This window comes from Mitsuokella multacida DSM 20544, from assembly GCF_000155955.1.
GTDB lineage: Bacteria > Bacillota > Negativicutes > Selenomonadales > Selenomonadaceae > Mitsuokella > Mitsuokella multacida.
Genome location: NZ_GG697141.2, coordinates 672,446 through 787,010, shown reverse-complemented (window position 1 = coordinate 787,010; position 114,565 = coordinate 672,446). Strand labels below are relative to the sequence as shown.

The following is a 114,565-nucleotide window of genomic DNA, read 5'->3' as shown; positions in this document are numbered from 1 at the left end:
GACCAATCGTGTACTCCTGGTCGTGCAGCTTCACATTGAAGCAGTGCTTGTCGAAGTGGTTGAGATAATGAAGCAGGAAATTGTCCATGAGTTTCTGGAAATGCATGAAAAAGACCCCTTTCTATCATGACCGGGCGGCCATCCCTGCGAATGGCTCTCAGTCCAGATGCGTTCCTAGGGATATTCGACACCGTGCAAGAAAAACCCTTTTTTGCCACGAGATTTTAGAGGATTTCAAACAGCAAGGACAGGGGCAGAATACGCTTAAAAATTAGAGCATAGTGCTGTATTTATTTTGTTTATATTAGCATAAAGTGATGCTTCTACTAAAGCATATGATATATATGCAGGGTTTTTCATCTTTTTATTAAGATTCCTAGTGACTTCTAACACATTTTGATGTAGACTGTAGTTTATACAATCAAATTTAGAACACATCACCTGTAATGAGAAGCAAGTTTGATTGCAGGCAAGTGTGGAACCGGTTAGCGCGAGCAAGGCAGAAGCCAGTCATGGAGGACACGCTCCACATCCGGCGACACAGAGGGAAATGCAAGAAGAGATGGAGGATGCAAGATGAACCACATCTACAAAGTCGTATGGAGCAAAGTCCGCGGGTGCTACGTCGTCGTAGCCGAGATTGCCAGGAGCAACGGCAAGACCCGCTCCCAGAAAGTCGTAGCCGTCCTCGGCACCGCCCTGATCAGCAGTATGCTGTTCACCGGTGGGGGGCTTTTGACGGCAGAAGCAGCTCAGGGACAAGCGTTTGGTGACTCGACTACGGCATCGGGGGCAAATTCGATTGCCGCTGGCAACACGACAACGGCCTCCGGTCAAGAGAGCATTGCCCTTGGAACGCATAATACGGCATCAGGCAAGTGGTCTGTAGCCTTTGGCGGCACGTCTATCCAGCAGACCTTCAGGAATCATGGAAAGAACTACTTTGTTTACCAGATTGGGGACAAAACGTATTACAAGAATGAAAATGATTACTTCAGTACAGAAGACAATATGAAATTTACTGGAGATGCATCAACGGCTACTGCTGTGATGGTTAATGCAGGTAATACAGCCAGCGGGGATGCTTCCGTAGCATTTGGCCAAAATACACAGGCAAAGAGCCTTGGATCTGTAGCATTTGGCATGGGTACGCAGGCTGGAGCTGAAGATGGTAAGGGAGGTCAGAACTCGATTGCATTCGGCAATTACACGAAAGCATTAGGCGGCCGCTCTGTTGCCTTTGGTGAATACACGATAGCAAATTACAACGACTCTGTCGCCTTCGGCAATGATACGCGCGCACTCTCTACCGGCGCTACGGCCTTTGGCAACCGCACGCGTGCGTTGTCATCGTATTCTACAGCCTGGGGCAATGCTACCGTCGCAGCTGATGAAGAATCCACTGCTTGGGGTAGCGACACCATCGCCGGTGCTAAACTTGATGACAACGGTGCTGTGACCAATATCTATACCTACAAGAATAACCCGGACGATAAAAACGAGCAACCGAAGACTGCAACGGAAAAGATGGATGTCCATGGCAATCTGGCTTATACCCAGAACGGCAGTACAGTCGGTGTCAGGCAGATGGATATCGGCGGTAATACCGAAAAGCACGATTACGTGGTATTGGACGGCCAAGACGGCAATACCTATGTCCGTGACTATCAGGGCAGTCTCTGGAGAGTCACGGTTAGCGCTGATGGCAAGACGGCTACTGTCGACACGACAGTCGGCGATAATGGTAAAGTATACAACAATAACAGCAAAGCTGGAACAGTCGGTTCCAAGGCTACGACAACGGTCAATGGAACAGAAGTCGCCATCACGCCGGACAGTGTGCTAAAAAAAGCCCATGAAGGCAGTAACGGCTATAATATTGACGGCTATAAAGATGCCACGGCCTTCGGCTACTCGACCGAAGCCTCCGGCGACTACGCCACGGCCTTTGGCAATGACACCCAGGCAAAGGCAACAGGTGCCACGACCTTTGGCACGACAACGAAGGCTTCGGGCGACAATGCTACGGCCTTCGGCCTCAGCTCTACAGCTTCCGGCAAGCAGGCAACCGCTTTCGGCAGCTCGTCAACTGCTTCCGGTGACAATGCCACCGCCTTCGGCGAGAGCAGCACAGCTTCTGGCGAAGCATCTACAGCTTTCGGCATCAGTTCCACTGCTTCGGGCAGGAACTCCCTCGCCGCACTGGGTGGCACGGCATCGGCAGAGAATGCAGCAGCCATCGGCAACGGTGCACAGGCAACTCTCATCGACAGCGTCGCATTGGGCAGCAATTCCAAGACCACCCGTGCCAAGTACAGTGCTTTGACCGATGCTAAAGAAAAAGCGGCCTATGCGAAGGGCAGCACTTCTACTGGTTCAGCTTGGGAAGCAACGGATAATGCCATTGCTGTAGGCAATGACAGCACTACCACCCGTCAGATCACCGGCGTGGCAGCAGGTTCACTGGATACGGATGCTGTCAACGTGGCCCAGCTCAGAGCAGTTGACGCAAAGCACACGATTGTCACAGTCGGCGGCAATTCGGTAACGGCAGACAATACACCGGTTAACGGCGGCAACCTCGACTTGAAGCGCACGACTGCCACCAATGGGCAGGAAACGTATGACCTGTCATTGGACAAAAATGTGATCCTTGGCGAGCAGGTTGAGAATAATGGCGGTAAGCTGACCGTCAATAACGTTGATAAATTCAAGAATTATGATAAAGATGGTAAGCCTTTACCGGATACCACAGTCAAAGAAGCCGTTAAGATTGATGGCAAGACGGTATCAGTCGTAAAACACGATGGCTCGGCTGCGGATAACGATCAGCGTCAGGTCGTCTTGGGTGTTGATCAGGATGCGGGCGGATATGTCGCACTGTATGATAACACAGGCAGGAAACCGACCTATATCTACAATGCAATCAGTGGCGGTATTACGTATCTGAAAGATAAGAATTCGTATCTGACGCCTGACCTGACAAATCCGAACGATGAGCGCGCGTCCAATGAGTTCAATCGCCTGGAATACGGCGACTATCACACGGGGACAATTCAATTTATTGCTACCTTGGACGACGGCCAGAAGTATGCCGGTGACAACTACGAGGCCGCTAAGACCGAAACAAAAACTGTCGATGGCAAGACCACTACGACTGTCACGAAAGAAGAGCAGAACGTCCTTCTCAAGAAACTCAACGAGCGTCTTGACATCAAGGGCGGCGCAACTGGCGTTCTGACGGATAACAACATCGGCGTCAATGTTAAGGACGGTTTAATGAAAGTCCAGCTTGCTCAGAACATTAACTTGGGTGACAAGGGCTCTGTCGAGATGGGTGATACCACCATCAACAATGGTGGCGTGACCATTAACCAAAATGGCGATAAAAACAATCCAATCAGCTTGACAAAAGATGGACTCAATAATGGCGGCAAGACCATCACCAATGTCGGAAACGGCACGAAGGATAGCGATGCCGTCAACGTATCGCAGCTTAACGCAGCCAAGACGACGGTGACATCGAATGATCATTCTGTAACGGTTACCTCTGATAATAATGCAACGGATAAGCATACGAATTACGACTTGAAGATTGCTACGGCCACCTTGTCGTCGGAAACGACCGGCTCGGGAGACAGTGCTGTGGCAACCGGTAAGGTTGCTGTCACCAATCCGACATATACAGAGAATGGGCAGACTGTGGAAAATAAGAATGCCTATGTAACAGGACAGAGTGTTGCTGATGCCATCAACAAATCCGGCTTTAAGCTGACCGCATCGGCGTCCGAAGGTGCGGTGGCTGGCAACAAAGAGACCTTGATTCATCCGGGCGATACCGTGACAATCGATGCTGGTAAGAATATTTCTTTGACCCAGACCGATGGCAAGATTTCGATTGCCACGAAGGATAAGCTGGTTTTGGGCAAGGATACCTCTGACGGCAAAGACGGCCAGGAAGGCACCATTGGCCTGACCGGTAAAGATGGCGTCCCGGACACTGATGGCAAGCAGGGATACAGCACCACCATCATCAAGACGGAAAAAGGACAGCCGGGTGCGAATGGTCAGAATGGCAAAACCGGTGTGGACGGCACAGATATTACCCGCATTGTCTATCAGAATGGTAAAGACGGCGAAGTCGGCACTACGACCCATACGGTGGCCACGCTCGACGACGGACTGAAGTTTGTGGGCAACGACGGCAAAGAAGTTATCCGAAAGCTGAACACCACCCTGCCTATCAAAGGCGGCATTACGGATGCAAACGCGTTGAAGAATGCTTCCTCTAAGAATCTGGGTGTCCGCCAGAATGAAAAAGCAGATGGCAAAGAAGATGGCCTTGAAGTCGTCATGACCGATACGCCGGACTTCACGAAAGTCACGGTCGGTGAAGGGACTGATATGACACAGAAGATCATCATTGGTAAGCAGACTGTTACCGGCAAGAAGTCGGACGGAAGTGCATCTGCAACATCTCAGACCGGCAACTACATCACCGGCTTGGGCAACAAGGCCTGGGATAAAGACAATGTAGTTGAAAATCGAGCCGCGACGGAAGGTCAGCTGAGAGATGCCATCAACAGCGTAAATGGCTCCGTTGATAAAGGTTTTGGCCTGGCTGATGAAGCTGGCGCGACTGTGACGAAAAAATTGGGCGATACCGTCAAGGTCAAAGGCGATACCGTCTACAATGCAGATGGTACGGTTGCCAAAGATGGCAATATCAAGACCACTGTAAAAGACGGTGCTATCCAGATTTCCCTCAACGACCAGATTTCCGTTGGCCAGAATGGCAAGGACGGCAAAGTCACCGTTGAGACCAAGGGTGGCACGACCGTCGTCGTCGGCCGTAATGGTGCAGACGGTGATAATGGCAAAGATGGCCTCTTCGTTATCGGTAAGGATGGCAAAGACGGCAAGTCTGGCGTTTCCATCACCGGTCCGGACGGTATTGCTGGCAAAGATGGTGTCGATGGCAAAGTCGGCATCGCTGGCGAAGACGGCAAGGATGCAGTCTCCATCTCTGGTACGGGCGGCGTCGGCCATATCGGCTTGACCGGCCCAAAAGGCGAGAAGGGCGCTGACGGTACGCCGGGCAAGGATGGTATCTCCATCGACATCACGACGGATCTCAAGTCGGCTACGCTGGATGATGGCAAGAATGTCAAGACGGTCATCAAAGACAAGGATGACAAGGAAACGACCATCATCCAGGCTCCGCGCATCCAGTACGATAGCAATGGCAAGAACTATGAAGTGGCTACCATGGATGATGGTCTGAAAATCGGTGCCAATGCCGCAGCTTTAGGAAAAACTGCTAATCCTGTCAGCAATAAGCTGAACAGTACCATCAATATCATGGGTTCGGCTGCTAAAGCCGGTCATACTTATACCGACGACAATCTGACCACGACAGTGAAAAAGGATGAGAATGGAAACACGACGGTCAAGGTCCTTATGGACAAAGACATCACTGGCAATAGTGTTACCGTCGGTGAAAAGGGTGAAAAGGGCGAATCGGGTACGCCGGGCAAGGATGGCGTTGACGGTACAATTGGCGTTAACGGCAAAGACGGCTCGAGCGTGGTCATCAAAGGCCAGGATGGTATCTCCATCAATGGCAAAGATGGCCAGAATGGTGTGACCATCAAAGGCGTTGATGGCAAAGCTGGTACGGAAGGCCATATCGGGCTCATCGGTCCGAAGGGACCGAAGGGTGCAGATGGCAAGGATGGCCAGAACGCATCGGCTGATATCCACGTCAAGAATGGTCAGGTAGGTGTCGATGGTACCGACGGCAATAAAGGCACGAATGGCATGGACCGCGTTGTCTATGAAGACCACAATCATGTTACCCATGAAGTCGCCACGATGGGAGACGGCCTGAAGTTCGCCGGTGATGATGCGCATACGACAGTTGCCAAGAAACTCAACGAAACCCTGCAGATTCGCGGCGACGGTACTTATGACGAGAAGAAGAATACTGTAGCTGATGATGGCAACATCAAGACTTCTGTCGACAATGGCGCGGTCAAGGTTTCTCTGAGCGACAAGATTAACCTGCATCAGGATGGCTACTTGACCGTCGGCGGCAGCAAGAATGGTAATGCTGCCGATGGAAATGACCCGATTGTCATCAAGCACTTCGACGACAAGACGCTCGATGTGATTACAGGCGTCGACAAGAAAGGCAAGCCGATTATTGCCAAGGAAGGCAAGGCTGGCGACTATGTCACGGGTCTTGACAACAAGGACTGGAATGTCGACAAGCCGGAATACGTCAGCGGCCGTGCGGCTACTGAGGATCAGCTCAAGACAATCAGTGACGCGGTCAAAGAAGCCGCCACTACAGCCGGTAAGCATACCGTCATTACGGTAGAAAACGGGAAAGCCGCCGGAACTACAGACTATAATGGCGAAAACCTGAAGCTGAAAGTCACGGATGAAGATGGCCAGAAGACGTATGACCTGAAACTCAACGATAAAGTCACGCTGGGCAAGGATGGTGTCGATGGCACCGTTGGTCTCAAGGGTGCAGATGGCAAATCCAGCATCGGTCTCAACGGCAAGGATGGCATTTCTGTCATTGGTACAGATGGTAAGAATGGCGTCAGCATCACTGGCTCGAATGGCCTTAATGGTGAGAATGGCATTGATGGCAAGATTGCCATCGGTACGCCGGGCAAAGACGGCCAGCCGGGTAAAGATGCCGTTTCCATTTCTGGCAAGGACGGCGTTGGTCATATCGGCCTGACTGGCCAGAAAGGCGCAGATGGCAAAGACGGTGCATTCACGGATCTTTCCACGATTCTTGGCACGGCCACACTTGATCGCAACCAGAACGAAGTCAAGGATAAAGACAGCACGAAGGACAAGGCATCCCGCATCCAGTATCAGACGACCGTTACCACAGAAGATGGCAAAACTAAGACCATTACCCATGAAGTCGCTACGATGGATGACGGCCTGAAGTTCGTCGGCAATGACGGAAAGGAAGTCGCAAAGAAACTCAATTCGACGCTGTCGCTTACGGGCGGCATGGACAAGGATGCCGTAGCAACGGCTTCTTCTAAGAATCTGGGCGTCCGCAGCAATACAAATGGTGATGGCCTTGAGCTCGTCATGACCAATACACCGGACTTCACGAAGGTCACGGTCGGTGAGGGAACTGACACGACTCAGAAGATCATCATTGGCAAGCAGACGGTCACGGGCAAGAAGTCGGACGGCACTGCTGGAACAGCAGAGACGGGCAAATACATCACGGGTCTGGACAACACGAAGTGGAACAAGGACAATGTGGTTGAGAACCGTGCTGCTACGGAAGGCCAGCTCCGCGATGTTGCTGGTTCCATCACGAACCAGAGTCAGGGCGGCGGCTTTGGCCTGGCCGATGAAGCTAGGAACACCGTGAAAAAAGACCTGGGCCAGACCGTCACGGTCAAGGGCGATGGCAAGAACATCGAGACGAAGGTAGTCAATGGCTCTCTGGAAGTCTCTTTGAAGAAGGATGTCGACCTGGGTGGCAACGGCAGTATCAATGCCGGCCAGACGAAGGTAGACCAGAATGGCGTAGATACCAACAAGGTCACAATCAAGGATTCTGGTATCAGCATCAGCAAGGATGGCATCAATGGCGGTGGCAAGCAGATTACGAACATTGCCAGCGGCATCGATGGCAAGACGTACGCGGATGCCAAGGACAACAATGCGGCCAGCATCGGCGATGTCAAGAATATCGCGGGCAAGGTTGAGCAGAACGTCACGAACGTGACCAACAATGTCAATCAGATTGGTCAGCATGTCGATAAGCTCCAGACGGATGTCACGCAGCTCCAGCAGGATGTCAAGGCAGACCGTCAGTATCAGGGCGATGATGCCGCGACCAAGAAGAGTGTCAACGTCAAGTTCGGCCGCTTCCTGAGCCTGACGGGCGGTGCCAAGGTTGAGGCGCTGGCAGATGAGGGCAACCTCGGTGTCATCCAGCAGGAGAAGGAAGATCCGGATAACAAGGGTGAGAAACTCACCGGCCTTTCCATCCGCCTGGCCAAGGACCTCAAGGGACTCAACAGCGTTGAGGCGAATACCGTCAATGCAAAGACGGTCAACAGTGAGACGTTCCAGGCGGGCAATACCACCATCAACAATGGCGGCCTGACGGTCAAGGGCGATGACAAGCACAAGGACATCACGGTCCAGCAGGGCAGTGTCAACATGGGCGGCAACAAGATTGAAGGTGTCGCACCGGGCAAGGTCGCGCCGGATTCGACGGAGGCCATCAATGGCAGCCAGCTCGCGCAGCGCGATCAGGCGATTGGCAAGCTCGGTGGCGAGGTTAGCAGCCTCGACCGCCGTGTGGACCGTGTCGGCGCTGGTGCTGCGGCTCTTGCTGCACTGCATCCGCAGGATTTCGACCCGGATGACAAGTGGGACTTCGCTGTTGGCTACGGCAATTACCGCGGCGCGAATGCGGCGGCTGTCGGCGCGTTCTACCGTCCGAATGAGGACACGACGCTGTCGGTCGGCGGCACGGTCGGCGGCGGTGAGAACATGGTCAACGCGGGCATCAGCTTCAAGTTCGGCCAGGGCAACCATGTGACGAACAGCCGCGTCGCGATGGCGAAGGAGCTCCTTGCGCTCAAGGACTATGTCCAGAAACAGGACGAGAAGATTGAGCAGCTTGAGGCGCTCGTTGGCAAGCAGGGCACGGCAGCAGCGCCGAAGCGCCGCTCCATCCTGTTCCCGGATGTGCCGGAGAACCACTGGGCTTATGCGTACGTCAAGAAATTGGCGGACCGCGGCCTGCTCGAGGGCTATCCGGACGGCGAGTTCAAGGGGGACCGCACGATCACGCGCTATGAGTTTGCCGCAATCTTCTCGCGGGCACTCGAGAACGGTGCGAGCGTCGACACCGACATGGAGCGCATGTCGGAGGAGTTCGAGCCGGAGATCCGCGAGCTTTCCCTCAACCGCTTCCGTGTCGACCGCGTCGAGGGCAAGGATAATGACCGCCACAAGATCGAGCGCGTCCGCGTCAACGACCGCGACGAGCTGGTCAAGCAGAAGAACGGCGAGCAGAAGAAGCGCTACCGTGATGTCTACGGCAGCGTGATCGAGAAAGATGCGCCGGCTGATGCCGCAAAGTAAAACTGGATAACGATAGGCAAGAAGCCTCCGAGGAGTCTCCCCGGAGGCTTTTTTGCATCTGACAAGGAAAAATGCTTGACACGGGGGCGGGGGGCGGCTATAATAGCCTATGTCAAGCAAAAAGCCTTGGCACGATATCAAGATGAAGGTGGGGCAGGATGGAGCAGCTTTTGTATTTGTCGGCGCTGTTTGATTTTTATGGGGCGCTTTTGACAGAGAAGCAGCAGGAATGCCTCAAGATGCATCTCTTTGAGGATTTCTCGTTGTCGGAGATCGGCGAGGAGCTCGGGATTTCCCGGCAGGCGGTCTATGACAACATCCATCGCTCCGAGAAGGCCATGGAATCGTATGAGGCGAAGCTCGGGCTCGTGGCGCGTTACCAGAAGGAGCGTGCGGTGCTCGCGGACATCTGCCGCTCGGTCAAGGCCCTGCGGACGGATGAGAACAACGCGGCAGTCCGCGATATCCTCGCGCGCCTCGTGCCGTTACTTGGCAGCAATGAATATGGCCGGGAGGTATGATTTTTGATTTTTGAAAGTTTATCGGACCGACTTCAGGCAACCTTCAAGAAGCTCCGCGGCCATGGCAAGCTGACGGAGGACGACGTCAATGAGGCGATGCGCGAGGTGCGCATGGCACTTCTCGAAGCCGACGTCAACTTCAAGGTCGTCAAGCAGTTCATCAAGACCGTCAAGGAGCGCGCGATTGGCCAGGACATCCTCGAGACGCTGACGCCGGCACAGGTTGTCATCAAGATTGTCGACGAGGAGCTCACGAAGCTCATGGGCGACACGCAGAGCCGCATCAACATGAGTCCGAAGCCGCCGACGATCATCATGATGGTCGGCCTGCAGGGCGCCGGCAAGACGACGTCTGCTGGCAAGCTCGGCCTCGCGCTCAAGAAGCAGGGCAAGCGCCCGCTGCTCGTCGCGGCGGACATCTACCGCCCGGCGGCCATCACGCAGCTGCAGGTCCTCGGCAAGCAGCTCGACATCCCCGTGTTCTCGATGGAGCAGGGTACGGATGCAGTGACGATCGCGAAGAACTCGATTGATTATTCGCAGTCGCATGCCTGCGATGTCGTCATCATCGATACGGCGGGCCGCCTGCAGATTGATGAGAAGCTCATGAAGGAGCTCTGCGACATCAAGTCGGAGGTCCATCCGCATGAGATCCTGCTCGTCGTCGATGCGATGACGGGCCAGGAATCCGTCAACGTCGCGCAGTCGTTCAACGACGCGCTCGGCCTCGACGGTGTCGTCATGACGAAGCTCGACGGCGATGCCCGCGGCGGTGCCGCGCTCTCCGTCAAGGCGGTCACGGGCGTGCCCATCAAGTTCATCGGTCTTGGCGAGAAGCTCGAGCCGCTCGAGCCGTTCCATCCGGACCGCATGGCGTCGCGCATCCTTGGCATGGGCGATGTGCTCTCGCTCGTCGAGAAGGCACAGGCGACTTTCGACATGGAAGAAGCCAAGATGATGGAGAAGAAGCTGCGGAAGGACGAGTTCACGCTCGATGATTTCCTCGCGCAGATGCAGCAGGTCAAGAAGCTTGGCTCGCTCGACAACATCTTAGGGCTTATCCCGGGCATGGGCGGCCTCAAGAAGCAGCTCGCCGGACAGGACATCGACCTCGACGGCAAGGAAATCCGCCAGATCGAGGCCATCATCAAGTCGATGACGCCGAAAGAGCGCGCCAACATAAACATCATCAACGGCAGCCGCCGCAAGCGCATCGCGATGGGCTCCGGCACGCGCGTGCAGGACGTCAACAAGCTCCTGAAGCAGTTCGGCGAGATGAAGAAGATGATGAAGAAAATGAAGAAGATGCAGAAGGGCAAGAAAGGCCTGCCGAATCTCGGCGGCCTCGGGCTCCCGAAATTGCCGTTCATGCATTGAGATATTTCCCAATCAAGATTTGAAAGGTGGTGAATTCACATGGCAGTAAAGATTCGTCTGAACCGTATGGGTGCAAAGAAGAATCCGTTCTATCGCATTGTTGTCGCGGACTCCCGCGCACCGCGCGATGGTCGTTTCATCGAGGTCCTCGGTAACTACGATCCGTCCCAGAACCCGGCAGTCGTCAATGTTGACGAGGAGAAGGTTCTCGATTGGATGGGCAAGGGTGCTCAGCCGACGGACACCGTTAAGAATCTCTTCAGCAAGAAGGGCCTCATGGCTAAGTTTGCTGAGGCAAAGAACGCTAAGAACTGATTGAGTGAGGCTACAGCATGAAAGAACTTGTTGAAGTCATCGCGAAGTCCTTAGTGGATCATCCCGAAGATGTCCGCGTCGAGGAGAAGCAGCAGGACCGTCAGGTCACGCTCGAACTCCACGTGGATGAGGATGACATGGGCAAGGTCATTGGCCGCCAGGGCCGCATCGCGAAAGCCATGCGCACGGTTGTCAAGGCCGCAGCCACCCGGGAGAACAAAAAAGTCTCGGTTGATATCATTGAATAAATGAAATCAGAAGAAGAGCGGCATCGCCCACACAAAGACTTGTGGGCTTTGCCGCTGTTTTTGTATTTCAAGTTCGAGCAGAAAAGAGGAACAAACATGGATACGATTTCGCTCAAGATGCCGGTGACGATCAAGGCAAAGGTCACGGAAAAGCTCAAGGAAAAGATGCTCAAAGAACTCACGGAAGGCATCCAGCGCGCGGAGCTCGAGCTGCAGCAGCTCGACATCCAGGAGAAGCGCGTCCTGCAGGAGAACGGCCCGGCCAATGCCGATGACCCGACGCCGCAGGAAATCCAGCGCCTGCACGCTATCCAGCAGCACTTCGGCCAGGAGCGCCAGAAGCGTGCGGACTACCGCGCACAGGCTCTCGCGCAGAAGGAGCAGACGGAGAAGCTCAAGATCGGTTCGGAGATCGTGCAGGGCACGCTCGAGCGCCAGGTCGACGTCAAGGTCGGCGACGACATGCGCGAGCTCATGAATGTGGAAGTGCTGGTGGAAGATGACAAGATTATCGCCATCCGCGGCTAAGAAAAATGCGGCCAAGGACCGTGTGACGATCGGCAAGGTCGGTGCGGCGCACGGCATCCACGGCGAGATGCGCATCATCCCGCTGACGGACTTCACGGAGCGCTTTGCCGATATGAAGGAAGTCATGGTCGGCGACGAGCTGCTGCACATCGAGAGCTGCAAGTACCACAAGCAGTTCATCCTGCTGAAGTTCCGCGAGTACCCCGTGCGCGAGGACGCGATGCGCCTGACGGGCCGCCTGCTGACGGTCGACCGCAGCGAGGCCGTGCCGCTTGAGGAAGGCGAGTTCTACACGTTCGACATCATCGGCCTGACGGTCTACGATGAGACGGGCAATACGCTCGGCACGGTCGAAAACGTCCTGCGCACGGGCAGCAACGACGTCTATCAGGCGCGCCGCCCGGACGGCCGCGAGCTGCTGATCCCAGCGCTCAAGGCGGTCGTCAAGGTAATCGACGTCGCGGGCGGCCGCATGGTCGTCGACCTGCCGGAGGAGACGGACGATGCGCATTGACATGATCACGCTGTTCCCGGAGATGTTTGCGGGGCCGTTCGGTGCGAGCATCACGAAGCGCGCCGTCGACAAGGGCATCCTCGACATCCACTTCACGAATTTCCGCGACTACTCGCACGACAAGCACAGGCATGTCGACGATTCGCCGTTTGGCGGCGGCGCGGGGATGGTGCTGAAGCCGGAGCCGATGTACCGCGCCGTGCGCGCGGTGCTCGAGGAGACAGCGGCGCATGCGGCGAGCCGCCGCGTGCTGATCATGGACCCCGCTGGGCCTGTCTTTACGCAGGCGAAGGCCAAGGAGCTCGCGGGCTATGAGCAGCTCGTCTTCATCTGCGGCCATTACGAGGGCTTCGACGCGCGCATCTACCCGCTCGCCGACGAGGCCATCTCGATTGGCGATTTCGTGCTGACGGGCGGCGAGCTGCCGGCGATGGTCATCACGGACGCCGTCTCGCGCATGCTGCCGGGCGTGCTCGGCGATGCGGAGTCGGCGCCGACGGACTCGTTCTACGACGGCCTCTTGGGCTTCCCGCAGTACACGCGCCCGCGCGACTTCGAGGGCATGGAGGTGCCGGAGGTGCTGCTCTCGGGCGACCACGCGAAGATCCGCCAGTGGCGCCACGAGCAGTCGCTGCGCCTGACGCAGGCAAAGCGCCCCGACCTCTTGGCGAAGAAGGAGCTAAGCGACAAGGACCTCGAGCTCCTGCAGCGCTTTGCACAGTCGGAAGAGCAGTCTGAATAACCGCACGCGATCCGCTCAAAATCCACGCCTTCGGGCGCAAGATTCCACTTGTTTCAACGAGTTGAATCTGCTAAAATAAAGCTAAAGTTAGCAGAAAGGCCACGGCTTCTGGAGCCGTGGCCTTTTTGGTGAAAGCTATAAAAAGAAAGGCAGGTTTTGGTGGATTGGAGGAAAAGCTGAAGCTGTACGGCTTTAACAACCTGACGAAGGCATTGAGCTTCAACATCTATGACATCTGTTATGCGAAGTCGGCGCGGGAGCAGCAGGACTACATCAAGTACATCGACGAACAGTACAACTCGGAGCGCTTGACGAAGATCTTGTCGACGGTCACGGAGATGATCGGCGCGCGCATCCTCAACATCGCGAAGCAGGACTACGACCCGCAGGGCGCGAGCGTGACGATGCTCATCGCGGAAGAAGACGCGGTGACATCGGGACGCAAAAAGCCGGTCGAGTCGGCCATCCTCGGCGACACGATCCTCGCGCATCTCGACAAGAGCCATGTGACGGTACATACGTACCCCGAGTTCCATCCGGGCACGAGCATCGCGACCTTCCGCGTCGACATCGATGTCGCGACGTGCGGGGAGATCACGCCACTCAAGACGCTCGACTACATGATCGCGCAGTTCGACTCGGACATCATCACGATGGACTACCGTGTGCGCGGCTTCACGCGCGACCTCGACGGCCGCAAGCTCTTCATGGACTCGAAGATGCGCTCCATCCAGGAGTTCATCGCGCAGGAGACGCTCGACCGCTACGACGCCGTCGACATCAACCTCTACCAGGCGAATCTCTACCACACGCGCATGCTCATCAAGGAGCCGCAGCTGCAGAACTACCTGTTCAATACGGACATCTACGAGATCCCGCCGAAGGACCGCCTCGCCATCAGCAACAGCCTGCGCCGCGAGATGATCGAGATCTACAGCGGCCGCAATCTCTACTGAAAAAATGCGATAAAGATGATAAAGATAAGGAAGTGAAAGACGGTGGGACGATATCTGACTCAGGAGAGTGCACCGATTCTCGAGGCGCTCGAGCGCATGAAGCGCGCGCGCCTCGTGCCATTTGACGTGCCGGGCCACAAGCGCGGCCGCGGCAATCCGGAGCTCCGGGACTTCCTCGGGGAGAAGTGCCTCGACGTCGATGTCAACTCGATGAAGATGCTCGACAATCTCTGCCATCCCGTCTCGGTCATCCGCGATGCAGAAACGCTCGCGGCAGAGGCCTTTGGCGCGGCACATGCGTTCTTCATGGTCGGCGGCACGACGTCGGCCGTGCAGGCGATGGTGCTGACGGCAGTCGGGCGCGGTGACAAGATCATCATGCCGCGCAATGTGCACCGCAGCGCCATCAATGCGCTGATCCTCTGCGGTGCCGTCCCGGTCTATGTCAATCCGCAGATGGACCACACGCTCGGCATCTCGCTCGGCATGCGCGTCGAGGAAGTCAAGGACGCGATACGGCGTCATCCTGACGCCAAGGCCGTGCTCGTCAACAATCCGACGTACTACGGCATCTGCTCGAACCTGCGCGAGATCGTAGCCCTCGCACATGCGCACGGCATGATGGTGCTCGCCGACGAGGCGCACGGCACGCATTTCTACTTCCACGACAAGCTGCCCGTCTCGGCGATGGCGGCTGGCGCCGACATGGCATCGATCAGTATGCACAAGTCGGGCGGCTCGCTGACGCAGAGCTCGATGCTGCTCTGCGGTCCGAACGTCAATGCGGGCTACGTCCATCAGGTCATCAACATCACGCAGACGACCTCGGGCTCGTACCTCCTGCTCTCGAGCCTCGACATCAGCCGCCGCAACCTCGCCCTGCACGGGCAGGAGATCTTCGATAAGGTCATCGGGCTCGTCGAGTACGCGCGCGACGAGATCAACGCGATTGGCGATTACTATGCCTACAGCCGCGAGCTCATCAACGGCGACTCCATCTACGACTTTGACACGACGAAGCTCTCCATCTTCACGCGGCCGACGGGCCTTGCGGGCATCGAGGTCTACGACCTCCTGCGTGACGAGTACGACATCCAGACGGAGTTCGGCGACATTGCGAACCTCTTGGCCTACGTCTCAGTCGGCGACCGGCCTAAGGACATCGAACGGCTCGTCGCCGCGCTCGCGGAGATCCGGCGCAACTACCGCAAGGATTCCTCGAAGATGCTCAAGGCCGAGTACATCGAGCCGGAAGTCGTCTACGGGCCGCAGGAGGCGTTCTACGCCGAGAAGGAGTCGCTGCCTATCGAGTCGACTTCAGGCCGCGTCTGCAGTGAGTTCGTCATGTGCTACCCGCCTGGCATCCCGATCCTCGCGCCGGGCGAGCGCATCACGGACGAGATCCTGACCTACATCCGCTACGCGCGCAAGAAGGGCTGCCAGATGACGGGCCCCGAGGACATGACGCTCGCGCGGCTCAATGTCGTAAAATAATCGTGAAATAGAGGGGGGATTTTATGGAACTCTGGTTTACCGAACATCACACACCGAATGTCCGCTTTTCCATCAAGGTGGACCGCCAGCTCTACTCAGGCCGCAGCGAATTCCAGCGCATCGACATCTTCGACTCGAAGGAGTTCGGCCGCTTTTTGACGCTCGACGGCTACATGATGCTGACGGAGATGGATGAGTTCATCTACCACGAGATGATCACGCACGTGCCGATGTGCGTCAATCCCGACGCGCACGACATCCTCGTCATCGGCGGCGGCGATGGCGGCACGGTGCGCGAGCTCCTGCGCTATCCGACGGTGCGCCACATCGACCTCGTCGAGATTGACGAGCTCGTCGTCGAGGTCTGCAAGAAGTACCTGCCGCAGACGGCGGGCTGCCTTGGCGACCCGCGCGTCACGATCCACTACGAGGACGGCCTCAAGTACGTGCGCCATGCGGAGGACGCCTACGACCTCATCATCGTCGATTCGACGGACCCGTTCGGCCCGGGCGAGGGCCTCTTCACGAAGGAGTTCTACGGCAACTGCTACAAGGCGCTGCGCGAGGACGGCATCATGGTCAATCAGCACGAGAGCCCGTTCTACCAGCAGGACGCCTATGCGATGCAGCGCGCCCACAAGCGCATCGTCGATTCCTTCCCCATAAGCCGCGTCTATCAGGCGCACATCCCGACGTATCCATCGGGCCACTGGCTCTTCGGCTTTGCCGCCAAGAAGCGCCATCCCGTCAAGGACGTCAACTGGGTGCGCTGGAACGCCATCGGCCTCAAGACGCGCTACTACAACACGCAGCTGCACGCGGGCGCCTTTGCCCTGCCGAATTATGTGGAGAAGATGCTAAGAGATGTTGAACCGGAATCGTAATGTCGAGACCTTCCTCGGCTGTGAAAGCGACTACGAGGAGAGCCGCATCGTGCTCTACGGCGCGCCATTTGACTCGACGACGTCGTATCGGCCGGGCACGCGCTTTGCGAGCCGCACGATGCGCGCGGAGTCGTACGGCCTCGAGACGTACAGCCCGTATCAGGACCTCGACCTCGAGGACGCAAAGGTCTTCGACGGTGGCGACCTCGAGCTCTGCTTCGGCGACACGGAGCGTGCGCTCGCGGACATCGAAGCGTGCGCGCGGGACATCGTCGCGGACGGCAAGCTGCCGTTCCTCATTGGCGGCGAGCACCTCGTGACGCTGCCGGCCTTCCGCGCCGTGCAGGCGAAGTACCCCGACGTTGCCGTCATCCACTTCGACGCGCACACGGACCTGCGCGAGGAATACCTCGGCAACCGCCTCTCGCACGCGACGGTCATCCGCCGCATCTGGGAGCTCATCGGCGACGGCCGCATCTTTCAGTTCGGCATCCGCAGCGGCGAGCGCGCGGAGTGGTACTGGTCGGCCGAGGGCCATACGAAGATCCAGAAGTTCAGCTTCGCTGGCCTTGATGAGACAATCGCAGCGCTCAAGGGACGTCCCATCTACCTGACGATTGACCTCGATGTGCTCGACCCCTCGTGCTTCCCGGGCACGGGGACGCCCGAGGCGGGCGGCGTGCGCTTCACGGACCTTCTCTCTGCCGCGTTGCGTACCATCCGCGGCTGCCAGATCGTCGGCTGCGACATGGTCGAGCTCTCACCACCGCTCGACCCGAGCGGCACCTCGACGGCCACGGCCCTCAAGCTTCTGCGCGAGATGCTGCTGGCACTCGAGAAGCCCTACCTCAAGTAAGCAAGTCTATTTTATCTATACAATCTCAAACCTAGGAGGCATATCATGGGAAAAGCTTTGATCATCGGCTGCGGTGGTGTGGCGAGTGTCGCCATCCACAAGTGCTGCCAGAACTCGGACGAATTCAGTGAGATCATGATCGCATCGCGCACGAAGTCGAAGTGCGACGCGCTCAAGGAGAAGCTCGAGGGCACGACGAAGACGAAGATCCGCACGGCGCAGGTCGACGCGGACGACGTCGATGCGCTCATCGCGCTCATCGAGGAGTTCCAGCCGGACGTCGTGCTGAACCTCGCGCTGCCGTATCAGGACCTGCACATCATGGATGCCTGCCTCGCGACGAAGACGAACTACGTCGACACGGCCAACTACGAGCCGGAGGACACGGCGAAGTTCGAGTACAAGTGGCAGTGGGCCTACCGCGAGCGCTACGAGAAGGCCGGCATCACGGCACTCTTGGGTTCCGGCTTTGACCCGGGCGTCACGGGCGTCTTTGCCGCCTACGCGCTCAAGCACCACTTCGACGAGATCAACTACATCGACATCCTCGACTGCAATGCCGGCGACCACGGCTACCCGTTCGCGACGAACTTCAATCCCGAGATCAACATCCGCGAGGTCTCGGCCAACGGCAGCTACTGGGAGGACGGCCACTGGGTCGAGACGAAGCCGATGGAGATCAAGCGCGTCTACAACTTCCCCGAAGTCGGCCCGAAAGACATGTACCTCTTGCACCACGAGGAGCTCGAGAGCCTCGGCCTCAACATCCCGGGCATCAAGCGCATCCGCTTCTTCATGACGTTCGGTCAGAGCTACCTCACGCACCTCAAGTGCCTCGAGGACGTCGGCATGACATCGATCGAGCCGATCGAGTTCGAGGGCAAGAAGATCGTGCCGCTGCAGTTTCTCAAGGCCGTACTGCCAGACCCGGCGAGCCTCGGCCCGCGCACGAAGGGCAAGACGAACATCGGCTGCATCTTCCGCGGGAAGAAGGATGGCAAGGACAAGACGTACTACCTCTACAATGTCTGCGACCATCAGGAGTGCTACAAGGAAGTCGGCTCGCAGGCCGTCTCCTATACGACGGGCGTGCCGGCCATGATCGGCGCGATGCTCATCATGAACGGCACCTGGAAGGGCCCCGGCGTCAAGAACATCGAGGAGTTCGATCCGGACCCGTTCATGGAGGCGCTCAACAAGTGGGGCCTGCCGTGGAAAGAGAGCTTTGACCCGGAGCTCGTCGACTGATGAAAACGTTCACATCGCTTTACCGCAAAGAGTTCTTCGAGGTGCCGACGCCCTCGTACGTCATCGCAAAGGACCTGCTCGAGCACAACCTGCGCATCCTGCATGAGGTGGAGGAGAGCACGGGCGCGCATGTCCTGCTCGCCCAGAAGTGCTTCTCCATGTACCATTACTACCCGCTGATCGCCGAGTACCTCTCGGGCACGACGGCCAGCGGCCTCTACGAGGCGAGGCTAGGCCATGAGGAGATGGGCAAGTTCGGTAAGGAGACCCATGTCTTCTCGCCGGCCTACAAGGAGGCCGAGTTCGCGGAGCTCACGAAGATCTGCGGCCACATCGTCTTCAACTCGTTCGCGCAGTGGAAGAAATTCGGCCCCGCAGCGCTTGCGGCCGGCGTCTCGTGTGGCCTGCGCATCAACCCCGAGCGCTCGACGCAGGAGCACGCCATCTACGACCCGTGCGCCGCAGGCTCGCGTCTCGGCGTGCGGCTGCGCGACTTCGACGAGAGCGCCCTCGAGGGGCTTGAAGGCCTGCACTTCCACACGCTCTGTGAGCAGGGCGCCGACGCGCTCGCCGTCACGCTCGAGGCCGTCGAGGCGAAGTTCGGCAAGTACCTGCCGCAGATGAAGTGGATCAACTTCGGCGGTGGCCACCATATCACGAAGCCGGGCTATGACATCGCGCTTCTCAAGAAGTGCATCCGCCATATGCAGCAGGAGTACGGCCTGACCGTCTACATCGAGCCCGGCGAGGCCGTCGCGCTGAACGCCGGCTTCCTCGTCGCCGAGGTGCTCGACATCCAGCAGGAAAACGCCATCGCCATCCTCGACACCTCGGCCGCCTGCCACATGCCCGACGTCATCGAGATGCCCTACCGCCCGCCCGTCCTTGGCAGTGGCGAGCCGGGGGAGAAGGCCCATACCTACACCTTCGCCGGCCCGACCTGCCTCGCCGGCGACACCATCGGCACCTACTCCTTCGACGAGCCCCTCGCCATCGGCGACCGCATCGTCTTTTGTGACATGGCTATCTACACCATGGTCAAGAACAACACCTTCAACGGCATGCCCCTGCCCGCCATCATCGCCAGCGACGAAGACGGCAGCTGGCAAACCGTCCGCCAGTTCGGCTACGAAGACTTCAAGATGAGGCTCTGAGCCGGGCAACACTCAGAAAAAAAGCGTCTCTGCTGCACTTTGCAGCATGAGACGCTTTTCTTTCAATCAATGATCCCGATGGAGACCATCTTATATTATTTTTTTAATTCCAGGATGGGGTCGAAGTAGGACAACTTCGTATAGTCTACATTGCCGCCGTCGGTGATGGCCAGATCCGGAATAGCCGTGATAGGCAGGAACGAAAGGTAGAAAATTGGATCGGGGAGACGGCTGCCGATGGCCTTGGCTGCATTGTCGAGCTCGTTTTCCTTGGCTGCCAGTTCCTCCGGTGACAGATCTGAGGCGATGCCGGCAATCGGCAGAGGTAGGAACGAGACAATCTTGCCGTCGATGACGACAATCTGGCCACCACCTTGCTCAATGAGTGTATTAGCCGCCAGGGCCATGTCTTCGTAATTGGCACCGGCAACAACGAGATTGTTGTCATCAGGCGCAGCAGTCGTGGCAATCGCACCTTTTTGGAAGGACCAGCCGGAAATGAAGCCCTTAGACATGTTGCCGTTCAGGCCATAGCGTTCGATGACCGATACGAGCGCCACGTCTTTCTCGGCACTGGGACAGACAATGCCGCCACGGACTTCGAGTTCGACATCGCGACGCTTACGCATGAAGGGGCCGATGCTATTGATGGTCTCGACTACGGCCGTTCCCTCGTCGAGGTCTACGTGATAGGCGAAATCATCTGCTGTCAGAGGCGTATGCTGCACGGTATGGAGCAGGTCGTCTGTACGCTCAGGGATAACGTAGTGGAATTTATTTTCGCCATTCTCGGTGACCAATGTACCCTTGCTGATGACCGTTTCCACCTGGAAGGTGCCCGGCTGATCGACGAGCAGGATATCAGCATCTTTGCCCGGTGCGATTGAGCCGACATGGTCGTCAATCTGGTAGGCCTCGGCAGCATTGATCGTGGCCATCTGAATGGCCGTCATGGGCTCGACGCCGGCGGCAATGGCCAGATGTATCATGTGATCGATGTGGCCTTCCTTGAGGATGCCGCGAGCGTTTACGTCATCGGAGCAGAAACTCGTATGGCGTGCCATGCCTGGCGCGCCCTCAGTGATAGCGCGGACATTCTCCTTGAGGAATTTCGTGACGGCGGATTCCCGGATAATCGTATGAATACCCTTGCGGGCCTTTTCAAGGAATTCTTCATGGTCATAGCTCTCGTGGTCGACGCGGACGCCGCTCATGAGGTATTCGTTGAGAGCTTTACCAGTTGCCAGCGGGCTGCAACCGAAAATGGGACGATGGTATTTCTGCGCGAGTACCAAGGCTTCCATGGTATCGGGGTCCTTTGTTTGGACGGCTTCGCGCACGAGTTCCCAGATGCCGTAGCAGCGCGGATCCTGATGATACTTGGCATGATCCTTGGCCGTCACGTTATAGGCAATCGTCGAAACCGGGATTGTGTACGGTGTCTTGTACGGTAGCGCCCAGAATACCTTCAGGGGCGAAGCGTCGACTTCTTCGAAGATGGCCTTGAGGCCGTCGACGCCGATGACAGAGATGTATTCATCGAGACCGCTGACGATGCTTGTCGTGCCGTGCGGGACGACGGCCTGGGCAAAGCGGGTCATGCTCATCTTGCTGCATTCTACATGAATATGGCAGTCGATGAGTCCCGGAGCCAGGTACTTCCCGGTGGCATCGATTTTCTGCGTATGCTCATCGATGTAGTCGGAAATATCGCTTTCTACAGCGACAATCTTTCCTTTGTAGATGGCTACGTCTGCCTGGTAGTATTCGCTCGTATTGACATTGATGAGCGTACCGCCGAGGATGGCCATATCAGCCTTTCTCTTGGCCGCACCGGCATCGATGTACTCGGATAACAATTCTTTTGTAAGCATATCGATCCTCCTTAGAATTTAAGCATGGTCAAGGTGTAGAGCAGGACGAGGAAGAGCACGAACATGACCCAGATGAGGGGATTGAGTTCCTTGCGGCGTCCGGCAATCATCATCAGGATTGGGTAGAATAGGAAGCCGAAGGCGATACCATAGGAGATATTGAACGTCAGCGGCATGCCGATGATGACCATGAAGGCCGGGAAGGCAACTTCAAACTGATCCCAATGGATTTCACGCAGGGAAGACGTCATGAGCACACCAACGATGATCAGAGCCGGAGCTGTGACCTGAGCCGTGACGACGGCCAGGAGCGGCGAAAAGATCATGCTGAAGGCGAAGAGCACGGCGACGACGATAGCCGTTAGACCCGTGCGAGCGCCGACGGCTATACCAGCCGAGGACTCAACGTAAGCTGCTGTAGGCGTTGTGCCCATGACAGCACCGCCGAGCATGGACAGAGAATCTGCCATGAGCGCGCGGCCGATACGCGGCATCTTGCCGTTGCGCATGATGCCGGCCTGCTGGGCCAGACCAATAAGCGTGCCCGCCGTATCGAAGAACGCGACTAGGAAGAAGATGACGACAACTGCCCACATTTGCGGGTCAGACAAGATGGATGTCATGTTGCTGACGCCAATGCCGAACGTTGGGGCGAGGCTCGGTGCCATGGAGATGATGCTCTCTGGCGGTGGGATGATCTGGGTAACGAGGCCCATGATGGCTGTCAGTACGATGCCATAAAAGATAGAACCGGGTACTTTCTTTGCCATGAGGATAGCCGTGACAAACAGACCGAAGATGGTGAGCCAGGTCGTTGGCACCTTGAATGAACCAATGGCGACTAGGGATGACGGATCAGAGACGACGATGCCGCCGCCCTGCAGGCCGACGAAGGAGATGAAGATGCCGATACCGGCGGCCATCGCGTACTTCAGGTCCTGCGGGATAGCATCGATGATGATCTCGCGAATCTTGAACAGGGAAACCAGCGTGAAAAGGATGGAAGCGACGAAGACGCCGCCCATGGCCTGCTGCCAAGGAATGCCCATAGCCAGCACGACCGAATACGTGAAGAACGCATTGTCACCGAGACCCGGTGCAATGGCAATGGGGTAATTCGCAAGGAAGCCCATGAGCAGGCAGCCCATGATGGCCGACAGGGCCGTGGCCGTGAAAACGGCTCCGGCATCCATGCCGGCATCGCCGAGGATGATTGGATTGACAAAGAGAATGTAGGCCATGGAGACAAAGGTCGTCAGTCCGGCCAGGCATTCGCGCTTTACCGTGGTGTTATTTTCCGACAGGTGAAAGAGCCTTTCTAGAACTCCGGTGGATTGGTTAGACATGAAAATAAATACCTCTTGTTTCGTTATGCGTTAAATCCTTTACGGGCGTTTACGGGCGTTTCTTCAGTGCGTCCGCGCATATTCTTCGAGCTCTGCAATATAGATTGCCTTCTGCTCATCACTGATCCAGGACGTTTCAAACGAGTTGCGGGCCAGCGTCACGACCTGTTCCTTCGTCAGATTGAAGGCATCGGCCAGTGCGTAATAATTGTCACTGATGTAGCCGCCAAAGTAAGCCGGGTCATCGGAATGAGCCGAGACTTTTACGCCTTTGGCGAGCAGTTCAAGTACTTCCGGTCCTTTCATTTCCGGACGCACGAACGTGTTGGATAATGGGCATGTCGTGAAACCGATGTGGTGCTTGGCCGCATATTCAACGAGGTCCGGGTCTTCGACAATGTTCGTGCCATGGTCGATGCGCTCGACACCGATGACTTCCAACAGGTCACGGATGTGCTCAATGGAATCCTTCTGGTCGATATCCGCATGTGCCGTGAGGTGCAGGCCGTATTGCTCTGCCTGCGTGAACTGGTTGAAGAATTTCATCGGCGGATTGTTGTGCTCATCGGAATCCAGACCGACACCAATGAATTTGTCGCGGTAGGGCAGGGATTCTTCCAGAGTCTTGCGAGCCGACTCACGCGACAGGTCGCGCAGGAAGCACATGATCAGTCTGGCATCGACATGGAGTGCGCGGGCATCGACCGTCGCACGGTACAGACCGTTGATGAACGTCTCAAAGGCAACGCCGCGGCTCGTATGGGCCTGAGGATCGAAGAAAATCTCCGCATGGCGGACGTTGTTTTCTGCAGCGTGATGGAGATATTCCATGGCCAGGTCATAGAAATCTTCTTCTGTCTGCAGTACGTTCATGGCTGGATAGTAGACGGCCAGGAACGATGCCAAATCGTCATACTGGTAGGAAGCGCGTACTTCTTCAATCGTAGTCTGGCCAATGTCCACATGATTCTTCTGAGCCAGTTTCAATTTCAATTCCGGCTCCAGCGTGCCTTCAATATGCAGATGCAGTTCTGCCTTCGGCATGCCTACGATAAACTCTTTCGTGACTTCTGTAGCCATGGATACCCCTCCTGTTAGCAAAAAAATAGACTGTCACACGCCATCAGCGTACAACAGCCATATAGTCCTCAGGTCTCCAGCGCCACTGAAGACCATATTATAGAATTGATTCTATGCTCATTATACTCACCCAGTTTTCATCTGTCAATCTGGTGAATGCAAAATAGTTTATGTAGATGGTTGCGCATCCATGCCCTTATTTTCGCGTCAGCAGGATGACGGCGGCGAGGATGCTGATGGCGCCGAGGAGGTCGGCAGGGGTGAAGGTGATGTGGAGCAGGGCGATGGAGAGCAGGATGGAGGAGAGGGGTTCGGCGGAGCCGAGGATGCTGGTCTCGGCGGGCTGGATGTACTGGAGGCTGCCGAGGTAGCAGACGAATGCGATGACGGTGCCAAAGAGGATGATGTAGGCAAAGTTGAGGGCGGCAGCGGTGTTCCAGATGCCGGTGAAGGCCCAGGGATTCGAGATGGGCAGGAACAAGAGGCCGCCGACGAGCATGCCCCAGCCGACGATGAGTGTCGGGCGGTACTTGCAGATCAGGCGCTTCGGCTGGACGGTGTAGAAGGCCGCGGCGAAGGCGCAGAGCAGGCCCCAGAACAGGGCGGGCGGCGAGATGGCGAGGCTCGTCAGGCTGCCGTGCGTCACGAGCAGGAAGGTGCCGAGCACGGCGAGCGCGACGCAGGCGAGCTCGCCAAGGGGCGGCATCCGGCGCGTGCGCAGTGCGGTCCAGCCGACAATGACGACCGGCATGAGGTACTGGAGGATTGTGCCGGTCGCGGCGTTGCTGAACTTGATGGCGGCGAAGTAGGTGTACTGGACGCCGAGCATGCCGAAGATGGCAAAGGCAATCGTCTCGAGGCGGTCGCGCCGCCCGCGGAAGACCACAAAGATGTCCTGCCGGTAGACGGCGAGGTCGATGAGCAGCAGCAGGGCGCCCGAGATGAGCATGCGCACGCCGACGAGCCATTCCGTCGCGAAGGCGCAGTCTTGCAGGATGTACTGGCCGGCGACGCCTGAGCCGCCCCAGAGGACGGCGCCCGTCAGGGCGAGTGCGATGCCGCGGCGGCGCACAGGCGATTTTGGATTAGGGGATTTTGATGGAGAGGTAAGAGTCATGGGAATCTTTCTTTCTGCTTTTAGATTTCAGCTTCTTTCAGCTTTGTGGTGCAGTCGACAGCTCATTGGTCCGGCGTGTAGGTGTAGAGTGGATGGCCTTCTTTGTCCGTCAGCCGGATTGGACTCAGGTGCAGCTTGCCGTGCTGGATGTGGAAAGCGTCGGTCGAGATGGTGAAGCCCGGCAGCTTGATGACGGCGTCGTAGAAGTGCAGGTCGCCGCCGGCATCCGTGACCTTGCCGGAGAGGCTGTCAAACGGCAGCAGGTGGTAGCGTCCGGGGCCGGAGAGGAAAGAGCCGGACGAGACGGTGCTCTTGGCCGAGCCCTCTGAGTGGATCTCGAGGTCGAGGTCGACGCGCGTGTGCAGGCCGCTCTTCGGCAGGGCGGACTCCGTCTGGAGCTCTGAGCCGTGGCCGTAGAGGTTGTAGAAACGCGTGTCGAGGTCGTAGTCGCCGTAGGCCGCGAGCTTGCCCTTGTAGACGTCCGCCGTGACATCGGTGAACTGCAGCAGGGAGTTCTCGTAGTAGACATTGCCCTCGACATTCGCGAAGTCGAGGCCCGGGATGTGGAGCTCGTCCATCTCGACCTTGCCCGTGCCAATCGGGTGGGAGACGGGCCCCGTGAAGTACGTCGAAAGGGTCATCTTGTCGTGGATGTTCATGCCGAAGCCGAGCGACGACGGGTCGATCTGGTAGAGCACGAGCGCGAGGCTGCACTCTGGCTCCGGGTCCTGCTGGAAGTCGACCGTGCCATTAAGCGAGATGGCGTCGCCAATCATCGTGCCGCCGAAGCCGCCGATTGACATGTCGATGTCCATCTTCCGGTCGGTGTCGATGCCGACGGCCATCTGCACGTGGCTCATGACGTAATGGCGCTCGCGGTAGAAGACTTCGACGCCGCCGTCGTGGACGTTGAGGCGCAGTTTGAGCTTCTTGCCTGCGGCGTTGAAATTGCGCCAGTCGCGCTGCATCTTCTGCTGGCGGTGCTCACGGCGCCACTGGCCGACCTCGCGGCGCCCACGCGCGTCGAGCGACGAGAGATTGACCTTCTCACGCCAGTCCGTGGGCTCTTTCTTGAGTTTATCCATGTCGGGCGAGGGGCGCACGAAGTCGACTTTCATGTCGTCTGAGAGGCGCACGGAGACGACGGGCTGATCGACCGTGAGCTCGCGGATTGTCGTCGACTTGAAATCGCGCGTGAGGACGTCCCAGACGTTGACGCGGAAGTCGCCGCTCGGGATCTCGAGGATGGGATTGCCCTCGCGGTCCGTCCAGACGAGGTTCGTGAAGTAGACGTGCCCCGTGATGTCTGAGATCAGCCGCTCGACCGTGATCGTACCGCGCAGCATGTCCTGATTGGCCATCGCGTGGTTGAAGATCTGCGCCGCGCCGCGGCTGATGACCTCGAGCGTGACGAGGATGACGGCGCAGGTGATGAGCAGGATGAGCCCGAGCCGCTTGAGGTATTTCTTCGCGCGCATACAGTCACCTTCTTTCGCATATTTTTTGAACAGTTAGTTGATATTGCTGACTTTTTTCATCTTCTTATTGTATCATGATGAGGTCTTTTTTAAAAGACAGGAAGAAATGTGTCATCTGTGAAAATTTTCTGCGGAATTTCCGCCGGATGAGATACTTTCTCGCCGGAATGTGTTATGATATAGATAGAAGGAAAGGAAGATGTGTGTGATACGGCTTTGGAATAAAAAGAGACGCGTGGAGAAGATGGGCGCCTGCTTTGGGGGCTTGCTCCTGAGCAGTGCGGTATTTGTTGCAGGGACCTCTGGCACGGCCTCGGCGGCGCCTGTGCCGCTGCGCGGCGTCATCGAGGGCTTCTACGGCACGCCGTGGCAGCAGAGCGACCGGCTCGACATCCTCTCATTCTGTCGCGCAGAAGGCTACAACGCTTATCTCTACGCGCCGAAGGATGATCCGTATCATCGTGAGAAGTGGCGTGAGCCGTATCCTGCGGAGAAGCTCTCGGAGCTCGGTGCGCTCGTCAAGGCGGCGAAGGCGCAGGATGTGCGCTTCATCTTCGCCGTATCGCCGGGACTCGATGTCTCGCTGCACGGCTATAAGGGCTTTGTCGACCGCCAGAAGATGATCGCGAAGCTCGAGACGCTCTATGCGCTCGGCGTGCGCGACTTCGCCATCTTCTTTGACGATATCAAGGACAAGGACGGCGCGGGACAGGCCGTCTTCCTCAACGATGTCGCACGCGAGCTCAAGAAGCGCCATGATGACATCGGTAGTTTCCTGACGGTGCCGACGGAGTACTTCTATGCGGACATGCAGGTGGACGGGGCGCGCAAGCCCTATACGGATGCATTTGCGCGGACACTCTCGCCTGACATCCTAGTACTCTACACGGGTGACGGCGTGGCCAAGGGCCCGCTGACAGATGAAGCGCTCGCCAAGGCGGAGAAGCTCTACGGGCGCGAACTCGGCATCTGGTGGAACTATCCCGTCAACGACTACATGGAGTCAAAGCTCGCCCTTGGTCCTGTAGACCCGTTGCCGAAGGGAAATCTGCCCGCCATCTTCTTCAACCCGATGAAGTACGAAGCCCTGTCGAAGATCGCGCTCGCGACAGGGGCCGACTACGCGAAGGACCCTGAGCACTACGATCCCGAGAAGGCGTGGCAGGCGGCCATCAAGGAGCAGTACGGGCCGCTCGCGAGCGACATGACGCTCTTCGCCGCAGGCTCGCGTCATCTCGAGAATGACTGGGCCTCGATCGGGCTCGCTGATGACCCGGATTTTGCAGCGTGTGCCGAGCGGCTGCTGGAGCGTTGGCCGGATAGAGAAGGGGCCAAGGCGGACCATAAGGCCCTCAGACAGATGGCCGCGGCGCGCGCCAAGGCCGCCCAGAGGCTCCTGAGGAAGCTGCCGCCCGAGCAGCTTGAGGAGTGCCGCCCGCAGCTCGAGCAGACGGTGCGTCTCGCTGCTGCCACGAAGACGGCACTTGACCTGCTGCAGGCCCAGCAGGCAAATGACAGTCAGAACGAAAGACGCCTCCAGGCTCAGCTGCAACGAGAGTTTATGACAATCGAGCAGCAGGAGCTGGAGGCAAAGGTCAGCGAACAGGCGATGGGCGCCTTTGTCCGCAATGTGGCGAAGCGGCGCTGACGGCTTAATGGCTCAGAAGGCCGCGAGGGTCCTGGCAAGGCTGAGGCCCAAGAACGCCGCTAGGAAACAGAGGCCGAGATTGGCTGCGATGTTCATGGCCGCGTAGAAGAAGCTGCCGCCCTCGAGCAGGGTGACGGTCTCGAGGCTGAACGAAGAGAACGTCGTGAAGCCGCCGAGAAAACCGACGGTCAGGAGCAGGCGGGCCGGCTCGGCGAGCCGCAGGCCCGTCTTTTCCATCAGGAAGATGAGCGAGCCCATGATGAAGCCCATGAGCAGGCTGCCGAGCGTATTGACGAACAGCGTGCCGAACGGGAAGTACGTGCCGAAGAGCGCGCCGATGTGCGTCGTGCTGATGTAGCGGCAGACGGCGCCGAGACCGCCGCCGATGAAGACGAGTAAGAGATTTTGCATAATATCCTCCTTTTTTTGTTGTCAGCGCAAGCTGTAGGCTCATTATACGCCGGACCGTCTTTCCGTGCAATGAGCAGACAAGGCGATGACGAAAGATAGCGGCCATTATGCACCGATATCGCGAAGGCTCTGAGTATCTTCCCCAGAGCGAGCAGAACAGGAGAGTATCATGCGCAGTAAAGAACAGGAAAACAAGCGTCGTCAGAGACGGCGCAAGAAACAACTCGAGCGGGCGATCCATGCGCAGTCGGTCAGTCTCGACGGGCTCGCAGAGCTCCATCCGCGCGGCGTCGTCTCGTTCGACCTCGAGATGGCCGGGGCTTTCCCCGACGACATCATCGAGATCGGGGCCATCCGCCTGCCGCTCGGCAACGACAAGATTGAGGTCTTCCGCCGCCTGATCCGCCCGCGGACGTTCATCAACCGCACAGTGCGCGACATGACGGGCCTCACGAAGGAGGACCTCCGGGACAAGTCGACACTCGACGTCATCCTGCCGGAGTTCCTCGACTTCGTCGACCCTGAGGACCTCGTCGTCGGCCATGCCATCGGCGACAACGACCTTTTGAGCATCAACCTCGCGCTCATTCGCATGAACCACAAGAACGGCACGAACATCCGCTTCTGCCCACGCTACCTCGACACCGTGCGGCTCGCGCAGCAGCTCCTGCCGAAGCGCAAGAAGTACAATCTCATCGCGCTCTTGGAGTCGTTCGGCTGGCACTCGAAGAAGAAGCACCGCGCCTTCGAGGACGCGCTCGCCTCGTACGTCCTGCTCGAGTGCCTGCTCGAGGACAGCGCAGAGAAGCCCGACTGGCTGCCGGACCTGCTCACGCGGCAGGGTGGCCGCGAGCTCGTCCTGCAGTACCTCGACTACAAGGAAGATGCTTCCTGATGGATCTTGATGGGCTTTTGAGGCCGTTTTGAGTGCGTCAACCGTAATTTTTGTAGGATTCTACGATGGACACTCCCTTTCATCGGGGGGTGCCATCCAGTATAATAATAGATGAAGGGGGTAGGTTGGCAAGCCGAAAGGCTTTATCTTGCCGGCTCCAGTCAAGTCCATTGATTTGAACGCCAACCACAAGTCAACGTGATGGGAGCCGGCGCCCTTCGACCGAAAACAACAGAGGCTGTCGCAGCGATGCGATGGCCTCTTTTTTACATATTTTGTGCCAAGCGCGTCAGGTGGTTGCAAAATGAAGGCAGCTCTGTTAAAATGATAGTCAATATTTTTGATAAACGGTGTTTATGGGTTTGATTTGCCTGCTGCATTGAAAACGGCAGGCGGATAGATTGAGAGGCTTTTATGACAGGAGATTTGCCAAGCATCCAGCAGATGGAATGCTTCATTATATACGGGCGGGTGCAGAACTTCACGCGCGCGGCCAAGGAGGCGAACATCACGCAGTCGGCCTTCAGCGCGCAGATGAAGAATCTCGAGAGCACCCTCGGCGTCGCGCTGATCCAGCGCTCGAAGCGCGGCAGCCATCTGACGCCTGAGGGGGAGGCTTTCCTCAAGCGCATCACGGCCTGGATGGACGGCCTGCACAAGATCGTCTACGACCTGCAGTCGACGGCCGCCACGCAGTCCGTCGAGCTCAATGTCGGCATCCTGCGGACGCTCGGCGACATCCAGGTGAACCGCCACATCGCGCACTTCCGCCAGACGAACAAGAACCTGCACTTCAACGTCTTCGACCTTGAGACTGACCAGATCGCGCGCGCCCTGCAGGACGACCGTCTCGACGTCGTCTCGACGTACTACGTCGCCGACTCCCTGCCCGATGGCGGGGCGACAGACGAGTATGAGACCGCGCACTTCTGCTGGGACAATCTTGTCTACTACGCGCCACTCTTGCAGCCGCAGAGCGTGCCGGTCTCGCGCGAGGAAATCCTCCGTAATCCCGTCGTCATCTACCCGAAGAACTACTTCATGAACAAGACGTTCCACGCGTACTTCGCGCCCGTGCTCGAGAAGGCGGAGCCTGTCATCTCGGCGCGTCTCTCGACGCGTCTCTCGACGCCCTATGCGATGGTCTACTACTGCCAGCAGAACGAGGCGGGGGCCCTGCTGCCCGAGCGCCTCTTGCGCACGCTCGGCTGCGAGGACGGCTGGTATGAGCTCGAGGTGCCGCTGCGCGCCGATGCCTGCCTGATCTACAAGAAGAACAGCCCCAAGATCCGCCTGATCCGCAGCTACGCCGACCATGTGCTGCAGAGCTTCAACGATAAGGCAGAGTAAGCGGAGCGGCCGGTGCATCAAAACCGATAGAATGAGAAGTTTTTTAGCAGCTCAGCATGGCGCTCCCTCCTAAAACGGCCAAAACATCCAGAGAGGATGGACGCTGTTATGCATACTATGCACAAAAGACAGGACTCCGAGGAATATCGATAAAATCCATAACAAATAATGCGTGTCATCTGTTTTTACGATGACACGCATCTTTTTTATGCGCTACACAAAAACGATTCCACCCCCTATAATCAATAACTGTCATATATTTCGTTTATTCTTTGTGAGAAAGGTCGTTGATTTTATTTATGTCTTCCAAACCACGGTTATGGACAAAAGGATTCATTCTTGACACACTCGTTAATTTCCTGATTTATATCATCTACTATATGCTGATGGTCATCATCGCATCGGAGGCTATCCACTCGCTGCATGCCTCGATGAGTGAGGCTGGCCTCGCTTCCGGTATCTTCATCCTCGGCACGCTCGTCGCCCGCCTGTTCGCTGGCCGCTCGGTCGAGCTCTACGGCCGCAGAAAGATGCTGTTCGCCGGTATCCTCTTCTATCTCGCGACGACGTTCATGTACTTCGGCATCCACTCGATGGCCATGCTCTACCTCGTCCGCTGCCTCAACGGTATCGGCTACGGCATCGCCTCGACGGCGACGAGCACGATCGTCTCGACGATGATCCCGGCAGAGCGCCGCGGTGAGGGCATCAACTACTATGCCCTCTCGATGAGCCTCGCTGCCGCGATCGGCCCCTTCATCGGCATGCTCATGCAGCAAATCTTCCCGTTCAAGGATATCATTTACTTCTGCATCGCGATGATCGTCGTCTGCCTCGGTGCTGCGGCTGTCATGCATGTTGAGGAGATGGAACTCACGGAGGAGCACCGCGCTGCCCTCAAGGAGATCCACATCGCCAACTTCCTCGAGCCGAAAGTCACGGCCATCTCGATCGTTGCCTTCTGCGTCGCCGTCTGCTACTCGAGTGTCCTGAGCTTCCTCGCATCGTATGCGGCTGAGCTCCAGCTCATGACGGCCGGCACGCTGTTCTTCGTCGTCTACGCACTCGCCGTCACGATTGCCCGCCCGGTTGCTGGCGTCATGTTCGACCGCAAGGGTGAGGACTTCGTCATGTATCCGACGTACGCTTGCCTCGCCATCGGCCTCGTGCTGCTCTCCATCACGACGCAGAGCTGGTTGATGCTCGTCGCTGGTGTCTTCGTCGGCCTCGGCTACGGCACGTTCATGTCGAACGGCCAGGCCATCTGCGTCAAGCTCGTCAAGGAAGTCCGCATCGGCGTCGCCGTCTCGACGTACTTCATCGCGCTCGACCTCGGCCTCGGCGTCGGTCCGTACATGCTCGGCGCCTTCAAGGAGTCGCTCGGCTTCCAGGGCATCTACTTCGCTGTCGGCCTCGGCGCCATCGGCTGTGCCGCTCTCTACTACCTGCTCTACGCACGCCGCCGCGATGCACGCGCAGCAGCTGCCGAGGGCGAGATGACGGAAGAAGAGCTCGAGGCAGAGCTCGAAGAAGCTTGATTTTCCCCACCATCTCACAATACAAGATATCCTAGTGTTTTGGATTGCTCTTCCCCTGCAATCTAAGATATAAACCCCATAAAAATACCGACCGTATTGAGTCCCCCTCCATGCGGCCGGTATTTTTTATTTATATGTTATTGTAGAGAAATGCGATCAGCTCGGGTCCTGTGCGAGAATGGGGGCGAGCTTTGCCTCGTCGGGCGTGATGTAGAGCGTCTTCTGGTTTGTGAAGATGACGAAGCCGGGCTTGCTGCCGGACGGTTTCTTGACGTAGCGGATCTCCGTGTAGTCGACGGGGATCTTCGACGAGCCGCGGGCTTTGCTGAAGTGGGCGGCGAGGCTTGCGGCGATCAGGATGTCCTCCTCGCTCGGCTCTGTGCCGCCATTCTGCAGCACGACGTGGGAGCCCGGGATGTCCTTCGTGTGGAACCACGTGTCGTTGTAGCGCGCCGTCTTGAACGTCAGCTTGTCGTTCTGGTAGTTGTTCTTGCCGACGAGAATGTCCGTGCCGTCCGGCGCGCGGAAGTGGAAGGGGCGGGCGGGCTTGTCGTTGTTCTTCTTCTTGGGCTTCTCGCGCAGATAGCCCGCAGCGATGAGCTCGTTGTGGATCTCGGCAATCTCTGCGAGGCTCGAGGAGGCGAGCAGGGATGCCTCGATGCTCTCGAGGTAGGCGATGTTCGCCTCGCACTCGCGGCGCTGGACCTGCAGGAGTTCCTGCGCGCGCTTGAGCTTGTCGTACTTCTTGTAGCAGGCCTGCATGTTCTCGACGAGCGTCAGGCGCTGGTCGAGCGGGATCGTGATTGTCTCGCCTGTCTCGCTGTAGATGTTCGGCACGGTCACGCTCGCGTCCTCGCGGTCCTTGAACTGGTACTGGTACGTCATGAGGTTGTCGCCGCGCACCTTGAACTCCTCGGCGTTCTCGGCTGCCGCGATTTCCTCGTCGAGCTTCGTCAGCTTGTTCTCCGCGCGGTTCTTCTCGTTCTTGACGAGCTTGCGGAAGCGGTCCTTGTCGGGCAGCACGTAGGAGCCGAGCAGGCTGTCGGCCTTTTCGAGCATCGCGCTGATGGTCGGGAAGGTCAGCACGGCCGCCTCAGGCAGGTAGTGGAGCGGGAAGGCGGCCATGGCGAGCACCTTCTGGTTCTCGCCGAGCAGCAGTACAGCCTTGTCCTCCGGCGCGGATGCATCGCCTGCGTGCAGGGCCGACTCGCGGATCTCTTGGAGTGCATTTTCGACGGCCTTGAAGTCGGCCTCGTCGAGCGCTTCGATGCGCATGGAGGGTGCGAGGCCCGCCGAGAAGCAGACTTCCTTTGCCGAGACCGGACCGAAGCCCATGCAGGCGGCCAGCAGTGCCTTGTCGAGGCGCAACGCAGGGTCTTTGCGTACGATGGCCATGATAGCGGCGCTATCGTCGGTGAAGAGGTCCTTCTTCTCCTGCCCGGGCGGCAGCTCGTAGGTCTGTCCCGGCAGGACGGTGCGCACGCGGCTGCTGTTTGCGCCGATCTTGCGCAGCGCGTCGATGATGATGCCGTCCTGCACGAGGATGATGTTGCTGTACTTGCCCATGAGCTCGAGCACGAGCGTCTTCGTCACGATGCGGCCGCCCGCGGCCAGCGAGTCGATGTCGATGAGCAGCAGGCGGTCGAGGCCGTGCTGGCGGACCTGCGCGATGCGGCCCGTCTCGATCTGCTTGCGCAGGACCATGCAGAAGACGGGCGGCTCAGGCGGGTTCTCGAGGTTCTTCTCGAGCAGGTGGGCCGACGGGTTCTGCGAGTTGATGGAGATGTGCAGCAGGAAATTCTGCCCGGGCTGGCGCACGGACAGGATGATGGATTGCTTATTTGGCTGGGTGATCTTGTCGATGCGGCCGCCCGCGAGTGCTGTATGGAGCTCGCGCGTCAGCGGGTGCATCGAGAAGCCGTCAAGACTCATATGGATTCCTCATTCCTTCTATATATAATAGGTACAGAAAATATTGTACCATCTGCCGCGAAGGAACTCAAGTAGACACAAGCACAGATGTACGGAAAGGGGTTGCAAGGCGGCCCTAAAACCAGTACAATAAAGAGATAGAGAAAAAGGAGGAATTCCTCATGAGATTTTCAAAATGGCAGGGCTGCGGCAATGATTTTGTCTTAGTCGACTGCTTCAAGGAAAACGTAAGCGACTTCGCCGCGTTTGCGAAGAAGGTCTGCGACCGCCACTACGGCATCGGCGGCGACGGCGTGCTCTACGTGCTGCCGTCCGACAAGGCGGATTTTCGCATGCGCATCTTCAATACGGACGGCAGTGAGGCGGAGATGTGTGGTAACGGCATCCGCTGCTTCGCGCGCTATCTCCACGACTTCGGCCTGACCGAGAAAGAGGAGTTCACGGTCGAGACGGGCGCGGGCATCCTCGTGCCGCGCCTGCAGATTGAGGCGGGCAAGGTCACGGGCGTGCGCGTCGACATGGGCGAGCCGGTGCTCGAGGGCGAGAAGATCCCCGTCACGGGCTTCGGCATGAACCGCGTCATCGAGGAGGACATCGAGGTCAAGGGCAAGACCTACAAGATGACCTGCGTCTCGATGGGCAACCCGCACTGCGTCATCTTCGTCGAGGATGCAGAGGCATTCCCAATCTACGAGCTCGGCGCTTCGTTTGAGTCGCATCCGGCCTTCCCGCGCAAGACGAACACGGAATTCGTCGAGGTCCGCGACCGCCAGCACGTGCGCATGCGCGTCTGGGAGCGCGGCGCTGCCGTGACGCTCGCCTGCGGCACGGGCTCGTGCGCGACGGGCGTCGCCGGTGTGCTGACGGGCCGCACGGACCGCAAGGTCGAGGTCGAGCTCGACGGCGGCAAGCTCACGGTCGAGTGGGACGAGGCGACGAACCACGTCTTCATGACGGGCCCGGCAGAGCTCGTCTTCACGGGCGAGATCGATGGTTGATGGGGGCGGCACTATGATCAGGAGCATGACAGGCTTCGGCACGGCCACCGTCGAGAATGAGGACTACAAGGTCTCAGTCGAACTGAAGGCCGTCAACCAGCGCTTCCTCGAGCTGGCCTTCCATATGCCGCATCCGCTCGCGCCGTTCGAGGACAGTCTGCGGCGCCTCGTGCGTCAGACGGCCTCGCGCGGCAAGGTCGACCTCTTCATCAATTACCTCGACAAGCGCGAGCGCGCAGCATCCATCCGCGTTGACAAGCAGCTCGCGGCCTCATACCACGCGGCGCTCGACGAGCTCAGCGACTACCTGCACCTCGCGCGTCCCGACGACGTCATGCAGGTCGCGGCGTACCCCGACGTCCTGCAGGTCGAGAAGGATGAAGAGCTCGAGGGCTTCGAGCCCCTGCTGCTCGAGGCGGCGGGCAAGGCGATCAAGGGCTTTGACGCGATGCGTCAGGCCGAGGGCGCGAACATCGCGCAGGACTTCTACCGGCGCATCGAATCGCTCGAGGCGTCCGTCGAGAAACTCAAGGCACTGGCCCCGGTCATCGTGCAGGCCTACCGCGCGCGCCTCGAGAAGACCCTGCAGGAGCTCCTCGCGGAGCAGGAGATCGACGAGACGCGCATCATCCAAGAGACGGCGCTCTATGCCGACAAGGTCAACTACACGGAGGAGGTTGTGCGGCTCGGCAGCCATTTCCAGCAGTTCCGCGCAATCCTCGAGTCGGCGGACGGCCCGATTGGCCGCAAGCTCGACTTCCTGATCCAGGAGATGAACCGCGAGACGAACACGATTGCCTCGAAGGCGAACTCCGCCGAGGCCGCGCAGCTCGTCGTCGACATGAAGAGCGAGATCGAGAAGCTGCGCGAGCAGGTCCAGAACATCGAGTGAGGGCATGGCAGGTACGGCATTACAGCATGAAGGAGCATAGCAAATGGATATCAGCTTAATCAACATCGGCTTTGGCAACATCATATCGGCAAACCGCATCGTCGCGATCGTGAGCCCGGAGTCGGCGCCCATCAAGCGCATCATCCAGGAGGCGCGCGACAATGAGCGCCTGATTGATGCGACGTACGGTCGCCGCACGCGCTCTGTCGTCGTCATGGACAGCGACCACGTCGTGCTGTCCTCCGTGCAGCCGGAGACCATCACGCACCGCATCCTCGTCGAGGATGACCCGCGCGAGATTGCAAAAGCCAATAAAGCAGAAACGAATAAAGGAAAAGATGAGGTAGAATGAGCAAAGGGTTATTGATTGTCATTTCGGGGCCTTCGGGAACGGGCAAGGGCACGGTCTGTGCCGAGCTCCTCTCGCAGACGCCAGAGCTCGCCTACTCGATCTCGGCGACGACGCGCCAGCCGCGCGACGGCGAGGTCGACGGCAAGAACTACTACTTCCTGACGAAGGAAGCGTTCGAGAAGATGATCGGGGAGGGCGGCTTCCTCGAGTACGCCAACGTTTACGGCAACTACTACGGCACGCCACTCGGCAAAATCGAGGAGCGCCGCGAGGCTGGCCAGGACATCCTCTTGGAAATCGATACGCAAGGCGCGCTCAACGTCATGAAGCGCTGCCCGGACGGGCTCTTCATCTTCCTGCTGCCGCCGTCCCTGCCGGAGCTCGAGCGCCGCATCCGCGGCCGCGGCACGGAGACGGAGGAGTCGCTGGCGCGCCGCCTCGGCTCCGCCAAGAAGGAGATCGAGATAGGCCGCAGCTACACGTTTGTCGTCATCAACGACACCGTGCGCCAGGCCGTGAAGCGCATCAAGGCCATCATGGTCGCCGAGCACTGCCGCCGTGATAAAGAAGAATTGATTGATGAGGTGTTGGAATAATGAAAACGAATACAGTTGAGATGAGCATGGTCAATCCGTCCACGGATGAACTGATGAAGAAAGTCGACAGCCGCTACGGCCTCGTCGTGCTCGCCGCTAAGCGCGCACGCCAGCTCTTAGACGGCGCAGAGCTCAAGGCGACGAAAGCGCATTCGACGAAGAACGTGACGAACGCACTCGAGGAGATCGCCGAGGGCAAGATCACGTACGAGCTCGATATCGACCAGTAAAAAACGCTTGAGGAGATAGCAGAGGAGGCAGATGCAGTCGATGGAACAGCAGAACACAACTGCCCTTGCGGGCAAGAAGATCGTGCTCGGCGTGACGGGCGGCATCGCCGCCTACAAGGCCGTCGAGATCACGAGCCGTCTGAAGAAGGCTGGCGCCGAGGTCCACGTCATCATGACGCGCGGCGCGGAGAACTTCGTCACGGAGCTGACGTTCCGCGAGATCAGCAGTCAGCCGGTGACGACCGACATGTGGGCCAAGGTGCCTCACTACCATGTCGAGCACATCGCGCTTGCCACACTTGCCGACGCCGTGCTGATCGCGCCGGCGACGGCCAACGTCATCGCCAAGGCCGCGGCGGGCATCGCCGACGACATGCTGACGACGACTCTGCTCGCGACAAAGGCACCTGTGTTCGTCGCCCCCGCGATGAACACGAACATGTACGAAGCCCCCGTGACGCAGCGCAACCTGCGCGACCTCGCCGCAAGGGGCTGGCACATCATCGAGCCCGCGAGCGGCATGCTCGCCTGCGGCGTAGAGGGCAAAGGCCGCCTGCCCGAGCCCACCGCCATCGTGCAGGAGCTCACGGCGTTCTTCGCCAAGGGGCGGGCGCTCGCTGGTCGCAAGGTCCTCGTGACCGCCGGCGGCACGATTGAGCCGCTCGACCCCGTGCGCTACCTCGGCAACCGCTCGACGGGTCGCATGGGCTACGCCATCGCGCAGCAGGCCGCGAGCCGCGGCGCCGAAGTCGTACTCGTTTCGGGGCCAAGCGCTCTGCCCGTGCCCGAAGGCGTGCGCATCGTGCGCGTCGAGACGGCGCGGCAGATGCGCGAAGCCGTGCTCAAGGAGTACGAGACGACGGACGTCGTCATCAAGGCGGCCGCCGTCGCCGACTACCGGCCCAAGGTCGTCGCCGCGGACAAGATCAAGAAGCAGGAAGGGGAGTTCACGCTCGTGCTCGAGCGCAACCCCGACATCCTCTACGAGCTCGGCCAGAAGAAAGAACACCAGGTCCTCGTCGGCTTTGCCGCCGAGACCCAGCACGTCGAGGACTACGCCAAGGGAAAGCTCCAGAAGAAAAACCTCGACTTCATCGTCGCCAACGACGTCTCCGCAAAGGACGCGGGCTTCGGCACCGAGACCAACCGCGTCAAGATCTTCGCACGCGACGGCCGCATGTGGGAGTACCCGCTCATGAGCAAGAGCGAGATTGGCGGGATCATACTCGACCATGTGCAGGAGAAGTTGGGGTGACGATGCTGCAATAGATGCTGGCTTTTTGTTGACATCGGGGCGGGGCGGGGACGTATATTCCGGCTTCGGAAGCTCCGCTGAATGGGGCCTATGCTTGGTGTCCCTTCTATGCTGGTTCGCCGCCTGCCGCGGCGTTCTGACATTCTGACATAGTGAACAGACGCAGCAGATACGCAGGCCCCAGCCCTGCGGGCAGTCGCTCCGCTTCCTGCAGGCGGAATACACGCCCCCGCCCTGAGCTGCTTTTGCAAAGGGCCATCGAGGGAGGTTTGGCAAGGGGGCGGTGAAACATATTTCGGCTTCGGCGGCTCCGTGAATGTGCCCCATGCTGCGCTTCGGACAGAGGCCGCTTCGCCGCCTGCCGCGTCGTTTTGACATCGCGAAGCGAAGGAGTCTATGGGTGGGGCACACCCTTTGGGCAAGCACTGCGCCGCCTGCAGGCGAAATATATTCCCCCACCCCTAGGCAGTACCTTTTTCCTGCTACTTTGTACCTCGTATGCGACGCTCGCTTGCGATGGCCAACCTGGGTGGTGCGAACTACATTTCCTCCCTTCAGGCAGTCTTCTTTTTGTTGCTCTGTACCTCGTATGCGATACTCGCTTACGATAGCCTAACTAGGAGGGGTGGAGACTATTTCGCTTGCAGGAACGGAGTGACCGCCCGCAGGGCTGCCCCGCAGACGGGCTTGGCTTTGTCTGCGATGTAAAGGCGTCGCTGTATGCGGCGCAGTTTCTTAGTATCAGAGATACATCTTGCGGGGCATTTAACGGAGTGACGAAACCGAAATAGTCTCCACCCCGACCTGCTACGATGTAAAACAAAAAAGGCTGCCGCTTTTACGCGACAGCTCTTTTTATAGAGTCTGCTCTCTCTTATTTCTTTGCCTTTGCGTTCTTCGCATTTTCCTGCGGTGCGAACGGCGTCAGGGCGAAGTAGTCGAGCTCGCCTTTGCTGTTGAAGATGAACTCGCAGCGGACGACTTTTGCCTTGTCGAAGCTCATGAGGTAGATGACCTGGTCCGTCTTGTCGAAGCGCGTCCACGAGACGAAGCGGCTTTCTTTGAGCGTGCCGAGCTCTTTGCTCATGCGCTCCTGGGCTTTCTGCATCTCGGATGCCTTGACGTTCTTCTTGGCGTCAGCGCTCATGATGTTGAGTGCTGCAGCGGAGTCCTTCTTGACGAGCATGGAGTCGATCCACTGGTTCGACAGCGCCTCTTCGTTTGCGAATGCCGTGGCATTGGCAGACGGAGCGGCCATTGCCGTTGCCGGCAGGATCAGCAGGCAGAGCATCATGGCAAGTAAATAGATTTTTTTCATAAAAACACCTCCTGACAGCCATTGTACCGCATTTGCATCTTTCGTGTAAAGCGGTTCTTGCGAATGCTGGAGAATATCTGCATTTGGTCAGGGGCGCGTATTACATTGTGTTTTGTATCAATACGATAGTTCAGGATATGGAGGTTAAGGTTTTGCTTGAACAGTTTTCGTTCATGATGGGCGGCCCGCTGACGTCGGGCTGCTGGAGGATTGAGGTGGCCGTGCGCGAGCGCAAGGTCTATGTCGGGGCGGTGCAGGCGGCTTCTCTGGAGGAATTGCCGGAGGCCATCGCAGAGGAGGCGCTTGTCGAGCTGCCGAGCGGCCGCCGCTGGCTGCGCAAGCTTGACAAGCTCGCGATCGCGCAGCGCTGGCGCTCGCGCTTCGTCGCGGAGACGCCGCTCGCGGCCGACACGAAGTGGCAGCTCCTCTACAAGGAGCAGGGGAAGAATGCGCGCCACATCACGGGCCTCGGGGCGTTCCCCGAGAACTGGGCGTCGTTTCTCGACTGCCTCAATGAGCTGCCGGACGTCGCCATCCGTCAGGAGAACCACCTCGAGCACATCCGCTTCCTGCTCATCGAGAAGGTGCCCGTCATCACGGGGCGCAAGAAGACCATCGTCGAGCTGCGCGAGAAGCTCGTCATCGACCGTCGCAAGCGCATGATCCTCTACAACCGCCACAAGGAGGACTTCGGCACAGAGCGCCATGCTTACGAGCTGCCAAAGGCCGTGAGTCAGCTGCTCGACGCGCTCGACAAGCCCGAGCCGTTCGAGCAGCGCCTGCACGTGCGCTGCATCGACGGCTCGGACACGGGCGCGCGGCTCGTTATGCGCTGGCAGCGCCACGACCGCCTCGAGGCCGGCCTGACCTGCCACTACGATGCGCAGGATATGCCGCTCGACTGGCCGCTCTTTCTGCGCATGCTGCACGAGGCCATGGGCGGCATCCGCGGCCGCTTCTTCGCGCTCGACCGCTTCCCGTTGGCCGATGCCACCACGTCCGTCCGCCAGCCCTGAAGCTTTGATGTAGCAGATGAATTGACAGGTCGGAGAATCCTGCTATACTAAATAAAGATTAAAGATTGAACGCAGTATGCGAGAGAAGGGGTATCCTATGCAGATTTCTAGTCGGTTCACCATCGCGGTCCACATCTTTGCCTGCATCGAGGCATTCGGGGACCAGCACAAGCTCACGAGCGACTTCCTCGCGGGCAGTGTCAATGTCAACCCCGTCATCATCCGCAAGACGATGTCCCAGCTCCAGAAAGCCGGGCTCATCAAGGTCGCACGCGGCACGGGCGGCATCAAGATCACGCGCCCGCTCGATGAGATCACGCTCTTTGACGTCTTCCAGGCGGTCGAGGCGCTTGACCACAAGCAGCTCTTCCACTTCCACGATAACCCGAATCCGTCTTGCCCAGTCGGCCGCAACATCCACAATATCCTCGACGGCCACCTGCACGATGCGCAGCGCGCGCTCGAGCAGGAGCTCGCGAAGACGACGCTGGCGGACATCCAGAAGGAGACGACGGACTGCCTGCAGTACGACGCTGCAGCAAGTGAAGAGAGATGATGGGGGAGCGAAATGAATAAGATCCTTGCCCTCGCGCAGCAGCACGAGCGCGCACTGGCACTCGTTGCCGTCATCGTGCTCGTCTTGCTCGGCAATGGCCAGCTGGCCATCACAGACCCTGTCGAGTCGAATTACGCCCTGACGGCCAAGGAGATGCTGGCCTCTGGCGACTTCACCTCGCCGCGCATCTACGGCAATTACTGGTACGACAAGCCGATTTTCTTTTACTGGGAGCTCATCGCGGCGTTCCAGCTCTTCGGCACGAGCGAATTCGCCGCGCGCTTTTTCCCCGCGGTATTCTCCGTGCTCAATGTGCTCGAGACGTACTACTTCGCGCGCAAGCTCTACGACAGGAGCACGGCGCTCGTCTCGGCCATCCTCTTCGGCTCGACGATTGCCTTCTTCTATCTCTCGAAGGCCGTCATCACGGACATGACCTTCGTCTTCTTCTTCAACGCCGTGCTGATTGCGTTCTACCTCGCGTACCGCAGCGGCAGGCGCTGGCTCTATGTCCTGGCTTTCTTCTTTTCGGGGCTGACCGTCCTGACGAAGGGGCCGATCGGCTTCTTGCTGCCGGGCTTCATCCTGCTCGTCTTCCTCTGCGTGAGGCGGCGAGCAAAGGAGCTCCTGCACATGATGTGGCTGCCCGGCATGGCCGTCTTCCTTGTCGTCGGCGGCTCGTGGTACTACGTCATGTACACGCTGCACGGCATGGACTTCATCGACACGTTCTTCGGCGTGCACAACTTCCTGCGCGCGCGCGTGGCTGAGCATGCGCGCGACGACGTCTGGTACTACTATACATTGATCTTCCTCGTGGGCTTCGCTCCGTGGTCGTTCATCGTGCTCTACCAGATCAAGAAACGCTGGGCGGAGCTCAAGGCGCGCGTGCGCGAGCGGCGCTTCAGCGACGCGGCGATCTTCCTCTTTGTCTGGGCCGTTCTCGTCAACCTGTTCTTCCAGTGCATGGCGACGAAGTACGTCACCTACACGCAGCCGGCCTTCCTGCCGATGGCCATTCTCGCGGGCCGTTTCCTGCTGCCGAAGATGCGCCTTGTCAAGCGGGTTGCCGCCTGCTTCTACATCCTCTACGCCGTGCTGATCTTCTCGGCCGCTATCCCGCTCTGCGACCAGCAGTCGGGGCGCTCGACGGCCGCCGCATTAAGAAATCTTAATCCAGATGGTGCCCTCGTCGTTAACTACGGCGATCATAATAATGACCGTATCCACTACAGGACCTCGACGGTGTTCTACTACGGGGCGAACATCCCCGAGCTCATCGGGCGCAGGGAACTCGATGACGTCCAGCCGGGTGGCATGAACTGGAACGCGAAGAACGTCATGCCGTTCCTAGCCTATGAGGACATGCCGGCGGAGACGCCAATCTTCATCATCTGCGAGACGGAGCGGCTGCCGTTCCTGCGCGGCCGCCTCGCGGACAGCGCCCTCGAGAAGGTCTATGAGACACACGACACGACCATCGTCAAGGCCATCATGCCGCAGCGCCGCATTAGTGATACAGCGGACGGCGCGGATGGTGAAGCATCGAAATGATGTCGAAATGATAGAGAAGGGAAGCCTTGTTCATGAAGAAAAAGAGACTGTCCATCGTCGTACCCGTCTACAACGAAGAGGATAATCTGCAGCACTTTTACGAAGCCGTCCGCCAGACGATGGCCGGTCTTGAACTCGATTGGGAGATCATCTTTGTCGACGATGGTTCGCGCGACAAGAGCCGCGCCATCCTCGCACGGCTTGAGCGCGAGGATGCGCGCGTCCAGCCGATGCTGCTCGCGCGCAACTACGGCCACCAGCTCGCGCTGACCTGCGGCCTCGACCATGCGGACGGCGATGTCGTCATCACGATGGACGGCGACATGCAGCACCCGCCCGAGCTCATCCCGGCGCTCCTGAAGTACTGGCACGAGGGCTACGATGTCGTGCAGACGATCCGCGATGCGACGCGCGACGCCTCGTGGCTCAAGCGCACGACATCTGGAGGCTACTACAAGTTCCTCAACCTCATCTCGGAGGTGCCCGTGCAGCCGGGCGGCTCAGACTTCCGCCTGATGGACCGCAAGGCTGTGCTGGCCTTCCGCCGCTACCGCGAGCATGCGCGCTTCATCCGCGGGCTCATCGGCGCGATGGGCTTCCGCCAGAAGCAGCTGCACTTCACGGCGCCGCCGCGCTTCGCGGGCAGCTCGAAATTCTCGCCGCGCAAGATGTGGCGGCTTGCCGTCGATGGCGTCTTCACGTGCTCGACCTTCCCGTTGCGCCTCGGCCTCTACTTCGGCATGGCGAGCCTCTTTGCGAGCGGCTGCGTCTTCCTGCACGTGCTCTACGAGACGTTCGTCAGCGAGGACACGACGGCCGGCTGGCCGACAATCATGGCCTGCCTCTTGTTCTTTGGCGGCATGCAGCTCTTGATCCTCGGCATCATCGGCGAGTATCTCGGCCGCACCTACGAGGAGACGAAGCGCCGCCCGCTCTATCTCTTAGAGCGCGGCAAGCCCGAAGACCTCGCGCACGGTCTCGACGATACGGTGGCCGCCGAGGCCATCGCCATGGCCAACGACAGCGCCGAAGAGCCGGAGGCTGCCCATGAGAGTTGACTGGCAGACGGTCAAGCATCATTTCTTCACGCGCGCCTTCCTGCTCTTCCTCGTCGTCGGCACGATCAACACCTTCCTCTGCAGTTTCCTCGCGACGGTCATCGAGCCGCTCGTCGGCAATGCCAACCTCGCGTTCAACATCGGCTATCTCTTGAGCAATGGTAATGCGTATCTCCTCAACAGTCTCTTTGTCTTCCCGACGCGCATGACGCTCACGCGCTACGTGAAGTTCTTCCTCTCGTACGTGCCGAACTACATCATCCAGAACGCGATCGTCTTCGTCGCTTACAACCTGCTCGGCCTGCCGTCCATCGCGAGCTATCTGCTCGCTGCTATCCTCGGCGTGCCGATCACTTTTCTCTGCGTCAAGATCTTTGCCTTTGGCCGCCATTGAATAGGGAATATGGAATGGCGGATAGCGTGTGATATTTATCACATAGATGTGAGATTTGCTGTTGACGGCCGGCATTTATCCATGCTATCCTCAATAGCATATTCAGTAACTGACCAGCGAATGGAGGTTCCTGTACACTTTGGAGTCATTGTACTTCGAAGCGCGCGGAGCCTCCGTTTTTATTTTGGAAAAGCAAGAGCTTCAGATAGGAGAGATAGTATGACGTTTGCCAATCGCAATGAGCAGTGGAAGCACGATAAGGACGGGCTCGAGATCATCAAGGAGATCCCGGCCCTTGCGGATAAGGCCTTCAAGGACATCGACCCGGGCGATGTCGAGCGCCTCAAGTGGGCGGGCATCTATGCACAGCGGCCACGCGACGGCCACTTCCTCGTGCGCGTCAAGCTGCCGTCGGGCCAGCTGACCGCGGAGCAGGCCGAGGTGCTTGCAGCGCTCGCCGCGGAGTACGGCAAGGGTGAGCTCCAGATCACGATCCGCCAAGCCGTGCAGATCCATAACATCACGCTGCGCGATGCCTGTGACATCCTGCCGCGCCTGAGCGCTGTGGGCCTTAGCTCCGTCGAGGCCTGCGGCGACGTGCCGCGCACGATCCTCGGCAACCCGCTGGCCGGCGTCGATGCGGAGGAGCTCCTCGACACGCGCCCGATCGTCGAAGAGGTCTTCCAGTTCTTCCTCGGCAACCGCGCCTTTTCGAACCTGCCGCGCAAGTTCAAGATCTCCATCTCGGCGAACCCGCACGATGCCGGCTTCGCGCGCATCAACGACATTGCCTTCGTGCCGGCCAAGCGCGAGGGGGAGGTGGGCTTCGTCGCCTACGTCGGCGGCGGCCTCTCGGCCGAGCCGTACCTCGCCGAGCGCCTGCCGTTCTTTATCCGCCCCGCGGAGGTCAAGGCTGTAGCGATTGCCGTCGCGACGATCTTTCGCGACGCGGGCTACCGCGAGAAGCGCAACCACTGCCGCCTCAAGTACCTCGTCGCGGACCTCGGCATCGAATCGGTTGCCGAGAAGGTCGAGGCGCAGACGGGCGCGCTGTTGCGCGGCGGCGAGGAAGTCACGGCGCCGTGGAACTACGGCCGCTTCTACGGTGTCCACGCGCAGAAGCAGGCAGGCCTAAGCTATGTCGGCATCCATGTGACGAACGGCCATATCGCCGCCGAAGCTCTCAAGGTATTTGCTGCGCTTGCCAAGCGCTATGGTCAGGGACGCCTGCGCACGACGAATTCGCAGAACCTCATCTTGCTCGACATCCCTGAGAGCGCGGTCGAAGCGCTGCTGCAGGAAGAGATCTTCCGCACTTATCCGATAAAGCCGGGCTTCTTCACGGGCTATGCTTCCTCGTGCACAGGCAACGCCTACTGCAACTTCGCGCCGATCGAGACGAAGCACCGCCTGCACGCGCTGACGGCAGCGCTCGATGCGGCCTTCCCGGAAGTTGGCCAGCCGCTGCGCGTCAATCTCACGGGCTGCTTCCACGCCTGCGCGCAGCCGCAGGTCGCCGACATCGGCCTGACGGGCGGCCGCGCGCGCGTCGGCAAGGAGACCGTTCCCGCCTACACGGTCATGGTCGGCGGGCATCTCGGCAAAGATGCGGCGTTTGCCACGCCGCTCGAGGGCCGCGTGGCCGACGTCAACCTCGAAGCTCTGCTCAAAGCGCTTGTCCAGCAGTACCTCGACTTGCGCGAGGCGGATGAGCCGTTTTATGCGACCGTCGCGCGCACGGGCCGCGACGCATGGCAGTCGGTCGTCGACCAATACGCAGTCGGCAATAACGGTTGACAATGTTACAGAGTCCGACTATAATAAGAACTGCAATTGCATAACTGGGGAGCTTGTGGCCGACGGCACAGCAGGCTGAGAGGGGACTCGTGGTCCCGACCCGTGAACCTGATTTGGATAATGCCAACGTAGGGAGCAGCGCTTCGCCACAGAGCGGGCGCGAGATGAATGAATGAGCGAAGGAAGACCAATCAGGTCTTCCTTCTTTTTTATTTGCATAACGAGGTGAGTCTATGGTCACGATCAATGGAGAAGCACAGGCAAGAGACGGCATGATGCTCTTGGACTTACTGAAAGAAGCCGACTACGACAGCCGGGCGGTCGCCGTCGAGTACAACGGCGCCATCCTCGAGAAGGCGGCGTACGAGACGACCGTGCTGCAGGACGGCGACGTCGTCGAAATCGTCTGCTTTATGGGCGGCGGCGCCTGACCCCTGCATGGTGTCGGAAACGAGAGCAATCGAGAGCTAGAGAAAGAAGAGAATCAAATGACAGAATCGACGAAATCAACAAAATCCATTGAAGAGAGAATGGCAGAGGACAGCTTCACGCTCGGCGGCCACAAGTTCCACTCGCGCTTCATCCTGGGCTCGGGCAAGTACTCGCTCGAACTCATCGATGCGGCCGTGCGCTATGCCGAGGCGGAGCTCGTCACGGTGGCCGTGCGCCGCGCGAACACGAAGGAGAAGGAGAACATCCTCGACTACGTGCCGAAGACCGTCACCCTGCTGCCCAATACCTCCGGCGCCCGCACGGCAGAGGAGGCTGTGCGCATCGCGCACCTCGCCAAGGCGCTCGGCTGCGGCGACTTCGTCAAGATCGAGATCATGCGCGACTCGAAGTACCTGCTGCCCGACAACAACGAGACGATCCGCGCGACGGAGATTCTCGCCAAGGAAGGCTTCGTCGTTCTGCCGTACATGTACCCGGACCTCTATGCCGCCCGCGCGCTCGTTGACGCCGGTGCAGCTGCCGTCATGCCGCTCGCCGCGCCGATTGGCTCGAATAAGGGACTCGCTACGAAGGAATTCTTGCAGATCCTCATCGATGAGATCGACTTGCCGATCATCGTCGACGCCGGCATCGGCAAGCCGTCGGAGGCCTGCGCGGCGATGGAGATGGGCGCCGCGGCCATCATGGCCAACACGGCCCTCGCGACGGCCGGCGACGTGCCGCTCATGGCCTCGGCCTTCCGCGACGCGATACGCGCCGGCCGCAAGGCATACCTCTCCGGCCTTGGCCGCGTGCTGCGGCGCGGTGCTGCCGCTTCCGACCCGCTGACGGGCTTCCTGCATGACTGAGTATGACGCAGTGGCAGAGAACAAGAAAGGAAGCGCATTGTGATGCCTAATCAGAAAAATAATTTCTTCATCGACTCGGATAAGCTCAGCGAGGCGGCACTCGCCAAGAAGCACCGGCTTGAGACGGACCCCTCGAGCCGCACGGACCCGATGGCCTACTGGCCCGACATGGAGCAGATCGACCCGACCGTGCGCGAGACGGTCATCGCGGCCATGAACGATTACGACCCGAGTGCCTACACCATCCTCGACGCCAAGCGCGCGCTCGACCATGAGACCTGCACCATTGAGGACTTCAAGGCGCTGCTCTCGCCGGCCACCCTGCCGCTTCTCGAGCAGATGGCCGAGCGCGCGAGCCGCGAGACGAGCTGCCACTTCGGCAACACGGTCTACCTCTTCACGCCGCTCTACATCGCCAACTATTGCGAGAACTACTGCGTCTACTGCGGCTTCAACTGCTACAACGACATCCACCGGCTGCAGCTCAGCAAGGAGGAGATCGAGCACGAGATGCAGGTCATCGCCCAGAGCGGCATGGAGGAGATTCTCATGCTGACGGGCGAGAGCAAGGAGAAGAGCAGCGTCGCCTACATTGGCGAGGCCTGCAAGCTCGCGCGCAAGTACTTCCGCAACGTCGGCCTCGAGGTCTATCCGATGAATGTCGCCGACTACCGCTACCTGCACGAGTGCGGCGCCGACTACGTCACCGTCTTCCAGGAGACGTACGACGTCAAGAAGTACGAGACGCTGCACCTCATGGGCCACAAGCGTGTCTGGCCCTACCGCTTCGAGGCGCAGGAGCGCGCTCTGATGGGCGGCATGCGCGGCGTCGGCTTCTCAGCGCTCCTCGGCCTCGCCGACTTCCGCAAGGACGCCCTCGCGACGGCGCTGCACGTCTATTACCTGCAGCGCAAGTACCCGCAGGCCGAGTTCTCGCTCTCGTGCCCGCGCCTGCGCCCGATCATCAACAACGAGAAGATCAACCCGCAGGACGTCGGCGAGCGCCAGCTCTGCCAGATCCTCTGCGCTTACCGCATCTTCCTGCCGTACGTCGGCATCACCGTCTCCTCGCGCGAGAGCGCGGCCTTCCGCAACGGCATCGTGAAGATCGCCGCGACGAAGATCTCCGCCGGCGTCTCGACGGGCATCGGCGACCACGAAGAGAAATACACGGGGAAGGGAGAGGGCGAGACCGGCGACGCGCAGTTCGAGATCTGCGACAACCGTAGCCTGCGCCGCATGTACGCAGACATGGCCGGCGAGGGGTTACAGCCCGTGCTCAATGATTATGTCTATCTCTAAGAAATTTCCTCCTGCAAAGCAGGAGAAGCAGTCCGAGACACTCAACCGGCTGATTTGCGTGACAAACCGCCATCTCTTTGATGATATCGAGGATGCGGGCGGCCAGCCGTCTTTCTTAGCACGCCTCGAGCGGATTGCCGCCGCGCATCCCGCGGCCATCGTCCTGCGCGAGAAGGACATGGAGGAGGGGGCCTACGAGGCGCTCGCAAGAGAGGTGCAGGCCATCTGCCTGCGTCATCAGGTGCCCTTTATCGCGCATACCTTTGTAGGAGCGGCCGCGCATCTCGGCGCTGATGGGCTTCATCTGCCGCTGCCGCTCCTGCGCAGACTGCGCGAGAGCAGGGCGGTCCTGCCTGCACATCTCGGCACCTCGTGCCACTCACTCGAAGACGTGCGCGAGGCGGAGCGGCTCGGCTGCTCATATCTCATCGCGGGCCACATCTACGCGACCTCGTGCAAGCCGGGGCTGCCGCCGCGCGGCCTCGCTTTCCTGCGCGAAGTCACGGCGGCCACGGAGCTTCCCGTCTACGCAATCGGCGGCATCACGCCCGCGCGCCTCAGAGAGGTCCTCGCGGCCGGTGCCGCGGGAGGTTGCGCGATGAGCTCCCTGATGCAGGGGAATCTCTGGCTGACGAAAATACCCGAAAATAATCGGTGACTTTTTTCACAGCATGTTGACTTTTTGCACGAGTGGCAGTATAATAGCCATAAATTGTTAAACATATTTATGAACTATGTATTAACAGGCATAAGCGAGTCATTCGTCAACGAAAGCTCATGATACGTCCTGTGGCGGGAGTCTGTCTGCTCCCAGGCCAAGGGGATTTTATCATGGGCTTTTTGCATTATGGAGGGATATTCATGAATCTGACAGTAAACGGCAAGGCACTCAGCATCGACAAGAGCATCAACCTTAAGGAACTGCTCACCGTCGCCAAGGCGGAGCAGCCCGACTACGTGACCGTCGAGCTCAACGGTGAGTTCGTCGACCACTCGGGCTTCGAGACGACGTTCGTCAAAGACGGCGACAAAGTGGAATTCCTCTACTTCATGGGAGGCGGTGCAAGATGAGCGCTCTGACGAACGAACAGATTGAACGCTATTCCCGCCACATCATCCTCGACAAAGTCGGCGGCAAGGGGCAGGAGAAGCTGCTCGGCGGCAAAGTACTCGTCATCGGCACGGGCGGCCTCGGCGCACCGGCTGCGATGTACCTCGCAGCCGCCGGCGTCGGCACGATCGGCCTCGTCGACTTCGACGTCGTCGACCTCTCGAACCTGCAGCGCCAGATCATCCACCAGATGAAGGACGTCGGCAAGGCCAAGGTGCAGTCGGGCCAGGAGACCATCGCGGCGATGAACCCCGACATCGAGGTCCACACCTACAACGAGATGGTGACCTCGAAGAACATCCGCGACATCATCCGCGACCAGGACTACGACTTCATCATCGACGGCACCGACAACTTCCCCGCGAAGTTCCTGATCAACGACGCCTGCGTCTTCGAGAAGAAGGCCTTCTCCCATGCGGGCATCATCCGCTTCCAGGGCCAGCTCATGACGTACGTGCCGGGTGAAGGTCCTTGCTACCGCTGCGTCTTCCCGACGATGCCGCCGAAAGATGCCGTGCCGACCTGCCGCCAGGCCGGCGTGCTCGGTGTCATGGGCGGCGTCATCGGCACCCTGCAGGCGACCGAGGCTCTCAAGTATATCCTCGGCATCGGCGACCTGCTGACGGGGTACCTGCTGACCTACGACGCTCTGACGATGACCTTCCGCAAGATCAAGATTCCGCGCAACCCGAACTGCAGCATCTGCAGCGACCACCCGACTATCACCGAGCTCATCGACTACGAGCAGCCGGCCTGCGACCTGCGCCATCACTGAGGGAGGGGAGAGTATGATCATTCACCTAAAACTCGAGGACTACCTCGCCATCGTCCGCCACGCGAGAGAGACCGCACCGATTGAAGACTGCGGCCTCATCGGCGGCCGCATCGACGAAGCGACCGCCGAGAAATTCGTCGAGAAAGTCTTCTTCCTGACGAACACCGACCACAGCGAAGAACACTTCTCCCTCGACACCAAAGAACAGTTCGCCACCGTCAAAGAGCTGCGAGCCCAAGGCCTCGACCTCCTCGGCAACTGGCACAGCCACCCCGCCACCCCCTCGCGCCCAAGCGAAGAAGACAAGCGCCTCGCCTACGACAGCCGCGCCAGCTACTTCATCCTCTCATTAAACGGCGGCGAACCCGTCCTCAACAGCTTCCACATCGAGAAGCAGACCGACGTGAGCAAAGAGGACCTGCGCATCCGCTGAGTCTGACCTCATCGGTGATGAGCTGAGAGGAGCACCTCGGACATCCGAGCATCTCAGGAAGTGAGGGAGGGGCTGGCCCTTAGCGGAGCTTTGACGGTCTGCGTGAAGAACCGGTTTTTTGCCGACCAGAATCCTTGCTAAGGAGCGTCGTTCAAGCGGAGCGCGTTTAGCTCCTTGGCAAGGCTGCATTAAAGGGCAAAAAACAGGTTTAGCAGACCGTCACGCGTAGCGCCGGGCCAGTCCCTCCCGCCTTCCCTCATCGATGAGAACGCCATCCATCTAATCTTTATCTCATTAGCAATCATAATGTGTGTATATCTTAGGAGGAATTCTCATGGCAGTTGATTATAAAGAGCTCAAGAAAGGCGGCTTCATGCGCCAGCGCCAGAAAGACCATTTCTCGATGCGCCTGAAGTCCGTCGGCGGCCACTTCACCGCCGTCCAGCTCGGCACGGTCCAGAAGGTCGCCGAACAGTACGGCAAGGGCTACGTCCACCTGACCTCGCGCCAGGGCATCGAGATCCCGTTCATCCGTCTCGAGGACATCGACGCAGTCAAGAAAGCCTTGCACGAGGGCGGCGTCTCCGTCGGCGTCTGCGGCCCGCGCGTGCGCACGATCACGGCCTGCCAGGGCTGTGCCGTCTGCGCCTCTGGCCTCATCGACACGCAGCACCTCGCGAACGAATTCGACAAGCGCTACGGCGGCCGCGAGCTGCCGCACAAGTTCAAGTTCGGCTTCACCGGCTGTCACAACAACTGCCTCAAGGCCGAGGAGAACGACTTCGGCGTCAAGGGCGGCGTCGAGCCAAAGTGGGCGGCAGACAACTGCACGTTCTGCGGCGTCTGCGAGGCCGTCTGTCCCGAGAAGGCCATCACGGTCAAGGCGGACGAGGGCAAAGTCGTGCTCGACGAGTCGAAGTGCGTCTACTGCGGCAAGTGCATCAAGAGCTGCCCGACGGACGCCTGGCAGGGCAGGGCAGGCTTCGTCATCTCGTTCGGCGGCCTTTACGGCAACCGCATCGCGGTCGGCCGCCATTTCCTGCCAATCGTCTTCGAGGAAGAGAAGCTCTACGAAGTCGTCGACACGACGCTGGCCTTCTTCGAGAAGTACGCGAAGCCGAGCGAGCGCTTTGCCAACTGCCTCGACCGCGTCGGCTGGGATAAATTCGAACAAGAAGTGGAGAAGATATTATGAGTGAAACGATCAAGACCGACAGCACGATCGACATCACGGATGTCGTCTGCCCGATTACCTTTGTCAAGGTGAAGCTGGCCCTCGAAGACCTCGAAGACGGCCAGACACTCGCCGTGCACCTCAACGACGGCGAGCCCATCCAGAACGTGCCGCGCAGCCTCAAGGACGAGGACCACAAGGTCCTTTCCGTCAAGAAGCGCGAGGACGGCACGTATGACCTCGTGGTCAAGAAGAATGGCCTGCTGGCAGATTGAAATACTGTATACATGTAAATTAACTGTTGACGAATATCACACAGCCTGCTATTATAGAGTCATCAGCAAGAGGCAATGGAGCCCCGAAGAATCAGGTACCGGATTCTTCGGGGCTTTTCTGTTCACTGGCTGGTACACTTTCCGTTGAATCCCCAAAACAAACAAGCGGCCAGGAATGGACAAAGGCGTCCAGCAGGCATGAGGAACCTCATCGAGGCTCATGCTGCTGGACGCCTTTTGCATTTGTGGCCAAGCTCAGCGGTTGGTGGAACAAGCGGGAAAGGCTCTTATATTTTCCAATCAATGCAACTTCTTTGAACTATTGAACTGATGGAAAGGAATGGATTCTTATGATTGACACTGGCGATACGGCTTGGGTGCTCATCAGCGCAGCCCTGGTCTTTGTAATGACACCTGGTCTCGCGTTCTTCTACGGCGGCATGGTCCGCAGCAAGAACGTCCTGACGACCATCATGCAGAGTTTCTTCATCGTCGCGATGATCTCCGTTGAGTGGGTCATCCTCGGTTATGCCATGACGTTCGGCACGGATATCAATGGCTTCATCGGCAGTCTCGACAAGATCGGCCTCGCCGGTGTCGGCCTCAACGTCCTCGAGAACGGCACCATCCCGGAGCTCGCGTTCGTCGCGTTCCAGTGCATGTTCGCCGTCATCACGCCGGCCCTGATCACCGGCGCGTTTGCAGAGCGCATGCGCTTCGCAGCCTTTGCGGTCCTGATCCTGCTCTGGGCCATCTTCATCTACAACCCGATGGCACACTGGGTATGGGGCGGCGGCTTCCTCTCGCAGCTCGGCGCACTTGACTTCGCCGGCGGCCTCGTCATCCACATCCTCTCCGGTGTATCCGGCCTGACGATCTGCATCCTGCTCGGCAAGCGCCGCGGCTACGGCCAGTTCGCGATGCTGCCGCATAACCTGCCGATGACGGTCCTCGGCGCAACGCTTCTCTGGTTCGGCTGGTTCGGCTTCAATGCCGGCTCGGCTCTCGGCGCGAACGGCCTTGCCGCGAACGCATTCGTCACGACGCAGGCAGCCGCTGCTGCTGCAACGGTCTCCTGGGTACTCGTCGAGTGGTACCGCAACGGCAAGCCGACCATCCTCGGTGCGGCTTCCGGCTGCATCGCCGGCCTCGTTGCCATCACGCCAGCAGCTGGCTTCGTAAAGCCGATGCCGGCTCTCGCCATTGGTCTTATCGGTGGTATCGTCTGCTACTTCGCTGTTGCCGTCCTCAAAGAGAAGCTCGGCTATGATGATTCGCTCGATGCTTTCGGTGTGCACGGCATCGGCGGTACCTGGGGCTCGATCGCCACGGGCCTCTGGGCTACGACGGAAGTCAACCCGGCTGGTGCTGACGGCCTGTTCTACGGCGAGACGCACCTGCTCTTCGCTCAGGTCGTTTCGGTCATCGTCGCTTATGCTCTTGCCATCGTCGGCACGTACATCCTCTTCCAGATTGTCAGCCACCTCATGAAGGTCCGCGCCGACGAGACGGAAGAAATCGCAGGTCTCGATATCGTCGAGCACGGCGAGCGCGGTTATGCCAGTGCCATGATGGCCGGCAGCCCGATCGCAGCTTCCCTCGAGAACTCCAGCGAGATGCTCGCAAACACGATTTTAAGTACGCAGAAAGAGTGAGGCAGCTATGAAGATAACGAAAGTAGAAATCATCACACGTGCCAGCAAGCTCGAGGAGCTCAAGCAGGCACTCAACGATATCGGCGTGCTCGGCATGACCGTCAGCCAGGTGTTTGGCTGCGGCCTGTCGAAAGGCCACACGGAGGTCTACCGCGGCAAGGAGTACGACATCAACCTCGTGCCGAAGATCAAGCTCGAGACGGTCGTCTGCGAGATCCCGGTCGAGCGCGTGCTCGAAGTCGCACAGAAAGCCGTGCGCACGGGCAACATCGGCGATGGCAAGATCTTCGTCTACGAGCTCACCGATGCGGTCCGCATCCGCACCGGCGACCGCGGCCCGCAGGCCATCATGGACACGAAGTAATTACCCCAATTACCCCAAATTCCCTATCCTATTTGATGTATCCCCATATAGAGCCCCACAAGGGGCTCTTTTTTTGCGCAATAGGGGATGATGGCAGCGTCGGAAGGTTGGCAAGGGGGATAGCATCGGACTCCGGGGAATGGCTGGCCAACGCTCCGCGTGACGGACTGCTAAACCTGTTTTTTGCCCTTTAATACAGCCTTGATACAGCCTTGCCAAGGTGCTGAACGCGCTCCGCTTGGACGACGCACCTTGACAAGGGTTTTTGTTGGCCAAAAACAGGTTTAGCAGTCCGTCAAAACTCCGCTTATGACCAGCCGTTCCCCTCCGTCCGGAAGTCACTTCATGCGCGCTCGCTCGCGCCGCCGTACGAGACCCACTTTCTCCCTGTGATGTCAACTGATGTATCTGAGGGGAGGGGGACCTGTTCCGCCTGCAGGAGCGCAGTGACCGCCCACAGGGCTGAGTCCCAAGCGTTCCCCGTTGAGTCCGGTGATGTCAGAACGCCGCGTCAGGCGGCGAAACATCTGAACCCGTCATCGGCTGCATGGGACTCATTCCAACGGAGCGACGAAGCCGGAACAGGTCCCCCTGCCACCTTGCAGACGTACCTTGCGGCACCATAGTGTAAAAAATCCTGCTGAATCCACGGATTCTGGCAGGATTTTTCGCGTTTTCCTCGAAGTAAGAATCTAGGAAAGAATTGCCAGAAGGCAACTCCTTCTGGCAGGACAAGCAAAACGATGACCATGAGAAGCAGAAGGGAGGATTCAGGCATGGCAAAGAACATCGCCGCGTGGTCCAAGCGGATGAAAGACCTCCGCGTGGCGAACAACCTGTCGCAGACGGATGTCGCCAAGGTGCTCCACTGCAGCCAGGTTGCCTACGGCATGTACGAGCTCGGCAAACGACGGATCTCGGTCGAGAACCTCGTGAAGCTGGCCAAGTACTACCACGTCTCAATGGATTACCTGGCGGGGCTCTGTGATCAAGCATAGCAAGATAATGCATAGGAAGTGAGAAGGCCGTGTGGGCAGTTGCCTACACGGCCTTTTTGCTGCCCAATTGCATAACAAAATGCTATATGGCACAGTTTTTACACAATCAAGCAGAATATTAGAAAATATTGAACAAGATTTGTGGTAAAATAGGAACAGTGATGATAGCATTGCTGTGTACGAGCAAAAGATCAAACTGGCCTTATCAAAACAAAATGTATCTTGACCTTTATCCTGAGATAGGGGCTATGATAAAACCAAACGTGTATTAGGTGTAAGCTATGCACATGGTTGGCGAGAATCAAGAGGGAGATATTTAAAATAGGAAGGATGGTTTACAATATGGATGTACATACTATAAGTGCAAAGAGCACAAATGTGCACGGGGGGGGGTACGTCGATATGGCGCAATGTCAATCTGAGAGAGATGGGAAAACGAGGCGGCAGTATTCCAGCATCTGGGCGAAACAGCTGAAGGAATTGCGCGAGCGCAACAACCTCTCTCAGGCGGATGTCGCCAAAGTCCTCCACTGCAGTCAAGTCGCGTATGGCATGTATGAGCTCGGCAAGCGCAAGCTGCCCATCGAGCGGCTCATCATGCTTGCGGAGTTCTACCATGTATCGCTGGATTCGCTGACCGGGCTTTCACGGGAATGAAGTAGGCTAAGAAGTCCAGATGATATGACGATGAATAGTGGGGGATAAAATCATGAAGAATAATCAATTATCGATCGGCCAGATGGCCGAACTCAACCATACGACGCTGGCGACACTGCGCCTCTACGACGAGAACGGACTCTTGAAGCCGGTGAACGTCGCCCCGACGAACGGCTACCGCATCTACGATGTCCTGCAGAGCACGGCGTTCCACATCATCCAGTACAACAAGGAACTGAACCTGAGCCTCAAGGAAATCAAGGAGGTCCTCGACCGCTCGGACTTTGACTTCCTATCTGCCACGTATCAGCGGAAGCTCGTCGACCTCGACAAAGAGCTCAAGGAAATCCTCTGGAAAAAAACAGAAATTGAGAAGATACTCCTATGGATGGATTATTTTCGCCATCTGCCGCCAGCAGGGACGTTCACGATGGAGTACATCCCGAAGTCTTACGTCTATGCGAAGCCTGCCGCGCGGGATTACTTCCAGGAGGACTTCGGCAGCGTCGTCTACGACCTCTCGCATATGGAAGGGGCGCTGCGCCAGAAAGGCGTCCGCGGTATCAATCCCTACGATGCGTTCCTGACCATGAAGCTGGACGACTTCGAGGCGGGACATTATCGGACGGGGCAGCTTGGCGTGAACCTCCCGAAGGAAGCGGCAGCAAAGCTGCATGCTGAAGTCTGGCCGAGCAGTATGAGCGCCTGCGTCTACCTCGATGACTTCACGCAGGCCGCCGACTATCTGGACCAGCTGAGGGCATACTGCGAGAAACAGCACTGCACGCCGACCGGCGACGTCACCTGCCAGATCATCGGCGTCATCGACAAACAGGACTTCCGCAAGACCTCCGAGATCCTGCGCCTCCAAGTCCCCGTCAAACCAGGCGAAAACCCTCATCATTGATGAGCCTTGCCCAGAAAATCGCATAGAATCATCATTCGACAGCATACGACATGCCATAAATGCACGCCGTATGCTGTTTTTTTACAATAAAGCATGCAGAAACCGTCCATTATAAAGCGAAACGATTTTAAATGATATCTTATAACAATGACTGTAAAACAAAAAACGAAATTGACTCTACCACAACCATAGGCCATATGATTAGGATATATTTAGGGCGAAATGATATGAAATAATACTTTGAGGCGGATGTACAATGAATCGAATCTATAAGGTTATCTACAACAAAGCACGGCAGTGTTACATCGTCGTATCCGAGTCGTATCCGATACTGGCAAAAAGTAACCATAAAAGCAGCCAGCAGGGTGCCGATCACACTAACACCCCAGCCCTAGCCCGCATCATCGCCGTAGCCCTTGCGGCCGGTGCCCTGATCTGGGGCAGCGTGCCGGAAATCAGCTGGGCGGCAGATACCGGACAGGCAGATACCGGACAGGCAGATACCGGACAGGCAGATATCGGACAGAACGCGGCGACCATTCAGGGCGGCATCCATTATTTCAGTGTCAACCCTGAAGGTGGGAACCGCAACAAGAATTATAATAATGATGGTGCTGCCGGGGTAGATTCCCTGGCCGTCGGAGCCGGAGCCCATGCAGACGGGACCATGGGAGCTACGGCACTGGGTAACGATGCCGTAGCTAATGGCGAACGGGCCCTGGCCGTAGGCAATGGCTCGAAGGCTACGGGGTTGGATGCCATCGCCATTGGAACTGGCTCCCAGGGCGAAGCTGACGGAATCAATGCCATCGCCATTGGCGAACAGAGCCATGCAAAGGGGACGTATACGACAGCGGTAGGCAGTTATTCCGAAGCCACGGCCGAAGGGGCCGTCGCTCTGGGTCAGCAGGCCAAGAGCAAAGGTGCGTACAGTACCAGCATCGGCATCATGGCCAATGGCATGGGTGATGGCGGAACGGCCGCTGACCATTCCACGGCCGTAGGAGCCTCTTCTGAATCTTCCGGCCTGGCTTCCGTAGCCTTGGGTGGCTTTAGTAAAGCGACTGATAAGTTTGCTTCTGCCTTGGGTTATGGCAGCAAAGCAGGTCTTAGGGGCACGGCCGTAGGGGCTGCCAGCCAGGTTTCCGCAGAAGGAGGCACGGCAGTAGGTCTCTTGAGCAAAGCTTCCGCTACTGGATCCGTGGCTCTGGGTATGAGTTCTGTAGCCGACCGGGAAGCGGGCTGGCAGGGCTACCATCCAGTATCCGGTCAGATGGTTGATACGTCTCCTGCCTGGCAGTCCTCGTGGGGGGCTATTTCTGTCGGAGCCGGGGCTTCTCAGGATGAAAACAGCAAGCCGATTCCCCAGCAGACCCGGCAGATCATCAACCTGGCTGCCGGTACGCAAGATACGGATGCTGTCAATGTGGCTCAGTTGAAGAATGTCATGAATATGCCGGTTCATATCTACAGCGGCGGAACAATCAATACGACAGGTACCCAGATTACAAATAATATGACAATCAGCAATCTTCAGCTTGACTTTGGCGATGGTCTCAAGGCACAGGAAGTTGGCAATGATGGAGATAAAAGAGTCCTTGTCACGCTGGATAAAGATGCTCTGAAGAATGACCCTGCTTTTAAAGGCCCAAAAGGTGATAAAGGTGATACCGGTGCGCAAGGTCCGAAGGGTGACAAAGGTGATACCGGTGCGCAGGGTTCAAAGGGCGACAAAGGCGATACCGGTGCACAAGGTCCGAAGGGCGACAAAGGCGATACTGGAGTGCAGGGGCCGAAGGGCGACAAAGGTGATGCCGGTGTACAAGGCCCGAAGGGTGACAAAGGTGATACCGGTGCCCAGGGCCCTGCTGGTAAGGATGGTAAAGACGGCAAGGATGGTGGCGTAGGTACTGTTACGGATGATGGATCGAATATCACTGTGACCAATACGGAGACAGATTCGACAAAACCAGCGAACTACCAGGTGTCCTTGAAGAAGGATATCAATATTGATAGTGTAACCGCTGATAAGGTAACGGCAAAAGAGATGACGACGGACCGTCTTACGATCAACAAGGATGTTTCTATCGAACAGGGCTCGAAGAATGCCGTCAATGCTGGTACGGTCTATAACGAGACGCGCGTCAAGCAGGATGGCAAGTACGTCAAGGCATCGAACACGGCTGGCCAGAACATTACGGCTCTCGACAATCAGGTCGCCTCGAATGCATCGAACATCACGAACATCAATGGCCGCGTGAATAACCTCGATAGCAAGGTCAACAAGGTCGGTGCTGGTGCTGCGGCTCTGGCGGCATTGCATCCGCTCGACTTTGACCCGGAAGACAAGTGGGACTTCGCCGTTGGCTACGGCAACTACCGCGATGCGAACAGCGTGGCCGTCGGCGCGTTCTACCGCCCGGATGACGACACGATGTTCAGCGTCGGCACGAACTTCGGCAATGGCGAGAACATGATCAACGCCGGCGTCAGCTTCAAGTTCGGCCCGAAGGGCAAGTCCCAGGTCCGCCCGGGCTCCACGCAGGAAATCACCGAACTGCGCGCAACCGTCGCCCGCCAGGACGACCAGCTGAAGAAGCAGGACAGCGAGATCAAGGAACTCAAGGCCATGGTTCATCAGCTGATGGCGAAACAGGACAAACAAGCAGCAACTAAATAATCTATCTCGTTACTAGTACAGCAAGAGGCATAGGAGTCACGGCTCCTATGCCTCTTGCTTTCTTTACCTTTTTGGAGATGTATTCTCCTTACCGAGAGAATATGCTATAATAAAAAAAATCGGGAGCATTAGATGCTCTCGATGGCCACCAACGGTAGGCGGTTGTCCTCTCTATCCGATTACTTTTCTGTTTGACGATGGAGGGATTTTTGTACGCCCTCCACAGCAGACTGTCGCTTTGCGGCAGATCTCAACTGGAAGGAGGGGATGCGCATGAATGACGGAACGCTTTATGGCATTGTCATGAATGTTCTCGGCTTTGCGATTGCTTGCTTTTCCCTAGGGTATACCCTTGGAAAAGACAGAAGCACAAAAAAATGACCGCCAAGCTCGCAACTACACGGTCATCTTTTTGATCAATAGATGAGGGCAACCGTCTACGGTGGCCTCTTTTTCTATGTTCATTATAGCACGATGATGGCATGTGCGCAAGTTCTACAGCGACCTCTAGCGCTCCTTCGGCAGCGACTGGCACAAGAAATGGCAGGGCAACATCGGCATCAACTGGCAGTTCTGATTGTCGCGCGATAGGCAGTAACACAACCACCGATTCCCTCACAAATACAGCAAGAGGCATAGGAGTCAAGGCTCCTATGCCTCTTGCTTTTTATACAGTTATTGCGCATTGTTGCACGCTGTCAGAATGCCAGACCATTGTCCTTGGCAATCTTGCGGACTTCTTCGAGTGAGAGGTTGGTCGACTCAGTGATGACGCCTACAGGAAGTCCCTTCTTCAAGAGTGACAGCGCAACTTTCATCATGGCATTGCGTTCGCCAAGCAGCTTGCCACGTGCCTCGCCACGTGCTTCGCCGATAGCGACCCCATCTTCTTTTGCCACCTCTAGTGCACGTTTCTGATCCCATTTAAAGTTGACCATGTCAAACACCTCGCTTTCGTTTTTCTGAAAATAATCGCCCATCAGGTCATGCGTCTTGCAGTAGGTGATGGCTTGACGGATAGCGGTCCTGAGTTCGAGGCCGTTCTGGATACCCTCGCGGACCTTCTGAACAAAGATGCTGTAGCAGCGGAGCTCATAGCAGGAGTCGAGAAGTTTGTTTTGGGTGGAGTAGTTGATGTTGTAGCAATCGACAGCAAGTTCCAGCGTATCGGTTGCATGCGCAAAGGCATCGGAAAGGCGAAGCTTCTGGTAGTCGGGCTCGTCCTGACTGCCATTGTAGAAGACGTAGAATTCTGGTGCAGGGATGGGGATGAGGCGCGAGCGGTAGACGACTTCTTGTGAATCAAGCTGACGGCTGTAGAGTTTGGCGACGTACCAGAGCATGCGCAGCGGCATATTGGGGTTCCAGGAGCTCTGATGCTCCATCAAAATGATGTCGCGGTCGCCGATGCGGAAGCTGATGTCGTTCTTGATGTCGTTGAAGAACACACCTCGCAGCGTCGTGATGGCGATGTCTCTCGGGGCAACCTTGCGGCCCGTCAGACTCTCATAGAGACTGGCAAGCCGCCGCTTGTCGTTGAAGATATGGCGGAAGAGCGAATCTTTATAGGTTCGTTTCGGCTTCATGCACATGCATCCTCCCTTTTTGCTTTTATTATATCATGCCGAAAGATGTGTCGCCAGAGTCCCCGGAACAAACATCTCAATGATTGCAAGCCTTTCTAATAGTGGTACAATCTCGTCCGCATGAAGGCTGGCACACCTTCCAATGCTTCCAGGATGACAAGCCGATGCTGCCCTGCAAAGAGGCCTGAGCGTCGACTGATATACTGATATATAGAAAAGCGAGCTGCATGTGCAGGACAATGCCTGTACGTGCAGCTCTTTTTTACTTGAGGCATTCGATGAATGCTTTGACGGCTGCTGGCAGGTAGCGTTTGGGGCTGGTCAGGGCGTGGAAAATGCGGTGGCTCTCGGGGTGGGAGAGGCGGTAGAAGTGGAGGTGGCTTTCGCTGGTGACGAGGCGGTCGCTCAGGAAGGTGGCGGCGAAGCCGGCCTCGGCGAGACGGCTGGCGGTGGCCATCTGGGAGAGCTCTATCTTGATGGTTGGCTCGATGCCGGCCTCGCGGAAGAAGTGCATGGCGCGGTCGTGCAGGTTGTTGCCGCTGCGCAGCAGGATGAAGGGCTCGGCGGCGAAGTCACGAAGGTTGACGCTCGGGCAGTCGGGCGCGAGGTGGCGTCTGGCGAGGATGTCGGCGGCGGTCAGGCTGTATTGCGCGCGATGTGCGGGGCAGGGCGCATCCTGTGGGACGGCGAGCAGGATGGTGTCGGTGAACACGGGCGTGCTCGTGAAATCCTGGATGACGGCCTCGTCGCAGCTGAAGGTCAGGTCGATCTCGCGCTGCTCGAGCATGCGCGCCATCGCGTGGGAGCTTCCCTCGAGCAGGTTGAGCTTGACCTGCGGGAACTTTCGGTTGAAGCGCGTCAGAATCTCTGGCAGGATGCAGGCGTTGATGAAGTGGCTGCTGCCGATGGTGATGGTCCCCGTGCGCAGCGCGCGGATGTCGTCGAGCTGGTGGCGCAGGTCCTGCTCGAGCGCCCGCGTCTTCTCGATGGTCTGGAGGTAGATGCGCCCGGCGGGCGTCAGGCTGATAGGGCGCGTGCTGCGGTCGAAGAGCGGCATGCCGAGCGAAGCTTCGAGCTTGCTGATTGCGATGCTCAGGGCGGGCTGGGTGATGAAGAGCGCCTGAGCCGCCTTGGAAAAGCTCTTCTGCCGGTAGATCTCATAGACGTAGCGCATATCCTGCTGCATATGCATTCCCTCTTTCATGTTTTTTCGATGTATCTGTGCCTATTATTATATCAGATTTATGGAGCTGTAAAATCTATAAATTGGAAGAAATACTGGAATTGCGGTATGCTATAGGCAACGAAAGCGATACGAGCACGGTCAGGAGAGAAGAGCAATCATGATCAATGCATTGAAGATGGATGAGCGCGACAATGTCGTGACGTGTGTCAAGGAAGTGAAGCGCGGGGAGGATGTCGTCTATCAGGAGGGCGCATCGGAAATGTCGCTTACGGCAGAGGAGGCGATCCCCTACTGCCACAAGGTCGCACTCTCTGACCTCGCAGAGGGGACGGAGATCATCAAGTACGGTGAAAGCCTCGGCAAGCTCATCGCACCGGTCAAGAAGGGCCACTGGGTCAATGACAAGAACCTCAAGAGCGTGCCGCGCGACTACGAGAGCGAGCTTGCGGGCGATGATTTCGTGATGCAGGCGAAGCAGTCGGCCGGTGCGCCGGACCTCGAGCCGTTCTCGTTCTTGGGGCTATCGCCGCGCGGAGGGGCGGCCGGGCATCCGCAACCACGTCCTGATCCTGCCGACGTGTGCCTGCGGCAGTGAGTGCTGCCGCATCGTGGCGAGCCAGGTGCGCGGCGCGGTCAACATCGTCTTCAACACGGGCTGCTCGGATGTGGCGGCCAATACGGCGATGAGCCAGAAGGTGCTGACGGGCTTTGCCTGCAACCCGAATGTCTACGGCGTCGTCATCATCGGCCTCGGCTGTGAGACGGTCCCGCATGCGGCGCTGCGCGAGAAGATTCAGAAGATGACGAGCAAGCCCGTCGTCTCATTCGGCATCCAGGACGAGGGCGGCACGCTCAAGACCATCGAGAAGGCGGTGCGCGCGGCGCGCGACATGGCACAGCAGGCGGGCATGCAGCAAAAGGAACTCTTCCCTGCTTCGGAACTGCTGCTCGGCATCGAGTGCGGCGGCTCGGATGCGACGTCGGGCATCGCCTGCAATCCGGCCGTCGGCGAGCTCAGCGACATCCTCGTCGACATGGGCGCTTCGGCGATGATGAGCGAGTCTATCGAGTGGATTGGCGGCGAGCACGTCCTCGCGAAGCGCGCGGCGACGCCTGAGATCCAGCGCGAGATCATCCGCGTCTGCGAGGAATATGAGAAGCATCTCGCAGGAGCGGGGCAGGACTGCCGCGCGGGCCAGCCGACGCCGGGCAATAAGGCGGGCGGCCTCTCGACGCTCGATGAGAAGAGCCTCGGCTGCATCCGCAAGGGCGGCACGCGCCCCATCGTGGAGGTCTTGGAGCAGGCCGTACGGCCGACAAAGCGCGGCGCGCTCGTCATGGACACGGCGGGTTACGATATCTCGTCGGTGACCTCGATGGCGGCGGCCGGCTGCCAGGTCATCATCTTCACGACGGGCCGCGGCACGCCGACGGGCAATGCCATCGTGCCGGTGCTCAAGGTCACGGCCAATGCGCGCACCTACCGCTGCATGGAAGACAACATGGACGCCGACCTCAGTGCCATCGTGCGCGGCGAGAAGACCTACCAGCAGGCAGGCCGTGAGCTCGTCGATGCGATTGCCGCCACGGCCAACGGCCGCCTGACGAAAGCCGAGGCCTTCGGCTTCTCGGACATCGCCGTCGACCATGTCTGCCGCTACGTCTGAGCAAACCGTAAATTAAGACAGCTATTCATGCTTTTTCTGTATGACAGCCGCTGTGAGATAAGCATTTCTCACAGCGGCTGTCTTTTTGTATACTTGAAGTGTAGAAAACGGATTCTCAGATAAAATTGAGGGAAATCCGCTATCATAAAAGTAACAGATCGATTGATGGAATCCAGAAAGGACACGCAGATCATGGATAAGGATAGAGAAAGCAAGAATGAAAGGGCGGCGGGCCCGAAGCTGTCGCGGCGCAAATTCCTCGCCATCTGTGCGGGGGCTGTGGTGCTCGCGGGCGGCGGTTGGGCGTTTTCGCGCACGCAGCTGGCGGACCGGCTGGCGAGCCATGCGCTCGGCGCGGCACAGGGCAAGCCGGTACTGAGTTATCTGCGCCAGGTCATCGCCACAGACAACGCGCACGCGCGCACGATCATGTGGCAGTCGGATGTGAAGTGGCAGGATGCGGTCGTCGAGTACCGACTCAAGGGCGCGAAGGACATCGCCGCGAGCCCGGCGGAGCGCGAGACGTTCTCCGACGACGGTGTCACGGTCGAGCTCTACACGGCAAGGCTCGCGGACCTCGAGGCGGGCGAAGCGTATGAATACCGCATCAAGGCGGACGGCCAGTGCGATGACTGGCACGCATTGCAGACGGACGACGGTGGCGCGTTCTCGGCGCTGATCTTCCCGGACTCGCAGTCGAATGACTACACGGACTGGAAGCACCTCGCGCAGGGGGCGGCTGCGCGCAATGAAGGCGCGGATTTCTTCATCAACATGGGCGACCTCGTCGACAACGGCGAGGATCACCGCCAGTGGGATGCGTGGTTCGACGCGGTCGCGGGCATCATCGACCGCATCCCCGTGGCGCCCCTGATGGGCAACCACGAGACCTACAACGAGGACTGGAAGGTCCGCGAGCCGGTCGCTTACCTGCATGAATTCGCCCTGCCGGCAAATGGCAGCGAGGAGTTCGCGGGGCGCTATTACTCGTTCGACTACGGGCCGGCGCACTTCATCGTGCTCGACACGCAGACGGATGAGGCGGCTGATTTCCATCAGGGCCTCCTCGAAACGCAGCAGGCTTGGTTCCGCGAGGATGTCAGAAAGACCGACAAGAAGTGGAAGATCGTGCTGATGCACAAGGATCCCTTGCAGTACCGCATCGCGAACCGGCCGGAGCGGCAGGAGGGATTCTCGGATGAGGGGCGCGCTTGGATGCCGCTGTTTGACGAAGCAGGCATCGATATCGTCTTCTCGGCGCACCTGCACACCTACCGCAATCGCGGCCATATCAAGAATTTCGAGCGCGACGCGAGCGGCCCGCTCTACATCCTGACGGGCGTCGCGGGCAATGTGCGCTATCCGGGGCTCTGGGTCGACCATGCGCTCGACAAGACTGTCGCGCCACAGCCGGAGACGGACAACTACCTGACGATCTGCGTCAAGGATGCGGGCGTGGAAATCGCCTGCTTCCTGCCGGACGGTACGGAGATCGACCGCGAGACCCTGCAGAAATAAGGCAAGCCGAAACAAGAGTATCTAATAGCATGTGTGATAAATCCCATATCCACCAGACCGTCCGCATGATAAAATAAAAGTAATATGAGACGGAATGACAGGCAGTGCGAAAGGTGAGGGATAAGATGGAACGCAAACAGATCGTGCACAATGCGTATGCGGTAGTCGGACAGCTCTCCAAGGGCTATGATGGCATGATGAAGAACGAGAGCTTGCTCGGCAGGCTGGCCAACCGCTTTTTCTGGCAGCTCAGCGGCTCGCGCTATGAGTCGTTCGTCCGGCAGGCGTTCCAGGGCATCCCGAAGGGCTTTTCTGGCACGCTGCTCGAGGTGCCGGTCGGCACGGGTGTGCTCTCGCTGCCGCATTACCATAGGATGAAGTCGGCGAAGATTGTCTGCCTCGACTACTCGGAGCAGATGCTGCAGCAGGCGATGGAGTCGCCGGCGGCACGCGGCCTGCATCAGGTGGAGTTCGTGCGCGGCGACGTCGGCAATCTGCAGTACCTTGACGGCTCGTTCGACTGCGTGCTCTCGCTCAACGGGCTGCATGCGTTCCCGAACAAGATGGCCGCATTCCATGAGACGTACCGCGTGCTCAAGAAGGGCGGCACATTCACGGGCTGCTGCTACATCAAGGGGCAGAACCGCATCACGGACCTCTTCGTGCAGGCGTTCTGCGTGCCAATGGGGTTCTTCACACCGCCGTTCGATACGGCGGCGAGCCTCGAGGAGCGGCTGCGCAGCATGTACCGCGAGGTCAAGGTCACGCGGACGGGGTCGTTTGCGGGATTTGTCTGCAGGAAATGAGTGGGGCTGGAGCGTGGGCGAGGGGATACCTGCCGGCTTCGTCGCTCCGCTAAAATGGTCCCCATGCGGATGCGATGGGGATTGGCACTTCGCCGCCTGCCGCGGCGCTTTGACATCGCAGAGTCTTGACGCGATCTACTTGGGGACCAGCCCTGCGGGCAGTCACTGCGCTCCTGCAGGCGGCAGGTATCCCCTCGCCCTGAGTAGCGTTATCGCTAGGGGCTTTCCGGACTTAGCTGGACGCGCGGTGACTGGCCCTTTGGGCGGTCGCCTTGCTCTTGCAGCTGAGTATCGTTTTATATTTCTAGCTAGAAAAAATAGGCTTCTATTTTTTGGGAAGCCTATTTTTTGTGTCTTGTTATGATTTCGTTGTGAGGGGGAAGGTCAAGGTGAAGGTGGTGCCTTTTTCGAGCTGGCTTGTTACCTCGATGGTGCCGTCGAAGAGTTCGACGAGGAATTTGACGAGGGAGAGGCCGATGCCGTTGCCTCCAGATTTGCGGGCGCGGGCTTTGTCGACGCGGTAGAAGCGGTCGAAGATGCGCGGGAGGTCGGCGGGGCCGATCCCGATGCCGTTGTCGGCGACGGTGAGCTCGAGCTGGTTGGCGGCTTGCCGGCTCTTCAGGTGGATGGTGCCGCCCTCCTGTGTGTACTTGATGGCGTTCTCGGTCAGGTTGTAGAGGATCTGCCCGAAGAGCTCGGGGGCGGCGAGGACGTAGAGGGGAATGGGGGCGGGTTCTTCGATGAGGGTCTGCTCCTTGCTCTTTGCCTTGGCCTGCAGCTGCTCGACGGTCTGGTGCAGGATGGTGTTGACCTCGACGGGGCGGCGCTTGATCTTGGTCTTGCCGTGGGTGCTGTCGAGGCGGGCGAGCTCTAGGAGGCCTTTCATCAGGCTGTTCATGCGCTGGGCTTCGCGGTAGATGATGCCGATGAAATGGCGGCTGGCCTCGGGGTCTTTGAAGTCGTCGTCTAAAAGGGTCTCGGCGAAGCCGGAGATGGAGGTCAGCGGGGTGGCGAGCTCGTGGGCGGCGTTGCTGACGAACTCGGCCTGGCGCTGGTTGATCTCCTGCAGGAGGGAGATGTCGTGGAAGACGGCGAGCACGAGCTCGTCGGGGCCGTCGTAGAATGGCGCGAGGAAGACCTGGAAGGTCTGCGCGGCACTGCCGTCGTGGATGGTCAGGGTGATGGTCTGGGCCTTGCCCTGGCGGCAGACTTCCTGCGCGGCCTCGGAGAGCTCGGCGCTGCCGATGACGTGGATGCTGTGGCGGTGCAGGGCGTTGCCCTGCAGGTGGAATGTCTCTTCGGCCTGCCGGTTGGTGCCGACGATGAGGCCGCGCTCGTCGATGAGCATGATGGCGTTGTCGGTGTTGTTGAGGATCAGGGTCATCTTCTCGGCTTCGGCCTGCGACTCCTGGATCTTGGCGGAGAGGTTGCGCGTCAGCTGGTTGATGGTCTGGACAAGTGTATCGAACTCATCGCCGCTGTGCCACTGCAGCCGCTTGTGGAGGTTGCCGCTCGCGATCTCCATCGCGTCGAGGCTCAGGCAGCGGATGGGCTGGACCTGTCGGTGCGCGAGCCAGATGGCGATGATGAGCGCGGCGAGCAGGGCAAAGAACAGGGCGGAGAGGATGACGCGCAGGCCCGTGTGGTATGACTGTTCCATCGAGGCGAGCGAGGAGGACGTGCGGATGATGCCGATGAGCTGGCCATTTCGATAGACCGGCACGGCGACGTACATGAGGTTCTCGTGCAGGGTATCGCTCTGCCGGATGGCGAGGCCGTACGATTCGGTCATGGCCTGCTGGACTTCCTCGCGGTCGAGGTGGTTGCTCATGGACTGTTCTGGGTCGGCTGTGTCGGCGAGGACGGTGCCATCGGCATCGATGACTGTCACGCGCAGCGAGGTCTCCTCATGGATTTCTTGCAGCGTCGTATGGAGCCCCGCGACGTCCCTGCTGTAGAGAGAATCCTCCAGTGAGGTCTCGATGATCTGGGCGTTGAGGATCAGGGCGTTCTTTTCCTGCTGCATCGTGTAGTCGCGGAAGTAGTTGAGCAGGATGATGCCGAGCAGCGACAGGGAGACGAGCACGACGAGCAGGAAGGAGGTGACGAGGCGCCGCGTGATCTTGGAATGGAACAAGGCAAGTCCTCCTCAGTCGATGCGCGTCTGCCAGCCGGGGTCAGCCGCGGCCGCAAAGCAGCGTTCAATCTGCTCGCGGCTCGTCTTCTCTTCGGCGATGTTTTCGGGCAGCTCGTGGCGGGCGAAGTAGCGCGCCTCGGTCGTCTCGATGTTGGGCTGGAAGGTACCGCCGAGCACGCGGCAGAGCGAGAAAATCTTGATGATGCCGTAGGGATTGTTCTGGATGTTGTGCTTGCGCCAGTCGTCGATGGCGATGACGCGCTCGACGGCGACGTCGAGGCCGGCTTCTTCCTTGGCTTCCTTGATGGTGTTCGAGGCAACCGACTGGTCGACGTCACACCAGCCGCCCGGCAGGCTCCATTTGCCCGTGCTTTCGTGCACGAGCAGCAGCTTGCCGTCCTGGAAGATGGCCGCGCGCGTGTCGATTTTCGGCGTCTGATAGCCCTCTTCGTTGCAGAAGAGCTGGCGGACCTTGGCGAGCGGCAGGTCGCTCTGGGCGGCCATCATCTTGGCTGCGATGTCGCGTAGCTCGGCATAGCGCTCGAGGTCGAACCGGTCATGGCCGTAGTGGAGTCCGGCCTGCGCGAGGCTCTGGATCCTCACGATCCAGTCGAGCCACTGCTGCTGGCCCGCCGTCACGACGCGCTCTTCCATCACTCTCGTATTTCTCGTATCCGATGACATGTCGACATCTTCCTTTCGCTCTAGTCCATCTTTATTTCTTTCCTTGTGATATGATTCTAAGTCCTCATTCGACAAAAGTGCATATTTTCCTTCTAATTCTCATTTTTATATGCAAATTTATATGCAAAATGTCTTTTACAAAAGGACATAAGCTGTGCACACCAATAGGACGGTTGACGAAAAACCACGCTCTTATCGTCGCATCTTCCTTATTGGATAAGGGGCAAATGGTGTTTTACATTCTTGACAGTTCCGGGTGTCTGGCGTAAACTGGATAGGTGCGCATATCCATGTTGAATGGACAGTGACGCGCTGAGAATGCGAATGAGGGGGATTTATATGTCAGATGAAAACAAGTCGCGGCGTCCGTATGCACCACGGATGTCACCTCAGAAAACGTACGAGGAGATCAACTCGTACGTCGTCTTCTGGGGATTATTTTTCTCGGTGCTGTTTGCCTTGGCGGTCGGCTATCTCTGTCTGAAGATCGGACAGACGGTCGATGCCTTTGCGCCGGTGTCGGTACTGGCCATGGGCATGGCGGTGCTCTTCCACCGCAAGAACGCCTTCCCGGAGACGGTCCACATTCAGGCCATCGCGAGCGCGGGCACGAACATCATCGGCGGTGCGATGTTCATCCTGCCGGCGCTCTACATCCTGAACATCGAGGATGTCTCGTTCATCGAGATGGCCATCCCGATTGTGCTCGGCGGTGTGCTCGGCGTCTTCTTGGCGACGGTCTTCCGCCGCTACTTCTGTGAGGAGATGGACGGCGTCTATCCGTTCCCGTCGGGCAGTGCGGCAGCTGAGGTGCTCGAGTCGGATGAGGGCACGAAAGCCCATCTGATGCTCCTGAGCGGTGCGGTCGCGCTCGTCTACGACTTCGTGCTCAACTCGCTGGGCTGGTGGCAGGAGCTCCTGACAACGACGACGTTCCACTGGGGCCAGGTACTCGCGGACAAGTACAAGCTCGTCTTCAGCCTCGACAACGATGCGGCACTGCTCGGCATCGGCTACTTCACGGGCCTTCGCTACGCGGCCATCATCGCGGCGGGCTCGTTCTTCTCGTGGCTCGTCTGCATCCCGGTCGCCTATTACCTCGGCGGCGACCACACGATGGTCGTCGGCGGCGAGACGATGCTGCTCGCGAATGCGCCGGTCGATGCGGTCTTCTCGCAGTACGTCCGCCACATCGGCATCGGTATGCTCGCCATGTCGGGCATCATCGGCCTTCTCTCGATGTCGGGCGTCGTCGTCCGCGTCGTCAAGCGCGCCATCGCGGACCTCTTCTCGAAGGGTTCGGCCGCTACGGGCACGCTGCTGCGCACGCAGCAGGACCTGCCGATGACGCAGATCGTCTTTGGCAGCCTGCTCATGGCCATCCTGTTTGCCGTCTTCTTCCATGTCATGTGTTCGGAGAGCCTGATGCAGACGGTCATTGCGTTCGTCCTCGTCGTGCTCTTTGCGCTGATGCTCTCGGTCGTCGGCATCAGCTCGATCGCCTTCACGGGCAATGAGCCGGTCTCCGGCATGACGATCTTCATGATCATCGTCTCGGCTGTCGTCATGGGCGGCGTCGGCATGTCGGGCAAGACGGGCATCATCGCGATCCTCATGATGGCGGCCTTCCTCTGCGCGACGCTGGCCGTCTCGGGCAACTTCATGTCGGAACTCAAGGTCGCCTACATCACGGGCGCGACGCCGAAGAAGATGCAGCAGTGGCAGCTCGTTTCCATCGTGCTCGCGGGCATCGTCTCGGTCGGCGTCGTCTTCCTGATGCACTACGCCTACGGCTTCACGGGCGAGGATGCGCTCGCAGCGCCGCAGGCCAATGCGATGGCCGCCATCGTCAAGCCGATGATGGACGGTGGCGATGCGCCGTGGCCGCTTTACATGGCGGGTGCGTTCTTCGCAGTCCTGCTCTGGATGATGAAGATCCCGCCGCTTGCCTTCGCACTCGGCTCGTATCTGCCGATGGGCATCAACACGCCGGTCCTCGTCGGCGGCCTGATCTCGTACTTCGTCTCGCATAGCAGCGATGACGCAAAGGTCAACGCCAAGCGCCTCAGCGAGGGCAATACGGTCGCCTCGGGCTTCGTCGCGGGCGGCGCCATCGGCAGCCTCATCAGTGCGGTCCTGCACATCGCAGGCATCGACTGGTTCGCCAAGGCCTGGGCCGCTTCGCCTGCCGCAACATTCGCAGGCATCGTCGCTTACTTCGTGCTCTGCATCTTCCTCTACGCGATGGCCAAGCACGCAGTCAAGCAGGATTGAATCAAGTCGATAGACATATAAGGTCAACAAAAGCCAGCTTCGGTGCGTTTTCCGCGCCGCGGGCTGGCTTTTGTGCTATACTGAATAGATAGTCTTGATTGGGAAAGAACTAGGAAGGAAAGGGATAAGAATGAATCACGCACGCCGCACGGGCATGATGGCGGCACTGTCGACGTATCTGATCTGGGGTGTCCTGCCGCTTTACTGGAATCTCCTCGCACGGGCGGAGGCCAACGAGATCCTCGCGCACCGCATCATCTGGTCGTTCATCTTCATGGTCGTCGTGCTCATGGTGACGAAGCGCTGGCAGAGCTTCAAAGAGGACTGCCGCGCGCTCTGGCAGAACAAAAAGCGCGGGGCCATCCTGCTCTTGGCAGCTTTCACCATCAGCCTGAACTGGTTGACGTACATCTGGGCGGTCAATCACGGGCATGTCATCGATACGAGCATCGGCTACTACATCAACCCGCTCATGAGCGTGCTGTTCGGCATTGTCTTTTTCCGCGAGCGCATCTCGGGGCTCAAGAAGATCAGCCTGCTGCTCGCGGCCATCGGCATTGTGCTCATGACGTATCAGCTCGGCAAGCTGCCATGGGTGGCAGTCGTGCTCGCCGTGTCGTTCTCGGTCTACGGTGCGCTGAAGAAGCAGCTGCACCTCAATCCGTTCTCGAGCATCACGCTTGAGACGCTGCTGATGGTGCCGTTCGCTGTGCCGTACATCGGCATCCTCATGATGTCGCCTGCGAATCACTTCTCGCTGGCGACGCCGGACCTCGCGCTCTACCTCATGGGAACGGGCGTGGTGACGGCGGTGCCGCTCGTCTTGTTTTCGTACGGAGCGAATCTCCTGCCACTTAACGTACTCGGCTTCTTCCAGTACATCAGCCCGACAATCGGCCTGCTGCTCGGGATTTTCTTCTTTCACGAAACGTTCGGGATGGCGCAGATCAGTGCGCTCGGTTTCGTGTGGGCGGCGATCGTGCTGTTTACGGTGGCGGAAAGCTTGCGGGGAAGATAAGCCTGGCAAAGGGAGACGGCCAGAACGGCCCCTGTCTAACGCTTCGCGCAGCAGGCTGAAGCTACGCTTATAGACAGGGGCCGTTCTGACCTTGGGCTCGTGTGTTGGCAGCTGCGCTCATGCTGTTGCAAGGGGATGCGGACCAGAGATATCCTGCCTAACGTTCCGCGCAGCAGGTTGAAGCTCCACTTATAGACAGGATAACTCCGGTCCTCAGGCTTGTGTGTTAGATGGTATTGCAGTACTATAGCAAGATAAGGCGGGAAAGGTGGGACCATGCCTAACGCTTCGCGCAGCAGGCTGAAGCTGCGCTTATAGGCATGATCCCACCTTTCCCTTAGTCTCACACGTATTTGAGAAAAGATTGAACAGATAAGAAAGGATAGAATCTGATGGATAAAGAGAAGAATCGGTTGGAGTCGATCGGGCGGCTTTGTGAGGTTGTGGCGCAGCTAAGGGGGCCGGGGGGATGTCCTTGGGACCGGGTGCAGACGCATGAGAGCTTGAAGCCGGCTTGCATTGAGGAGGCGGCGGAGGTGCTTGGGGGGATCGATATCCTGCGGGAGACGGGCAGGGCTGAGAATCTCAAGGAGGAGCTCGGCGACCTTCTGCTGCAGGTGGTCTTTCATGCGCAGCTGGCGCAGGAGGAAGGGCTCTTTTCGCTGGCGGATGTGGCGGAGGCTGCGGCGGCGAAGATGGTGCGTCGCCATCCGCATGTCTTCCACGAGCCGATGCTCGATGATACGGGCAAGCCTTTGACGGGCTGGAAGGAGATCAAGGCGCAGGAGAAGAAGGGACGCGAGTGGGAGGAGGACTACCTGCCGCATGCGTTTGAGGAAGCGTCTGCTCTGATTGAGCAGGCAAAGAAACGAAAGGGGATATGAAAATGATACGTGACATTGTACGCGATACGTTTTTCCTCGCGCAGCCGTCGGTTCCGGCGCAGCGCAAGGATGTGCCGATTGCAGAGGACCTCATCGACACGCTCAAGGCGAATGCCGACCGCTGTGTCGGGTTGGCGGCGAACATGATCGGCGAGCGCAAGTGCATCATTGCCATCCGCGTCGGCCATGCTTATCTGGCGATGCTGAATCCGACGGTCATCCGCCATTCGAAGGAAGTGTACAACGTGAGCGAGGGTTGCCTGTCCCTTGACGGCGAGCGGCCGACAACACGTTATAAGTGGATTGAGGTGGAGTATCGCGACCTCAAGTTCAAGAAGCAGAAACAGGTCTTCCGCGATTTCCCCGCAGAGATTGTCCAGCATGAGATGGACCACTGCGAGGGAATCTTGATCTGATAAAAAATACGCAGCGCCAAAGGTACACTGTGCAGGACAGCCGGGAATGGCTGGGCAACATTACGCTCAGCGGTCTGCTAAACCGATTTTTTGCCATAAAAATATCCTTACAAAAGAGCGAAACGCGCTTCGCTTGAACGACACTCTTTTGTAAGGATTCTAGTCGGCAAAAAATCGGTTCTTCACGCAGACCGCTGAAAGCTCCACTTATGCCCAGCCATTCCCGGCTGTCTTCATCATTCTGGCAGATTCAGGCAGATTCCTGTTGACATCCTCGCCCTCGCACAACACAAAAAGCATCTGTCCATGTACAAGCCTGAGGACAGGAGTTATCCTGCCTATAAGTGAAGCTTCAGCCTGCTGCGCGGAACGTTAGGCAGGATAACTCCTGTCCGTCTTCTTTTGGCTAGCGTAACTTCCTTATTTCACTCCCTCTACGCAGATCCAGCCGTGCTCGTCTTCGATGTGGATGGTGACGGCGCTAAAGCCGGCGGCGCGGAAGATGGTCTCGAAGGTCTCTGGCGTCGGGTTGTAGAGGCGGTAGTTCTTGATGTTTTCCTGCACTTCTTCGCTGAGTCCCGGATGGTCGTAGATCTCGGCGATGAGCAGGAAGGTGCCGCCTTTCTTGAGGACACGGCGAACTTCTTTGAGGTTCTCGGGCGGGGTGGGCCAGAAGTAGAAGCTCTCGACGGTCGTGATCTTGTCAAACGCATCGTCAGCAAACGGCAGGGCTTCGACGGAGCCCTCGCAGACCGTCATCTTGCCGGCGGCGATATCGGCGGCATTCGTCTGGCGCGAAGTATCGACGGAGGTCTTGGCGTAGTCGACGCCGGTCAGATGGCCGTTCTTGATGTGCGCGCTCATGCGCCGCAGGTTGGCACCGCCGCCGCAGCCGATGTCGAGGACGTTTTCATCGCCCTGCCAGTGGAAGAAGGAGAGGCCCCAGGCCGTGAGGGCGGCGTGGCTCTCGTTCATGCGCGCGAGCATCTTTTCGCCGGCTTCGCCCGTCGGCTTGGCCGGATTGCCGGCATTCGTGATCTTTTTCTGCTGGATCATCTCGTCATTTGTCATCGTAATCGATTCCTTTCTGTCTATCTTGCAATCTTGCTGTCATGCGCTTTTTCTATCTTATTGTAACGGATGGCGGGCGCAAAGGCAAACTGCTGGCATGACCTGTTCCATCTTGATTCTTGATTTCGGAGCGGTTTCTTGCTATGCTGAGAATATACGAATTTTGTGATTTTGTTAGTAAGAGAGTGGGGGAATCCTTATGGCAGTAACGTACAGATGGGCCACGCTTGGCTGTGGTGTCATCGGCCATCAGCTTGCGGAGGCGATGCAGAAGCTCGGCGGCAATCTCTACGCCGTCGGCAACCGCACGCACGAGAAGGCCGTGAAGTTTGCGGAGCAGTACGGCGTCGGCAAGGTCTATGATAAGCCGGAAGATATGTTTGCGGACCCGGATGTCGACATCATCTACATCTCGACGCCGCACAACACGCATATCAAGTACCTGCGCCAAGCATTGGCCGCGGGCAAGCATGTGCTCTGCGAGAAGTCCATCACGCTCAACTACTACGAGCTCGAAGAGGCCGTCAAGCTCGCGATGGAGCATCATGTCGTGCTCGCGGAGGCGCAGACCATCTACCACATGCCGATCTACCGCGCGCTGCGCGAGCGCATCGAACGCGGTGACTTCGGCCCGCTGCGCCTCATCACGATGAACTTCGGCAGCTACAAGCCCTACAACATGAAGAACCGTTTCTTCAACCGCAATCTCGCGGGCGGCGCAATGCTCGACATCGGCGTCTACGCGCTGTCCTTTGTGCGCTGGTTCATGAGCTCCTGCCCGCAGGAAATCGCCTCGCAGGTCCTCTACGCGCCGACTGGCGTCGACGAGCAGGCCAGCATGCTTCTGAAGAATGCGCAGGGCGAGATGGCGACCGTCATGCTCTCACTGCACGCCAAGCAGCCGAAGCGCGGCATGATTTCTTTTGACAAGGCCTACATCGAGCTCATGGAGTACCCGCGCGGCGACAAGGCCGTCATCACCTGGACCGAGGATGGCCACAAGGAGGAAATTGTCGCCGGCGAGACGGCCAATGCCCTCTGCTACGAGATTGAAGACATGGAGCGCACCGTCGCCGGCAGTGAGGACTTCATGCACCTTGACTACACCGTCGACGTCATGGCCCTGCTGACCAAAGTTCGCAGGGACTGGGGCATGCGCTATCCAGAGGAAGAGTGAACAGGTGGTGACAGGCGATGAAGCGCTTACTGGCCATGGGGGATATCCATAGCATGTCCTCGCGGATGGGCACGTCATTCTCATGGACACCGGCAGCTTCCTCAGTGAAGGCCGCATCTCGTGCATGGACCTCCTGACGCACGAGGTCTGGCAGTCCCGCGATTCGGAACCATGAACAGCTTGCAGCAAGCATATTCTCAAAAAAATATGCTTGCTTTTTTTGTGGCCGCATGATATGATATTCCTTTAAATGATATTAATTATCATTATTTAGAAGTAAAAACAGTAAGCTAATGAAGCATTACTGGTATCAAAAGGAGGAGTATCTTATGTCATTGATCAACAAAGAAGTCAGCGAGTTCTCGGTGAAAGCCTATCAGAATAATGCGTTCCGCACCATCACGAAGGACAATCTTCTTGGCCAGTGGAGTGTATTCTTCTTCTATCCTGCCGATTTTACGTTCGTCTGCCCGACGGAGCTCGAAGACCTGGAGAATCACTATGATGCCTTCCAGAAGCTCGGCTGTGAGATCTATTCCGTCTCGTGCGATACGGAGTTTGTCCACAAGGCATGGCATGACCATTCGGAGCGCATTGCCAAGATCACGTATCCGATGGTAGCCGATCCGACGCACGCTTTGGCACGCGACTTCGAGGTGCTCATTGAGTCGGCTGGTCTTGCAGAGCGCGGGACCTTTATCATCAATCCGGAGGGAAAGATTGTCGCTTATGAGGTCAATGCGGGCAATGTCGGCCGCAATGCCGAGGAACTGCTGCGCAAGGTGCAGGCCTGCCAGTTCGTCCACGAACATGGGGATGAGGTCTGCCCTGCCAAATGGCAGCCGGGCGCCGAGACCCTGAAGCCGAGCCTTGACCTCGTGGGAGCGCTCTGATGGCGGAAGTACCAGCCAAAGCTCCTGCACGGGAGCTTTACGACGTCATCGTGATTGGCGGCGGTCCGGCCGGCCTTACAGCGGCCATCTATCTGGCACGGGCCTGCTACCGCGTCCTGGTGATCGAGAAGGAACACTTCGGTGGCCAGATCACCATCACAGATCGCGTCGTCAATTATCCGGGCATTGCGTCCATCAGTGGAGCGGCCCTGACTGAGAACATGCGCCAGCAAGCCGAAGCTTTTGGCGCAGAATTCAAGATAGCAGAGGTCACTGCTCTCGACATGAGCGGCGATATCAAGACCCTGCACACCACGCAGGGCATCCTCTCCTGCTTCGGCGTCCTGCTCGCCGCCGGAGCGCGCCCTCGCTCTGCGGGCTTTACTGGAGAGGAGGCCTTCCGCGGCCGCGGCGTTGCCTACTGTGCGACATGTGATGGGGAATTCTTCCGTGGCAAACAGGTCTTTGTCGTCGGCGGCGGCTATGCAGCAGCCGAGGAGAGTGTGTTCCTGATGAAGTACGCATCCCATGTCACCTGCCTGGTGCGCGGCGATGATTTCAGTTGTGCCAAGGCTACGGCTGATGAAGCGCGCAACCATCCGGACATCACCGTGCGGACGCACACCGTCGTGGAGTCCGTCGAGGGAGATACCCTGTTGCGTCGCCTGACCTGCCGGGATACCGAGACCGGGGAAACCAAGACGTATGATGCGGGGAAGGGCACGTTTGGCGTCTTCGTCTTTGCTGGCTATGAGCCGGCGACAGAACTGATCCGGGGCATTGCCGAACTCGACCCGAAGGGATATGTGATCACGGATGCGTCGATGAAGACATCCTGTGACGGCCTTTACGCGGCTGGCGATATCCGCATCAAACCGCTGCGCCAGTGCATCACGGCGGCTGGCGACGGGGCCCTGGCTGCGACAGAGCTCGAGCGCTATGCACTGCAGATGCAGAAGAAGACGGGCATCCGCCCACTGCGCCCCGCTGTTGCCGAACCGGAGGAGCCTGCAGCAGAGAGCGCATCTAGTCAGCTCTTTCAGCCGGAGATTGTCCGGCAGCTGCAGACGGTCTTTGCCCGCATGGAACGCGGCCTGGAACTGCGCCTTTATCTGAATGATTCGGCCAAGAGCGGCGAGCTCGCATCGTATGTGGACGAGCTCGCGCGCCTGACGGATAAGATTCAGGTCGTGCGCATGCCAGCAGAGGAGGCTGCTGCCGAAGACGAGCGCCCCTGCGTCCGCGTCTTTTGCGGCGGCAAGCCTGTCGGCATCGCGTTTCATGGCGTGCCGGGCGGCCATGAATTCACTTCCTTTGTGTTGGGCCTCTACAATGCGGCAGGGCCGGGACAGGCCTTGGACGAATCACTGCGCCAGCGTCTGCTCGACTGGGATACGCCTTGTCATCTGCGCATCTTCGTCAGCCTGTCCTGCACGCTCTGTCCAGAGCTCGTCACAGCGGCTCAGCGCCTTGCGACCCTGAATCCCAGAATCACGACGGATGTCTACGACCTCAACCTCTATCCCTCACTGCGTGAGGCGTATCAGGTCATGAGCGTACCGTGCTTTCTCATCAATGAGGACGGCCCTCACTTCGGCAAGAAGACGGCTGCCCAGCTGCTCGACCTGATGGAAGCGGCTCGAACCTGAGGGCGATGTTCTGCTTCTGATTGATGTCCATTCAAGAACGAGAGGCTTCCTGTCCTTCCGGCTGTGCCGGAGACAGGAAGCCTCTTTTGTATTCAGCTCAAGGTGATGATCTTCCCTCCGCTTGCCTCGTAGAGGCGATGGGAGATGGAGAGGACGGCGCGGTCTTTGGAAGCGGCCTGAAGGGCGCGGATGATCTGGCGCTCAGTCAGGGCATCGAGATTGGCGGTGATCTCGTCGAGCAGCAGCAGGCGGGGATTCAGCGCGATGGCGCGCGCGATGCCGAGCAGCTGGCGCTGTCCCTGCGAGAAGAGTGCTGGGCAAAATGGCGTCGCGAGCCCCTGCGGCAGCTGCGCGCAGACCTCTGCCATGCCGGTGAGCGCCAGCGCCTCTTGGACGGCAGCCTCCGTGACGCGCGCATCGCGCAGCGTAATCTGGTCCCGCACGCTGCCGTCGATGGCCGTGAATCCCTGCTCGACGCAGCAGCAGATTGGACGCCTCTTTTCAGCGGGGATGGCGCGCGGGTCGAGCCCGCAGATGCGGATGTTGCCGGTCCGCGGCGCGTAGAGGCCGAGAATCAGCTTGAAGAGCGTCGTCTTGCCGACGCCCGTGCGGCCGGCCAGCGTGACGGTCTCGCCTTCGCGCACGGTCAGGGAAAAATCGCGGAAAAGCGAGGGCCCCTTGCCGTAGCCGAAGGAGACATGCTCTATGACGAGCGGCAGCTGCTGCTCAGCCGGTGATGGGCTTGCGGCGGCAGGCGGCAGGCTTTCGAGCGGCGCGGCAAAGAACTCCCGCAGCCGGTCGATGCCAGCAATGGCAGACTGGATGTTCTGGATCTCCATGCCGATGCTCTCGAGCGGGGTGAAGATGCGGCGCACGTAGGCAATCAGGGCGACGACACTGCCGACTGTCATGCCAAATAAAGCCTGCATGGCACTGCTGCTGACGGAGAGCGCCATCATGAGGCAGATGATGGCCGTGCAGTTGCAGATGATGATGGGCGAGTAAATGGAGTCGCAGAAGTTGCTGCGCTCCATGGCGGCGAAGCTCTGCTTCAGGGAGACGCGGCAGCGCTCTGCCATGTAGCGCTCCTGTTGGCAGAGGTGGATGGTGCGGATGTTGTCAACCGTCTCAGGAATCAGGGCGCTCGTCTTTGCGACGGCTGCGCGGTTGTCGAGCTGGGCTTGGCGCATGCGCCGCTGGAAGTAGCGCGTCAGCAGGAAGAGCAGTGGCAGAGCGATGACGAGCAGGATGCCGAGTCCGCCGCTGATCTGGCTGACGACGGCGAGGATGGCCAGGATCGTGCAGGCGTCGGCAATCATGCTGACGACGCCGGAGTCGAACAGGCTCTCGAGCGTATCGACATCGTTGATGAAGCGCGAGGAAAGCGCGCCGGACTCGTGCTGCACGAAGAAATCAGCGGGCAGGCGCGAAAGCCGCTGGCACATGGCGGAGCGCAGGCCGTGCGTGATCTTCTGCCCGAGGACGGTGATGCCGGTCTCTTTCAGCGTATCGACGAGGCCACCGGCCGCGCAGAGCGCGAAGTAGAGCAGCGCGACTAAGAGCAGCGTCTCCTCGGCAATCGCGCCGTCGGCCAGATGGTCGACGAGGTACTGGAGGACGAGCGGCGGCGTGATATTCACGGCGATATCGGCTGCGATGACGAGCAGCAGCGCGGCGAACAGCAGCGCATAGCGGCGCAGGATGGCGAGCCAGACATCACGCATGGGAATCCGCCTCCTTTCCAAGGGAAGCGAGCGGTGGCAGGGACTCTGCCGGGCTCTGCGGCACTTGCAGGTCGTAGAGCCGCCGGTACGCGTCACACTGCTCGTACAGAGCGGCATGATCGGCGACCCTGACCGCGCCGTCCGGCTGCATCCAGATGACCTGATCGAGCTGTGGGAAGACCGTGAGGCGGTGCGAGATCAGCAGGATGATGCGCCCGTTTGAGCTTTGCCGCAAGTGCTGCAGGATGCGGGCCTCGGTCTTCTGGTCGACGGAGGCGAAGGGGTCGTCGAGGACGAGGACGGGGCAGCCGCCAAAGAGCGCACGTGCCAGTGCGACGCGCGCCTGCTGGCCGCCCGAGAGGCGCAGGCCACCGGGACCGATGCGCGTTGCGGGGCCGTCAGGCAGGTCGTCCTCATCGAGGCAGACCGCCTGCCAGACCGCGCGGAAATCATCCGGCCTGTCGGTGCAGCCGAACTGGATGTTTTCGGCAATCGTGCCGGAGAACAGCTCAGGACTGTGGCCGCTGTAGCCGATGATGCCGACGGGGGAGCCGTGGCCATTGCCGAGCTCCTGACTGCCGAAATAGATAGTACCATCGTGCGGGCTCTCACAGAGCAAGGCGCGGCCGAGCGTCGACTTGCCGCAGGCGACGGGACCCGTGATGCCGATGATTTCGCCGGGCCTTGCCGTAAAGGAGAGGTTGCGGAATACAGGCATTTCTGTGCCGGGATAGGTGAAGGCAACGTCCTGCACGGTCAGCACATCAGCAGGAAACGGCTGCTGTGGCTCAGTCAGCGGCGCGCTTTCCTGTAGCTGCGGACGGATGCGCTGCCAGGAAACCTGCGCCTTCTGGACGGCATTGAAGAGCTTGGCCGCATGTGAGGACTTGACGGCCAGCTTGAGGAAACAGGCGAGGTAGGTGGAGAAGGCGGCGATATCCCAGGATGCCATGCCGCTGCCGAGCACATTCCTGCCGCCTTCGTAGAGGATCACGACCGTGCCGCAGAGCGCGATGCTGCGGTAGAGCGGCTGCAGGGCGTTCTCGAAGAGATTCGAGCGGATCCGCTTCTTCTCGTAGTCGGTCAGCAACGTTTCGTAATGCGCATCCTCTGATGCCTCCACGCCGTAGATGCGATACGTCATGGCGTGCCTGAGACGGTCGAGCGTGCCGTCAGTCAGGGCGCCGCTGCTCTCCTTGCTCTGTGCCGCCGCGCGCGCGACATGGCGGCGCAGGCGGTCGGCGAGCAGGTAGGCGAGCGGCGGGAAGAGCAAGACGAGCATGGTCAGACGCCAGTCGTAGTAGAGCAGCATGGCGATGTAGGCCACCATGACGACGCCGGTGTCGAAGAGCTCCGTCGTGAACTTCCGCATGCCCTCGACGCAAGCATCGATGTCGGCGATGATCTTCGTCATGAGACTGCCAGTATCCTGACGCGCAATCGCCGCCCTCGTCATCTGGACGAGATTCTGGTAGAGCCGCGCGCGCATGGTCAGGCTGACATGGTTGGCAAACTTGCGCACGTAGAGGCGCTTTATGTAGCGGGCGCCCTGCACACAGAGGATTGTCGCCAGATAGCACAGGCAGAGCCGGTACATGTCCGACGCCGACTGCTTACCCTGCACGATGTCGTAGAGACACTGCGCCAATTGGCCGTCAAACCAAGGGCCGGCCAGCATGCCGACATTGTAGATGAGCCCGCTGACCGTGACGATGCCCAGCATCTTCCGCTCCTGCCAGAAATACGAGCCGAGCTCCTTCCAATGCTGCGTTTGCTGTTGGGATTGCAATGTGATCACCTTCCCGATATGCATGTATTTGTCAAAATTTTATTACTCTTCCATTATACCACTGGATACCATAGGAATACTAGGTGAATAGCAAGACGGTACTGCCGTAAGATAGACTGGCTTTGTCAGGAAGTTCAGGTTATAATGAGATTATCATTTATTCATCCGCATAGGCTCGTATATCCTAGAAGAAGCCGCTGCGGCACCATGCTATCAGGAGGCGATGCAGGATTGTAAATCCGTCGCCATAATCAAGTAGGCAAGTAGAGTAGCTCATCACAATGATGCAAGGAGGAACTGAAATGGATCGTTTAGAAGAAATCCTGGCTGCCAACAAGGCATTTGTGGCACATGGCAAGCACGACTACACAGAAGAGGATATTGCCGCGAGCAAGCTGCCGAAGAAGAAAATGGCGATTTTCACCTGCATGGACACGAGGCTGACGGAAATCCTTGAGCCGGCCATGGGTATCCAGCGCGGTGATGCTAAAATCATCCGCACGGTCGGCAACTACCTCACGGGCGAATTTGACGCGGTCATTCGCAGCCTGATGGTGGCGATCTATGAACTGGGCGTCGAAGAGATTTTTGTCGTCGGGCATTACGAATGTGGCATGGCCAAGACGACGGCAGACAGTCTCGCCGCTGCTATGCGTGCGCATGGCGTAAGTGAATGCGCCATTGCCAAAATTCATGGCGAACTCGAGGTCTGGGCCAACGCTTTCCGTGATCCTGTCGAAAATGTCAAAGATGCTGTGGCCAAGATCACCAGCAATCCTTACATCCCGAAGAACATCAAGGTACATGGCCTGATGATCCATCCTCGGACAGGGAAGCTCGATGTCATTCAGACTGCATCAGACGATTCCACTTTGGGGAAGATAGCAGATTAAATTTCCCAAGTACAAGTATATAGACATGCAAAAAGGAGGGCGGGTTCCCGTCCTCCTTTTAGTGTGGCCCCATACCAGCCTGCCGGTGTCCAAGGGCCCAGTTCCCTTATGCCGTCTGCTGCAGGATTTGATCGTGGGCAGGGCAGAACCGAAAAACCATTTCAGGGTAATCCTTCTGATTGCCAAGCCCTTCTTTGATGCCTGATTGTTATGCGTTAACCGAAAGAGCGTTGAATTCCTGTACGTTAAGCGTTGTCCGTTAAGCGTTGCGCGTTGCGTTCGGTCGTATTTCAGAAGCGGGATTTGAACCCACGTACCAAGGTTAAAAGCCTTGTGCTCGAACCACTGAGCTATTCTGTATGGAGTCGATCATCTTTTACATCTCATCGACAAAGATACACTGGATGCTGGACTTCGGCATGGGACCACAGTCTATCTCAGCCAAGGTCGACATCGATATGCGAGATGGCGTTTGATTCCGAAAGGAATGCGTCAATACCGACAGACAGCGCATCGAGATTGTCGTGAGTCTTGCGGATCTTTTCGGCAAGGTCCAGTGGGTCGACGAGCTGGCGAAACTTGTTCTGCTGGTACGCCTCGGTGATCGTGTTGACCTGGCTTGGGTCGAGGTTCTTGCTGTCCTTATTGGAGAGGGCATCGAGAACCTGCGTCGTCTTGAGCTGCGACAAGGCCCGGTGGATGGTGATTTCCATATCTTTCCCTCCTGTTTCATCTCGTTATCTTTACTAGTTATGCTTATTTTTTATTATATCATAAAAGAAGATATATCTGCAATGACAGATAACGAGATACGGGAAACTATCGTTAGGCATCCGCCTTTTCACGGAGATGATGGTTCTGTGTTTCCTTCATGAGCAATGCTACGATGAAAAGGCAGAATTCAAATGCTACGACGATGATGTCGAGAGCAGCCACATGACCGAGCGTCGTCGTCAGGAAGCCCATGAGCGGGCCGGAGAAAAACGAGAGGAAATAACTCGATGCGCCGACAATGCCGGTAGCTAGACCAATCTGGCTCGTGCTGACACCATCTTGGGCAATCGTGTAGCCAAGCACATAGATGGCATGGAGACCAATGCCCATGAGTCCGCCGACAATGTAGAGGATGATGGATGTCTGCGGGATGACATGGAAAATCAGGAATGCGCAGAGAGCGTTGAGCCCTGAGAGGAAGATGATGGTCGGCTTGCGGCCAAAGCGGTCAGCAAAGAAGCCGAGCACAACACCGCTGAGTCCGCCGATCCCGTAGATAGCACCGAAGAAGGAACCGGCTTCCGTGGGGCTGAAGCCCTTGTAGGTCATGAAGAGGTACGGGCCCATCGAAGCGAAGCCCCAGTACGGGATGATATTGAGAATCTGGATGAGGACACCGAGCCAGACAACTTTATTGAAGCCGACCGTGCGAACTGCCTCGACGAGATGAATGCGTTTGATGGCCGTCGAAGTGTCAGTGTATTTCTTCTTGAAGCCGAAAATCAGCAGCAGGCCGAAGATGACCGTAACAAAGCCCATATGCGTCAGGCCGATGCTCCAGTCGCCTGTGCGTTCCAAGCTCCATCCATAATAAGTCGGGCCGACATAAGCGCCGATGGAGTAGAACGTCATCATGAGTCCGTTGAGCATAGCGCGCGCAGCTGGGAAGATCGAGCCGGCCACCGAGTACATGACGATGTTCCAGCATCCTTCGAAGATACCAAAGCAGACACGCCAGAAAGCCGCTCCGACGAAGCTAGCCGAAGTCGTGACACAGGCCGTCATGCAGCCGAGACCGACCATGCCGAAGATCAACATGCGCTTGCGGCCGAAACGGTCAGCCAGATAACCTGCGGGAATATCGATGAGTGCCTGTCCAAGGGTAAAGATCGTGCCAATCGTGCCGAGCTGTACAGCAGTCAGCGACAGCGAGGCAGCAACTGCCTTAAGGCCAACGCCGAAGGATAGACGGTTGGCCGAGTAAAAAGCATAGCCGAGTGCCAGCAGAAACAGCTGGAACCAGAGGATCTTCGGTATCTTGAGAGGGTTCTTTTGCTCCATAATACATGCGTCCTTTCTAGATGGATAAATGAATATAAGAAATAATGAAATTGATGTGAGATTGTTTTGTATTATAACACTTACAGTAGGAATGTAAACACAAAATCGCAAGAAAGTACATTGTTGTTTTAGGAATAGACAAATCAGGAGAAATATTGAATGAGTCTGATAAAAACATACAAAAGAACAATAAAACAGCAAGAGGCTAACCGATTCGAGAATATAGCCGTTGTCATAAGGCTTCGTCGTCAGTCACACAAAATTAGCTAAATAGAATACCATAAGAACACACGCCATGCTGAACCATACTTTCAACTTCCCATATATTAGTTCCGATAAGTATCAAAACTCTGCGAGCACCCTGCCATCCCAAGCTGCACAGGGGATGAGAGAATGTCGATGAGTGTTTTCCGATATTTTTCCGATGTAGCGGCGATTTTATCGGAAAGCAACATTTATGCGGCTTTGCAGTATTTGAGTGATAAATAGGATTGTATCCTAAACACCGATAGGCTATAATAGGAGTAGGAGGCGAGCAGCATGAGTGTGATTCTCGAGCAGCTGATACAGCGGAGAAAGGAACTGCATATCTCCCAGAAGGAAGTGGCCAGACGCATGAAGACGGGGCAAACGACGATTGCTCGTATTGAGACTGGCGCCCGCTCGCCGAAACTGGAGACAGTCGAACGATTTGCCCAAGCTCTGGGATGCGACATCGTCCTGAAGCGAAATGATTGACATTGCTAAGGCAGACCAGAGTAAATGGAGAAGGGGGCTTTTGTATGAGAATCGATGAAATCAAGATACCGCAAGATCCTGATGAGCGCGAGTCTTTCCTGGCATCCTATGCCGTAGAGCTCGACCACCAGAAAGCGCGTGCGCTTGGCCTTCCGCGCTACTATGTGAAAGATGGGTTCTTAGTAGAAGAACGGAACGGTCAACTCCGGAAGATTAAACCCATCACGAGGAATCCGCTGGATGAACACCATTAAACGACCCGAGGTCGTGGTCTTTGCTGGACCGAACGGCTCCGGCAAAAGCACCATCACACAACTCCTGAAACCCATTGGCATCGACTACATCAATGCTGATGACATCAAGCGGACGACTGGCTGTACCGACCTTGCAGCTGCTCAGGCTGCCACAAAGCTCCGTGAGGAACACGTCGCGGCAGGTAAGCCATTTTGTTTTGAGACCGTCATGTCGACGGACCGGAACCTCAATCTCATTCAAAATGCAAGCGAGAAGGGATTCTTTATTCGCACCTATATCGTGCTCACATGTGACAGCGCCATCAATGTCAGCCGCGTACATGGCCGCGTGCAGTCCGGCGGCCATGACGTTCCCGTCGAGAAAATCATTTCCCGCTATAACCGTTCGCTGAAGCTCATCAAAGACGTCGTTGCAGCATCCCATGTTTGCAATATCTATGACAATTCATCCCAGTATCCCGTCCGCTTCTTCAACAAGAAGGTTCATACTTGCTTCTATGAAGAGAACCTGTTCTGGAATTTGGCATCCATTCAAGAACTGACTGGCATTCAATTCATGCAGACAAGACTGCTCAATCTGCATAATCCCTTCACAAAGTTAGACTTCGCCAGTCATCCTACGACCTAATGCATCTCATCAGAGATTTGACAGTTGAATATCTGTCTACGAAAAAAGCTCCCACAAGGGAGCTTTTTGATGTTGATTGCTGTTATCTGAATGGAGAGAATAAATTAGTTTTTAGATCTCATTTCCTTCTGGAGTTTGGTGACGAGTTGTCTGAGATCACTTACATCCTCAAATTTCGCACACCTGAAACCCTTGTGAGATAAGGCTCTGTCGGGCTTTCTGGTACCTATCATCGTCACATCATGCACACTGTTTCAAGCACTTTCCCCATAGATCGGGCAGTTTTTCCACGAACAGATCGAGTAGCTGGTTAATCTGCTCTTTGTCAAGAATCTCTGCTTCCTTAGTGCAGTCCATCAGCAGGCTCAGCAATGCGGCCAAAGCGTCCAGATAACGCAAGTCTTCCAGCTCATCTATCGTCAGGTATGACGTCGTAGCCGAGCTCGTGGATCTGATGCAGAGATGCCGGTAAGCAGAACCGCGAGTCAAACAGGACGTGCTGGGCTGGAACACCCGCCTCGCGCGCTTCCTGCACAAGGTCAGGACTACCTCTGGGGCCTTGCACTGTGTCAGCTTACGCTGCTTGCCGGCATCCGAGAGGTTGTTGAGGGATGCGTCCGCTTTGAGGCTGTTGATGGATGAGAAGCTCTCGCTCATGGACGAGACGCTGTCGAGCGTACTCGTAACCGATTTTGCGAGATCCGAGATGGTATCGCCGAGAGTGTCGCGTCCCTGAGATTGGTCAGGCGCGTCCCTTTGCTTCCTTTCATCGTGACGACATCTTTCTTACTCATATTGTCATAGGCAAGAACCTGCCCGAGGACTGCTGCATCCGTGTCCGACGTGCCGGCCTTACCGAAATGAAGCGGTGCGGGAATCTCTGATAAAGCCTTATCATAAAAGGCGTAGAGTCATCCCTAGATAATCTGGATAATATAGTTGTGTGAAACGCAGGGAAATTACTTCCGATTTCAGGTTATCATGCGACAAAATAGGCACTCATTTCTAGGGCAATTTTGATGAAAATTTAGTGTCATATGTGATATGAATCTGGAAAATGAACTGTGGCACTTGACATGCCTTTCCGATATTTTTTCCGACATTCGGGCAAATTTTCTTGGATACGAGAAAATTTATGACATGTCAGACACAATAGAGAAGATTCGGGAATTGAATTTAAGAGAAAGCAGGAGAGCTGTACGGACGATGAGAATCAACCAAGCAAGCTGTCATAAGGCTTTTTCGTTAGTCACAAAAAATTGGCCAAAGAGAAGACTATCCGAACACATACAATGCCAGACTATGCGTTTAGCATTACATAAATTACTTCCGATAAGTATAAATTATCGGAAGTTTTATTTTACCCTAAAATAGCTTAGATCTTGAACTATCTTGTTATATTTCAATACCAATGGTAATACCGATAATATCCTTGTAATACCTAAATAATACCAATAAGTTTATGGTATTACTAACAAGTCATCCTGATGATTATCCTGATAATTATCAGGATGACTGCAGCCTATCGGTTTCCAGATGCAGACAGAATGCAGACAAAAAGCCCTGCATGATCTCGATTCATGCAGGGCCATATATGGCAGGTACTGTGTATTTTATCTATTTTAGATGTGCTTATTTAGATGTGCTCATATCTGTATATCAGCATGGCTGGCCGTCTTTGAACCGGGCCATCATCTCGTTTGTGAGGCTCCAGTCGTCTGGTTGCAGGACGACATCTTCTGGCTTGGCCCAGAATGCGCGGCTGAGCTCTTCGTGATCCATCTGGATCTTGTCGTCACCATCGAGGTCACAATAAAATCCGGCGAGGATGTCGGCGGCGCTGCCCCAGGGCTGAGATTTGTAGTAGCGGATGTTCTTGACCTTGAGGCCGACTTCTTCGGCGACTTCGCGCTGGACGGTCTCTTCGAAGGTCTCGCCAATCTCAGTGAAGCCTGCGATCAGTGCATAGTAGGTCGCATCGTTGTGGCTTGATGCGTAGCGCGTCAGGAGGATCTTGTCGTCGTGCAGGACGCCGACGATGATGGCCGGGTTGATGCGCGGGTAGATGACATGGTTGCACGCGGAACAGCGCAATGCCCTCTCCTTCGTGTCGAGGACGGTCGGATGACCGCAGACGCCACAGAAGCGGTTGGTCCGGTACCAGCCATAGAGATGCAGCGCCGTGTAGAAGGCATAGAAGCTCGGCAGCTTGGCCTCCTTGTTCTGTCGGATGCTCTTGATGGGCTCGAAGTCGAAGCCGTCTGGTATGACGGGCTCAGCATTGCCGAGCAGCAGGAAGAATGCCTTCTTGCCAATCGTGAACAGATAGACGCAGCCCTCTGGGCGGCCGAGCTGGGCAAAAGTTGGGAAAAGCTTGCCCTCGTCCTGGCGCACGAGCACGTTGCGGTCTTTGAAGACGAAGACGACGCTCTCGTCCGTCGGCTCAGCTGACGGCTTATACTGGTTATCGAGTTTTTTCGGTGCAATATCTTGAAGCATGGCATATCCTTTCATGCAGTTCATGTAGAATCGTCAATAATGTGTGTCAGGGCTGGTACCAGCTCCGTCCCTGCTCATCAGCTGGTGTCGTCGGCGCGGAATGGCCGGAGAGCAGCAGAGTCTTTGGCGGCAAGGTCAGGATCCGCTCGCGGATGCCCCTCAGAAGGGCCTGTTCATCGCCGCCGTACATGTCGGTGCGGCCGTAACTGCCCTGAAAGATAGAGTCGCCGACGAAAGCGGCTTCATCCGCCTTGGTGTAGTAGATGACGCCATCAGCCGTGTGCCCCGGCAACTCGAGGAGTTCCAGACAGAAGGCCGGCTTCTCCTTGAGTGCGATGATGGCATGGTCTTCGAGGTAGGTGACGTCACTCAGTACGATGGGCTCGTCGGTCTGGGCCGAGAGATTCCAGACGGGATTCTCGGCATAGAGCCTCCCCTTCTTGCCCATATAGACCGGGATCTTCAGCGTCTCCTGCAGTTCGCTTACGGCGCCGATGTGGTCGAAGTGGCCGTGCGTCAATAGAATGGCCTCGATAGTCAGCCCCTTCTCGCAGATGAGCTCGAGCAGTTTCCCAGCCTGAGCGCCGGGGTCTATGAGAAAGCCGTGTTTCGTCTCGTTGTCGGCGTAGATATAGGCGTTGGTCGGGATGTATTTCGTGACAGTTGCCTGCAAGATCATGCATATCGCCCCTTTCTTGGTCTGGATGGTGGTCATTCCGGAAGGCCGTAGATGGTGTTGAGCATCGTCGTGCCGCTCGCCGTGCGGAAGACCTTCTCGCGGAACGTGGTCAGGGCTTTTGGGGAAAGACCGTCTTCGTAGGCATTGACCAGGAAGTCGGCCTCGAGCAGCAGCTGATAGTCCGCCCCATCGACATCTTTGTAGGTGTGATGATGGCCAATCAGGAAGCAGATGCGCTCGATCATGTCTTCGGGGATGCCAGAGACATTTTCGAGCAGCTCGCGTGCAGGCGCGGGTCCCTCCTTCTCCTGATAGATGCCGGCAGGGCTGCCGTATTTTGCCTCAGCTGCATGGATGCCAATGTCGTGCAGAATGGCGGCGAGCTCGAGCGTCTGCTGGACCGCCGAGGGCAGTCCCTCCTGACGGCCGAGCAGGGCGGCATACGTGTAGACCTTGAGGAAATGCTGGATGCGCTTGGCGTCGCCGGCATCAAAGGCGATCATCGCCTGCAGGACTTCATCGCGTTTCTTGGCAAACTCTGCTTCGTTCATGGGTTTCATAGGGGTCCTCCTGATCATGGGTAGCTAAGGGATGGTTTATTGTGCAACCGCAGCCTGCGCTCCTGCTGCAGATGGTGTAAGCTCTGCTTCCTGCTCGAAGCCGTAGTCGAGCAGGGCTGCTGCCTCGCTGAAGCGCGTCTCGTCATCGTCGGAATGCATGACAACGGCGATGAGCTCTTTGCCGTCGCGCTTAGCCGCTGCGCTCAGGCAGCCGCGGGCCGCGCTCGTCCAGCCGGTCTTGATGCCGGTGCAGCCTTCATAAGTGTCGAGCAGCTCATTCGTATTGATACAGTACGTCGTATGGCCCTGCGGCACGATGTAGTAGATATTCTTGGCCTTCGTGCCGACGATGCGGCGGAAGGCATCGTTGTGCATGGCATAGGCGGCAATCTTGCCCATATCGCGTGCCGTCGAGTAATGGTCGGCATCCGGCATGCCGTTCATGTTGACGAAATGCGTATGCGTCGCGCCGATTTCCTGCGCTTTTGCGTTCATCATCGCGGCGAACGAGGCCTCATCCCCACCGACTGCCTCTCCGACGGCCGTAGCAGCACCGTTGTCGGAGATCATCATCATCTGCTGCAGGATGTCGGCCATGCGCAGCGTGTAGCCTGGATAGAGGCGCGTGCACTCGACGTCGGCGGCATTCGCGCTGACGGTGACGAGCTGGTCCGGGCTGCTCTTCTCGAGCGCGAGGATGCAGGTCATCATCTTCGTCATGCTGGCCGGATACTCGCGTTTATCCGCATTTTTCTCGTAGAGCACCTGCCCCGTCGCCTCGTCGATGACGATGGCGGCATCTGCCGTGATGTCCGGTGCGGCAGCCATGGCCACAGCTGACCAGACAAGCAGCAGCGCGAGGCTCAGCAGGCTCACATAGATTTTCTTGCAAGATTTCAACATAAATAAAGGCTCCAATCCGTCCCTGTTTTACGGCTTTACGGCTTTACAGCAAGCCTGCCGCAAAAGACTCTTCTTCTGCATTATATCCTCATCACTGGGTGGCGTCAAATTCTTGTCCCCTATGCCTGCAAGAAGTAATTCCTATTTATTTTCTCATTATTTCTTTTAATGTTTGTCAAATACTTTCCCTTTCGAACATACATATGATATAATAAAAAAGGATAAAAGACAAAACGATATTGATTGTATCGAGCTTGTTTGCATTAGATATAGATATATAGATGAGGGGGATTCATTATGCGCAAGACGAGAAAATCAAGTGATCGCCAGAAGGAGATTTTCCAGTTCATCAAGGCTTTCCTGTTGGAGAAAGGCTACCCACCGTCGGTGCGGGAAATCGGCGAGGCTGTCGGACTCAAGTCGAGCTCGACGGTGCACGGCTACCTTTCACGCCTCGAAGCCAATGGCATGATCAAGCGCGATCCGACGAAGCCGCGGGCCATCGACATTCTCGATGAACGCCCCTGGCGCCAGAATGTGCCGGTGCCGATGCTCATGGGCATCCATAAAGGGGCTGCCCTGTTCAGCGAGAGGAACATCCGAGATGTTTACTCGTTCCCGCAGGACATGCTCGGCACCCACAAGAAGACGTACCTGTTGCACATGCCAGATGATGGCCTGCAGCAGGCGGGCATCGCTGAGGGCGATGTTCTCTTCATCACTCCGCAGGAATTTGCCAATGATTTCGACCTCGTCGTCGCGGAGACAGAGGGCCGCACGCTCGTCCGCTACTTCCGCCAGGACGAGGATGGCACTTACCTGCAGAGTACAGCTGAGACGGCCGACAGCACGGAGCCGTGCAAGAATGCCGTTACGATTGTCGCACGCGTGATCAGTGTCTACCATCGGATTTAAAGATTTTCAGAAATTCAAGACGTCATGAAAAGACGCCTGTCCGTGAAGATTGCTCTTCCGGACAGGCGTCTTTTTATATTTCTTATGGTTCTATGAAGTTACTTGTCTGTATCGAGGTCGAGGACGGCCTGGGCGGCGCCCATGATGCCGATGATCGCGTGCTCGAAGGTCAGGCCACCCTGCAGGTAGACGTTGTAGGGCTCGCGCAGCGGGCCGTCGGCGCTGAACTCAATCGATGCGCCCTGGACGAAGGTACCTGCTGCCATGATGATCTTGTCGGCATAGCCCGGCATGTCCCAGGGCTCCGGCGCGGCGAAGGAGTCGACCGGCGAATACTTCTGGATACCGCCGCAGAATGCGATGAGCTTGTCGGCACTGCCGAGCTCGATAGCCTGGATGATGTCGCCGCGCACTTCCGTCGGCAGCGGCAGCGTCTTGTAGCCGAGCTTGGCGAACATGCCGGCCGCGAAGATCGCGCCTTTGATGGCCTGCGAGACGACGTGCGGCGCGAGGAAAAGACCCTGGAACAGCAGGCGGTTGTTCGAGAGGCTGGCGCCGAGCTCATCGCCCATGCCCGGAGCCGTCAGGCGGTACGAGGCGAGCTCGACGAGATCGTCGCGGCCGACGATGTAGCCGCCAGTCGGTGCGATGCCGCCGCCGGGGTTCTTGATGAGCGAGCCGGCCATGATGTCGGCTCCGGCCTGCGTCGGCTCCTCGTAGTCGACGAATTCGCCGTAGCAGTTGTCGACGAAGCAGATGCAGTCGGGCTTGATGCGATGGACTTCCGCCGTGATGGCGCGGATGTCCTCGATGGAGAGCGGGCTGCGCATGCTGTAGCCGCGCGAGCGCTGGATCTCGACCATCTTCGTCTTGTCGGTGATGACGTCCTTGATATGGGCCATGTCGACTTTGCCCGCGACCATCGGCAGCTCGTTGTAGAGCACGCCGAATTCCTTGAGGGAGCCCGGGCTCGGGTTGTCATAGCCGATGACCGTCTGCATCGTGTCGTACGGCTTGCCCGTCAGCGAGACAAGCTCATCACCGGGGCGCAAGATGCCGAAGAGCACGGTTGCCAGGGCGTGCGTGCCCGAGACGAACTGCGTGCGCACGAGCGCGCGCTCCGCGCCGAAAATCTTGGCGTAGAGCTCCTCGAGCTTGCCGCGGCCGATATCGTCGTAGGCGTAGCCCGTCGTCGTGTTGAAGTGTGCGTCGGAGACGCGGCATTCGTGCATCGCGTCGAGGACCTTCAGCGTATTGGCCTCCGCCACATCTTCGATGTGTGCGAAGAGCGGCTCAGATTCCTTGAGGACCTCGCGTTTGAGATCGGTGATTTTCTTGGAGAATGACATGGAAATATTTACCTCACAGTCTATTTTATTGTTAGAATTATTTTTTGTGGATTTCATACGGCTCGAAGCGCGCTCGCTTCGATGCGGGCAGGCTGACCTTGACGCGCGTGCCCGTCTCGCAGTAGTCGGTCTCGCGGACAGCGTGGAGCTCGTGCAGCTCCGTCAGCAGACGGCCCTGTGCAAATGGAATCAGCAGCTCCATCTGGACCTGCTGCTCTGAAAAGAAGTGCTCAATGAGCTGCTGGAGCGCAAGGAGATTGGCCCCCGTCCGGGCGGAGACGCAGATGCCCTCGCGGCCGTGCAGCATCATGGCCTCCTGCGCGGGTGTCAGTCCCTTCCTCGCTTGCCCCGGTGCCGCATCGGGGACTGCAAAGCGGTCGGCCTTGTTGAAGACGTAGAGCGTCGGCTTGTCGACGGCATCGAGCTCCTTGAGGACCTCGACGACCGACTCGATCTGCTGCTCGTAGTTCTCGTTGCTGCAGTCGACGACGTGCAGCAAAAGGTCAGCTTCCTGCACCTCTTCGAGCGTTGCGCGGAATGCCTTGACGAGCGTGTGCGGCAGCTTCTGGATGAAGCCGACGGTGTCGGTCAGGAGGATTTCCTGCTTCTCGGGCAGCACGAGGTGACGCGTCGTCGGGTCGAGCGTCGCGAAGAGCTTGTCCTCGGCGAAGACCTCGGCTCCCGTGAGCTTGTTGAGCAGCGTCGACTTGCCCGCATTGGTGTAGCCGACGAGGGCGACGAGCGGGATGCGCGAGAGCTTGCGGCGCCGGCGGTGCAGGTGGCGGTTCTTCTGCACGGCGTCAATTTGTGCCTCGAGGTCGTGGATACGCGCGTAGATGCGGCGGCGGTCGACCTCGAGTTTCGTCTCGCCGGGGCCGCGCGTGCCGATGCCGCCGCCGAGGCGAGAGAGCACGAGACCCTGTCCGCCGAGGCGTGGCAGGTTGTACTGGAGCTGCGCGAGCTCGACCTGCAGCTTGCCCTCCCTCGTGCGGGCGCGCTGTGCGAAGATGTCGAGAATCAGTGCTGTGCGGTCGATGACCTTGATACCGAGCATCTGCTCGAGATTGTGCTGCTGCGACGGCGTAAGCTCGTCGTCGAGGATCAAGAGCGTCGCATCGCGGTTCTGGACTTCCATGGCGATCTCGGCGACTTTGCCGCGCCCGAGGAAGAAGGCGGCGTCGGGCTTCTCGCGGCGCTGGATGAACTTGCCGACGATGACGGCGCCCGCCGTGTCGGCGAGCCGCTCGAGCTCGGCCATCGACTCGTCGATGGGCCAGAGCGTCTTGCCACAGTCGAGGCCGGCGAGCAGGGCGCGCTCCGTCTCGTCCGCCGTCGTCTTCGTGCTACGGGCGCTGAGCTTCTTGTTGACGACCGTGATGAGATACGTCAGGTTGATCATGTGCAGCGCGCGCTCAGGCAGCGGTCCGACCGTGCTGAGCGCCTCGGTGCCGTCCTCGGCCACATCGCCCGTGAAGAAGCCGAGTGAGCCGACGATCTCCCCTTCTCTATCCGCGCGAAAGCCGATCGCGGCCATGCAGTCGAAGCGCAGGCGGCGCAGCGAGGACAGGTCGGGCTCGCTGAGGCGCGTGTCGCCGCTCGGATGCGTGTGGATGCAACGGATGCCCGTGAGCTTCCCCTCGGCGCGGCGCGACTTGAACTCCGGCAGGTCGACCGTGTCGGTATCGCCGACGGACACCTGCAGGACTTTGCCCTGACGATTCAGGTAGACGGCGACTTCGCGGCCGAGCAGATGTGTGACTTCGAGCATCTCGCTGTTGAGTTCGTGCGTCGAGAGCTGGCCAATCGGCACGGTCTTCTCGTAGAGCCCCTCGAGCCGCTTGACGATGTGCTGTTTGATATTCTGGATGTCTCCATTGATCTGCATAGGATACCTCATGGCGTCAACCGCGGTTGACGATATTCGAGATGTGCTTGAGCGTGATGGACAGCGTGCCGTCCTCGTTGTTGTTGAACTCGATGAACTCCGTGTTGTCGAAGTAGTCCGTCGGGATGGTCAGTTCGATGCCCGTGTCGGTCTTGAGCTTGTGGCGGCTGACCCTCTTGAGCGTCGCCTCCAGGTCCATCTGGACGGGCTCCGTGATGCCCGCATCGCGAATGGCCGTGTCGAGCTCCTGCTGCATGGCGGGATTGTCGTGGAAGATCTCCTTGCCCGCCTCCTGCAGGTCGAGTTCCGTCCCCTTCTGCATCGTCTCGGCCACGTAGCTCTTGACGGCGGCTTCCGTTGCCACCTTGTCCTGACCGAAGGATTCGGCGACCTTAGCAGCGGCCTTGCTGAGGTTCTTCATCGCCTCTTTCGGCGACGGCGTCAGGCTGCACTCTAAGAGCACCTCCGGCAGCACGATGACGGGGTTCCCGTCGAGCGTGTACTTCTTGGCCGCCGTCTTGATCTCCTTCGTCTTGCGATTCACGAAGGCGAATTCGTCGATCTTCTGTGAGAGGTTCGGCATGATGGAATAGTGGTTGATGATCTCGTTCTGGATGCCGTTCTCCGTCTGGTTGACCTGATGTGTGAACCCGATGTGGCTGTTGCTGCGCAGGATGACGAGATACGGGACCTCGTCGATGCTGACCGCTGCGACGATGACATCGGATGACGGCATCTCCTCGGCGTGCGTGAAGGCATCTTCCAGCGTCTTGGCAATCTGCTTGCTGAAGTCGATGAAGCTGAGCTCACCCGCATCATACGACGCGATCTGCTTCAAGAAGGCGCTGTCGTCGTAAAACGTGCCCGGCTTGGCATCCTGGCTGCCCCAGGCCCGCTCGATGTGCTTCAAAAGCCAGGTCTCGATGCTGTCCTTGACGGGCAGTTCCGTGTCGGAATAGACCGTCACGCCGGAGTGGAAATCGAGGATGTGAAGGATGGCCTTCTCGATGATGATCATTTCTGTTCCTCCGCTTCTTTCGCTGTTTGACTATGCTCCTGCTTGGCCTGACGCAGGGCGGCTTCTTTCTCGGCGCGCGCACGGACTTCCTGCAGGCGCGGCACAAGGCAGGTCTGCAGGCGCTCCTCGAGCTCCGGCAGGGTATTCGAGTCGAAATCGTAGTTGACGTCCGGGATGTTCCAGATGCGCGCCTCGCTGAAGAACTCGTCTCGGTAGATATTGAAGTAGACCGTCACGCTGCTCTCGAGCGAGAAGTCGACATAGTCGATGATGATGTAAGAGCCGTTGTTGATCTTGACGGGATAGGCCGGCCGGATGAAGAGCGAGAAGCCCTCGAGCGTCTCCGGCAGCTCACTGCCCGCCTTCCACGTGAGGATCTCCTTCTCGCGCACGATGCTCGAGACGCTCGCCGGATCGAAGGTCTCGAGCTCCGCGAGCAGGGACTCGAGCTGCGCTTTGAGCAGCGCTTCAAAGACCACAAAGTCGGCCGTGATGAACTCGATGCGGCAGAGCTCGATGAGGCCAATCTTGATGCGCAGCTTGTACTCGTGCGTCTCCTCGTGGAAGTAGGCCGTCGCGCTCTTGTGCAGCGTCTCGCTCTCATACGTGAAGATATCGTAGCAGTCCCCCGCCGGCTCCCCGATTTTTCGCAGAGTGAAGCCATGCCAGCTGCCTGGCAGCTCCTCGAGGTATGCCCAGCCTGCGAGCTCCTCTCGTACCTTCTCGATCGTTTCCTCTTTCATCCGTTCCCCGCCCCCTCATGCTACCAGAGATGATGTTGACAACTCTTTATTATAAGGCCATCAGCCCAAATTTTCCACAAGAAAATCTTTCTACATCATTCCTGACGGTAGTGGTTGTAGTTTTTTCGTTGACATCCGTTCAAGAGTAGGCTATACTAAGTTTGATTTAAGGCATTGGTGATGCAATTACTACGATATCACATCACCAGAGAAAATACGATAAAGCAAAGGAGAATCGATATGGGTATTCAGGAATCGCTGGCCAAGCGCCGCACCTACTACAACATCAACAAAGAGCTGCCGGTCGCCGAGGCGGACGTCATCGCGCTCGTCGAGAACACGACGGAACTCGTGCCGGATGCCTTCAACATGAAGAGCGCCCGCGTGATCGTCGCGACGAAGGAAAAGCAGGATGCGCTCTGGGATGCCATCTACGATGCGTTTGGCGGCAAGGTCGCGCGCGAGAAGATCGACAGCTTCAAGGCCGGCTACGGCACGCTGCTCTACTTCTACGACGAGGATGTCGTCAAGGGCCTGCAGGAGCAGTTCCCGCTCTACGCTCCAAACTTCCCGATCTGGGCACAGCAGGCCAACGGCATGCTGCAGATCAGCATCTGGACGGCGCTGCGCGAGCTTAACATCGGCGCCAACCTCCAGCACTACAACCCGGTCATCGACGAGACGGTCAAGAAGATGTTCGGCGTGCCGGACTCCTGGAAGCTCATCGCCCAGATGCCGTTCGGCGGCATTGCCGCTGAGCCGCAGGCGAAGGACAAGGAAGACATCAAGGCCCGCGTCAAAGTCTTCAACTGAATCAAATAAATAAGCACATGAAAAAGCTCCGCAGCATGCGTATCACTGCGGAGCTTTTTGTTTGAGAGAATGCCCTATCGCGTCGCTTGCCGGTGAACCGGCACTGTTCCGTTGCCCGATGCGATAGTTCCCAACGGCTTCTCTCAGAGGCGGGCCCATTCGCCCGTAGGACCCGTCTGGCCCAACAAGAAAGGAGTTGCAAGGACTATGCGATATCCTTACACTATTACTATAACAGATAACTCAGGAAAAAGCAAGAGCAAAAACTAGCGAACGCGAAGAACAATGCGTATCAATCAATCCTCCAGCAAGGCCTGCAGGCCTGCTTCGTCGAGAATCGTGATGCCGAGGTCCGTCGCCTTCTGCAATTTGCTGCCCGCCGCTTCCCCGGCGACGAGGTAGTCGGTCTTCTTGGAGACGGAGCCCGCGACGCGGCCGCCGTGGCTCTCGATGAGCGCCGCAGCATCCTTGCGGCTCAGGCTCGGCAGGGTGCCCGTGATGACGAAGGTCTTGCCGGCGAATTTCTCGTCGACGAGGCCCGTATCCTCGAGCGTGAAGTTGACGCCTGCCGCGCGGAAGGCCGCGAGGATCTTCTGGCTCGCGGGGTCGTTGAAATACTGCACGATGGCCTTGGCGCTGATCTCGCCCATATCGCGGACCTCGAGGATCTCCTCCTCCGAGGCCTTGGCCAGCGCATCGATGGAACCGAAGTGCAGCATGAGTTCACGGGCGGCCGTGCGGCCGATGCCCGGGATGCCGAGGCCGGTCAGCAGGCGCTGCGGCTCATTCTCCTTGCTCGCCTCGATGGCCGCGAGGACCTTGTCGGTGTTCTTCTCCTTGCCGATGATGCCCTTCTCAATGAGCTCTTCGCGCTTCCCGCCCAGTCGGTAGAGGTCGGCAATCGTCGCGATGAAGCCGTCCTCGATGAGGCGGTGGATGGCCGCCTCGCCGAGGCCTTTGATGTCCATGGCCGAGCGGCCGACGAAGTTGAGGATGTGGCTCTCGAGCTGGGCCGGGCAGCTCGGGTTCTTGCACTTGATGTCCGAGGTGTCGGGCTCGCGCACGGCCGGTGCGCCGCAGACCGGGCAGGTCGTGCCGATGACGAAGGGCTCCGTGCCGGCGGGACGCTTCTCTTTGACGACTTCCTTGACCTTCGGGATGATCTCACCAGACTTGTAGACGCGCACCGTGTCGCCGATGCGCACGTCGAGGTTGTCGATGAAGTCCTGATTGTGCAGGGTCGCGCGCTCGACCGTCGTGCCGCAGAGCCTTATCGGGTCGAATACGGCCGTCGGCGTGATGCGGCCCGTGCGTCCGACGGAGAGCTCGATCTTGCGGATGACCGTCTCCTTCTCCTCGGGCGGGTACTTGTAGGCAATGGCCCAGCGCGGCACCTTGGCCGTCGCGCCGAGCTTCTCGCGGTCTGCGAGATTATTGAGCTTGACGACGGCGCCGTCGATATCGTAGGGCAGATTGCCGCGGTTTTCGCCGATGGCCGTGATGGCCTGCCAGACCTCGTCCGCCGTATGGCAGACCTTGTAGCCGTGGATGACCTTGATGCCCTGCTTCTTCATGAAGTCATACGCCTCGGTATGCGTCGTGAACGTGCGGCCGCGGGCTGTCTGCAGGTTGAAGATGAAGAGCGAGAGATGGCGCTCCTTCGTGATGCGGCTGTCGAGCTGCCGCAGCGTTCCGGCCGCGCAGTTGCGCGGATTGGCGAAGGGCTTGAGCCCCAAAAGCTCCTGCCGCGCGTTGACGGCATCGAAGGCTTTCTTCTCCATGTAGACCTCGCCGCGTATCTCGAAGTACGGCAGCTTGTCCTTGAGCTTCTTCTTGACGTCGTGGATGACCTTCGCATTCTCGGTGACGTCCTCGCCCTGCACGATGCCGTCGCCGCGCGTGATGGCGCGCACGAGCTCACCGTCCTCATAGCGAAGTGCCATGGAGAGGCCGTCGATCTTCTCCTCGACGACGAACTCCGGGGCCTCGAGCTCCTGCTGCAGTTCCTCGACAAAAGCGAAGATCTCTTCCTTGCTGAAGACATCCTGCAACGAGAGCATCGGCACATCGTGCTTGACGAGCACGCCGGCCGTGCGGCGCGCCTGCCCGCCGACGACCTGCGTCGGCGAGTTCTTGGTGATGAGCTCCGGATACTTCGCCTCGATGGCCTTGAGCCGCAGCATGAGCTGGTCGTACTCGTAGTCCGAGATCTCGGGGTTATCTTCGTTGTAGTAGCGGTTGTTGTGGTAGCGGATGGTCTTGCGGAGCTCCGTCAGCTCTTTCTTGACCTGCTGGATGGATTCAGGCGCATCGTTCTGTGCCATGCAGAATCCCCTCCTTCTTATTTAATACCTTGACTTATACCTTGGCAATCGGCGCGTACTTCTGCATGAGTCCCTTGACGCCCTGCCCCGGGAAGGCAATCTTGAGCTCGACTTCCTCACCGCTGCCCTTGACGGAGACGACGGTGCCGACGCCCCACTTGCCGTGGCGGGCCTTGTCGCCGACCTTCCACTTAATGCTCGTGTCGGGGCGGATGACGCCATTTGCTGCCGGACGCGCGGCACTCTGGCGCTCGCGCAGTGCCTCCATCGCCTCGAGCGCTGACTGCGGCTTGCCCGCAAAGTGCGTGCCTGTCCCCATCTGGTTCGGGCTCGGTCGGAAACTCATGAAGCCCGAGCGCTGCTGGGCACCGTAGTGGTTGGCATTGGCGAAGCCGTAGGCATTGGCGCGCGGCACGAGGCGTTCGACGTACTCGTCCGGGATCTCCTTGAGGAAGCGCGAGGGCGGGAATGCCTGCGTCTTGCCGTAGATCGTGCGCTGGCGCGCATTCGTCAGGTAGAGCTTGCGCTGGGCGCGCGTGATGCCGACGTAGCAGGTGCGGCGCTCTTCCTCGATCTCGTCGGGGTTCATGAGCGTACGCGAATGCGGGAAGAGCCCCTCCTCCATGCCAATCATGAAGACAATCGGGAACTCGAGGCCCTTGGCCGAGTGCAGCGTCATGAGCGTCACGCGGTCGTCCTCGATATCGGCGTTGTCGATGTCGGAGACGAGCGAGAGCTGCGAGAGGAAGGTCTCGAGGTTCGGATTCTCCTCCGATTTCTCGAAGTCGCGCGCGACACCGATGAACTCCTTGAGGTTCTCGATGCGCGACTCGTGCTCCGGCTTCTTGTCCGCCTTGAGCTCATCGATGTAGCCCGACTCCTTGAGGACCCGGTCGATGAGATCGTCGAGCTTCATGTTCATGTGGGTGTTCATGAAGTTGAAGATGAAGGTCGTGAAGAGCTCGAGTGGCTTCTTGACGCGCGCCGTGATGCCCGGGATGGCGTCGAGGACTTCCGGATTGGAGATGACGTCGAAGAGCGAGAGCTCCTGCTCCTCGGCAAAGGCAGTGAGCTTGGCCATCGTCGTCGCGCCGAGGCCGCGCTTCGGCACATTGATGATGCGCATGAGGCTGACCGTGTCGAGCGGGTTGTAGATGACGCGCAGGTACGCGAGGATGTCCTTGATCTCCTTGCGGTCGTAGAACTTGAGGCCGCCGACCATCGTGTACGGGATGCCCGAGCGCATGAACGTCTCCTCGATGATGCGCGACTGGGCGTTCGTGCGGTAAAGGATGGCGATGTCGCCGTAGGAGGCATTGAAGATCGTGCGCTGCTTCATGATGGTCGTCGTGATGAACTGCGCCTCGTCGCGTTCGTCCATCGCCTGATACGAAGTCAGCTTCTCGCCCGTTGCGTTCTCCGTCCAGAGCTCCTTGGGCTTGCGGTTCACATTGTGCTCGATGACAGCATTAGCCGCCGCGAGGATGTTCTTCGTCGAGCGGTAGTTCTGCTCGAGCTTGATGACCGTCGCCTCCGGGTAGTCCTGCTCGAAGTCCATGATGTTGCGGATGTCGGCGCCGCGCCAGCCGTAGATGGACTGGTCGGCATCGCCGACGACGCAGAGGTTGTGGTGGCGCGCTGCGAGGATTTTCGTGAGCTGGTACTGCGCGCCGTTCGTGTCCTGATACTCGTCGACGAGGATGTAGCGGAAGCGGCCCTGATATTTCGTGCGGATGTCCTCATTCTCCTCGAGCAGCACGACGGAAATCATCAGCAGGTCGTCGAAATCGAGCGCATTGTTGTTGCGCAGCTTGTTGGCATAGAGGCGGTAGACCTCCGCAATCTTCTTCTGGTGGAAGTTGTCGGCATCGCGCTCCATGGCCTTCGGCCCCATGAGCTGGTTCTTGGCATTCGAGATGGCATTCTGCACGCTCGCAGGCGTGAACTGCTTGTCGTCGAGGTTCATCTCCTTGAGGCATTCCTTGATGACCGTCTGGCTGTCGGATGCGTCGTAGATGACGAAGTTGCGCTTGTAGATGCCCGTCGCCTCGATCTCGCGGCGCAGGAAGCGCGCGCAGAACGAGTGGAACGTGCTGAGCCAGACATCCTTGGCCGCATCGCCGATCATGCGGTCGACGCGCTCGCGCATCTCCGTCGCGGCCTTGTTGGTGAACGTGATGGCCAGGATGCTGTACGGTGCGACACCCTGTGCCAGAAGGTTCGCGATGCGGCAGGTCAGGACCTTCGTCTTACCCGAGCCAGCGCCCGCCATGATGAGCAGCGGTCCCTCCGTATGCGCGACGGCCTTCTTCTGTGCCGGATTCAAGCCACTGAAAATATCCAAAATATCCTCCAATCTGTTTCGATTCCCATATCATCATATCGTCGTATTGTCGTATCGATAGCAAAGCCTTCCCCCCGATGCAGCTGCAGCTGTATCGGGGAGAAGGCTCTGTATTGTTCAAGCATTATGCGCTTTGCAAGGACCCTGGTCCGTAAATCAGTTCTTGCCGAGGCGCTTGACAGCCTCCGAGAGAGGCGGGATGACCTGCTTCTTGCGGCTCATGACGCCCGGCAGGTAGATGTGCGTGCCGCTGGCATCCTTCTTGAAGGCCTCGCCGATCAGCGTCTTCGGCGAACCCGTAAAGAGCAGGTACGTCGCTTCCTGCAGGATGTCCGTGACCATGACGAGACTGAGGTCGAAGCCTTCCTTGTCGCAGATGTTCTGCATGGCTTCGATGAGCTGCGGCTCGATGTCCATGACTTCCTTCGGGTCCATGACGGAAATCTGGCTGACGATGACGCGGTAGTCGCCAATCTGGAACTCCTTGAGGTCGTTCTTGGCAATCTCAGCCGGCGTCATGTCGCCGATGCCAGAGCCAGCCTTGAGCATGGCCATGCCGTACTCCTGGATATCGACGCCAGCGATTTCTGCGAGGCGCTCTGCCGTCTTCTTGTCGTACGGCGTGCAGGTCGGGCTCTTGAAGAGGACCGTATCCGAGAGGATGGCCGAGAGCAGGAGGCCCGCGATGGATGCTGGGATGTCGACATCGTTCTGCCAGTGCATGTTCGCGACGATCGTGGCCGTGCAGCCGACCGGCTCAGCATGCGTGAAGATCGGCTCGCTCGTCTGGATGCCGCCGAGGCGGTGATGGTCGATGATCTCGAGGATCTTGGCTTCCTCGATGCCCTCAACAGCCTGGCCGCGCTCATTGTGGTCGACGAGGATGACGCGGTCGCGCTCCGGCAGCATGAGGTTGTCGCGGCTGACGAGGCCGACGAGGCGGCCGTTCTCGAGGACCGGATAGTTGCGGTAATTCGTCTCTTCCATCGTGCCCTTGATGTCGGAGAGCAGGTCGAGCGGCTTGAAGCAGACCGGGTCCGGGTGCATGATGCGGCGGATCGGCACGCACTGGTTGATCAGGCGTGCGACCGTGTAGGTGTCGTACGGCGTCGAGAGGACGAAGATGTGCTTCGCCTCAGCGGCCTCGATGACATCGGCCGAGACGCGGCCATTGCCCGTGACGATGAGGCAGGAGATGCCCTGGTCGACGATGTCGATGAGCGTCTCATCGTGGCGGTCGCCGACGAGCACGATGTCGTTCGGCTCGACCGTGTCCTGGATCATCTTGATGGAGCCAGCGGCGATGCGAATTTTGCCCTTGATGAAGTCGCTCTCATCGCCCGAGACGAGGACTTCGCTGTCCGTCGCTGCGATGATGTCGCGATAGCGCACGCGCATCTCCGAGAGATCCTGCATGCTGAGTTCCTGGAAGTAGCGCTTCGCGAGGTCGGATACCGTGACGATGCCGACGAGGATGCCCTTGCTGTCCGTGACCGGCACCGACTTGAGGTCATGGCCGCGCATGACTTCGCCGAGGTGGCGCAGCGTGTCGTGCTGCTTGACGACGATTTTGCAGTCGAGCGTGACATCCTTGACGCGCGGATAGAGATCCGAGAGCAGCAGCGGCTGCTCGACATGGAAGTGCTCGAGCGCGTACTTCGTCTCCGCATTGACCTTGCCAGCGCGCGCCGGTACAGCGTTGAAGCCGAGCGCCTGCTTCAGGTGTGCATAGCCGATGGCCGAGCAGATGGAATCCGTATCCGGATTGCGATGACCAATGACATAGATTGGTTTCGTGCTTTTCGTCATTTCGATTTCCTCCTAAATATGAAAGCGGGAATGCCCGTTTTTTACTGCATAGTCTATTTGTTATTATAATCAATATTTGCCCGCTAGTCCAGAGGCTCAGGCATCTTTTGAGCGAGAGAACGGCAGCTTCTCCTCGTCTGGCTCCGGCGCATCGCGCAGCAGGAGGTTCAGCACGATGGCCGTGATGCTGCCAATCGTGATGCCGCTGTTGCAGATGATCTGGACCCAGGTCGGGAACTTGCTGTAGAAGCTCGGCACACCGATCGGGATCAGGGCGACGGCGACGCTGATGGCGACGACCATGATGTTGCCTTTCTTGTGCAGCTCGGCCTTCGAGAGAGCCTGGAAGCCGCTGGCGGCGACCATGCCGAACATGGCAAGGCCGGCGCCGCCGAGGACCATCGTCGGCACGCTCGCGACGACGGCGGCCATCTTCGGGAAGAGGCCGAGGATCATGAGCATGACGCCGCAGACGGCGACGATGTAGCGGCTGCGCACGCCCGTCATGCCAATCAGGCCGATGTTCTGGGCAAATGCCGTGTACGGGAAGGTGTTGAAGACGCCGCCGAGTGCCGTGGAGAAGCCGTCGGCGCGCAGTGCCTTCGTCAGCATGCTCTCCGTCATCGGCTTGCCGACAATCTCAGTGACGGCGACGATATCGCCCGTCGTCTCCGCCATCGTCACGAGCATGACGAGCGTCATGGCGAGGCACGAGACCGGCTCAAAGACCGGATAGCCGAAGGCGAACGGCGTCGTGATGCCGAGTGCCGCTGCCTCCCCTACCGCATGGAAGTCCGCCATGCCGAGCGCGTCGGCAATCAGCGTGCCGATGACGAGGCCAAGGAGGACCGAGATCTGGCGCAGGAAGCCGCGGCAGACGCGGTAGATGACGAGGATGATGGCGAGCACGAGGGCTGCCATGAGGATGTGGGTCGGCTCGCAGTAGTCGGATGCCGCGGGGTTCGCACCGGCAATCCAGTTGACGGCGACCGGCATCAGCGAGAGGCCGATGACTGTGATGACCGAGCCCGTGACGACCGGCGGGAAGAAGCGCAGCATCTTGCTGAAGAAGTTGCTGATGACGAAGCAGGCGATGCCGGCGAAGATGGCGGCGCCGTAGACGACCTGCAAGCCGGCCGCACCACCGCCGTGCGTGTTGGCGATGATGATCATCGGCGTGACGGCTGTGAAGGTACAGCCCTGGACGATTGGCAGCTTCGAGCCGATGAAGTTGCGGATGCTCAATGACTGCACGAGCGTCGCGATGCCGCAGGTGAAGAGGTCCGCATTGATGAGGTAGATGAGTTCTTCGGTGCTGAGATGGACGGCGCCCGCGAGCACGAGCGGCACGGCTACGGCACCTGCGTACATGGCGAGGACGTGCTGGAAAGCGTAGATGATTGTCCTGCCCCAGGGCAGCTTCTGGTCGACGGGATGGACCGAAGCAGCGGCAGTAGTAGTCACGATGACCGCCTCCTTCAGTCTTCCGCCGTGAAGCGGACCTTGCCATTATCGAGCGATGCGATGCTCGCGAGTGACTCAAGACGGTAGCCTTTGTCGAGCAGGCGCTGGTGGCCGGGCTGGAAGGCCTTCTCGATGGCGATGCCGATGCCGGCGACCTTCGAGCCTGCCTCCTCGACAAGCTTCGCGAGGCCGAGCGCCGCCTCGCCGTTGGCGAGGAAGTCATCGATGATCAAGACGTTCTCGCCGGCTGGCAGGAACTTCTGCAGCACGAGGATGTCGGAGTACTCCTTCTTCGTGTAGGAGAAGACGCGGTGCGTGTAGATGGGCTCGTTGATCAGAGCCGACTTCTTCTTGCGCGCGAAGACGAGCGGCACGTGGAGCGTAAGCGCCGTCATGACGCCGATGGCGATGCCCGATGCCTCGACCGTCAGGACGCGGTCAATGCCCGCATCGCCGAAGAGGCGCGCGAACTCCTCGCCCATCGCCTTCGAGAGCTCCGGATCGATCTGGTGATTCAGGAATGAATCGACCTTGAGCACATTGCCCGGCAGCACGATGCCGTCCTTCTTGATTCTCTCTTCCAACAGTTTCATGATTGACTCTCCCTTAGCAAAAACAGATACGGGTAACACGGCTATCTCAATCCTCAAGACGGAATAGAGAGATCAGAGCTGGCCGATCATCTTGTGGGTCTGCGGGATGACGCGGACATCCTTGAGGTGCTTGAGTGCATGGGACTGGCAGGCGAGGATTTTCTCGGGGCTCGCCGCTTTGCAGCCACCGTACGGCGTGACGGGCTGAATGATGAAGAGCGCGTCGGGTGCCTGCTCTTCAAGCAGGGCGACGCTCTTCTCAAACTCCTCTTTTGTCGTCTCGGCCGAGACGACGAGCTTGACGTAGAGGTCCTTCGTGCGCGCGAGCTCAAGGAAGCGCGCATGCGCCTCCCACTGCGGACGTGAGACGATGCTCGGCAGCTTGATGTCCATGCTGATGATGTCCGTGATGTCGAGGATGGAGGCGAGCTCGCGGTAGAGCGTGCCATTCGTCTCGAGGAACACCTTGCAGGGCTGGCCGAGTGCCCGGAGTTGGAGCACGACGGCGCGGATGAAGGCGGCGTGCAGTAGCGGCTCGCCGCCGGTGAAGCTCACGGCCTCGTGCGGGACTTCCCGCAGCAGGTTGGCGATGACGGCGGCCGTCTCCGACGCGGTCATCGGATTCTTGATGGTCGCGAACGTGCGCGAGCCGGCAGCCGTCTCGACCTGGCAGGCGGGATGTGAGCCAGGCTTGTTTTCCGTGTCGCAGTAGCTGCAATCGAGGTTACAGCCCTCGAGCCGCACGAAGACCTGACGGCAGCCGACGTACTTCCCCTCGCCCTGTATCGAGGAGAAGATCTCGATGAGGTTCTCGTTGCTTGCGTTCATCGTCAATCCCTCGTGTAAGTGACCGACGACGTCGGCGTCTCGTAGACCGTGATAGCAAAGAGCTCGCTGTCGCGCACGAAGGCGTCATTTCCTGCAAGCTCCTCGAAGATGATGCGCGCGAGATTTTCTGCCGTCGGGTTGATGCCCGCAGCGAACGGCTCGAGCTCGTTGAGGAAGCGGTGGTCAAAGCGGTCGAGCACGCCCTTCAGCGCGTTCTTGATGGCCTTGAAGTCGACGAGCATGCCGAGCTCGTCGAGCTCCGTGCCGCGCACGACTGCCTCGACCTTCCAGTTGTGGCCGTGCAGGCGGTCGCACTTGCCCGGGTAATTGACGACGCGGTGTGCCGCTTCAAAGGCACCTTCGACTTTGAGTGTGTACATGGTGATTCCTCCTAAAAACAAACCTCCCTGCATAGAGAGGGAGGTGATTTCTTACTTCTTGATCGACTTCTCGATCGACTTTGTGTTCTTGACGTTGCCGACGATGTCGTTCATGCTCATGGCGCGCGTGTGCTGCGTATGGCTCCACTCGTGCTCGTTGCGGTGGATGAAGCCGAGGAAGATGATCGGGATCCACGAGTAGATGAAGACCGGATACAGGAGCATGTAGAGCCAGGACTTCCACTTCGCGCGGATCTTGATCAGGATGATCATCGGCAGGATGTACTGGCCGAGCATGATGGCCGTCATGAGCTGCGACGGCATGAAGTTGTAGATATTCGTGTAGAACGGCGGGAAGGCGAGCTGGATGTAGCTGATGACGATGAAGATCGTCGAGATCATCAGGAAGTGCGGCTGCATGAGGTAGATGCACTCATCCCACATGCGGATGTCCTTGTGCTTCCAACCGGCCTTGAGCATCTTCGGGATGAAGCGGTTGCCGACATCGAACTGGCCCTGCGCCCAGCGGCGGCGCTGGTTCCACGACTGCTTGAACGTCAGCGGCTTCTCGTCGTAGATGATAGCGTCGTGCGCCCAGCTCGTCTTGATGCCTTCGGCCATGCACTTCATCGTGAACTCCATGTCCTCCGTCAGGCAGGTCGCCTGCCAGCCGTGCTTCTTGAGGATCTCAGAAGCAAAGCACATGCCCGTGCCGCCGAGGCAAGCCGAGAGGCCGATGTTCGACTTCGCGAGATGCGAGATGTAGCAGATGACCCAGAACGCGATGGCAAACGTGCCAGAGACCCATGTGTCGTACGGGTTCTTCGCGTCCATGTAGCCCTGGATGACCTTATCGCCCTTGCAGAGCCTATTGTTCATCTCCATGAGGAACTGCGGATGCACGAGGTTGTCGGCATCGAAGACGCAGACGGCATCGTACTGCTTGTCCATCTTGAACAGGCGGTCGAACATCCACTGGAGCGCATAGCCCTTGCTCTTCTTCGTCGGATGCGTGCGCACGTGGACGAGCGCCCCCGCCTTCTCTGCAATCTCCGCCGTGTTGTCCGTGCAGTTATCGGCGATGACGTAGATGTCGTACATATCCTTCGGATAGTTGAGCTGCTTGAGGTTCTCGACGAGCTGGCCGATGACGGCATGCTCGTTGTGCGCCGCGACGACGAGCGCAAAGGTCTTGCGCGGCGTCTTGATCTTGACCTCTTTCTTGCGCCACATGCCGCAGAAGCCGATGACGAAGAAGTAGAGCGTGAAGAGGAAGATCAAGATCTGCATTGGCACCATGATGATGTCAAAAGGATGTGTGAACAAAAACAATCAGCCTTTCTTTGCAAAACTTGCCAGCAGAGAATTGACGATGCCAAGGACCGCATACGTGGAGAAGATGGCGACAGCGAGAGCCGCGAGAAGCGATGCGTGGCCGAGCCAGAGGATGGCGAGGAACATGACGAGTGCGACGACCTTCGAGAGCAGGTAGATGGGCTCTGCCCCATCACCCTTGAAATTCGGGTAGTGGACGTGGCTGACCATGAGCCAGCCGACGAACGCCATGACGATCGGGTACGCGATGCCGAACGTCATCGGGTCGATGCCGAGCTGCACGAAGAGCAGCGTCGTCATCGCGACGATGTTGCCGCCGGCCGGAATGGCGAGGCCCATGAAGTAGCCGTGCACGACCGAGGCGTTGACGTTGAAGCGCGCGAGGCGCCACATGCCGCAGATCGCGAAGAAGATCGCGACGACGATGCCGAGGATGCCGTGGTTGTGCAGCACGAAGGCCCAGGCGAGGAATGCCGGTGCGATGCCAAATGAGCCGAGGTCGCAGAGCGAATCCATCTCCTTGCCCATCTCACTGGCCACGCCGAAGAAGCGCGCCGTGCGGCCATCGAGCCCGTCAGCGACGAGTGCGAGCAGGATGAAGATCGAGCCCCAGATAAAGTTGTGGTTGTACGTGGAAAGAATCGAACACATGCCGAAGACAAGGTTCGATGAAGTACACATATTCGGTATTAACCTGCGATAGTCCATCAGTCTTTTATCCTCCCGATAATGGTTTTGCCTCCCATGACCTTCTGGCCCTTCTCGACCGTCACCGCGACGTCTTTCGGCATGACGACCTCGAGGCACGAGCCGAACTTGATCATGCCGTAGAGCTCTCCCTGCTTGAGCTTGTCGTCGAGCGTGACGTAGGAGACGATGCGGCGGGCCAGGATGCCCGCAATCTGCTTGACGGTGATGCGCATGCGGCTGTTCTCGATGCCGAGCAGGTGATGCTCATTCTCGAAGCCCACCGTGTCCTTGTAGGCCGGACGGAAGCGGCCGCAGTAATACTTCTGCAGCTTGATTTCCCCGTCGATGGGGCTGCGGTTGACGTGCACGTTGAAGACCGACATGAAGATGATGACCTTGTTGCACGGCTCCTGGAGGAAGCCGTCCTCATCCGTCTCGAGCGGCACGATGTCCGTGACCGTACCATCAGCCGGCGAGAGCACGACGGACGGGTCCTGCTCGATATGGCGGTTCGGATTGCGGAAGAAGTAGCAGAAATAGAGCATGAGGACGAATGGTATGACGGCAGCCAGCGGATGGAACGACCAACCAAAGAGCAGCGTCAGCACAAAGCATCCCCCGATGAACGGGTATCCTTCTGAAATAATCGGAGTCAAACCTCCACCTCCTGATCTCATTGTTTATCGCTCCTCATGCAAGCAGATGCCCGCATAAGGAGCAGGCCAGTTTCGCCACTGGCCTGCCTGCTAATTTACAATTATAACGGATTGCCCTGCCTTTGTCCATACGAGATGGCCATCAAGGCGCATGCGTCCGTGACTTTTCTCATCACTTCTCACTTCTTGGCGTGATGGACCTTAAGCACGAACTTCGGCAGCGCCATGAGGCGGCCGGCGCGCTTCGGCTGCAGCATGCCGCGGAAGAGCCATTCGAGCTTGGCTTTCTGCATCCAGCGCGGCGCGCGCTTCATGACGCCGGCCATGACGTCGAGCGTGCCGCCGACGCCGATCGAGACGGGCACGCCGAGCTCGTCCTTGTGGGCGTAAAGCCACTTCTCCTGCTTGGGCACGCCGAGCGCCACGAGCAGGAGGTCAGGCTTCGCCTTGCGGATCTCCTCGATGATGACTGGCTCATCCTTCTTCGAGAAGAAGCCGTTGCGCGTGCCGACGATCTCGATGCCTGGGTAGAGCGTCTCTGCCTTCTTCTTGGCGAGCTCTGCCACGCCGGGCGCTGAGCCGAAGAAGAAGATGCGGCGCTTTTTCTCCGGCGCGCGGCGCATGAGTTCCTGCGCGAGGTCGTAGCCGGCGACGCGCTCCGGCATCTCGTGGCCGAGGTGGTGCGCAGCCCAGACCGTCCCCGCCCCATCCGGCACGACAAGTGCGGCATCATTGAGAATCTTCATGAGCTCGTGGTCATGCGTCGCGCGCATGATCATCTCGGCATTGGCCGTGGCGACGAGCACGCCGCTCATCTCATCCATATACGTCTCCACCTGGGCGACGGCTTCATCCATCGTGACAGGGTCGACCTTGACCCCGAGGATATCGATCTTCTTCGGCACGTTGTTACCCTCCCATAGACAAGACCGCAGGCTGCGGCCCTTCATGATATAAGATAGATTCTATCATAAATTGGGCCAATATGCAAAGAATCCCGGGCACCTCGAAAGGTACTCGGGATTCTTTCAGAGAGCAGATGCCTCTGAATACGCAGGAGACTCAGTTCTCCTTCTTCTCTTTTTTCTTGACGGCCGTGCGGATGGAGAGCTCGCGGAGCTGCTTCTCATCGACAGGCGACGGAGCGTTCGACATGACGTCGCGCGCGCTCTGCGTCTTCGGGAAGGCGATGACGTCGCGGATTGACGGGCGCTTCGCCATGAGCATGACGAGGCGGTCGAGGCCGAATGCGAGACCGCCATGTGGCGGCGTGCCGTACTGGAAGGCATCCATCATGAAGCCGAACTTCGTATGAGCCTGCTCCGGTGTGAGGCCGAGGGACTCGAAGACCTTCTCCTGCAGGTCGGCGTTGTAGATACGCAGCGAGCCGCCACCAATCTCGACGCCGTTGAGGACCATGTCGTAAGCCTTGGCCTTGACATCGCCCATGCGGTCCGTGTTGAGGAGGTCGATATCCTCGTCGCGCGGAGCCGTGAACGGATGGTGCATGGCCTTGAAGCGGTGCTCCTCGTCGCTCCACTCGTACATCGGGAAGTCGACGACCCAGAGGAAGCGGAGCTTGTCCGGATCGATGAGGCCGCGCTCCTTGCCCATCTCGAGGCGGAGCTGGCCGAGCGCCGTGTCGACGACGAGGCGCTTGTCGGCGACGACGAGCAGCAGGTCGCCCGTCTTGGCGCCTGTTGCCTCGGCAATCTTGGCGAACGTCTCATCCTCGTAGAACTTCTTGAACGGGCTCTTGATGCCCTCTTCCGTGTACTGGATCCAGGCAAGGCCTTTGGCGCCGTAGACCTGAACGAACTTGACGAGGTCATCGAGGCGGCGGCGCGGGATATCCGCATAGCCGTCGACCTTGATGCACTTGACCATGCCGCCATTCTCGATGACGGAGTTGAAGACCTTGAAGCTCGAGCCCTTGACGTACTCGGAGATGTCCATGAGCGGCATGTCGAAGCGGAGGTCCGGCTTGTCGGAACCGTACTTGTCCATAGCCGTATCCCACTCCATGCGCTCGAACGGCGTCGGGACGTCAGCGCCGATGGCCTTCTTGAAGAGCTCCTTGATCATCTCCTCCATCAGCGTCAGGATATCATCCTGATCCATGAAGCTCATCTCGATATCGAGCTGAGTGAACTCCGGCTGGCGGTCGGCGCGCAGGTCCTCATCGCGGAAGCAGCGGACGATCTGGAAGTACTTCTCGAAGCCGGCGACCTGCAGGATCTGCTTGAAGATCTGCGGGGACTGCGGCAGCGCGTAGAACTCGCCCGGGTTGACGCGGCTCGGGACGAGGAAGTCGCGAGCGCCTTCCGGCGTGCTCTTGCAGAGCATCGGCGTCTCGATCTCGAGGAAGCCGTTGCGGTCGAAGAAATCGCGCATGATCTTCGTCACGCGGTGACGCAGGATGATGTTCTTCTGCATCTCCGGGCGGCGCAGGTCGAGATAACGGTACTTGAGGCGGACCATCTCGTCCACATCAACGCCGTCCTGGATGTAGAACGGCGGCGTCTTCGACGGATTGAGGATGCGCAGCTCGGCGCAGACGACCTCAATCTCGCCCGTCTCGATGTTCGGGTTGATCGTCTCCTCGCTGCGCGCACGGATCTTGCCGCGGACGGCGATGCAGAACTCATTGCGCAGGGACTCTGCCTTGTGGAACGTTCCTTCGTTCATGGCAGCCTCGTCGAATACGACCTGGACGAAGCCAGAGCGGTCGCGCATGTCGACGAAGATCAGTCCGCCGTGGTCACGACGGCGGGAGACCCAGCCGCAGAGTACGACTTCCTGGCCGACGTCCGTCTTGCGAAGTACACCGCAATGATGGGTGCGCTTCATACCTTGTAATGTTTCCATTAACCTTTCACCTCAGCACATAGCTTTTCTATAATTGCATCAAAAGAAACCTTCTGCTGCACACTCTTTTCCATATCCTTGAGCATGACACAGGATTCTTTGACTTCATCTTCACCGATGATCAGCGCAAAGCGGGCATTTGCCTTGTTTGCCTGTTTCATCTGGGCCTTCATACTGCGGCCCGCATAGTCCATCGAAGCCTTGAGGCCGGCGCGGCGCAGCTTCGTCAGGAGCGTGAACGCCGGGGCCTTGGCCGCCTCGCCGAGCGCGACGACAAAGGCATCCGTCTTCTTCGGCTGCTCGGGGATCAGGCCCTGCTTCTCGAGGGCCAGGAGCACGCGCTCGAGGCCCGTCGCAAAGCCGACGGCCGGCGTCGGCTTGCCGCCGATCTCCTCGATGAGGCCGTCGTAGCGGCCGCCGCCGGCAACAGCGCTCTGCGCGCCGAGCGGCGCGTACTTGATCTCGAAGGCCGTCTTCGTGTAGTAGTCGAGGCCGCGCACGAGACGCGGGTCGAGCTCAAACTCAATGCCGGCATTCGTCAGGTAGCTCTGGACCTTCT

102 protein-coding genes, 1 tRNA gene, 1 pseudogene and 1 riboswitch (2 of these 105 cut by a window edge) are annotated in these 114,565 nt (G+C 58.3%); of the genes and pseudogenes, 62 read left to right on the top strand and 42 right to left on the bottom strand.

Features of this window, described 5'->3' with window-relative positions; all coding sequences use genetic code 11:
- A pseudogene (locus MITSMUL_RS03660) lies at positions 1-88 on the bottom strand (class I SAM-dependent methyltransferase) (it extends 1,070 nt beyond the left edge of the window).
- 488 nt (positions 89-576) lie between these two features.
- On the opposite strand from MITSMUL_RS03660, the gene MITSMUL_RS12845 reads away from it, so the two are divergent.
- From MITSMUL_RS12845 to nspC, 14 genes are all read left to right on the top strand, one after another.
- Positions 577-9,150, top strand: a complete 8,574-nt coding sequence (locus MITSMUL_RS12845) for an ESPR-type extended signal peptide-containing protein (RefSeq protein ID WP_005840075.1) — start codon at positions 577-579, stop codon at positions 9,148-9,150.
- 158 nt (positions 9,151-9,308) lie between these two features.
- A complete protein-coding gene (gene ylxM / locus MITSMUL_RS03650; RefSeq protein WP_005840073.1) occupies positions 9,309-9,671 on the top strand; it encodes a YlxM family DNA-binding protein in 363 nt (120 codons plus the stop codon).
- Between the two features lie 3 nt (positions 9,672-9,674).
- A complete protein-coding gene (ffh, locus tag MITSMUL_RS03645; RefSeq protein WP_005840071.1) occupies positions 9,675-11,048 on the top strand; it encodes a signal recognition particle protein in 1,374 nt (457 codons plus the stop codon).
- Positions 11,049-11,087: 39 nt separating this feature from the next.
- Positions 11,088-11,363, top strand: a complete 276-nt coding sequence (gene rpsP / locus MITSMUL_RS03640; RefSeq protein ID WP_005840070.1) for a 30S ribosomal protein S16 — start codon at positions 11,088-11,090, stop codon at positions 11,361-11,363.
- A 17-nt stretch (positions 11,364-11,380) separates the two neighbouring features.
- Positions 11,381-11,611, top strand: coding sequence for a KH domain-containing protein (locus MITSMUL_RS03635; RefSeq protein WP_005840068.1), 231 nt, complete (start codon positions 11,381-11,383; stop codon positions 11,609-11,611).
- 96 nt (positions 11,612-11,707) lie between these two features.
- Entirely contained in the window at positions 11,708-12,139 is a 432-nt protein-coding gene (locus MITSMUL_RS03630; RefSeq protein ID WP_040635413.1) for a YlqD family protein, read from the top strand.
- A complete protein-coding gene (rimM, locus tag MITSMUL_RS03625; protein ID WP_005840065.1) occupies positions 12,111-12,653 on the top strand; it encodes a ribosome maturation factor RimM in 543 nt (180 codons plus the stop codon). The genes MITSMUL_RS03630 and rimM overlap by 29 nt, the downstream gene beginning before the upstream one ends.
- Positions 12,643-13,395: a tRNA (guanosine(37)-N1)-methyltransferase TrmD gene (gene trmD, locus MITSMUL_RS03620; protein WP_005840063.1), complete on the top strand. Its 753-nt coding sequence runs from the start codon at positions 12,643-12,645 to the stop codon at positions 13,393-13,395. The genes rimM and trmD overlap by 11 nt, the downstream gene beginning before the upstream one ends.
- A 164-nt stretch (positions 13,396-13,559) precedes the next feature.
- Positions 13,560-14,351: an adenosylmethionine decarboxylase gene (gene speD, locus MITSMUL_RS03615; RefSeq protein ID WP_040635410.1), complete on the top strand. Its 792-nt coding sequence runs from the start codon at positions 13,560-13,562 to the stop codon at positions 14,349-14,351.
- 42 nt (positions 14,352-14,393) lie between these two features.
- Complete coding sequence (locus tag MITSMUL_RS03610) at positions 14,394-15,845, top strand: aminotransferase class I/II-fold pyridoxal phosphate-dependent enzyme (protein ID WP_005840060.1); 1,452 nt, start codon at positions 14,394-14,396, stop codon at positions 15,843-15,845.
- Between the two features lie 23 nt (positions 15,846-15,868).
- The gene (gene speE / locus MITSMUL_RS03605; protein WP_005840058.1) at positions 15,869-16,729 is read left to right on the top strand and encodes a polyamine aminopropyltransferase; all 861 of its coding nucleotides are present in this window, start codon (positions 15,869-15,871) and stop codon (positions 16,727-16,729) included.
- Positions 16,710-17,585, top strand: a complete 876-nt coding sequence (speB, locus tag MITSMUL_RS03600; protein WP_005840056.1) for an agmatinase — start codon at positions 16,710-16,712, stop codon at positions 17,583-17,585. The genes speE and speB overlap by 20 nt, the downstream gene beginning before the upstream one ends.
- 45 nt (positions 17,586-17,630) lie before the next feature.
- On the top strand, positions 17,631-18,833 hold the full coding sequence (locus tag MITSMUL_RS03595; RefSeq protein ID WP_005840054.1) for a saccharopine dehydrogenase family protein: 1,203 nt from the start codon (positions 17,631-17,633) through the stop codon (positions 18,831-18,833).
- A complete protein-coding gene (nspC, locus tag MITSMUL_RS03590) occupies positions 18,833-19,987 on the top strand; it encodes a carboxynorspermidine decarboxylase (protein ID WP_005840052.1) in 1,155 nt (384 codons plus the stop codon). Before MITSMUL_RS03595 ends, nspC begins: the two co-directional genes overlap by 1 nt.
- A gap of 95 nt (positions 19,988-20,082) precedes the next feature.
- On the opposite strand, the gene MITSMUL_RS03585 is transcribed toward nspC, so the two are convergent.
- From MITSMUL_RS03585 to MITSMUL_RS03565, 5 genes are all read right to left on the bottom strand, one after another.
- Positions 20,083-21,861: an adenine deaminase C-terminal domain-containing protein gene (locus MITSMUL_RS03585; protein ID WP_005840050.1), complete on the bottom strand. Its 1,779-nt coding sequence runs from the start codon at positions 21,859-21,861 to the stop codon at positions 20,083-20,085.
- Positions 21,862-21,872: 11 nt separating this feature from the next.
- Positions 21,873-23,207 (bottom strand): NCS2 family permease, encoded by a 1,335-nt coding sequence (locus MITSMUL_RS03580; protein WP_005840049.1) that lies wholly within the window; start codon positions 23,205-23,207, stop codon positions 21,873-21,875.
- 63 nt (positions 23,208-23,270) lie between these two features.
- Positions 23,271-24,287 carry an adenosine deaminase gene (add, locus tag MITSMUL_RS03575; protein WP_005840047.1) on the bottom strand — a complete coding sequence of 339 codons (1,017 nt, stop codon included), beginning with the start codon at positions 24,285-24,287 and terminating at the stop codon, positions 23,271-23,273.
- A gap of 196 nt (positions 24,288-24,483) precedes the next feature.
- Positions 24,484-25,404, bottom strand: coding sequence for a DMT family transporter (locus MITSMUL_RS03570; protein WP_050751630.1), 921 nt, complete (start codon positions 25,402-25,404; stop codon positions 24,484-24,486).
- 62 nt (positions 25,405-25,466) lie between these two features.
- Positions 25,467-26,882, bottom strand: coding sequence for an AsmA family protein (locus MITSMUL_RS03565; protein WP_005840043.1), 1,416 nt, complete (start codon positions 26,880-26,882; stop codon positions 25,467-25,469).
- Between the two features lie 244 nt (positions 26,883-27,126).
- Here MITSMUL_RS03565 and MITSMUL_RS03560 point away from each other — a divergent pair, with 244 nt between their 5' ends.
- Positions 27,127-28,530, top strand: a complete 1,404-nt coding sequence (locus MITSMUL_RS03560) for a protein O-GlcNAcase (protein WP_248614814.1) — start codon at positions 27,127-27,129, stop codon at positions 28,528-28,530.
- A 12-nt stretch (positions 28,531-28,542) separates the two neighbouring features.
- On the opposite strand, the gene crcB is transcribed toward MITSMUL_RS03560, so the two are convergent.
- Positions 28,543-28,941, bottom strand: coding sequence for a fluoride efflux transporter CrcB (gene crcB, locus MITSMUL_RS03555; RefSeq protein WP_005840038.1), 399 nt, complete (start codon positions 28,939-28,941; stop codon positions 28,543-28,545).
- Positions 28,942-29,110: 169 nt separating this feature from the next.
- Here crcB and MITSMUL_RS03550 point away from each other — a divergent pair, with 169 nt between their 5' ends.
- Positions 29,111-29,836, top strand: coding sequence for a 3'-5' exonuclease (locus tag MITSMUL_RS03550; RefSeq protein ID WP_005840036.1), 726 nt, complete (start codon positions 29,111-29,113; stop codon positions 29,834-29,836).
- A 266-nt stretch (positions 29,837-30,102) separates the two neighbouring features.
- Here the strand turns inward: MITSMUL_RS03550 and MITSMUL_RS12840 are convergent, their stop codons facing one another.
- On the bottom strand, positions 30,103-30,273 hold the full coding sequence (locus MITSMUL_RS12840) for a hypothetical protein (RefSeq protein ID WP_169627107.1): 171 nt from the start codon (positions 30,271-30,273) through the stop codon (positions 30,103-30,105).
- A gap of 34 nt (positions 30,274-30,307) precedes the next feature.
- Here MITSMUL_RS12840 and MITSMUL_RS03545 point away from each other — a divergent pair, with 34 nt between their 5' ends.
- Together MITSMUL_RS03545 and MITSMUL_RS03540 are read left to right on the top strand one after the other, a co-directional pair.
- Positions 30,308-31,186 (top strand): LysR family transcriptional regulator, encoded by an 879-nt coding sequence (locus tag MITSMUL_RS03545; RefSeq protein WP_211205209.1) that lies wholly within the window; start codon positions 30,308-30,310, stop codon positions 31,184-31,186.
- Positions 31,187-31,485: 299 nt separating this feature from the next.
- The gene (locus MITSMUL_RS03540; RefSeq protein ID WP_005840031.1) at positions 31,486-32,724 is read left to right on the top strand and encodes an MFS transporter; all 1,239 of its coding nucleotides are present in this window, start codon (positions 31,486-31,488) and stop codon (positions 32,722-32,724) included.
- Positions 32,725-32,880: 156 nt separating this feature from the next.
- Here the strand turns inward: MITSMUL_RS03540 and MITSMUL_RS03535 are convergent, their stop codons facing one another.
- Entirely contained in the window at positions 32,881-34,656 is a 1,776-nt protein-coding gene (locus MITSMUL_RS03535; RefSeq protein WP_005840030.1) for an Rqc2 family fibronectin-binding protein, read from the bottom strand.
- A gap of 161 nt (positions 34,657-34,817) precedes the next feature.
- On the opposite strand from MITSMUL_RS03535, the gene dapF reads away from it, so the two are divergent.
- From dapF to coaBC, 6 genes are read left to right on the top strand one after another with little or no spacing between them, the layout of a single operon-like run.
- Positions 34,818-35,654, top strand: a complete 837-nt coding sequence (gene dapF, locus MITSMUL_RS03530) for a diaminopimelate epimerase (RefSeq protein ID WP_005840029.1) — start codon at positions 34,818-34,820, stop codon at positions 35,652-35,654.
- 13 nt (positions 35,655-35,667) lie between these two features.
- A complete protein-coding gene (locus tag MITSMUL_RS03525; RefSeq protein WP_040635408.1) occupies positions 35,668-36,546 on the top strand; it encodes a YicC/YloC family endoribonuclease in 879 nt (292 codons plus the stop codon).
- Positions 36,547-36,589: 43 nt separating this feature from the next.
- Positions 36,590-36,898: an extracellular matrix/biofilm regulator RemA gene (gene remA, locus MITSMUL_RS03520; protein ID WP_005840027.1), complete on the top strand. Its 309-nt coding sequence runs from the start codon at positions 36,590-36,592 to the stop codon at positions 36,896-36,898.
- On the top strand, positions 36,895-37,494 hold the full coding sequence (gmk, locus tag MITSMUL_RS03515; RefSeq protein WP_005840025.1) for a guanylate kinase: 600 nt from the start codon (positions 36,895-36,897) through the stop codon (positions 37,492-37,494). The genes remA and gmk overlap by 4 nt, the downstream gene beginning before the upstream one ends.
- The gene (gene rpoZ / locus MITSMUL_RS03510) at positions 37,494-37,724 is read left to right on the top strand and encodes a DNA-directed RNA polymerase subunit omega (protein WP_005840024.1); all 231 of its coding nucleotides are present in this window, start codon (positions 37,494-37,496) and stop codon (positions 37,722-37,724) included. Before gmk ends, rpoZ begins: the two co-directional genes overlap by 1 nt.
- A gap of 31 nt (positions 37,725-37,755) precedes the next feature.
- Positions 37,756-38,979, top strand: coding sequence for a bifunctional phosphopantothenoylcysteine decarboxylase/phosphopantothenate--cysteine ligase CoaBC (gene coaBC, locus MITSMUL_RS03505; protein WP_005840022.1), 1,224 nt, complete (start codon positions 37,756-37,758; stop codon positions 38,977-38,979).
- Between the two features lie 874 nt (positions 38,980-39,853).
- On the opposite strand, the gene MITSMUL_RS03500 is transcribed toward coaBC, so the two are convergent.
- Positions 39,854-40,297: a hypothetical protein gene (locus MITSMUL_RS03500; protein WP_005840018.1), complete on the bottom strand. Its 444-nt coding sequence runs from the start codon at positions 40,295-40,297 to the stop codon at positions 39,854-39,856.
- 152 nt (positions 40,298-40,449) lie between these two features.
- Between MITSMUL_RS03500 and MITSMUL_RS03495 the strand changes: the two genes are divergently transcribed.
- The 21 genes from MITSMUL_RS03495 (at position 40,450) to MITSMUL_RS13100 (ending at position 60,304) form a co-directional block, all read left to right on the top strand.
- The gene (locus MITSMUL_RS03495) at positions 40,450-41,313 is read left to right on the top strand and encodes a hypothetical protein (RefSeq protein ID WP_040635404.1); all 864 of its coding nucleotides are present in this window, start codon (positions 40,450-40,452) and stop codon (positions 41,311-41,313) included.
- Positions 41,314-41,410: 97 nt separating this feature from the next.
- Positions 41,411-41,869 carry an Rrf2 family transcriptional regulator gene (locus MITSMUL_RS03490; protein WP_040635402.1) on the top strand — a complete coding sequence of 153 codons (459 nt, stop codon included), beginning with the start codon at positions 41,411-41,413 and terminating at the stop codon, positions 41,867-41,869.
- A 12-nt stretch (positions 41,870-41,881) separates the two neighbouring features.
- Positions 41,882-43,423, top strand: coding sequence for an ArnT family glycosyltransferase (locus MITSMUL_RS03485; RefSeq protein ID WP_005840011.1), 1,542 nt, complete (start codon positions 41,882-41,884; stop codon positions 43,421-43,423).
- Between the two features lie 32 nt (positions 43,424-43,455).
- Positions 43,456-44,481 (top strand): glycosyltransferase family 2 protein, encoded by a 1,026-nt coding sequence (locus MITSMUL_RS03480; protein ID WP_005840009.1) that lies wholly within the window; start codon positions 43,456-43,458, stop codon positions 44,479-44,481.
- A complete protein-coding gene (locus MITSMUL_RS03475; protein WP_005840007.1) occupies positions 44,471-44,875 on the top strand; it encodes a GtrA family protein in 405 nt (134 codons plus the stop codon). The genes MITSMUL_RS03480 and MITSMUL_RS03475 overlap by 11 nt, the downstream gene beginning before the upstream one ends.
- A 219-nt stretch (positions 44,876-45,094) precedes the next feature.
- A complete protein-coding gene (locus tag MITSMUL_RS03470; RefSeq protein ID WP_005840006.1) occupies positions 45,095-46,672 on the top strand; it encodes a nitrite/sulfite reductase in 1,578 nt (525 codons plus the stop codon).
- Between the two features lie 35 nt (positions 46,673-46,707).
- Positions 46,708-46,824: riboswitch (TPP riboswitch) on the top strand.
- A gap of 81 nt (positions 46,825-46,905) precedes the next feature.
- Positions 46,906-47,103: a sulfur carrier protein ThiS gene (gene thiS, locus MITSMUL_RS03465; RefSeq protein WP_005840004.1), complete on the top strand. Its 198-nt coding sequence runs from the start codon at positions 46,906-46,908 to the stop codon at positions 47,101-47,103.
- A 99-nt stretch (positions 47,104-47,202) separates the two neighbouring features.
- Positions 47,203-47,973, top strand: a complete 771-nt coding sequence (locus MITSMUL_RS03460; RefSeq protein ID WP_005840002.1) for a thiazole synthase — start codon at positions 47,203-47,205, stop codon at positions 47,971-47,973.
- Positions 47,974-48,015: 42 nt separating this feature from the next.
- The gene (gene thiH / locus MITSMUL_RS03455) at positions 48,016-49,275 is read left to right on the top strand and encodes a 2-iminoacetate synthase ThiH (protein WP_005840000.1); all 1,260 of its coding nucleotides are present in this window, start codon (positions 48,016-48,018) and stop codon (positions 49,273-49,275) included.
- Positions 49,262-49,933 carry a thiamine phosphate synthase gene (locus tag MITSMUL_RS03450; protein ID WP_005839998.1) on the top strand — a complete coding sequence of 224 codons (672 nt, stop codon included), beginning with the start codon at positions 49,262-49,264 and terminating at the stop codon, positions 49,931-49,933. Before thiH ends, MITSMUL_RS03450 begins: the two co-directional genes overlap by 14 nt.
- A 203-nt stretch (positions 49,934-50,136) precedes the next feature.
- Positions 50,137-50,346 (top strand): sulfur carrier protein ThiS, encoded by a 210-nt coding sequence (gene thiS, locus MITSMUL_RS03445; RefSeq protein ID WP_040635400.1) that lies wholly within the window; start codon positions 50,137-50,139, stop codon positions 50,344-50,346.
- Complete coding sequence (locus MITSMUL_RS03440) at positions 50,343-51,161, top strand: HesA/MoeB/ThiF family protein (RefSeq protein ID WP_005839995.1); 819 nt, start codon at positions 50,343-50,345, stop codon at positions 51,159-51,161. Before thiS (MITSMUL_RS03445) ends, MITSMUL_RS03440 begins: the two co-directional genes overlap by 4 nt.
- Positions 51,162-51,174: 13 nt before the next feature.
- Entirely contained in the window at positions 51,175-51,594 is a 420-nt protein-coding gene (locus MITSMUL_RS03435; RefSeq protein ID WP_005839993.1) for a M67 family metallopeptidase, read from the top strand.
- 334 nt (positions 51,595-51,928) lie between these two features.
- A complete protein-coding gene (locus MITSMUL_RS03430) occupies positions 51,929-52,789 on the top strand; it encodes a 4Fe-4S binding protein (RefSeq protein WP_005839991.1) in 861 nt (286 codons plus the stop codon).
- Positions 52,786-53,043 carry a sulfurtransferase TusA family protein gene (locus MITSMUL_RS03425; RefSeq protein WP_005839990.1) on the top strand — a complete coding sequence of 86 codons (258 nt, stop codon included), beginning with the start codon at positions 52,786-52,788 and terminating at the stop codon, positions 53,041-53,043. The genes MITSMUL_RS03430 and MITSMUL_RS03425 overlap by 4 nt, the downstream gene beginning before the upstream one ends.
- 350 nt (positions 53,044-53,393) lie before the next feature.
- A complete protein-coding gene (locus MITSMUL_RS03420) occupies positions 53,394-54,698 on the top strand; it encodes an ammonium transporter (RefSeq protein ID WP_005839985.1) in 1,305 nt (434 codons plus the stop codon).
- Positions 54,699-54,705: 7 nt separating this feature from the next.
- On the top strand, positions 54,706-55,062 hold the full coding sequence (locus tag MITSMUL_RS03415; protein WP_005839983.1) for a P-II family nitrogen regulator: 357 nt from the start codon (positions 54,706-54,708) through the stop codon (positions 55,060-55,062).
- A gap of 776 nt (positions 55,063-55,838) precedes the next feature.
- Entirely contained in the window at positions 55,839-56,060 is a 222-nt protein-coding gene (locus tag MITSMUL_RS03410) for a helix-turn-helix domain-containing protein (RefSeq protein WP_040635396.1), read from the top strand.
- Between the two features lie 402 nt (positions 56,061-56,462).
- A complete protein-coding gene (locus MITSMUL_RS03405) occupies positions 56,463-56,717 on the top strand; it encodes a helix-turn-helix domain-containing protein (protein ID WP_084778568.1) in 255 nt (84 codons plus the stop codon).
- A 52-nt stretch (positions 56,718-56,769) separates the two neighbouring features.
- Entirely contained in the window at positions 56,770-57,624 is an 855-nt protein-coding gene (locus MITSMUL_RS03400; RefSeq protein ID WP_005839975.1) for a MerR family transcriptional regulator, read from the top strand.
- A gap of 256 nt (positions 57,625-57,880) precedes the next feature.
- A complete protein-coding gene (locus tag MITSMUL_RS13100; protein WP_005839973.1) occupies positions 57,881-60,304 on the top strand; it encodes an ESPR-type extended signal peptide-containing protein in 2,424 nt (807 codons plus the stop codon).
- Positions 60,305-61,002: 698 nt separating this feature from the next.
- Here MITSMUL_RS13100 and MITSMUL_RS03380 read toward each other — a convergent pair.
- Together MITSMUL_RS03380 and MITSMUL_RS03375 are read right to left on the bottom strand one after the other, a co-directional pair.
- Positions 61,003-61,890: an Rpn family recombination-promoting nuclease/putative transposase gene (locus MITSMUL_RS03380; protein ID WP_040635843.1), complete on the bottom strand. Its 888-nt coding sequence runs from the start codon at positions 61,888-61,890 to the stop codon at positions 61,003-61,005.
- 262 nt (positions 61,891-62,152) lie between these two features.
- On the bottom strand, positions 62,153-63,076 hold the full coding sequence (locus MITSMUL_RS03375) for a LysR family transcriptional regulator (RefSeq protein WP_050751628.1): 924 nt from the start codon (positions 63,074-63,076) through the stop codon (positions 62,153-62,155).
- 157 nt (positions 63,077-63,233) lie between these two features.
- On the opposite strand from MITSMUL_RS03375, the gene MITSMUL_RS03370 reads away from it, so the two are divergent.
- From MITSMUL_RS03370 to MITSMUL_RS03355, 4 genes are all read left to right on the top strand, one after another.
- Positions 63,234-63,671: a UxaA family hydrolase gene (locus MITSMUL_RS03370; protein WP_005839959.1), complete on the top strand. Its 438-nt coding sequence runs from the start codon at positions 63,234-63,236 to the stop codon at positions 63,669-63,671.
- Positions 63,562-64,743, top strand: a complete 1,182-nt coding sequence (locus tag MITSMUL_RS03365) for a UxaA family hydrolase (protein WP_040635393.1) — start codon at positions 63,562-63,564, stop codon at positions 64,741-64,743. Before MITSMUL_RS03370 ends, MITSMUL_RS03365 begins: the two co-directional genes overlap by 110 nt.
- Before the next feature lie 192 nt (positions 64,744-64,935).
- Complete coding sequence (locus MITSMUL_RS03360) at positions 64,936-66,261, top strand: metallophosphoesterase (protein ID WP_050751656.1); 1,326 nt, start codon at positions 64,936-64,938, stop codon at positions 66,259-66,261.
- Between the two features lie 125 nt (positions 66,262-66,386).
- The gene (locus tag MITSMUL_RS03355; protein ID WP_005839954.1) at positions 66,387-67,067 is read left to right on the top strand and encodes a class I SAM-dependent methyltransferase; all 681 of its coding nucleotides are present in this window, start codon (positions 66,387-66,389) and stop codon (positions 67,065-67,067) included.
- Positions 67,068-67,425: 358 nt separating this feature from the next.
- Here the strand turns inward: MITSMUL_RS03355 and MITSMUL_RS03350 are convergent, their stop codons facing one another.
- Positions 67,426-69,204: a HAMP domain-containing sensor histidine kinase gene (locus MITSMUL_RS03350; RefSeq protein WP_005839952.1), complete on the bottom strand. Its 1,779-nt coding sequence runs from the start codon at positions 69,202-69,204 to the stop codon at positions 67,426-67,428.
- Between the two features lie 12 nt (positions 69,205-69,216).
- The gene (locus MITSMUL_RS03345; RefSeq protein WP_244944620.1) at positions 69,217-69,888 is read right to left on the bottom strand and encodes an NUDIX hydrolase N-terminal domain-containing protein; all 672 of its coding nucleotides are present in this window, start codon (positions 69,886-69,888) and stop codon (positions 69,217-69,219) included.
- Positions 69,889-70,269: 381 nt separating this feature from the next.
- Here MITSMUL_RS03345 and MITSMUL_RS03340 point away from each other — a divergent pair, with 381 nt between their 5' ends.
- From MITSMUL_RS03340 to MITSMUL_RS03325, 4 genes are all read left to right on the top strand, one after another.
- A complete protein-coding gene (locus tag MITSMUL_RS03340) occupies positions 70,270-72,162 on the top strand; it encodes an OPT family oligopeptide transporter (protein ID WP_248614805.1) in 1,893 nt (630 codons plus the stop codon).
- Positions 72,163-72,292: 130 nt separating this feature from the next.
- On the top strand, positions 72,293-73,180 hold the full coding sequence (rarD, locus tag MITSMUL_RS03335) for an EamA family transporter RarD (RefSeq protein WP_040635387.1): 888 nt from the start codon (positions 72,293-72,295) through the stop codon (positions 73,178-73,180).
- 392 nt (positions 73,181-73,572) lie between these two features.
- Complete coding sequence (locus MITSMUL_RS03330; protein ID WP_005839946.1) at positions 73,573-74,064, top strand: MazG nucleotide pyrophosphohydrolase domain-containing protein; 492 nt, start codon at positions 73,573-73,575, stop codon at positions 74,062-74,064.
- A gap of 2 nt (positions 74,065-74,066) precedes the next feature.
- On the top strand, positions 74,067-74,480 hold the full coding sequence (locus tag MITSMUL_RS03325) for a peptide deformylase (RefSeq protein WP_040635386.1): 414 nt from the start codon (positions 74,067-74,069) through the stop codon (positions 74,478-74,480).
- A gap of 420 nt (positions 74,481-74,900) precedes the next feature.
- Here MITSMUL_RS03325 and MITSMUL_RS03320 read toward each other — a convergent pair whose 3' ends face one another.
- Positions 74,901-75,536, bottom strand: a complete 636-nt coding sequence (locus tag MITSMUL_RS03320; RefSeq protein ID WP_248614803.1) for a class I SAM-dependent methyltransferase — start codon at positions 75,534-75,536, stop codon at positions 74,901-74,903.
- A 214-nt stretch (positions 75,537-75,750) separates the two neighbouring features.
- Between MITSMUL_RS03320 and MITSMUL_RS03315 the strand changes: the two genes are divergently transcribed.
- The 3 genes from MITSMUL_RS03315 to MITSMUL_RS03305 all read left to right on the top strand — a co-directional run bounded on the left by MITSMUL_RS03315 (position 75,751) and on the right by MITSMUL_RS03305 (position 79,270).
- Positions 75,751-76,728, top strand: coding sequence for a Gfo/Idh/MocA family protein (locus MITSMUL_RS03315; protein ID WP_005839938.1), 978 nt, complete (start codon positions 75,751-75,753; stop codon positions 76,726-76,728).
- A 329-nt stretch (positions 76,729-77,057) separates the two neighbouring features.
- Positions 77,058-77,621 (top strand): alkyl hydroperoxide reductase subunit C, encoded by a 564-nt coding sequence (ahpC, locus tag MITSMUL_RS03310; protein WP_040635385.1) that lies wholly within the window; start codon positions 77,058-77,060, stop codon positions 77,619-77,621.
- Positions 77,621-79,270 (top strand): FAD-dependent oxidoreductase, encoded by a 1,650-nt coding sequence (locus tag MITSMUL_RS03305; protein WP_005839934.1) that lies wholly within the window; start codon positions 77,621-77,623, stop codon positions 79,268-79,270. Before ahpC ends, MITSMUL_RS03305 begins: the two co-directional genes overlap by 1 nt.
- A 92-nt stretch (positions 79,271-79,362) precedes the next feature.
- Here the strand turns inward: MITSMUL_RS03305 and MITSMUL_RS03300 are convergent, their stop codons facing one another.
- Positions 79,363-80,994, bottom strand: coding sequence for an ABC transporter ATP-binding protein (locus tag MITSMUL_RS03300; protein WP_005839932.1), 1,632 nt, complete (start codon positions 80,992-80,994; stop codon positions 79,363-79,365).
- Entirely contained in the window at positions 80,987-82,807 is a 1,821-nt protein-coding gene (locus tag MITSMUL_RS03295; RefSeq protein WP_005839931.1) for an ABC transporter ATP-binding protein, read from the bottom strand. Before MITSMUL_RS03295 ends, MITSMUL_RS03300 begins: the two co-directional genes overlap by 8 nt.
- Before the next feature lie 278 nt (positions 82,808-83,085).
- Here MITSMUL_RS03295 and MITSMUL_RS03290 point away from each other — a divergent pair, with 278 nt between their 5' ends.
- The gene (locus MITSMUL_RS03290; RefSeq protein WP_050751627.1) at positions 83,086-83,676 is read left to right on the top strand and encodes a beta-class carbonic anhydrase; all 591 of its coding nucleotides are present in this window, start codon (positions 83,086-83,088) and stop codon (positions 83,674-83,676) included.
- Positions 83,677-83,964: 288 nt separating this feature from the next.
- Here the strand turns inward: MITSMUL_RS03290 and MITSMUL_RS03285 are convergent.
- The 3 genes from MITSMUL_RS03285 to MITSMUL_RS03275 form a co-directional block, all read right to left on the bottom strand.
- A tRNA-Lys gene (locus tag MITSMUL_RS03285) sits at positions 83,965-84,036 on the bottom strand.
- 77 nt (positions 84,037-84,113) lie between these two features.
- Positions 84,114-84,389, bottom strand: coding sequence for a hypothetical protein (locus MITSMUL_RS03280; protein ID WP_005839927.1), 276 nt, complete (start codon positions 84,387-84,389; stop codon positions 84,114-84,116).
- 112 nt (positions 84,390-84,501) lie between these two features.
- A complete protein-coding gene (locus MITSMUL_RS03275; protein ID WP_005839926.1) occupies positions 84,502-85,731 on the bottom strand; it encodes an MFS transporter in 1,230 nt (409 codons plus the stop codon).
- A 540-nt stretch (positions 85,732-86,271) separates the two neighbouring features.
- Between MITSMUL_RS03275 and MITSMUL_RS03270 the strand changes: the two genes are divergently transcribed.
- Genes MITSMUL_RS03270 through MITSMUL_RS03260 form a run of 3 tightly spaced genes read left to right on the top strand, consistent with a single transcriptional unit; the run spans position 86,272 to position 87,351 of the window.
- A complete protein-coding gene (locus MITSMUL_RS03270; RefSeq protein ID WP_005839923.1) occupies positions 86,272-86,469 on the top strand; it encodes a helix-turn-helix domain-containing protein in 198 nt (65 codons plus the stop codon).
- A gap of 44 nt (positions 86,470-86,513) precedes the next feature.
- Complete coding sequence (locus MITSMUL_RS03265) at positions 86,514-86,723, top strand: hypothetical protein (protein WP_005839922.1); 210 nt, start codon at positions 86,514-86,516, stop codon at positions 86,721-86,723.
- Complete coding sequence (locus MITSMUL_RS03260) at positions 86,710-87,351, top strand: ATPase (RefSeq protein WP_005839921.1); 642 nt, start codon at positions 86,710-86,712, stop codon at positions 87,349-87,351. The genes MITSMUL_RS03265 and MITSMUL_RS03260 overlap by 14 nt, the downstream gene beginning before the upstream one ends.
- A gap of 240 nt (positions 87,352-87,591) precedes the next feature.
- Here the strand turns inward: MITSMUL_RS03260 and MITSMUL_RS03255 are convergent, their stop codons facing one another.
- The 5 genes from MITSMUL_RS03255 to MITSMUL_RS03235 form a co-directional block, all read right to left on the bottom strand.
- Positions 87,592-88,008, bottom strand: coding sequence for a hypothetical protein (locus MITSMUL_RS03255; RefSeq protein ID WP_005839919.1), 417 nt, complete (start codon positions 88,006-88,008; stop codon positions 87,592-87,594).
- Between the two features lie 1,002 nt (positions 88,009-89,010).
- The gene (gene nudC, locus MITSMUL_RS03250; RefSeq protein WP_040635384.1) at positions 89,011-89,850 is read right to left on the bottom strand and encodes an NAD(+) diphosphatase; all 840 of its coding nucleotides are present in this window, start codon (positions 89,848-89,850) and stop codon (positions 89,011-89,013) included.
- A gap of 46 nt (positions 89,851-89,896) precedes the next feature.
- Positions 89,897-90,529 carry an MBL fold metallo-hydrolase gene (locus MITSMUL_RS03245; RefSeq protein ID WP_040635383.1) on the bottom strand — a complete coding sequence of 211 codons (633 nt, stop codon included), beginning with the start codon at positions 90,527-90,529 and terminating at the stop codon, positions 89,897-89,899.
- Between the two features lie 32 nt (positions 90,530-90,561).
- Positions 90,562-91,089 carry an HD domain-containing protein gene (locus MITSMUL_RS03240; RefSeq protein WP_244944619.1) on the bottom strand — a complete coding sequence of 176 codons (528 nt, stop codon included), beginning with the start codon at positions 91,087-91,089 and terminating at the stop codon, positions 90,562-90,564.
- 36 nt (positions 91,090-91,125) lie between these two features.
- Complete coding sequence (locus MITSMUL_RS03235; RefSeq protein WP_005839907.1) at positions 91,126-91,992, bottom strand: D-alanyl-D-alanine carboxypeptidase family protein; 867 nt, start codon at positions 91,990-91,992, stop codon at positions 91,126-91,128.
- Between the two features lie 297 nt (positions 91,993-92,289).
- On the opposite strand from MITSMUL_RS03235, the gene lexA reads away from it, so the two are divergent.
- Positions 92,290-92,907, top strand: a complete 618-nt coding sequence (lexA, locus tag MITSMUL_RS03230) for a transcriptional repressor LexA (RefSeq protein ID WP_005839905.1) — start codon at positions 92,290-92,292, stop codon at positions 92,905-92,907.
- Positions 92,908-93,005: 98 nt separating this feature from the next.
- Here lexA and MITSMUL_RS03225 read toward each other — a convergent pair whose 3' ends face one another.
- Genes MITSMUL_RS03225 through MITSMUL_RS03210 form a run of 4 tightly spaced genes read right to left on the bottom strand, consistent with a single transcriptional unit; the run spans position 93,006 to position 97,902 of the window.
- A complete protein-coding gene (locus tag MITSMUL_RS03225) occupies positions 93,006-94,256 on the bottom strand; it encodes a methionine gamma-lyase family protein (RefSeq protein ID WP_005839903.1) in 1,251 nt (416 codons plus the stop codon).
- A gap of 37 nt (positions 94,257-94,293) precedes the next feature.
- A complete protein-coding gene (gene hflX, locus MITSMUL_RS03220) occupies positions 94,294-96,141 on the bottom strand; it encodes a GTPase HflX (protein WP_005839901.1) in 1,848 nt (615 codons plus the stop codon).
- A 16-nt stretch (positions 96,142-96,157) separates the two neighbouring features.
- Positions 96,158-97,159 (bottom strand): nucleoid-associated protein, encoded by a 1,002-nt coding sequence (locus tag MITSMUL_RS03215; protein ID WP_005839899.1) that lies wholly within the window; start codon positions 97,157-97,159, stop codon positions 96,158-96,160.
- The gene (locus MITSMUL_RS03210) at positions 97,156-97,902 is read right to left on the bottom strand and encodes a hypothetical protein (RefSeq protein ID WP_005839897.1); all 747 of its coding nucleotides are present in this window, start codon (positions 97,900-97,902) and stop codon (positions 97,156-97,158) included. The genes MITSMUL_RS03215 and MITSMUL_RS03210 overlap by 4 nt, the downstream gene beginning before the upstream one ends.
- A gap of 240 nt (positions 97,903-98,142) precedes the next feature.
- Here MITSMUL_RS03210 and MITSMUL_RS03205 point away from each other — a divergent pair, with 240 nt between their 5' ends.
- Positions 98,143-98,715 carry a nitroreductase family protein gene (locus tag MITSMUL_RS03205; RefSeq protein ID WP_040635382.1) on the top strand — a complete coding sequence of 191 codons (573 nt, stop codon included), beginning with the start codon at positions 98,143-98,145 and terminating at the stop codon, positions 98,713-98,715.
- A gap of 296 nt (positions 98,716-99,011) precedes the next feature.
- On the opposite strand, the gene ligA is transcribed toward MITSMUL_RS03205, so the two are convergent.
- The 13 genes from ligA to hisS all read right to left on the bottom strand — a co-directional run.
- On the bottom strand, positions 99,012-101,039 hold the full coding sequence (gene ligA, locus MITSMUL_RS03200; RefSeq protein ID WP_005839894.1) for an NAD-dependent DNA ligase LigA: 2,028 nt from the start codon (positions 101,037-101,039) through the stop codon (positions 99,012-99,014).
- A gap of 34 nt (positions 101,040-101,073) precedes the next feature.
- Positions 101,074-103,383, bottom strand: coding sequence for a DNA helicase PcrA (pcrA, locus tag MITSMUL_RS03195; RefSeq protein ID WP_040635381.1), 2,310 nt, complete (start codon positions 103,381-103,383; stop codon positions 101,074-101,076).
- A 156-nt stretch (positions 103,384-103,539) separates the two neighbouring features.
- Positions 103,540-105,192 carry a putative manganese-dependent inorganic diphosphatase gene (locus MITSMUL_RS03190; RefSeq protein WP_005839891.1) on the bottom strand — a complete coding sequence of 551 codons (1,653 nt, stop codon included), beginning with the start codon at positions 105,190-105,192 and terminating at the stop codon, positions 103,540-103,542.
- Between the two features lie 96 nt (positions 105,193-105,288).
- On the bottom strand, positions 105,289-106,656 hold the full coding sequence (locus MITSMUL_RS03185; protein ID WP_005839890.1) for a nucleobase:cation symporter-2 family protein: 1,368 nt from the start codon (positions 106,654-106,656) through the stop codon (positions 105,289-105,291).
- Between the two features lie 14 nt (positions 106,657-106,670).
- Positions 106,671-107,249: a xanthine phosphoribosyltransferase gene (locus tag MITSMUL_RS03180; RefSeq protein WP_040635380.1), complete on the bottom strand. Its 579-nt coding sequence runs from the start codon at positions 107,247-107,249 to the stop codon at positions 106,671-106,673.
- Positions 107,250-107,321: 72 nt separating this feature from the next.
- Positions 107,322-108,077, bottom strand: coding sequence for a 7-carboxy-7-deazaguanine synthase QueE (locus MITSMUL_RS03175; RefSeq protein ID WP_005839887.1), 756 nt, complete (start codon positions 108,075-108,077; stop codon positions 107,322-107,324).
- 2 nt (positions 108,078-108,079) lie between these two features.
- A complete protein-coding gene (gene queD / locus MITSMUL_RS03170; RefSeq protein WP_040635379.1) occupies positions 108,080-108,457 on the bottom strand; it encodes a 6-carboxytetrahydropterin synthase QueD in 378 nt (125 codons plus the stop codon).
- A 51-nt stretch (positions 108,458-108,508) separates the two neighbouring features.
- A complete protein-coding gene (locus tag MITSMUL_RS03165) occupies positions 108,509-109,756 on the bottom strand; it encodes a glycosyltransferase family 2 protein (protein WP_050751655.1) in 1,248 nt (415 codons plus the stop codon).
- A gap of 33 nt (positions 109,757-109,789) precedes the next feature.
- The gene (gene pssA / locus MITSMUL_RS03160) at positions 109,790-110,500 is read right to left on the bottom strand and encodes a CDP-diacylglycerol--serine O-phosphatidyltransferase (RefSeq protein WP_005839883.1); all 711 of its coding nucleotides are present in this window, start codon (positions 110,498-110,500) and stop codon (positions 109,790-109,792) included.
- The gene (locus tag MITSMUL_RS03155; RefSeq protein ID WP_005839878.1) at positions 110,500-111,159 is read right to left on the bottom strand and encodes a phosphatidylserine decarboxylase family protein; all 660 of its coding nucleotides are present in this window, start codon (positions 111,157-111,159) and stop codon (positions 110,500-110,502) included. Before MITSMUL_RS03155 ends, pssA begins: the two co-directional genes overlap by 1 nt.
- Positions 111,160-111,317: 158 nt before the next feature.
- Positions 111,318-112,088: a WecB/TagA/CpsF family glycosyltransferase gene (locus tag MITSMUL_RS03150; protein ID WP_005839875.1), complete on the bottom strand. Its 771-nt coding sequence runs from the start codon at positions 112,086-112,088 to the stop codon at positions 111,318-111,320.
- A 112-nt stretch (positions 112,089-112,200) separates the two neighbouring features.
- Positions 112,201-114,006: an aspartate--tRNA ligase gene (gene aspS / locus MITSMUL_RS03145; protein WP_005839874.1), complete on the bottom strand. Its 1,806-nt coding sequence runs from the start codon at positions 114,004-114,006 to the stop codon at positions 112,201-112,203.
- Positions 114,006-114,565, bottom strand: the final stretch of a protein-coding gene (gene hisS / locus MITSMUL_RS03140) for a histidine--tRNA ligase (RefSeq protein WP_005839872.1). 706 nt of this gene lie beyond the right edge of the window; 560 of the gene's 1,266 nt are visible here — the last part of the coding sequence; the start codon falls outside the window, past its right edge; it ends in the stop codon at positions 114,006-114,008. The genes aspS and hisS overlap by 1 nt, the downstream gene beginning before the upstream one ends.

What these genes read in the sequence shown, in the direction of transcription:
- MITSMUL_RS12845 (WP_005840075.1), top strand. Translation starts at nt 577, where the DNA reads ATGAACCACATCTACAAAGTCGTATGGAGCAAAGTCCGCGGGTGCTAC.
- ylxM (WP_005840073.1), top strand. Translation starts at nt 9,309, where the DNA reads ATGGAGCAGCTTTTGTATTTGTCGGCGCTGTTTGATTTTTATGGGGCG.
- rpsP (WP_005840070.1), top strand. Translation starts at nt 11,088, where the DNA reads ATGGCAGTAAAGATTCGTCTGAACCGTATGGGTGCAAAGAAGAATCCG.
- MITSMUL_RS03635 (WP_005840068.1), top strand. Translation starts at nt 11,381, where the DNA reads ATGAAAGAACTTGTTGAAGTCATCGCGAAGTCCTTAGTGGATCATCCC.
- MITSMUL_RS03630 (WP_040635413.1), top strand. Translation starts at nt 11,708, where the DNA reads ATGGATACGATTTCGCTCAAGATGCCGGTGACGATCAAGGCAAAGGTC.
- rimM (WP_005840065.1), top strand. Translation starts at nt 12,111, where the DNA reads ATGACAAGATTATCGCCATCCGCGGCTAAGAAAAATGCGGCCAAGGAC.
- trmD (WP_005840063.1), top strand. Translation starts at nt 12,643, where the DNA reads ATGCGCATTGACATGATCACGCTGTTCCCGGAGATGTTTGCGGGGCCG.
- speE (WP_005840058.1), top strand. Translation starts at nt 15,869, where the DNA reads ATGGAACTCTGGTTTACCGAACATCACACACCGAATGTCCGCTTTTCC.
- speB (WP_005840056.1), top strand. Translation starts at nt 16,710, where the DNA reads ATGTTGAACCGGAATCGTAATGTCGAGACCTTCCTCGGCTGTGAAAGC.
- MITSMUL_RS03595 (WP_005840054.1), top strand. Translation starts at nt 17,631, where the DNA reads ATGGGAAAAGCTTTGATCATCGGCTGCGGTGGTGTGGCGAGTGTCGCC.
- nspC (WP_005840052.1), top strand. Translation starts at nt 18,833, where the DNA reads ATGAAAACGTTCACATCGCTTTACCGCAAAGAGTTCTTCGAGGTGCCG.
- MITSMUL_RS03585 (WP_005840050.1), bottom strand. Translation starts at nt 21,861, where the DNA reads ATGCTTACAAAAGAATTGTTATCCGAGTACATCGATGCCGGTGCGGCC.
- MITSMUL_RS03580 (WP_005840049.1), bottom strand. Translation starts at nt 23,207, where the DNA reads ATGTCTAACCAATCCACCGGAGTTCTAGAAAGGCTCTTTCACCTGTCG.
- add (WP_005840047.1), bottom strand. Translation starts at nt 24,287, where the DNA reads ATGGCTACAGAAGTCACGAAAGAGTTTATCGTAGGCATGCCGAAGGCA.
- MITSMUL_RS03570 (WP_050751630.1), bottom strand. Translation starts at nt 25,404, where the DNA reads ATGACTCTTACCTCTCCATCAAAATCCCCTAATCCAAAATCGCCTGTG.
- MITSMUL_RS03565 (WP_005840043.1), bottom strand. Translation starts at nt 26,882, where the DNA reads ATGCGCGCGAAGAAATACCTCAAGCGGCTCGGGCTCATCCTGCTCATC.
- MITSMUL_RS03560 (WP_248614814.1), top strand. Translation starts at nt 27,127, where the DNA reads ATGGGCGCCTGCTTTGGGGGCTTGCTCCTGAGCAGTGCGGTATTTGTT.
- crcB (WP_005840038.1), bottom strand. Translation starts at nt 28,941, where the DNA reads ATGCAAAATCTCTTACTCGTCTTCATCGGCGGCGGTCTCGGCGCCGTC.
- MITSMUL_RS03550 (WP_005840036.1), top strand. Translation starts at nt 29,111, where the DNA reads ATGCGCAGTAAAGAACAGGAAAACAAGCGTCGTCAGAGACGGCGCAAG.
- MITSMUL_RS12840 (WP_169627107.1), bottom strand. Translation starts at nt 30,273, where the DNA reads ATGCTTGGCAAATCTCCTGTCATAAAAGCCTCTCAATCTATCCGCCTG.
- MITSMUL_RS03540 (WP_005840031.1), top strand. Translation starts at nt 31,486, where the DNA reads ATGTCTTCCAAACCACGGTTATGGACAAAAGGATTCATTCTTGACACA.
- MITSMUL_RS03535 (WP_005840030.1), bottom strand. Translation starts at nt 34,656, where the DNA reads ATGAGTCTTGACGGCTTCTCGATGCACCCGCTGACGCGCGAGCTCCAT.
- dapF (WP_005840029.1), top strand. Translation starts at nt 34,818, where the DNA reads ATGAGATTTTCAAAATGGCAGGGCTGCGGCAATGATTTTGTCTTAGTC.
- MITSMUL_RS03525 (WP_040635408.1), top strand. Translation starts at nt 35,668, where the DNA reads ATGATCAGGAGCATGACAGGCTTCGGCACGGCCACCGTCGAGAATGAG.
- remA (WP_005840027.1), top strand. Translation starts at nt 36,590, where the DNA reads ATGGATATCAGCTTAATCAACATCGGCTTTGGCAACATCATATCGGCA.
- gmk (WP_005840025.1), top strand. Translation starts at nt 36,895, where the DNA reads ATGAGCAAAGGGTTATTGATTGTCATTTCGGGGCCTTCGGGAACGGGC.
- rpoZ (WP_005840024.1), top strand. Translation starts at nt 37,494, where the DNA reads ATGAAAACGAATACAGTTGAGATGAGCATGGTCAATCCGTCCACGGAT.
- coaBC (WP_005840022.1), top strand. Translation starts at nt 37,756, where the DNA reads ATGCAGTCGATGGAACAGCAGAACACAACTGCCCTTGCGGGCAAGAAG.
- MITSMUL_RS03500 (WP_005840018.1), bottom strand. Translation starts at nt 40,297, where the DNA reads ATGAAAAAAATCTATTTACTTGCCATGATGCTCTGCCTGCTGATCCTG.
- MITSMUL_RS03490 (WP_040635402.1), top strand. Translation starts at nt 41,411, where the DNA reads ATGCAGATTTCTAGTCGGTTCACCATCGCGGTCCACATCTTTGCCTGC.
- MITSMUL_RS03485 (WP_005840011.1), top strand. Translation starts at nt 41,882, where the DNA reads ATGAATAAGATCCTTGCCCTCGCGCAGCAGCACGAGCGCGCACTGGCA.
- MITSMUL_RS03480 (WP_005840009.1), top strand. Translation starts at nt 43,456, where the DNA reads ATGAAGAAAAAGAGACTGTCCATCGTCGTACCCGTCTACAACGAAGAG.
- MITSMUL_RS03475 (WP_005840007.1), top strand. Translation starts at nt 44,471, where the DNA reads ATGAGAGTTGACTGGCAGACGGTCAAGCATCATTTCTTCACGCGCGCC.
- MITSMUL_RS03470 (WP_005840006.1), top strand. Translation starts at nt 45,095, where the DNA reads ATGACGTTTGCCAATCGCAATGAGCAGTGGAAGCACGATAAGGACGGG.
- thiS (WP_005840004.1), top strand. Translation starts at nt 46,906, where the DNA reads ATGGTCACGATCAATGGAGAAGCACAGGCAAGAGACGGCATGATGCTC.
- MITSMUL_RS03460 (WP_005840002.1), top strand. Translation starts at nt 47,203, where the DNA reads ATGGCAGAGGACAGCTTCACGCTCGGCGGCCACAAGTTCCACTCGCGC.
- thiH (WP_005840000.1), top strand. Translation starts at nt 48,016, where the DNA reads ATGCCTAATCAGAAAAATAATTTCTTCATCGACTCGGATAAGCTCAGC.
- MITSMUL_RS03450 (WP_005839998.1), top strand. Translation starts at nt 49,262, where the DNA reads ATGTCTATCTCTAAGAAATTTCCTCCTGCAAAGCAGGAGAAGCAGTCC.
- thiS (WP_040635400.1), top strand. Translation starts at nt 50,137, where the DNA reads ATGAATCTGACAGTAAACGGCAAGGCACTCAGCATCGACAAGAGCATC.
- MITSMUL_RS03440 (WP_005839995.1), top strand. Translation starts at nt 50,343, where the DNA reads ATGAGCGCTCTGACGAACGAACAGATTGAACGCTATTCCCGCCACATC.
- MITSMUL_RS03435 (WP_005839993.1), top strand. Translation starts at nt 51,175, where the DNA reads ATGATCATTCACCTAAAACTCGAGGACTACCTCGCCATCGTCCGCCAC.
- MITSMUL_RS03430 (WP_005839991.1), top strand. Translation starts at nt 51,929, where the DNA reads ATGGCAGTTGATTATAAAGAGCTCAAGAAAGGCGGCTTCATGCGCCAG.
- MITSMUL_RS03425 (WP_005839990.1), top strand. Translation starts at nt 52,786, where the DNA reads ATGAGTGAAACGATCAAGACCGACAGCACGATCGACATCACGGATGTC.
- MITSMUL_RS03420 (WP_005839985.1), top strand. Translation starts at nt 53,394, where the DNA reads ATGATTGACACTGGCGATACGGCTTGGGTGCTCATCAGCGCAGCCCTG.
- MITSMUL_RS03415 (WP_005839983.1), top strand. Translation starts at nt 54,706, where the DNA reads ATGAAGATAACGAAAGTAGAAATCATCACACGTGCCAGCAAGCTCGAG.
- MITSMUL_RS03410 (WP_040635396.1), top strand. Translation starts at nt 55,839, where the DNA reads ATGGCAAAGAACATCGCCGCGTGGTCCAAGCGGATGAAAGACCTCCGC.
- MITSMUL_RS03405 (WP_084778568.1), top strand. Translation starts at nt 56,463, where the DNA reads ATGGCGCAATGTCAATCTGAGAGAGATGGGAAAACGAGGCGGCAGTAT.
- MITSMUL_RS03400 (WP_005839975.1), top strand. Translation starts at nt 56,770, where the DNA reads ATGAAGAATAATCAATTATCGATCGGCCAGATGGCCGAACTCAACCAT.
- MITSMUL_RS13100 (WP_005839973.1), top strand. Translation starts at nt 57,881, where the DNA reads ATGAATCGAATCTATAAGGTTATCTACAACAAAGCACGGCAGTGTTAC.
- MITSMUL_RS03380 (WP_040635843.1), bottom strand. Translation starts at nt 61,890, where the DNA reads ATGAAGCCGAAACGAACCTATAAAGATTCGCTCTTCCGCCATATCTTC.
- MITSMUL_RS03375 (WP_050751628.1), bottom strand. Translation starts at nt 63,076, where the DNA reads ATGCAGCAGGATATGCGCTACGTCTATGAGATCTACCGGCAGAAGAGC.
- MITSMUL_RS03370 (WP_005839959.1), top strand. Translation starts at nt 63,234, where the DNA reads ATGATCAATGCATTGAAGATGGATGAGCGCGACAATGTCGTGACGTGT.
- MITSMUL_RS03360 (WP_050751656.1), top strand. Translation starts at nt 64,936, where the DNA reads ATGGATAAGGATAGAGAAAGCAAGAATGAAAGGGCGGCGGGCCCGAAG.
- MITSMUL_RS03355 (WP_005839954.1), top strand. Translation starts at nt 66,387, where the DNA reads ATGGAACGCAAACAGATCGTGCACAATGCGTATGCGGTAGTCGGACAG.
- MITSMUL_RS03345 (WP_244944620.1), bottom strand. Translation starts at nt 69,888, where the DNA reads ATGTCATCGGATACGAGAAATACGAGAGTGATGGAAGAGCGCGTCGTG.
- MITSMUL_RS03340 (WP_248614805.1), top strand. Translation starts at nt 70,270, where the DNA reads ATGTCACCTCAGAAAACGTACGAGGAGATCAACTCGTACGTCGTCTTC.
- rarD (WP_040635387.1), top strand. Translation starts at nt 72,293, where the DNA reads ATGAATCACGCACGCCGCACGGGCATGATGGCGGCACTGTCGACGTAT.
- MITSMUL_RS03330 (WP_005839946.1), top strand. Translation starts at nt 73,573, where the DNA reads ATGGATAAAGAGAAGAATCGGTTGGAGTCGATCGGGCGGCTTTGTGAG.
- MITSMUL_RS03325 (WP_040635386.1), top strand. Translation starts at nt 74,067, where the DNA reads ATGATACGTGACATTGTACGCGATACGTTTTTCCTCGCGCAGCCGTCG.
- MITSMUL_RS03320 (WP_248614803.1), bottom strand. Translation starts at nt 75,536, where the DNA reads ATGATCCAGCAGAAAAAGATCACGAATGCCGGCAATCCGGCCAAGCCG.
- MITSMUL_RS03315 (WP_005839938.1), top strand. Translation starts at nt 75,751, where the DNA reads ATGGCAGTAACGTACAGATGGGCCACGCTTGGCTGTGGTGTCATCGGC.
- ahpC (WP_040635385.1), top strand. Translation starts at nt 77,058, where the DNA reads ATGTCATTGATCAACAAAGAAGTCAGCGAGTTCTCGGTGAAAGCCTAT.
- MITSMUL_RS03305 (WP_005839934.1), top strand. Translation starts at nt 77,621, where the DNA reads ATGGCGGAAGTACCAGCCAAAGCTCCTGCACGGGAGCTTTACGACGTC.
- MITSMUL_RS03300 (WP_005839932.1), bottom strand. Translation starts at nt 80,994, where the DNA reads ATGCGTGATGTCTGGCTCGCCATCCTGCGCCGCTATGCGCTGCTGTTC.
- MITSMUL_RS03295 (WP_005839931.1), bottom strand. Translation starts at nt 82,807, where the DNA reads ATGCATATCGGGAAGGTGATCACATTGCAATCCCAACAGCAAACGCAG.
- MITSMUL_RS03290 (WP_050751627.1), top strand. Translation starts at nt 83,086, where the DNA reads ATGGATCGTTTAGAAGAAATCCTGGCTGCCAACAAGGCATTTGTGGCA.
- MITSMUL_RS03280 (WP_005839927.1), bottom strand. Translation starts at nt 84,389, where the DNA reads ATGGAAATCACCATCCACCGGGCCTTGTCGCAGCTCAAGACGACGCAG.
- MITSMUL_RS03275 (WP_005839926.1), bottom strand. Translation starts at nt 85,731, where the DNA reads ATGGAGCAAAAGAACCCTCTCAAGATACCGAAGATCCTCTGGTTCCAG.
- MITSMUL_RS03270 (WP_005839923.1), top strand. Translation starts at nt 86,272, where the DNA reads ATGAGTGTGATTCTCGAGCAGCTGATACAGCGGAGAAAGGAACTGCAT.
- MITSMUL_RS03265 (WP_005839922.1), top strand. Translation starts at nt 86,514, where the DNA reads ATGAGAATCGATGAAATCAAGATACCGCAAGATCCTGATGAGCGCGAG.
- MITSMUL_RS03260 (WP_005839921.1), top strand. Translation starts at nt 86,710, where the DNA reads ATGAACACCATTAAACGACCCGAGGTCGTGGTCTTTGCTGGACCGAAC.
- MITSMUL_RS03255 (WP_005839919.1), bottom strand. Translation starts at nt 88,008, where the DNA reads ATGAGCGAGAGCTTCTCATCCATCAACAGCCTCAAAGCGGACGCATCC.
- nudC (WP_040635384.1), bottom strand. Translation starts at nt 89,850, where the DNA reads ATGCTTCAAGATATTGCACCGAAAAAACTCGATAACCAGTATAAGCCG.
- MITSMUL_RS03245 (WP_040635383.1), bottom strand. Translation starts at nt 90,529, where the DNA reads ATGATCTTGCAGGCAACTGTCACGAAATACATCCCGACCAACGCCTAT.
- MITSMUL_RS03240 (WP_244944619.1), bottom strand. Translation starts at nt 91,089, where the DNA reads ATGAAACCCATGAACGAAGCAGAGTTTGCCAAGAAACGCGATGAAGTC.
- MITSMUL_RS03235 (WP_005839907.1), bottom strand. Translation starts at nt 91,992, where the DNA reads ATGTTGAAATCTTGCAAGAAAATCTATGTGAGCCTGCTGAGCCTCGCG.
- lexA (WP_005839905.1), top strand. Translation starts at nt 92,290, where the DNA reads ATGCGCAAGACGAGAAAATCAAGTGATCGCCAGAAGGAGATTTTCCAG.
- MITSMUL_RS03225 (WP_005839903.1), bottom strand. Translation starts at nt 94,256, where the DNA reads ATGTCATTCTCCAAGAAAATCACCGATCTCAAACGCGAGGTCCTCAAG.
- hflX (WP_005839901.1), bottom strand. Translation starts at nt 96,141, where the DNA reads ATGCAGATCAATGGAGACATCCAGAATATCAAACAGCACATCGTCAAG.
- MITSMUL_RS03215 (WP_005839899.1), bottom strand. Translation starts at nt 97,159, where the DNA reads ATGATCATCATCGAGAAGGCCATCCTTCACATCCTCGATTTCCACTCC.
- MITSMUL_RS03210 (WP_005839897.1), bottom strand. Translation starts at nt 97,902, where the DNA reads ATGAAAGAGGAAACGATCGAGAAGGTACGAGAGGAGCTCGCAGGCTGG.
- MITSMUL_RS03205 (WP_040635382.1), top strand. Translation starts at nt 98,143, where the DNA reads ATGGGTATTCAGGAATCGCTGGCCAAGCGCCGCACCTACTACAACATC.
- ligA (WP_005839894.1), bottom strand. Translation starts at nt 101,039, where the DNA reads ATGGCACAGAACGATGCGCCTGAATCCATCCAGCAGGTCAAGAAAGAG.
- MITSMUL_RS03190 (WP_005839891.1), bottom strand. Translation starts at nt 105,192, where the DNA reads ATGACGAAAAGCACGAAACCAATCTATGTCATTGGTCATCGCAATCCG.
- MITSMUL_RS03180 (WP_040635380.1), bottom strand. Translation starts at nt 107,249, where the DNA reads ATGAAACTGTTGGAAGAGAGAATCAAGAAGGACGGCATCGTGCTGCCG.
- MITSMUL_RS03175 (WP_005839887.1), bottom strand. Translation starts at nt 108,077, where the DNA reads ATGAACGCAAGCAACGAGAACCTCATCGAGATCTTCTCCTCGATACAG.
- queD (WP_040635379.1), bottom strand. Translation starts at nt 108,457, where the DNA reads ATGTACACACTCAAAGTCGAAGGTGCCTTTGAAGCGGCACACCGCGTC.
- MITSMUL_RS03165 (WP_050751655.1), bottom strand. Translation starts at nt 109,756, where the DNA reads ATGGTGCCAATGCAGATCTTGATCTTCCTCTTCACGCTCTACTTCTTC.
- pssA (WP_005839883.1), bottom strand. Translation starts at nt 110,500, where the DNA reads ATGGACTATCGCAGGTTAATACCGAATATGTGTACTTCATCGAACCTT.
- MITSMUL_RS03155 (WP_005839878.1), bottom strand. Translation starts at nt 111,159, where the DNA reads ATGAGATCAGGAGGTGGAGGTTTGACTCCGATTATTTCAGAAGGATAC.
- MITSMUL_RS03150 (WP_005839875.1), bottom strand. Translation starts at nt 112,088, where the DNA reads ATGAAGGGCCGCAGCCTGCGGTCTTGTCTATGGGAGGGTAACAACGTG.
- aspS (WP_005839874.1), bottom strand. Translation starts at nt 114,006, where the DNA reads ATGGAAACATTACAAGGTATGAAGCGCACCCATCATTGCGGTGTACTT.